Source organism: Paenibacillus sp. HWE-109 (assembly GCF_022163125.1).
Taxonomy (GTDB): Bacteria; Bacillota; Bacilli; order Paenibacillales; family NBRC-103111; genus Paenibacillus_E.
Genome location: NZ_CP091881.1, coordinates 4,783,925 through 4,899,267, shown reverse-complemented (window position 1 = coordinate 4,899,267; position 115,343 = coordinate 4,783,925). Strand labels below are relative to the sequence as shown.

91 protein-coding genes, 1 other RNA gene and 1 pseudogene (2 of these 93 running past the window's edge) are annotated in these 115,343 nt (G+C 45.7%); 53 read left to right on the top strand and 40 right to left on the bottom strand.

The window, feature by feature from the left end:
* From LOZ80_RS20950 to LOZ80_RS20940, 3 genes are all read left to right on the top strand, one after another.
* Positions 1-3,619 carry the 3' portion of an alpha-L-fucosidase gene (locus tag LOZ80_RS20950; RefSeq protein WP_238166531.1) on the top strand. It extends 938 nt beyond the left edge of the window, so only the last 3,619 of its 4,557 coding nucleotides appear in the window; the start codon falls outside the window, past its left edge; it ends in the stop codon at positions 3,617-3,619.
* 188 nt (positions 3,620-3,807) lie between these two features.
* Entirely contained in the window at positions 3,808-5,496 is a 1,689-nt protein-coding gene (locus LOZ80_RS20945; RefSeq protein ID WP_238166530.1) for a cache domain-containing sensor histidine kinase, read from the top strand.
* A gap of 12 nt (positions 5,497-5,508) precedes the next feature.
* Complete coding sequence (locus LOZ80_RS20940; protein WP_238166529.1) at positions 5,509-7,122, top strand: response regulator; 1,614 nt, start codon at positions 5,509-5,511, stop codon at positions 7,120-7,122.
* Positions 7,123-7,822: 700 nt separating this feature from the next.
* On the opposite strand, the gene LOZ80_RS20935 is transcribed toward LOZ80_RS20940, so the two are convergent.
* Positions 7,823-10,204, bottom strand: a complete 2,382-nt coding sequence (locus tag LOZ80_RS20935; RefSeq protein WP_238166528.1) for a glycoside hydrolase family 95 protein — start codon at positions 10,202-10,204, stop codon at positions 7,823-7,825.
* A 306-nt stretch (positions 10,205-10,510) separates the two neighbouring features.
* Here LOZ80_RS20935 and LOZ80_RS20930 point away from each other — a divergent pair, with 306 nt between their 5' ends.
* The 5 genes from LOZ80_RS20930 to LOZ80_RS20910 all read left to right on the top strand — a co-directional run bounded on the left by LOZ80_RS20930 (position 10,511) and on the right by LOZ80_RS20910 (position 19,105).
* Entirely contained in the window at positions 10,511-11,908 is a 1,398-nt protein-coding gene (locus tag LOZ80_RS20930; protein WP_238166527.1) for an ABC transporter substrate-binding protein, read from the top strand.
* A 69-nt stretch (positions 11,909-11,977) separates the two neighbouring features.
* On the top strand, positions 11,978-12,892 hold the full coding sequence (locus LOZ80_RS20925; protein ID WP_238166526.1) for a carbohydrate ABC transporter permease: 915 nt from the start codon (positions 11,978-11,980) through the stop codon (positions 12,890-12,892).
* A complete protein-coding gene (locus tag LOZ80_RS20920; protein WP_238166525.1) occupies positions 12,877-13,752 on the top strand; it encodes a carbohydrate ABC transporter permease in 876 nt (291 codons plus the stop codon). Before LOZ80_RS20925 ends, LOZ80_RS20920 begins: the two co-directional genes overlap by 16 nt.
* Positions 13,753-13,914: 162 nt before the next feature.
* Positions 13,915-14,772, top strand: coding sequence for a peptidylprolyl isomerase (locus LOZ80_RS20915; protein WP_238166524.1), 858 nt, complete (start codon positions 13,915-13,917; stop codon positions 14,770-14,772).
* A 79-nt stretch (positions 14,773-14,851) separates the two neighbouring features.
* Positions 14,852-19,105 carry a discoidin domain-containing protein gene (locus LOZ80_RS20910; protein WP_238166523.1) on the top strand — a complete coding sequence of 1,418 codons (4,254 nt, stop codon included), beginning with the start codon at positions 14,852-14,854 and terminating at the stop codon, positions 19,103-19,105.
* Between the two features lie 313 nt (positions 19,106-19,418).
* On the opposite strand, the gene LOZ80_RS20905 is transcribed toward LOZ80_RS20910, so the two are convergent.
* Positions 19,419-20,321 (bottom strand): TIGR03943 family putative permease subunit, encoded by a 903-nt coding sequence (locus tag LOZ80_RS20905; protein WP_238166522.1) that lies wholly within the window; start codon positions 20,319-20,321, stop codon positions 19,419-19,421.
* Positions 20,322-20,337: 16 nt separating this feature from the next.
* Complete coding sequence (locus LOZ80_RS20900) at positions 20,338-21,273, bottom strand: permease (protein WP_238166521.1); 936 nt, start codon at positions 21,271-21,273, stop codon at positions 20,338-20,340.
* Positions 21,274-21,795: 522 nt separating this feature from the next.
* Here LOZ80_RS20900 and LOZ80_RS20895 point away from each other — a divergent pair.
* The 17 genes from LOZ80_RS20895 (at position 21,796) to LOZ80_RS20815 (ending at position 50,200) form a co-directional block, all read left to right on the top strand.
* Entirely contained in the window at positions 21,796-22,893 is a 1,098-nt protein-coding gene (locus LOZ80_RS20895; RefSeq protein ID WP_238166520.1) for a putative 2-aminoethylphosphonate ABC transporter substrate-binding protein, read from the top strand.
* 85 nt (positions 22,894-22,978) lie between these two features.
* Positions 22,979-24,016 (top strand): putative 2-aminoethylphosphonate ABC transporter ATP-binding protein, encoded by a 1,038-nt coding sequence (locus LOZ80_RS20890; RefSeq protein ID WP_238166519.1) that lies wholly within the window; start codon positions 22,979-22,981, stop codon positions 24,014-24,016.
* Positions 24,016-25,740, top strand: a complete 1,725-nt coding sequence (locus LOZ80_RS20885) for a putative 2-aminoethylphosphonate ABC transporter permease subunit (RefSeq protein ID WP_238166518.1) — start codon at positions 24,016-24,018, stop codon at positions 25,738-25,740. Before LOZ80_RS20890 ends, LOZ80_RS20885 begins: the two co-directional genes overlap by 1 nt.
* Before the next feature lie 27 nt (positions 25,741-25,767).
* Complete coding sequence (locus LOZ80_RS20880; protein WP_238166517.1) at positions 25,768-26,553, top strand: DeoR/GlpR family DNA-binding transcription regulator; 786 nt, start codon at positions 25,768-25,770, stop codon at positions 26,551-26,553.
* 34 nt (positions 26,554-26,587) lie between these two features.
* Positions 26,588-27,403, top strand: coding sequence for a phosphonoacetaldehyde hydrolase (phnX, locus tag LOZ80_RS20875; protein WP_238166516.1), 816 nt, complete (start codon positions 26,588-26,590; stop codon positions 27,401-27,403).
* Positions 27,404-27,445: 42 nt separating this feature from the next.
* The gene (gene phnW / locus LOZ80_RS20870) at positions 27,446-28,546 is read left to right on the top strand and encodes a 2-aminoethylphosphonate--pyruvate transaminase (RefSeq protein ID WP_238173061.1); all 1,101 of its coding nucleotides are present in this window, start codon (positions 27,446-27,448) and stop codon (positions 28,544-28,546) included.
* A gap of 19 nt (positions 28,547-28,565) precedes the next feature.
* Positions 28,566-29,699 (top strand): alanine dehydrogenase, encoded by a 1,134-nt coding sequence (ald, locus tag LOZ80_RS20865; RefSeq protein WP_238166515.1) that lies wholly within the window; start codon positions 28,566-28,568, stop codon positions 29,697-29,699.
* A 51-nt stretch (positions 29,700-29,750) separates the two neighbouring features.
* A complete protein-coding gene (locus LOZ80_RS20860) occupies positions 29,751-30,425 on the top strand; it encodes an MgtC/SapB family protein (RefSeq protein ID WP_238173060.1) in 675 nt (224 codons plus the stop codon).
* A gap of 325 nt (positions 30,426-30,750) precedes the next feature.
* Positions 30,751-35,805: a cadherin-like beta sandwich domain-containing protein gene (locus LOZ80_RS20855; protein WP_238166514.1), complete on the top strand. Its 5,055-nt coding sequence runs from the start codon at positions 30,751-30,753 to the stop codon at positions 35,803-35,805.
* Between the two features lie 84 nt (positions 35,806-35,889).
* A complete protein-coding gene (locus LOZ80_RS20850) occupies positions 35,890-41,424 on the top strand; it encodes a cadherin-like beta sandwich domain-containing protein (protein ID WP_238166513.1) in 5,535 nt (1,844 codons plus the stop codon).
* Positions 41,425-42,035: 611 nt separating this feature from the next.
* Positions 42,036-43,556, top strand: coding sequence for a spore germination protein (locus LOZ80_RS20845; protein WP_238173059.1), 1,521 nt, complete (start codon positions 42,036-42,038; stop codon positions 43,554-43,556).
* 21 nt (positions 43,557-43,577) lie between these two features.
* Positions 43,578-44,771, top strand: coding sequence for a Ger(x)C family spore germination protein (locus LOZ80_RS20840; protein WP_238173058.1), 1,194 nt, complete (start codon positions 43,578-43,580; stop codon positions 44,769-44,771).
* 5 nt (positions 44,772-44,776) lie between these two features.
* Positions 44,777-45,010 carry a hypothetical protein gene (locus tag LOZ80_RS20835; RefSeq protein WP_238166512.1) on the top strand — a complete coding sequence of 78 codons (234 nt, stop codon included), beginning with the start codon at positions 44,777-44,779 and terminating at the stop codon, positions 45,008-45,010.
* A gap of 19 nt (positions 45,011-45,029) precedes the next feature.
* On the top strand, positions 45,030-46,151 hold the full coding sequence (locus tag LOZ80_RS20830) for a GerAB/ArcD/ProY family transporter (RefSeq protein ID WP_238166511.1): 1,122 nt from the start codon (positions 45,030-45,032) through the stop codon (positions 46,149-46,151).
* Positions 46,152-46,199: 48 nt separating this feature from the next.
* On the top strand, positions 46,200-47,912 hold the full coding sequence (locus LOZ80_RS20825) for a spore germination protein (RefSeq protein ID WP_238166510.1): 1,713 nt from the start codon (positions 46,200-46,202) through the stop codon (positions 47,910-47,912).
* Positions 47,913-47,916: 4 nt separating this feature from the next.
* A complete protein-coding gene (locus LOZ80_RS20820; RefSeq protein ID WP_238166509.1) occupies positions 47,917-49,014 on the top strand; it encodes a GerAB/ArcD/ProY family transporter in 1,098 nt (365 codons plus the stop codon).
* A complete protein-coding gene (locus LOZ80_RS20815) occupies positions 49,001-50,200 on the top strand; it encodes a Ger(x)C family spore germination protein (RefSeq protein ID WP_238166508.1) in 1,200 nt (399 codons plus the stop codon). Before LOZ80_RS20820 ends, LOZ80_RS20815 begins: the two co-directional genes overlap by 14 nt.
* Before the next feature lie 23 nt (positions 50,201-50,223).
* On the opposite strand, the gene LOZ80_RS20810 is transcribed toward LOZ80_RS20815, so the two are convergent.
* Positions 50,224-50,787 carry a HupE/UreJ family protein gene (locus LOZ80_RS20810; RefSeq protein WP_238166507.1) on the bottom strand — a complete coding sequence of 188 codons (564 nt, stop codon included), beginning with the start codon at positions 50,785-50,787 and terminating at the stop codon, positions 50,224-50,226.
* Positions 50,787-51,515, bottom strand: a complete 729-nt coding sequence (locus LOZ80_RS20805) for a DUF6702 family protein (RefSeq protein WP_238166506.1) — start codon at positions 51,513-51,515, stop codon at positions 50,787-50,789. Before LOZ80_RS20805 ends, LOZ80_RS20810 begins: the two co-directional genes overlap by 1 nt.
* 610 nt (positions 51,516-52,125) lie before the next feature.
* Between LOZ80_RS20805 and LOZ80_RS20800 the strand changes: the two genes are divergently transcribed.
* Positions 52,126-53,205, top strand: a complete 1,080-nt coding sequence (locus tag LOZ80_RS20800; RefSeq protein WP_238166505.1) for a Gfo/Idh/MocA family oxidoreductase — start codon at positions 52,126-52,128, stop codon at positions 53,203-53,205.
* A gap of 63 nt (positions 53,206-53,268) precedes the next feature.
* Here the strand turns inward: LOZ80_RS20800 and LOZ80_RS20795 are convergent, their stop codons facing one another.
* Entirely contained in the window at positions 53,269-53,601 is a 333-nt protein-coding gene (locus tag LOZ80_RS20795) for a hypothetical protein (RefSeq protein ID WP_238166504.1), read from the bottom strand.
* Between the two features lie 847 nt (positions 53,602-54,448).
* The gene (locus LOZ80_RS20790; RefSeq protein WP_238166503.1) at positions 54,449-55,597 is read right to left on the bottom strand and encodes a THUMP domain-containing class I SAM-dependent RNA methyltransferase; all 1,149 of its coding nucleotides are present in this window, start codon (positions 55,595-55,597) and stop codon (positions 54,449-54,451) included.
* A gap of 134 nt (positions 55,598-55,731) precedes the next feature.
* Here LOZ80_RS20790 and LOZ80_RS20785 point away from each other — a divergent pair, with 134 nt between their 5' ends.
* Positions 55,732-56,367 carry an O-methyltransferase gene (locus LOZ80_RS20785; RefSeq protein ID WP_238166502.1) on the top strand — a complete coding sequence of 212 codons (636 nt, stop codon included), beginning with the start codon at positions 55,732-55,734 and terminating at the stop codon, positions 56,365-56,367.
* 60 nt (positions 56,368-56,427) lie between these two features.
* Here LOZ80_RS20785 and LOZ80_RS20780 read toward each other — a convergent pair whose 3' ends face one another.
* Both LOZ80_RS20780 and LOZ80_RS20775 read right to left on the bottom strand, forming a co-directional pair.
* Positions 56,428-56,646 (bottom strand): hypothetical protein, encoded by a 219-nt coding sequence (locus tag LOZ80_RS20780; protein WP_238166501.1) that lies wholly within the window; start codon positions 56,644-56,646, stop codon positions 56,428-56,430.
* Positions 56,647-56,736: 90 nt separating this feature from the next.
* Positions 56,737-57,510 carry a metallophosphoesterase family protein gene (locus tag LOZ80_RS20775; protein ID WP_238166500.1) on the bottom strand — a complete coding sequence of 258 codons (774 nt, stop codon included), beginning with the start codon at positions 57,508-57,510 and terminating at the stop codon, positions 56,737-56,739.
* Between the two features lie 150 nt (positions 57,511-57,660).
* Here LOZ80_RS20775 and LOZ80_RS20770 point away from each other — a divergent pair, with 150 nt between their 5' ends.
* Entirely contained in the window at positions 57,661-58,929 is a 1,269-nt protein-coding gene (locus LOZ80_RS20770) for a CapA family protein (RefSeq protein WP_238166499.1), read from the top strand.
* A gap of 17 nt (positions 58,930-58,946) precedes the next feature.
* Positions 58,947-59,573, top strand: coding sequence for a fumarylacetoacetate hydrolase family protein (locus LOZ80_RS20765; RefSeq protein WP_238166498.1), 627 nt, complete (start codon positions 58,947-58,949; stop codon positions 59,571-59,573).
* Positions 59,574-59,637: 64 nt separating this feature from the next.
* On the opposite strand, the gene LOZ80_RS20760 is transcribed toward LOZ80_RS20765, so the two are convergent.
* On the bottom strand, positions 59,638-60,822 hold the full coding sequence (locus tag LOZ80_RS20760) for an HD domain-containing phosphohydrolase (protein WP_238166497.1): 1,185 nt from the start codon (positions 60,820-60,822) through the stop codon (positions 59,638-59,640).
* Positions 60,823-61,044: 222 nt separating this feature from the next.
* Between LOZ80_RS20760 and LOZ80_RS20755 the strand changes: the two genes are divergently transcribed.
* Positions 61,045-61,854 carry a DUF92 domain-containing protein gene (locus LOZ80_RS20755; RefSeq protein ID WP_238166496.1) on the top strand — a complete coding sequence of 270 codons (810 nt, stop codon included), beginning with the start codon at positions 61,045-61,047 and terminating at the stop codon, positions 61,852-61,854.
* 51 nt (positions 61,855-61,905) lie between these two features.
* On the opposite strand, the gene LOZ80_RS20750 is transcribed toward LOZ80_RS20755, so the two are convergent.
* The 5 genes from LOZ80_RS20750 to LOZ80_RS20730 all read right to left on the bottom strand — a co-directional run bounded on the left by LOZ80_RS20750 (position 61,906) and on the right by LOZ80_RS20730 (position 65,921).
* Positions 61,906-62,223, bottom strand: a complete 318-nt coding sequence (locus LOZ80_RS20750) for a LapA family protein (RefSeq protein ID WP_189009168.1) — start codon at positions 62,221-62,223, stop codon at positions 61,906-61,908.
* Positions 62,224-62,287: 64 nt separating this feature from the next.
* Positions 62,288-64,078 carry an oligoendopeptidase F gene (gene pepF, locus LOZ80_RS20745; RefSeq protein WP_238166495.1) on the bottom strand — a complete coding sequence of 597 codons (1,791 nt, stop codon included), beginning with the start codon at positions 64,076-64,078 and terminating at the stop codon, positions 62,288-62,290.
* A gap of 244 nt (positions 64,079-64,322) precedes the next feature.
* The gene (locus LOZ80_RS20740) at positions 64,323-64,505 is read right to left on the bottom strand and encodes a hypothetical protein (protein ID WP_189009162.1); all 183 of its coding nucleotides are present in this window, start codon (positions 64,503-64,505) and stop codon (positions 64,323-64,325) included.
* 88 nt (positions 64,506-64,593) lie between these two features.
* Complete coding sequence (locus LOZ80_RS20735) at positions 64,594-65,439, bottom strand: TerC family protein (protein WP_238166494.1); 846 nt, start codon at positions 65,437-65,439, stop codon at positions 64,594-64,596.
* Between the two features lie 290 nt (positions 65,440-65,729).
* Positions 65,730-65,921 (bottom strand): hypothetical protein, encoded by a 192-nt coding sequence (locus LOZ80_RS20730; protein WP_189009572.1) that lies wholly within the window; start codon positions 65,919-65,921, stop codon positions 65,730-65,732.
* 254 nt (positions 65,922-66,175) lie between these two features.
* On the opposite strand from LOZ80_RS20730, the gene LOZ80_RS20725 reads away from it, so the two are divergent.
* The 3 genes and pseudogenes from LOZ80_RS20725 (at position 66,176) to LOZ80_RS20710 (ending at position 68,792) form a co-directional block, all read left to right on the top strand.
* Positions 66,176-66,892, top strand: a complete 717-nt coding sequence (locus LOZ80_RS20725) for a class I SAM-dependent methyltransferase (RefSeq protein ID WP_238166493.1) — start codon at positions 66,176-66,178, stop codon at positions 66,890-66,892.
* A gap of 128 nt (positions 66,893-67,020) precedes the next feature.
* A complete protein-coding gene (locus tag LOZ80_RS20720; protein WP_028556542.1) occupies positions 67,021-67,218 on the top strand; it encodes a cold shock domain-containing protein in 198 nt (65 codons plus the stop codon).
* A gap of 396 nt (positions 67,219-67,614) precedes the next feature.
* A pseudogene (locus tag LOZ80_RS20710) lies at positions 67,615-68,792 on the top strand (IS3 family transposase).
* Between the two features lie 304 nt (positions 68,793-69,096).
* Here LOZ80_RS20710 and LOZ80_RS20705 read toward each other — a convergent pair.
* Positions 69,097-69,717 carry a TetR/AcrR family transcriptional regulator gene (locus tag LOZ80_RS20705; protein ID WP_238166490.1) on the bottom strand — a complete coding sequence of 207 codons (621 nt, stop codon included), beginning with the start codon at positions 69,715-69,717 and terminating at the stop codon, positions 69,097-69,099.
* A gap of 129 nt (positions 69,718-69,846) precedes the next feature.
* Between LOZ80_RS20705 and LOZ80_RS20700 the strand changes: the two genes are divergently transcribed.
* The gene (locus LOZ80_RS20700) at positions 69,847-72,075 is read left to right on the top strand and encodes an MMPL family transporter (protein WP_238166489.1); all 2,229 of its coding nucleotides are present in this window, start codon (positions 69,847-69,849) and stop codon (positions 72,073-72,075) included.
* Positions 72,076-72,146: 71 nt separating this feature from the next.
* Here LOZ80_RS20700 and LOZ80_RS20695 read toward each other — a convergent pair whose 3' ends face one another.
* From LOZ80_RS20695 to LOZ80_RS20685, 3 genes are read right to left on the bottom strand one after another with little or no spacing between them, the layout of a single operon-like run.
* Positions 72,147-73,100 carry an ABC transporter permease gene (locus LOZ80_RS20695; RefSeq protein ID WP_238166488.1) on the bottom strand — a complete coding sequence of 318 codons (954 nt, stop codon included), beginning with the start codon at positions 73,098-73,100 and terminating at the stop codon, positions 72,147-72,149.
* 27 nt (positions 73,101-73,127) lie between these two features.
* Positions 73,128-74,237 carry an LLM class flavin-dependent oxidoreductase gene (locus LOZ80_RS20690; RefSeq protein WP_238166487.1) on the bottom strand — a complete coding sequence of 370 codons (1,110 nt, stop codon included), beginning with the start codon at positions 74,235-74,237 and terminating at the stop codon, positions 73,128-73,130.
* 12 nt (positions 74,238-74,249) lie between these two features.
* A complete protein-coding gene (locus LOZ80_RS20685) occupies positions 74,250-75,890 on the bottom strand; it encodes an ABC transporter substrate-binding protein (RefSeq protein WP_238166486.1) in 1,641 nt (546 codons plus the stop codon).
* 336 nt (positions 75,891-76,226) lie between these two features.
* Here LOZ80_RS20685 and LOZ80_RS20680 point away from each other — a divergent pair, with 336 nt between their 5' ends.
* From LOZ80_RS20680 to opp4C, 3 genes are all read left to right on the top strand, one after another.
* Positions 76,227-77,240 carry an ABC transporter ATP-binding protein gene (locus tag LOZ80_RS20680; RefSeq protein ID WP_238166485.1) on the top strand — a complete coding sequence of 338 codons (1,014 nt, stop codon included), beginning with the start codon at positions 76,227-76,229 and terminating at the stop codon, positions 77,238-77,240.
* Entirely contained in the window at positions 77,237-78,211 is a 975-nt protein-coding gene (locus tag LOZ80_RS20675) for an ABC transporter ATP-binding protein (protein WP_238166484.1), read from the top strand. Before LOZ80_RS20680 ends, LOZ80_RS20675 begins: the two co-directional genes overlap by 4 nt.
* An 80-nt stretch (positions 78,212-78,291) precedes the next feature.
* A complete protein-coding gene (gene opp4C, locus LOZ80_RS20670; RefSeq protein ID WP_238166483.1) occupies positions 78,292-79,209 on the top strand; it encodes an oligopeptide ABC transporter permease in 918 nt (305 codons plus the stop codon).
* A gap of 76 nt (positions 79,210-79,285) precedes the next feature.
* Here the strand turns inward: opp4C and LOZ80_RS20665 are convergent, their stop codons facing one another.
* The 6 genes from LOZ80_RS20665 to LOZ80_RS20640 all read right to left on the bottom strand — a co-directional run bounded on the left by LOZ80_RS20665 (position 79,286) and on the right by LOZ80_RS20640 (position 85,739).
* On the bottom strand, positions 79,286-79,933 hold the full coding sequence (locus LOZ80_RS20665; RefSeq protein WP_238166482.1) for a nitroreductase family protein: 648 nt from the start codon (positions 79,931-79,933) through the stop codon (positions 79,286-79,288).
* An 87-nt stretch (positions 79,934-80,020) separates the two neighbouring features.
* A complete protein-coding gene (locus tag LOZ80_RS20660) occupies positions 80,021-81,124 on the bottom strand; it encodes an efflux RND transporter periplasmic adaptor subunit (protein WP_238166481.1) in 1,104 nt (367 codons plus the stop codon).
* 12 nt (positions 81,125-81,136) lie between these two features.
* Positions 81,137-82,489: an ABC transporter permease gene (locus tag LOZ80_RS20655; protein WP_238166480.1), complete on the bottom strand. Its 1,353-nt coding sequence runs from the start codon at positions 82,487-82,489 to the stop codon at positions 81,137-81,139.
* A complete protein-coding gene (locus LOZ80_RS20650; RefSeq protein WP_238166479.1) occupies positions 82,486-83,178 on the bottom strand; it encodes an ABC transporter ATP-binding protein in 693 nt (230 codons plus the stop codon). The genes LOZ80_RS20655 and LOZ80_RS20650 overlap by 4 nt, the downstream gene beginning before the upstream one ends.
* 29 nt (positions 83,179-83,207) lie before the next feature.
* A complete protein-coding gene (locus LOZ80_RS20645; RefSeq protein WP_238166478.1) occupies positions 83,208-84,383 on the bottom strand; it encodes an MFS transporter in 1,176 nt (391 codons plus the stop codon).
* Positions 84,384-84,404: 21 nt separating this feature from the next.
* Positions 84,405-85,739 (bottom strand): MATE family efflux transporter, encoded by a 1,335-nt coding sequence (locus LOZ80_RS20640; protein ID WP_238166477.1) that lies wholly within the window; start codon positions 85,737-85,739, stop codon positions 84,405-84,407.
* A 178-nt stretch (positions 85,740-85,917) separates the two neighbouring features.
* On the opposite strand from LOZ80_RS20640, the gene LOZ80_RS20635 reads away from it, so the two are divergent.
* From LOZ80_RS20635 to serS, 5 genes are all read left to right on the top strand, one after another.
* The gene (locus tag LOZ80_RS20635) at positions 85,918-86,232 is read left to right on the top strand and encodes a hypothetical protein (protein ID WP_238166476.1); all 315 of its coding nucleotides are present in this window, start codon (positions 85,918-85,920) and stop codon (positions 86,230-86,232) included.
* Positions 86,233-86,262: 30 nt separating this feature from the next.
* On the top strand, positions 86,263-86,895 hold the full coding sequence (locus tag LOZ80_RS20630; protein WP_238166475.1) for a hypothetical protein: 633 nt from the start codon (positions 86,263-86,265) through the stop codon (positions 86,893-86,895).
* A gap of 31 nt (positions 86,896-86,926) precedes the next feature.
* Positions 86,927-87,952, top strand: a complete 1,026-nt coding sequence (locus tag LOZ80_RS20625) for a tetraprenyl-beta-curcumene synthase family protein (protein WP_238173057.1) — start codon at positions 86,927-86,929, stop codon at positions 87,950-87,952.
* Positions 87,953-87,986: 34 nt separating this feature from the next.
* Positions 87,987-88,955 carry a 6-phosphofructokinase gene (pfkA, locus tag LOZ80_RS20620; RefSeq protein WP_238166474.1) on the top strand — a complete coding sequence of 323 codons (969 nt, stop codon included), beginning with the start codon at positions 87,987-87,989 and terminating at the stop codon, positions 88,953-88,955.
* A gap of 307 nt (positions 88,956-89,262) precedes the next feature.
* On the top strand, positions 89,263-90,543 hold the full coding sequence (serS, locus tag LOZ80_RS20615; protein ID WP_238166473.1) for a serine--tRNA ligase: 1,281 nt from the start codon (positions 89,263-89,265) through the stop codon (positions 90,541-90,543).
* A gap of 57 nt (positions 90,544-90,600) precedes the next feature.
* Here the strand turns inward: serS and LOZ80_RS20610 are convergent, their stop codons facing one another.
* The gene (locus LOZ80_RS20610) at positions 90,601-91,554 is read right to left on the bottom strand and encodes a D-2-hydroxyacid dehydrogenase (protein WP_238166472.1); all 954 of its coding nucleotides are present in this window, start codon (positions 91,552-91,554) and stop codon (positions 90,601-90,603) included.
* A gap of 162 nt (positions 91,555-91,716) precedes the next feature.
* Positions 91,717-92,898, bottom strand: a complete 1,182-nt coding sequence (locus LOZ80_RS20605; RefSeq protein WP_238166471.1) for a putative glycoside hydrolase — start codon at positions 92,896-92,898, stop codon at positions 91,717-91,719.
* A gap of 106 nt (positions 92,899-93,004) precedes the next feature.
* Here LOZ80_RS20605 and LOZ80_RS20600 point away from each other — a divergent pair, with 106 nt between their 5' ends.
* Positions 93,005-94,162: an MFS transporter gene (locus LOZ80_RS20600; RefSeq protein WP_238166470.1), complete on the top strand. Its 1,158-nt coding sequence runs from the start codon at positions 93,005-93,007 to the stop codon at positions 94,160-94,162.
* Between the two features lie 40 nt (positions 94,163-94,202).
* Here LOZ80_RS20600 and LOZ80_RS20595 read toward each other — a convergent pair whose 3' ends face one another.
* The 5 genes from LOZ80_RS20595 to LOZ80_RS20575 form a co-directional block, all read right to left on the bottom strand.
* The gene (locus tag LOZ80_RS20595) at positions 94,203-94,439 is read right to left on the bottom strand and encodes a Sec-independent protein translocase subunit TatA/TatB (protein ID WP_238166469.1); all 237 of its coding nucleotides are present in this window, start codon (positions 94,437-94,439) and stop codon (positions 94,203-94,205) included.
* Between the two features lie 129 nt (positions 94,440-94,568).
* Positions 94,569-94,763, bottom strand: coding sequence for a hypothetical protein (locus tag LOZ80_RS20590; protein WP_189009092.1), 195 nt, complete (start codon positions 94,761-94,763; stop codon positions 94,569-94,571).
* Positions 94,764-94,893: 130 nt separating this feature from the next.
* The gene (locus LOZ80_RS20585) at positions 94,894-95,715 is read right to left on the bottom strand and encodes a YitT family protein (protein ID WP_189009089.1); all 822 of its coding nucleotides are present in this window, start codon (positions 95,713-95,715) and stop codon (positions 94,894-94,896) included.
* Between the two features lie 143 nt (positions 95,716-95,858).
* Positions 95,859-96,563, bottom strand: a complete 705-nt coding sequence (locus LOZ80_RS20580; protein ID WP_238166468.1) for a DUF4247 domain-containing protein — start codon at positions 96,561-96,563, stop codon at positions 95,859-95,861.
* A gap of 51 nt (positions 96,564-96,614) precedes the next feature.
* The gene (locus LOZ80_RS20575; RefSeq protein WP_238166467.1) at positions 96,615-97,151 is read right to left on the bottom strand and encodes a DUF4178 domain-containing protein; all 537 of its coding nucleotides are present in this window, start codon (positions 97,149-97,151) and stop codon (positions 96,615-96,617) included.
* Positions 97,152-97,430: 279 nt separating this feature from the next.
* On the opposite strand from LOZ80_RS20575, the gene LOZ80_RS20570 reads away from it, so the two are divergent.
* The 3 genes from LOZ80_RS20570 (at position 97,431) to ssrS (ending at position 100,397) form a co-directional block, all read left to right on the top strand.
* Positions 97,431-99,047 (top strand): degradosome RNA helicase CshA, encoded by a 1,617-nt coding sequence (locus tag LOZ80_RS20570; protein ID WP_283214680.1) that lies wholly within the window; start codon positions 97,431-97,433, stop codon positions 99,045-99,047.
* A gap of 275 nt (positions 99,048-99,322) precedes the next feature.
* The gene (locus LOZ80_RS20565) at positions 99,323-100,165 is read left to right on the top strand and encodes a YesL family protein (RefSeq protein WP_238166466.1); all 843 of its coding nucleotides are present in this window, start codon (positions 99,323-99,325) and stop codon (positions 100,163-100,165) included.
* A 50-nt stretch (positions 100,166-100,215) separates the two neighbouring features.
* Positions 100,216-100,397: non-coding RNA, 6S RNA (gene ssrS, locus LOZ80_RS20560), on the top strand.
* 742 nt (positions 100,398-101,139) lie between these two features.
* On the opposite strand, the gene xylB is transcribed toward ssrS, so the two are convergent.
* The gene (gene xylB, locus LOZ80_RS20555) at positions 101,140-102,669 is read right to left on the bottom strand and encodes a xylulokinase (RefSeq protein ID WP_238166465.1); all 1,530 of its coding nucleotides are present in this window, start codon (positions 102,667-102,669) and stop codon (positions 101,140-101,142) included.
* Between the two features lie 139 nt (positions 102,670-102,808).
* Complete coding sequence (locus tag LOZ80_RS20550) at positions 102,809-103,312, bottom strand: GNAT family N-acetyltransferase (protein ID WP_238166464.1); 504 nt, start codon at positions 103,310-103,312, stop codon at positions 102,809-102,811.
* Between the two features lie 155 nt (positions 103,313-103,467).
* Between LOZ80_RS20550 and LOZ80_RS20545 the strand changes: the two genes are divergently transcribed.
* Together LOZ80_RS20545 and LOZ80_RS20540 are read left to right on the top strand one after the other, a co-directional pair.
* Entirely contained in the window at positions 103,468-104,814 is a 1,347-nt protein-coding gene (locus LOZ80_RS20545) for an Nramp family divalent metal transporter (RefSeq protein WP_238166463.1), read from the top strand.
* A gap of 127 nt (positions 104,815-104,941) precedes the next feature.
* On the top strand, positions 104,942-105,331 hold the full coding sequence (locus tag LOZ80_RS20540) for a DUF1499 domain-containing protein (protein ID WP_189009069.1): 390 nt from the start codon (positions 104,942-104,944) through the stop codon (positions 105,329-105,331).
* 48 nt (positions 105,332-105,379) lie between these two features.
* On the opposite strand, the gene tpx is transcribed toward LOZ80_RS20540, so the two are convergent.
* Positions 105,380-105,898 carry a thiol peroxidase gene (gene tpx, locus LOZ80_RS20535; RefSeq protein ID WP_238166462.1) on the bottom strand — a complete coding sequence of 173 codons (519 nt, stop codon included), beginning with the start codon at positions 105,896-105,898 and terminating at the stop codon, positions 105,380-105,382.
* A 161-nt stretch (positions 105,899-106,059) separates the two neighbouring features.
* Here tpx and LOZ80_RS20530 point away from each other — a divergent pair, with 161 nt between their 5' ends.
* Positions 106,060-106,944 (top strand): glutamate biosynthesis transcriptional regulator GltC, encoded by an 885-nt coding sequence (locus LOZ80_RS20530; RefSeq protein ID WP_238166461.1) that lies wholly within the window; start codon positions 106,060-106,062, stop codon positions 106,942-106,944.
* A gap of 53 nt (positions 106,945-106,997) precedes the next feature.
* Here LOZ80_RS20530 and LOZ80_RS20525 read toward each other — a convergent pair whose 3' ends face one another.
* Together LOZ80_RS20525 and LOZ80_RS20520 are read right to left on the bottom strand one after the other, a co-directional pair.
* Positions 106,998-107,687 (bottom strand): zinc metallopeptidase, encoded by a 690-nt coding sequence (locus LOZ80_RS20525; protein ID WP_238166460.1) that lies wholly within the window; start codon positions 107,685-107,687, stop codon positions 106,998-107,000.
* 21 nt (positions 107,688-107,708) lie between these two features.
* The gene (locus LOZ80_RS20520) at positions 107,709-108,149 is read right to left on the bottom strand and encodes a MerR family transcriptional regulator (RefSeq protein ID WP_189009058.1); all 441 of its coding nucleotides are present in this window, start codon (positions 108,147-108,149) and stop codon (positions 107,709-107,711) included.
* Positions 108,150-108,452: 303 nt separating this feature from the next.
* On the opposite strand from LOZ80_RS20520, the gene LOZ80_RS20515 reads away from it, so the two are divergent.
* Genes LOZ80_RS20515 through LOZ80_RS20505 form a run of 3 tightly spaced genes read left to right on the top strand, consistent with a single transcriptional unit; the run spans position 108,453 to position 111,744 of the window.
* Complete coding sequence (locus tag LOZ80_RS20515) at positions 108,453-109,838, top strand: ammonium transporter (RefSeq protein WP_238166459.1); 1,386 nt, start codon at positions 108,453-108,455, stop codon at positions 109,836-109,838.
* A gap of 42 nt (positions 109,839-109,880) precedes the next feature.
* Positions 109,881-110,963, top strand: coding sequence for a DUF294 nucleotidyltransferase-like domain-containing protein (locus LOZ80_RS20510; protein ID WP_238166458.1), 1,083 nt, complete (start codon positions 109,881-109,883; stop codon positions 110,961-110,963).
* A gap of 46 nt (positions 110,964-111,009) precedes the next feature.
* A complete protein-coding gene (locus tag LOZ80_RS20505) occupies positions 111,010-111,744 on the top strand; it encodes an exonuclease domain-containing protein (protein ID WP_238166457.1) in 735 nt (244 codons plus the stop codon).
* On the opposite strand, the gene LOZ80_RS20500 is transcribed toward LOZ80_RS20505, so the two are convergent.
* Both LOZ80_RS20500 and LOZ80_RS20495 read right to left on the bottom strand, forming a co-directional pair.
* Positions 111,741-112,166, bottom strand: a complete 426-nt coding sequence (locus tag LOZ80_RS20500) for a M67 family metallopeptidase (protein WP_238166456.1) — start codon at positions 112,164-112,166, stop codon at positions 111,741-111,743. The two genes, LOZ80_RS20505 and LOZ80_RS20500, sit on opposite strands and share 4 nt — an antisense overlap.
* Before the next feature lie 52 nt (positions 112,167-112,218).
* Positions 112,219-113,442: an MFS transporter gene (locus tag LOZ80_RS20495; RefSeq protein ID WP_238166455.1), complete on the bottom strand. Its 1,224-nt coding sequence runs from the start codon at positions 113,440-113,442 to the stop codon at positions 112,219-112,221.
* Between the two features lie 133 nt (positions 113,443-113,575).
* On the opposite strand from LOZ80_RS20495, the gene LOZ80_RS20490 reads away from it, so the two are divergent.
* Positions 113,576-114,109 carry a TlpA family protein disulfide reductase gene (locus LOZ80_RS20490; RefSeq protein ID WP_238166454.1) on the top strand — a complete coding sequence of 178 codons (534 nt, stop codon included), beginning with the start codon at positions 113,576-113,578 and terminating at the stop codon, positions 114,107-114,109.
* 58 nt (positions 114,110-114,167) lie between these two features.
* Here LOZ80_RS20490 and cimA read toward each other — a convergent pair whose 3' ends face one another.
* Positions 114,168-115,343 carry the 3' portion of a citramalate synthase gene (gene cimA, locus LOZ80_RS20485; protein ID WP_238166453.1) on the bottom strand. Its footprint extends 444 nt past the window's final position, so only the last 1,176 of its 1,620 coding nucleotides appear in the window; its start codon lies beyond the right edge, outside the window; it ends in the stop codon at positions 114,168-114,170.

Below are 115,343 nucleotides of genomic sequence, written 5' to 3'. Positions count from 1 at the left end.
GATTGTTACCCCATATTGGTTAACGGATGATGCGCTCAGCAGTTCAAGCTGGTCTTATACAAATGGCATAGCATATTATTCACGTCAAGCCATGCTGCATTCTTTAATAGACCGAGTTAGTAAAAATGGGAATATGCTCTTGAATATTTCGCCAATGGCGGATGGTACAATCCCTCAAGCACAAAAGGATATTTTGCTGGGTATGGGTGACTATCTCAAGAAATTTGGTGAGTCGATCTATTCTACGCGTCCTTGGACAACATATGGAGAAGGGCCTACTAGTATGGGAGGCGGAATGTTTGTTACCCCTGTAGCAGGAACTAATACAGACATTCGTTTTACAAGAAACAAAGCTAATAATACACTATATGCTACAGTATTGGGCTGGCCGGGCTCTCAATTAAATATTACATCACTTAGTACGAGTATGAACTTAAGCACATTAACAAATGTTCAATTGCTGGGTGAAACAGCAGGCAGCTATATTAATCTTCCAACCCGTACACAAGATACTTCGGGCTTGAAGATTACGATGCCAACTCAACCGTATACTGCGGATGCTTATGTCGTTAAACTTACGTTTTCAGGAGAGATTCCTCAAGCACCTATTGATTTAACTAAAACTTATCAAATCGTCAGTAGAAATAGTAATAAACCTTTGACTGTAGAAGGCAATTCGACAGCAGATGGTGCAAAAATTGAACAGCGAACCTTTAGCGGATTGACAAGCCAGAAATTTCAGGTTATCGCTACAGGCAACGGATACTATAAGATTAAAAATGTGAACAGTGGCAAGATGATGGATATTAGTGGGGGTTCAACGGCTGATGGTGCTCAAAATATACAATGGCCGGACAATGGAGAGAAGAACCAACAGTGGCAGTTGGTTGATGCCGGCGACGGATACTTTAAAATCAAGAATCGCAACAGTGGTAAGTTTCTTGATCTCGATGGTGGATCAACTGCAGATGGTGCATTAGCGCTCCAATGGTACGACAATGGCAGTCTAAACCAGCAGTGGAAGTTCATTACGACAACTTCGACCGTAAGCTTTAACAGTAATGGAGGCAGCGCAGTCACGTCTATCGTTACAGATGAAGGATTGAAGATTGCAGCTCCGGCAGCACCAACGAGAGCAGGCTACACATTTGTCGACTGGTATAAGGATACGGCGCTCACTCAAGCATGGAATTTTGCTGTGGATACGGTTCCAAGTACGAACATGACGTTGTACGCCAAGTGGAACACTGCAACTGCAATTACCGAAATCATGCCTGTAGCTGTAGCAACGCCTATCGGAACCGAACCGGAGTTGCCGGCGGTCGTAACGGTTAAATACAGCGATGCGACGACGCAACAAAAATCGGTTCAATGGGAATCGATCGATCCTGCCAAGTATGAGCAAGCTGGCAGCTTTAGCGTAACCGGAACGGTAGCGGGAACTGCGTTACATGCAGTTGCTAACGTAACGGTATCGGAAAATGCGCACAAAGCGGCGCTTGTCGCGTTGATCGCGAATGCCCAAGCAAAACACGATGCCGCCGTGGAAGGATCGGCTGCCGGCAATTATGGCACAGGCTCGAAACAAGCGTTGCAGACAGCCATAAACGACGCGCAGTCGGTTGCAGACAATCACTCTGCTACCCAAGAGGAATTCGAACAAGCAACGACTGCTTTGAACGCTGCATTGCAAGTGTTTGAGGCTTCCAAAGTTGAACATGCGACGGTTCATGTTCTGTCGGTCATTGTCACCAGCGCGTCGTCCATCATTAATACGAAGGGTGGAAGCCTTCAATTAGACGCAGCAGTGCTTCCTGCGAATGCAACGAACAAGTCTGTCACATGGGCTGTATACGAAAATGATGCTACGACGGCAACGGATAAAGCGATCATGGGCGCAAACGGATGGTTGACGGCTGTGAAAGACGGCGTCGTGAAAGTAGTAGCAACGGCAGCGGATGGTTCCGGTGTTCATGGGGAAAAGGTAATTACCCTAAGCGGTCAAACGGATATTATCGATCCAGGCACTGATCCTGTGAAAGTGGCGTCGATCAACATCACAAGCGCATCGACAGCTATTAACGTGAAGGGCGGAAGCCTTTCAATAAGTGCAGCAGTGCTTCCGGTTCATGCGACGAATCCGTCTGTGACATGGGCTGTTTATGAAGCTAATGACACGGCAACGGATAAAGCGATCATGAATCAATCCGGGGTGCTAATGGCTGTGAAGAATGGGACCGTGAAAGTTGTTGCAGGTGCAGTGGACGGTTCGGGGGTTCGCGGGGAAATCATGATAACAATCAGCGGACAAAATGACACTTCCAACCCTGGCACTGGTTCCGGTTCCGGTTCTGGCAATCCAATCACAGCCCCAGTGAAAGAAGATCCAACTAAGTATGTACCCAAGGATACGGAACTTAGGATCGAGCCTGTGCAAGAAAGTCAAACAGCGATTACGGCAATTATCAATCGTGAACGACTCGCGGAGAAATTAGCAGATCTTAAAGCTGCAAGCAGCTCAATCCTCAATTTCGAGATGTCTGGCGAGTATGAAAGGAACGCCGTACAGTTGCCGCTTGATATTTTGTATAACAGTCTTAAAGTAAATAAAGGAACGGTCCTGACCCTAAGAAATCATTTGGGATCATATAACCTGCCACTGTCCATCCTGAACCGTGAAGATGTTGCGAGCGTGGTTAATACCGAAGGCGCAGTGCTGATCATTCGCATGGATAAAGCGAAAAGCCAGCACGAACAGCAATTTGATCAATCCCTCTCAGAGAATGGTATGAAACGCGTAAGCGATATGATCGATTTCAAAGTGATTCTGAAAGCCAAGGATAAAGAAGTTGAAATTACGAACTTTGCCAACCGTTTTATTACACGTGTGATGAAAGTAGACGACACCATTCAAGATTCTTCAACTGCGACTGCGGTCGTTTACGACCCGATCACAGGAGAGCTGAAGTTTGTGCCATCGGTGTTCAGTGTGAAGAACGGAAAAACAGAAGCAACCATAACCCGAAATACAAATAGCCTGTATGCGATCGTTCAGAACAAGAAAACATTTGGCGATATGAACGGTCACTGGGCGCAGAAAGATGTTGAGAGCCTGGCTTCCAAGTTGGTGATCGATGGCACAACGGATCATACGTATACGCCGGAGATGCAAGTCACTCGGGCTCAGTTTGCAGCTCTTCTCGTAAGAGGGCTTGGATTGCCGACAGAGACGACGCCAAATGTATTTACAGATGTTGCCGCTACCCAGTGGTATGCATCAGAAGTAGGTACAGCCGCGAAGTATGGCTTGGTTCAAGGTGTAGGTGAAGGTCGATTCAACCCGGATCAACTGATTACGAGAGAGCAGATGGTCGCCATGATGATGAAAGCTGTCCATCTCGTTCAGGGAGACACGCAACCGGAGGCAGTGACGAATACCCAATTTGCCGATCAAGACCAGTTATCTGATTACGCCCGCAGCGCGGTAGCGGAAGCCACTAGCAAAGGTCTGGTTCATGGGAAAACAGCAACAACCTTCGCTCCGCAAGAGGCAGCCACTCGCGCAGAGGCTGCGGTGCTTATCAAACAAGCGATGCAATATTTGAAATTGATTAATTAAAGAGGCTTTGAAATATGTGCTAGGCTCAACGATTTGTTGAGTTTAGCACAGTTTTTGGTAAGGGGAGGGTGGAGTGAATCCAATTCGCTTTTTCAAAAAGAGTATTTTCAATAAAATAATGATCTCCTTCCTGTTCGTCATTGATTATACCTACATCATTTATCAGCATAAGCTCGTACTTCATATCCGTGAAAATACTAAAAGAGAAAGTAAGTGATTCATTCCACGAAAACCTTCTATATATTGGAAGTTCCATTGAAAAGGATTTATCGGAAATAGAAAAAATAACAGACTTAATCTTTATAAACGAAGATATTCAGCAGGCAATTAGTGCGGATAATAACAATCCATTGGACTACTATGCTAATTATAAGAAAGTGGATCAGGTTATGAATAATCTAGCTTTTTATTCAAATTATTATAAATACGTCACTTCTCTTTTTATTTTTGGCATGAACGGTAGTGAATTTAGATATGGGAATGGGAGTGATGCTTACGCCATAGATACGAAACTGCTGCTAGCATCGAATTGGTATAAACAATCGGAGAATTTAGGCGGGAACGTACTTTGGATTGGCGTGCATGACAATGATAATAAGTCAAGAATGACCCAGTTTAAACAGGTATTTTCACTCTCCCGATTGATCAGGGATTTTAACAACAGGAATATTGGAAGTTTATATTTGAGTTTGAATACGAATGTTTTCACGGATATTTTAAGCAAGGCATCCCCCAATACACAAAGTCAATTGTATGTTGTCGATCAGCTTGGGAAAATCGTTTACCCGCAAGAGAAGCTTGCCCAGAGTCTTGAGTCGGAAGGCATTATACTGCCTACAGAAAAGAATCTTTCGAACTTCGAGATCAAGAAAAACGGGAAATCTTATTTGGTATCTAATTATGATTTGGATAAGTATGGCTGGAAAATCGTGCAAATGGTTCCTCTCGAACTGTTGACGAAGGATAATAAAGTTGTATTTAAAATCACGACTGCGGTATGTATTCTTTCTTTGCTGTTTTCAGGAGTGCTTTGGTTTTTTATTTCAGCTGGGATTGTAAAACCTATCAAAAAGTTAACGTTAACGATGAAAGATGTGAAAGGCTCTAATCTGCTGGTGAAATCCAACATTTCCAATATTGATGAGATTGGTTTGCTTAGCGTTAATTTCAACTACATGATTGAGCGGATTAATTCGCTTTTTAGCCAAGCAGTAGAAGAAGAAGCCATGAAAAGAAAAGCGGAAATCAAGGCGCTGCAAGGACAAATCACACCTCATTTTCTGTACAATACCTTGAATACAATAAGATGGATGGCTATCATTCAAAAATCAGACGGCATTAAAGAGGTTGTAGATGCTCTGGGAAGATTATTGAAAAATACATTCAAAGAGCAAAGCGCGCTGACAACAGTAAGTGAAGAATTGAGCATGATTAAGGATTATATTTATATTCAACAAACGCGATATCGCGAGAAATTTCAGGTTTCTTATGAAATAGATGAACAACTGCTGCTTAAGAAATGTGTCAAATTCATTCTACAGCCGATCGTTGAGAACGCCATATTTCATGGAATTGAACCACTGGAAGAGCCTGGTTTTATTAGAATTAAGATATTCACTGATCATACAACACTCCAAATTACAGTTGAAGATAGCGGCGTAGGAATGTCGGCTTTTCAGGTGTCCCGAATTTTGGGGAGTAGTTTCAGATCGGAAGATTCCTTTGGCGGGATTGGTGTGCAAAATGTAAACCTTCGTATCAAAATGATCTGCGGTGACCTCTATGGCATTCAGATTGATAGTCAATTAGGTGTCTATACGAAAGTTCATATCGTTCTTCCTTTGGATATTAGTGAAGAATCTTTGCATACCGAGTAGGTGGTGAAAAAGTTGCTGAAAATATTAATCGTTGATGATGAAGCGCTTGTCAGGATAGGTATTAAAACGATCCTACCATGGGAAGAATTGGGATTCGAGCTTGTGGGTGAAGCAGAAAATGGGAAAAAAGCATTAGAGATGGCTAGAGCCTATTCACCTGATATTATTTTGACAGATATTAAAATGCCTGTGATGACGGGGATTGAATTAATCAAGCAATTAAGGCAAGAGAATCATCCGGCGAAATTTATCGTATTAAGCGCGTATGATGATTTGGTTTATGTCAAGGAAGCCATGAAGCATGGGGCGGAAGATTATATGTTGAAACTAGAGTTGGAGCCCGTGCAATTGATTCAGATTATGAAAGAGTTAAGTCTTTCAATAGCAGCAGCAAAAGATAGGGCTGTGAATGCGTCTGTTGCACAAGAATATCCAATTATACATACAGCCCTGCATAAAGAAAAGTTTTTTAAAGATATGCTTCTAGGTGTTATTCAGAATAGCGATGAAATGTTGCAGCAGTTAAATGTGCTTAATTTGAATTTTTTGGAGAAACCGCTCAGTTGTATGATCGTCGAAGTTGATGATTTGACTATTTATGATAAATATGGGGAAGCGCCTCATTTGCTTGATTATTCTATTCTCAACATCTTAGAGGAGGTTTTATCCAGTTATGCCTACGGGCATGTGGCGAGTATTCATCCCAAACAATTTGTCGTCATTTTCACTTTAAAGAAAAACGAGAGGGAGGATAGTGGCGAAAGGTTGCATGAGTTGACAACCAATATGAGGACTTCATTGCGAAAATATTTAAATACATCCGTTTGCATAGGGATCAGCAATGGACATTCGAATTATTTGTACATCAAGCAAGCCTTTAAGGAAGCGAAAGAAGCAATAGGATACAAATTTATTTTACCGAGGGGGAGCAATATTTATTATGGTGAAATGAAACGAATATCGATTCAAGAGAACGAAGATATTTCTGCAGAAATGAGGAAGGTTGAATTCGCGCTTCTGGATGGAGACATTAAGGCGATTAAGGACGCTCTAGATCTGTTAATTCAGAAAATGCGTCAATCCAATAACCTAACGAAGGAATTATTAACTGGATTATGCTATTCCATTTATTATTTATTTCAGACCTTTATGGAAAAATTCAAACTAACAGGCAAAGATATCGTCAATAAAGAGATGTACACGGATATAACTACAATGAATTTAAAGGTTGATTTCATCGAGTGGATTCATCATTTGAAACAGCGTTTTACTGAGCAGTTGATAAACAACAATGAGAATATGCGGGTATTTACAACCAAACAATTTATCAATAAGCATTACAAAGAAGATCTGTCCTTGGAAAAGGTTGCCGAATATTTACAGTTGTCTGCAGCCTATTTAAGCAATCTCTATAAAAAAGAGACGGGCCAGAATTTAATTGAATACTTGACGGAAGTTAAGATCAGTCAAGCGAAGTTCTTATTAAAAACGACGGATTTAAAAATCGCTGAAATCGCGCGAGAAGTAGGTTACTCGGATGAATATTATTTTAGCAAAGTTTTCAAGAAGAATGTCGGAGAGTCTCCTATCAAGTATAAAAACTTGTCAACACCGGAGAAGATCTAGAGGAATTGATCTGGATTAGTCATTCAGCTTACGCAGCGGGTTTCTGATTAATCAGAGGGTGTGCTGGTTCCAAAGACAAGAATATTCTGGTTAAATATGTTACTGCGAAAAATGCGCCCGGAAAAGAAGACAAAATCACTTTGAAAGCTATTACTCTGAATGACGGAGGTCAAGCGGTTAAATATCTGGATGCTCCAACCAATGTGACGGTTACTCGTGGGGTTAATAACTTTCGCGCCTAACGATGAAGCAACAAGAGCGGAAGCTACAATCCTTATTTTGGGCATGCTGAAAATAAAATGACAAACATAAATACTGTCCTATGGTCAAGAGATGACTGTAGGACAGTATTTATTTACATATAAGAGTTTATATCTTTTGAAGTGAACGCGGAGTTACTCCAGCCGCCCGGTGCGAACAGAGGGAGGGAACTATAGTCCGCTATTCTAGCCAAAAGTGTCATTTTCGGGAGGTTGAGGGAACTATAGTCCGCTATTTTGCTGTTATATGGGAATTTTTACGCTTTTTGTGGAAATAAGACCCTGTAGTTCCTCTATTACCTTCGAATCCCTACTTTTTGCCTAATTAGCGTCCCCTAGTTCCCTTACTAGGTTTTGCCGCTAAGAAGAGGCTGATTAGTCAGGGCGGCGAAGCCGTTTTTCTTAAATAGAACCCCGGATTGCCGTTGTAAGATGAGAACTTACACGCTGCGCAGCGTATATCGTTTACCTGCCTCGGTATCGAAGCGGATGACACCCTCCATCACAACTTCGTAAGGTACATGCGTGCCTTCCGAATCGACCGTGAGCGAAAGCCCGTTCGTGCGAATACGGCAGCTGCCGCCGAATTGCGCTTCGATTTCCGCTTCCTGAAGAGCGCCCTCTGCCCACGATAGACTAACGCTTATCGCGCCTCTTGCTCGGAGGCCCCTCACGAAGCCGGTCGGCCATGCATCCGGCAAGGCGGGCAGCAGTGAAATCTCACCGTCATGAGATTGAACCAGCATCTCCGCCACGCCGGCGGTAAATCCAAAGTTGCCGTCGATTTGAAAAGGCGGGTGGGCATCGAACAAGTTGGCGTAAACCCCACCGTGATGATAGTTCGTCTCGTCCTCTTTCACCAACTGCAGCAAATTGGAGATGAGCGCAAGCGTCCGGTTCCCGTCCTGAAAACGGGCCCACAAACAAATTTTCCAAGCCAGACTCCAGCCTGTCCCGTCATCACCGCGCCGCTCCAAGGAGGTTCTTGCTGCCTGAAACAGCTCAGGCGTTCCCAGTTCCGTTAATTGATGGCCAGGGTAGATTCCGAACAGATGCGAGACATGGCGGTGATGCACATCCTCGTCATCCCAATCTTTCGACCATTCCTGCAGGTGGCCGTGTTTGCCGATCTGCATCGGCTTCAGTTTCTCGCGCGCTGCTGCCATCTCAGCTCTAAGGGGCTCGTCAACGTTCAAAATGGTCGACGCCTCGATACTGCTCGTCAACAAATCCCAAATTAACGACATATCCATTGTCGTTGCCTGGCTGACCGCTGCCATCTGCCCATCCGCAGTCACAAACTTATGCTCCGGTGAGGTGGAGGGCGATGTGATTAGATGGCCGTTTTCGTCCGGATGCAGCCAATCCAGACAGAAAAGCGCCGCTTCTCTCATCATCGGATAAGCCTGCTCACGAAGATAACGTTCATCTTGGGTGAACGCGTAGTGCTCCCAGAGGTGCTGGCACAGCCAAGCAGCCGACATCGGCCATAGCGCCCACACCGGATCGCCTTGGCCATAGTCCCCGACAGGCGCTGACTGGCACCAGATGTCTGCGTTATGATGCGCGACCCAGCCTCTGCAGCCATAGTTCACTTCGGCCGTTTTCCGGCCTTTGTTGGACAAATTCTGTATATACCCGAGAAGCGGCTCGTGACATTCGGATAAATGGCACGTTTCTGCTAGCCAGTAGTTCATCTGGGTATTAATGTTCAACGTCCAATTGCTGCTCCATGGCGGGCGCAATTCTTTGTTCCAAATGCCCTGCAAATTGGCCGGCTGCGACCCTGCGCGAGAGCTTGCGATCAGCAAGTATCGGCCATATTGAAACAGCAGCTCCACGAGCCCGGCATCCTTCGCCCCATACCCGGCGATTCTCCGGTCAGTCGGCATTCGCTCTGCCGCCTCGGAAGCGCCAAGCCTCAGTTCCACGCGGTTGAATAATGCCGTGTAGTCATCTATATGAGCTTGCCGTAATTGCTCATAGGATTTGGCCATCGCCCGCTGCAGGCGCTCCTCATTAGCGGCGGCTACTTCACCGCTTTCCTTGGCAGGCGGCTTATCATATCCTTGGAAGCTGGTTTCCGCGCTGAACAGCAGTGTAACCGTTTTGGCGCTTTGAATATGAAGTCCGTCATGATCAATCGCATAAGCGCCGCCTTCAAGTTGAACGCCAATACGCCCCTCGAACCGCATGGCTTCCGTTGTTTCGGGTTCACCGTATACGACGGGGTGATTCCTATCGTAATAATTAGGATCAACATGCTCCGGGCAAATACCTTGCAAATACAGATGATCTGCCGTAAAGCTTGTTCGATACGGATGAGGGCTATCCAGCCGCGCTGTGAAATTCAGAGCGCCCGGAGCGCTTGCCTCGATACGGATCACAATGACTTGGTCCGGATAGGAAGCAAACATTTCGCGGGTATACGCAATATCGCCAATCTGGTACGACACCCTAGCGATGGCATCTGTCAAATCCAAGCTGCGCTCATAGGCCTGAACAATGCCTCCGTGGCGGAATTTCAGGTGAAGATCGCCAAGCGGCATATAGGATTGATTGTAAGGCCCCATCATCTCCTTGCTCTTCTTGTCCGCTTCCGTGTAACGACCTTCTGCTATAAGCCCGCGTACTTCAGAGAGAACGCGCTTCGCGTTCGGATTATTTTCGTCGACAGGACCTCGTCCTGACCACAGGGTATCTTCATTTAACTGCAAATGCTCAGCTTCCGGATCGCCAAAAACCATAGCACCCAGTCGGCCATTTCCGATAGGAAGCGCTTCGGTCCACGCTTTTGCGCAGCTTAGATAATGCAATTTCAAAGGTAACAGCTCCTTTTAGTGAATGGAATATGCTCACTCCAACTACATCACAAAATCGCCAGCTGGAATAAGGACATTACTAAGGTACTTTTGAATAAAGTTAACAAGAATGATTCTGCCGCGGGAAGCCACCTGCCAGAGTGCAAAAAAGTACATTTTTTCTTTATATTTTACAAATTGAATGATGTTCTATTGGATAGATGATGAGAAAGGTTAAAAATTCGAAAGATATTACATTTGAACGGATGTTATAAAGAATTATAGTAAAGAGGCAATAGATGTCCAAGCGAAAAGGGGTATGAAAAAGTGGAGAAAAATAAGTATAGAACTGTAAGCGTTTCAGTATTAATTTTTGGAATGATCGGCTTGTCTCTAGCAGGCTGCAGCAGCAAGAATGATGCGGGCGGCGCATCAAGCTCGGTCCCAACCGTTTCACCTGCTAGTACGGAAATGCCCGCACCTGTTGCCAAAAAGGAAGCCGTAACCCTCAAATGGTATTCGACTTCTGGCAATGCCAACTTGCCAGCAACAAAGACACTATTAGAGGCTTATAAGGCATATTCGGGCAACACCGTGGAGTTAGAAACCGTTGCTGGTGATGGAGATGTTATTTACAAAAAGATCGATATTGATCTTTCGACGTCTGGGACCGTAGATGTTATTCCTCTTCAGAACCCAATCATACATGCTAAATACGCAAACAGTGGCTTTCTCCTTCCCTTGAATGATATTTATAAGGATGCAGGGGTTGATTATGAGAAGAAATTCGGGAAATATTTAACCAAATTCAGCGATAAAGTTTATATGCTGCCAACTGGGGCTGGAACATGGGCCGTATTTTATAATAAAAAGATTTTTGATGATGCCAAAGTGCCTTATCCAAAGGGCGAATGGACATGGGATCAATATGTGGAAACAGCCCGAAAATTAACGGATTCAAGCAAAGGGATCTATGGTTCAAGCTTTCCCGATTACGATAATACCTTTTATTTATTAGCAGCCCAGAGAGGCATTAGCGGTTATAAAGCGGATGGTACATCGAATTATGATGATCCTGCCTTTAAAGAATCTTTACAGTGGTTGGGTGATCTGGGAAATAAATTAAAAATTCAACCGAGCTGGCTTGAAACAAAGTCAAAGAAAATTCCTTATGATGCCTTTATGAACGGCAAATATGCAATGCAATTTACGGGTACATGGTTTGCTTTTGCGCCAATAGATATGAAGACTTATCCGCGCGATTGGAAGGTCGGTATCACGCAGCCGCCAGTTGATCCTAATGGAAAGAACATGATCGGCATTACTTCAGGAAATGGCATCAATAAATATTCCAAACATCCTAAGGAAGCAGCAGATTTCGTGAATTGGCTTGCAGACAATCAATATAAATATGGCGGCTCCGGAACGCCAGCGCGTGTGGATTTAACCAAAGAAGATACGGATAAGATTTTCCAAGAAATGGCAGCTAAATTCCCTGCTGCAGATGGGATTACGACGGAGGATCTCAAAGACGTATTTCTGACGCCTAATCTGGGTCTCAAGCCAGAGAAAATTACGGGTTCGATTGCTGCGGAATACGGGAAAATTATTTTACAGGAAGGCGAGTCGTATCTTGTAGGACAAAAACCTCTGGATGATGCGGTTAAAGCAATCAAATCGCGTGCAGACGAAGCTATTGAAAAGGCTAAAACCTCGAAGAATTAATCATGTAATCCATTCGAAAGGGGCACTTCTGAAGATAGGGTGCTCCTTTGTTTCAGGAGGAGTCATATCATGCCTAAGCTTAAAATAAAGAGAAATATCGGAAGTCTGGAGAAACAAGAGGCACGAGCCGCGTTGGTATTTGTATTACCTTTTTTTATTGGATTTCTCATTTTTCAATTTGCGCCATTATTTTATGCCTTTTTTATTAGCTTCGTGGACTTGAATAATTTCAAACCATTGAACGCTGTTCAATGGGTGGGCTTAGCCAACTATATAGCGATATGGAATGACCCCATTGCAATCTCATCTTATCTCAAAAGTTTTTATTATACACTCCTCTATGTCCCCTGTCTTACGGTCGTTGGATTTATTGCTGCTGTGCTATTGAACAAACATTTCTATTTGAAGAGCTTTAGCAGATCTTTGTTTCTAATGCCTTATGTGGCTAACATCGTTGCGATCTCAATGGTGTTTTCATTGCTGTTCGATCCATTCGGAGGGGTTGTGAACGCCTTGCTCAAGGGACTAGGGATTGTTAATCCGCCATTGTGGTTTGCTAGTAGCCAAATGGCAATTCCTACAACGGCAATGGTCGCCGTCTGGTTGAATTTCCCTTTTCAAATGATTGTCTATTTGGCGGCATTACAAGGTGTATCCAAGGATTTATACGAAGCAGCTGACATGGATGGGGCATCGAAGCTTACCAAATTGGTTCGTATTACCTTGCCGATTGTCTCTCCTACAAGCTTTTTTTTGATCATAACAGCGACGATCGGTTCTTTTCAAAATTTCACGATTTTCAACGCACTGACCAAAGGCGGCCCTGGGACAGCTTCCCGAGTGAGCTCACTCAATATCTATGAAGAAGCTTTTTCATTCAATCACTATAGTTATGCTGCAGCACAAGCAATCGTCCTGTTTCTGATTATTATGGTTATTTCAGTGGTCCAATGGGGAGGGCAGAAAAAATGGGTGCATTATTAATAGCAAAGAAATCTACTCATCCATCCATCCATAAAAGTAGACGATCTATCGCTACTCTCTCTTACTCCATATTTGTATTGATTGTAGCGTTGATGATGATGTTTCCATTCATCTTTATGATATCTGCTTCTCTCAAAACGACGGCTCAAGCGTTTAACGAACCGCTTAAACATCTAATTCCTGATCAGATTTATTGGGGGAATTATCGAACTTTACTAACCTCGCCGAATTACTTTCTCTGGATTGGAAATTCATTAAAAGTGGTGGCCTTATCGATTGTATTACGCGGGATCGTCGTCACCATGGCCGCATATGCCTTTGCCAAATTGAATTTCAAAGGAAGAAATATTCTGCTGCTTATCTCCTTATCCACACTGGCTATTCCTCCCGACACAACAATCGTAGCCAGATTTCTAATCTATAAGTATATGCATTTAATCAACACGCATTGGGCGCTAATTATTCCAGCTGTGTTTGATGTATTCTTTCTATTTCTTTTGAGACAATTTTTCATGGGGATTCCCAAGGAACTCACAGAAGCAGCTATCATTGACGGATGCTCTCATTATCGTGTTTATTTTCGAATCATCCTCCCCCTTGCGGTTCCTGCCTTGATGACAATGATTGTATTTTCTTTCGTTTATATTTGGAATGACTATGCAACTCCATTTATCTTTATTTCAAGCGAGAAGAAGCAAATGGTAACCGTCGGACTTCAATACTTTTCAACGCAGTATGGTTCTAATTATTCACTTCAAATGGCTGGTGCTGCGTTTGTTATCTTATTGCCAATCCTGCTATTCGTTTTCGCTCAAAAGTTTTTTGTGGAAGGCATCACTTCAAGCGGTATCAAAGGATAACCATTGAAATGAGGTTTAATTATGAATGTATACAAACCATTGAACAATACGAGAAACCCTCCTTTACGTTTAAGCTTAGTCTTACTCTTAGTTGTTTTTATTATAGGATGTGCCTTTATTAGTAGGGGAAATTCGGCAGTAAAGGAGGATATTGTTGCTACCGTGAATGGAGAACCTATTCAAAGACGCGAATTTGTCGCGTTTTTGAATCAACATCGTGGCGATACGACTTTACCTTTACCTACCTTAAAAGAGAAAGCGCTGCAAGAACTGATTCATGTGAAAGTCACTCAAATCGAAGGAAAGAAGAGAGGCTTTATTCCATCTACGCGATACTCTGACTTTTTAGTCGATCTGGAGAAAGAGAATGAACGCAGAATGGATGCCATAGCTAATAAACAAGTGATTTATGGACCCCGCCAATACAATGAGCAAACTTACTATGCAGAAATCGTTAACAACTTGTCCCATCGATTGAAGGATGACTTGGCTGAACATCATTTCGATATGTCGGATGTTAAGCTTCGTGAATTTTATGAAGCCACCAAAGATATATATGCCTCAAACATGGATAACATCATGCTGAGAGAGATCATTGAGACGACAAACAATAGGGAATCTTTGGATCGCATGCAGCTTATCATGAATCGTATCCAGAATGGAGAGAGTTTCGATCGGATTTACGAAGAAAGGATGACGGAAGGCACGTCAATAAAAGAGGAGAGTGTGAATGAGAACAACGCAAGGGACTATGCCAAATATAGAGATGCCTTTTACCGTGCTGCGATGAAGCTTAACGTTGGGGAAGTAAGTGAGATTATCGCAGATCGCGGAGGCTACGTTCTGATCAAGTGTGTAGAGAGGGGGAAATCAGGATACAAGGAATTTAAAGAGGTAAGCCCGGAGTTAAAACTTGCCTATATAGATAGCCAATATGATCAATATGTCAGTCAGCTTGAAAAACAAGCAGATGTGAAGTTGAAAGCACTATATGATCAAATAAGTTTGCAAACGGAGTAATGCGGGAAGCTTTGTCTGCAAGTAATTAGGATTTGATAATTTGTAAGCGCTTTAATAAATCGAGGAAGGGGATATTGATATGAAGACTATGAATCCTGCTGGAGTGAATTGGAAAATTCTTTTTATCGTTTATTTTGTTCTATTCTTGGGGGGACTTATGGCTCAAGGCAAGGCACATGCAGCTAATCAAATCTATTATGTTGATCCTGCCGGGAATGATGCCAATAACGGAACTAGCATTAGCACGCCTTGGAAAACATTAACCAAGGTCAATGCAACAACGTTTACATCCGGTGATAAAATATTATTCAAAGCTGGCAGCAGTTGGACGGGACAATTGTATCCTAAAGGCTCTGGATTAAGTGGAAGTCCTATCCTTATTGATCAATATGGAAGCGGCAGCAAACCGCTTATTAACGGTAATGGAGCAGGCGCTACGGTGTATTTATACAATCAACAATATTGGGAAATTCAAAATTTAGAGATAAAAAATTATAACGGCGTTAACTCCAATCGGCGCGGGATTGAAATCGTAAGTAAAGATATAGGGACATTAAACCATATTTATATCAAGAACAATAACGTTCATGATGTCTGGGGAGATAACACCAAGGACACCAACGGGAGTGCCGGAATCTTGTTTGTCTCCAGAGGAACCGTTTCATCGAATTTCAATGACGTATTGATTGACAACAATATTGTTGGTCCGGATGTAGACCGAACAGGAATCGGTTTCGCCTCTGAATTCTGGTGCAGATCGGGCGTTGGATGTACATCCGCCCCTAACTGGTATGCAAGCACCAATGTTGTTATATCCAACAACTATGTGCAAGATATAGGCGGAGATGGCATTGTACCTCAAGAAACACAGGGAGCTGTGGTGCAGTACAATACGGTTAATGGTTTTAATATGCGTTCCGGAAGTTACAATGCGGGGATCTGGCCATGGAATGCAGATGACACAATCATTCAATATAATGAAGCCTATGGCGGACACACGACACTTGACGGCACGGGGTTTGATTCGGATTTTGGTTGTACGGGAACGATTATTCAATATAACTACAGCCATGACAATGACGGTGGTTTCCTTTTACTTATGGGGACAGATGTTGGGACGGACGATCAAGTGACGATTCGTTATAATATTTCGCAGAACGACAAAAGGGGTATACTGGTCTTTGCAAGCGGCAATCCTACCAACCTTCAGATCTATAATAACGATTTTTACGTTGGACGTGGAACGGGGACGGAAATTATAACAACGGCAGGCAACGCAGGGAATCATGCTTGGGGGATGTTCAACAATATTATTTATAATTTAGACAGTGGAGGTTACAGTTCTGGCGTAGGGGGAAGGACGTCGGATTACAATCTATATTACGGAAATCATCCGGCAAGTGAACCGAATGAAGCTCATAAAATGGTCTCAGATGCTATGTTTGTTAATCCAGGAAGCGGTACGAATGGTAGAACGACTGTTGACGGCTATAAATTACTACAGGGTTCACCGGCGTTAGGGTCAGGTGTTCTTATCAATAACAATGGAGGGAAAGATTATTGGGGGAACGCCGTCTCGTCTACTAGCGCGCCAAACCGAGGAGCTTATAGTGGAGCTGGGATTGCTGGGACTCTTAACAAAGTATCAAATCCAGGTTTTGAATCAGGTGTATTGTCTCCATGGACGAATTGGAATACAGCAAGTGTTGTCAGCACTAATTCGAGGAGCGGAGGCAAAGCGCTGCAGTTGAGCGGAGGTCCAGGCTCGGCGGAACAAGTCATCTATTTGAATCCGAATACGACATATACGTTGACAGGCTATGCAAAGACTTCCAACAGTTCGGAACCCGTATCCATCGGTGTGAAAAATTATGGAGGTGCTGAAACAGCGGTTAGCCTTTCCAGCACCTCCTACACACTTGGAACAGTTACATTCACGACAGGCCCGACCAATACCACGGCAACGATATATGTATACAAACCTGCAGGCGCAAATTCCGCTTGGGGGGATGATTTTAACGTCCAATCAGCTGGGATAACGATAAATGGCAGTGTTCTGGGAAGGACATTCGATGGAGAAGGTGTCCTGAGCGGTGGCGGGGGAAATACAAGATTATTAATCGATTATCCCGAGCCTTATCGCAGCGATATTCTTGATTATTTATTCAAGCCTAATTTTGGTGCGGGCTATACGCATCTCAAGGTTGAGGTGGGGGGAGATATGAATTCCACTTCAGGCACGGAACCAAGCCATGCAAGAACACTAGCTGAGAATTCTGCACCGAACATGAACCGTGGGTATGAACTTTGGTTGATGAGTGAAGCCAAGAAACGCAATCCTAATATTGTGCTTAGTATTCTAGAATGGGGAGCGCCGCAGTGGATCGGCAATATGTGGTCACAGAACAATGCGGACTATTTGGTTAGTTATATTAAAGGCGCTAAATCTGTATGGGGTCTGGATATTAATTATGTAGGGGGAAGTCAGAACGAAAGCTTCAATGGTACATCGCAGCAAGCAAGGGACTATATCGTAAACATTCTCAGACCTACTTTGAATAATAATGGATTAAGCAATGTTAAAATCATAGCACCTGATATTCTAAGCAGTGATTGGGCGTTTGCGGATCGAATTGCAACAGACACGGCTTTGAAAAACGCTGTCGCTGTGATCGGCTATCATTATGTGAATGGAATCTCTACTGCGAATGCTCAAAATGCTGGGCTTCCCATTTGGGAAAGCGAGGGCTGGACGGGAGTTGGGGATTGGAATGGGTCTTACAACTTGGCCAAAGAAATGAATGACAACTACATCAAAGCTAAACTTACGGCGACTAATGTCTGGCATCTCAGTAATTCGGCTTATGACAATCTATCTTGGCCGAGTTCAGGGATCTTGATTGCCAATTCTCCATGGTCCGGCAATTACAAGGTCCAGCCTGCGGTTTGGGCGGCGGCTCATACGACTCAATTCACAAAGCCGGGATGGAATTATCTCGATAGCGGAACAGGGATAACAACTGGCAATACTTCGTATGTGACGATGAAACAGCCGGATTCAAGCGGAAATTACAGCATAATTATGGTCACTGGCGGGGCGTTTGAAACGATGAAGTTCAATCTCACAGGGGGGTTATCTACGGGAACGATTCATGTTTGGAAATCCAACAGTACGCAGCAATTCATACAGCAAAGTGATATAACGCCATCTGGCGGTTCATTTTCTATTAATTTGGAGCCTAATTCTATCTACTCTTTAACAACGACGACAGGCCAACAGAAAGGAGCAGCAGCACATGCCATTCCGGCGGCATCCGCTTTCCCTAATCCATACAGCGAAAACTTTGAGAACTATGCCGTCGGAACTACACCCAAATATACGCAAGATGAGCACGGTGCGTTCGAAGTCAGCAACAAGTTCGGAGGAACTGGCAAAGCTTTACGCCAAGTCATAACAGGACCGCTGCTTCAGTGGAATGCATGGGGAGAGCCGATCAGCAATAGTGCATTTACCGAATTCGGAGATTTGTCATGGCGGGATTATGATTACAGCGCTGATGTATTGGTTGAAAACGCTGGAACCGTTTCTATTATAGGTAGAGTAGGAACTCAAAATCGAAATGCTCCACAGTATAATAAATTGAAAGGATACAAATTAGTTGTTGACCAAAGTGGGAACTGGAAACTTGTCATAGGCGCTCCGGATATTGCTGCTGCTAGCGAAATCCTACTGGCATCCGGCACCGTTCCATTCTCTGCTAATACATGGCACAATATAAAGCTTAGCTTTCATGATACCACGATCAAGGCTTATATCGATTCACAACTGGTTGCTTCCATTACCGACAACACATTCCTATATGGACTGGTCGGACTAGGTAGTGGCTGGAATTATGCTCAGTACGACAATATTTCTGTGGTTACCGATCCGCTTAGACCTAATCTAGCCTTAGGCAAGACTATGAGCGCTGATAGTGAGGAAACTAGCAAAGGAAATGTGGCCTCTAATGGAAACGATGGCAATACGGATACCCGTTGGACAGCGAATGACGGGAACCTGAACCACTGGTGGAAGGTAGATTTGGGCAGCGTCACCAACATGACAGGGACTGAGGTCGTATGGGAACATAACAATGTGTACAAATACAAAGTCGAGGTTTCGAACGATAATTTGAATTGGACCACGGTTTCCAATCAGACAGGGAATACGAATCCCAATCAAACGCAGGCTGATAATTTCACAGCAAGCGGCAGATATGTGAGAATTACTGTGACAGGGTTAGCCTCCAATGAATGGGCAAGTTTTTATGAATTTAGGGTATTCGGTCTATAGGGCAGCCCTTCCCTCTGTTTTGCTGCCAATAAGAGTCTTTAGGAGCTCCTATTTGCGAGGAAAGTGGTGGTTTTACATGAATAGAAGTCTTTGGCGACTCTTATCGCTGATGAAACACGCGAAAACTCCCCCTCCACCAAGCTATAAGAGTCTTTAGGAGCTTCTATTTGGGTAGAAAGTGGCTGTTTTACACGAATAGAAGTCTTTGGAGGCTCTTAACAGGAAAAAGAAGACTATCGAGAATAACCAGGTCATCAAGGATACGAAAGATCGCCAACCACCTATATGAGGAGGGTTGGCGATCTTTTTTGCCTTAGTTTCCAAAGTAAGCATTCTGATACACGTAGGGACTCGTTGGTTCCTTTTGCGTATCGATCGTTTTGGCAACGATCGTTAATACGTCTTTACCGTCAATCTTACGTTTCTCAATGGTGCCGAGAGCGACAACATACATATCGTTTTTCCATTGTTCGGGGCTATCGGTCTCTACCAGAATGGCAAGCGGCACAGAGTCTGCGACACAGCAGCGCATTGAGAATCGTCCCAAGGCGAACTGATTGTTGTTCATGGTGTCGAGGCGGTAAACATAACCTGCAATTTGCACCTTTTTGCCGATAAATTGATCCTGATACAAGTCCAGTGATGTCAGCGATTCAATGTAAAAATCGTCGTTAATCATAATGAGCGGTTGGCTGAACATAGCCGAAGCCTGCTTGGCATAAGGCTTGGTGTAGGCATTAAACGGAAAGGTCTGTCCTGTATCCAGTTGAATCCTATCATTTGGAGGCTGGTTCTGAATGGCATCAACGTTATTCACGAGAATGCTTGAAGGCGTTAAATTTAGGCCTTTTTTAGCGGCCATTTGACTTCCGAGCACCGCATTGGGAAACGAAAACGCCAGTATAAGCGGAATGATCAAAGCTCCATACATCATCATAACACCTGGTTTCCAGTGATGGTGGCTATGTGACGAGCAAGTACAAGCGAATGCCTCCGCTTTCTTTTTGGACATGACATCACGTACTGCCAAATAAAGCTGATGCATTGCCAGCACATACATGCCAACAGCAAGACTTTTCACCCAGAGATCCATGCTCGGAGCGACATAATAGATCAGTGCATCCGCCCGGCTAATCTGGATAATAAAAATAACGAAAGCAATCAAGACCGCAGCTCTAATCGTTCGATGCGCAAACACGGACCAAATTTGACTCATTCCCCTGCCTCCCATTCTATAAGTACGTGTACAGCCGATCGAATGCAACCGATCCGAGCAGAACGACGACGGCTGAAATAAGCATAACCGTCAAGACGGTTTTGAGTCGGAACACTTTGAGCAGCATCAATGTGCTTTTGATATCCAGCATGGCGCCAAACACGAGAAAAGCGAGCACGGAGCCCAAGCTGAAATCGGGAATGAACGTAGCGCCAACGAACGCATCTGCGGTGGAACAAATGGAAAGGACATAGGCGAGTCCCATCATAAACAAATGCGGAGTCCAATCTCCATCGCTTAACGAAAGGAGCCACTGTCTGCTTACAGCCGTTTGCAGCAAAGCTGTAACAGTAGCCCCTAAGACCAGAAATTTGCCTACATCAAACATTTCAATGGCGGCATGTTCCAGCGTTTCATGCCATTTCTTTGTCCAAGATGCTTTCGGCGCTTTGTTGGAAAGCGGACGCTTGACGCTTTTTTTGCCTGAAGCGACAGGTTCAAGGCCGTTATTGACCGGATTGCGAAGCGCAGAATCACGGACTCCCCGAGCCGCCCACACCCCGATAAGTGCCGCTGCAGCGAAAGCCAGCACCATGCGGGAGACAGCCATCTGAGGCTGAGCCCGAAACGCCACGAACGTGGACGTAAACACGACCGGGTTGATGACCGGCCCGGCCATCATAAACACAATGCCGATATAAGGCGGCATGCCTTTGCGGATCAGCCGGTGCACCACGGGAATGATTCCACATTCGCAAAGCGGGAAGATGATGCCGAGCAAACAGCCGAAAAGAATGCCGGGAATCGTCTTCTTTGGTATCCATCGCTGTAGTGCCTGATCGCTTATGAAGGTTTGCAGCAGGGCGGAAATGATGACGCCAAGCAAAATAAAAGGAAATGACTCCAGTAAAATACCGATGACCATGGTGCGAAAGTCGCTTAGAAAACTCATGAAGCCGCCCTCCTTTGGAAAAAGTAACAATCCGCGCAAGTGTCTTTCGTTTGTTTGATGTGTGTTTGGTTTGATATTAGCATTGAAATGTTAGTTCAACAACAACTATTCATTAAGAAATTGTAAAAATCGTTGAAATTTAAGTTGAATTGTAAAGTTGATGTAAACATACATGACAAATTAAAGGGGAGAAAGTCTGGATTTTCTATGATAAGTGAGGGATTTTCGACCAAACACAAATAATGTCATGATTCATGACATTAATATCATTGACACGCAACCAAACACAACATATAATTTGAGTATGAAAACAACCAAAAGAAACTAAAAGCAATTAATTTTTAATGAAACAGGTTGTTTTTATGTTCGTTCTTGTGCTAAAACGATGCGGGGGGGATCTTTGATCGAAGGTCGGTCAGTGGAAACAGCAATTAGCACCCAGAGAGTACTAAATGAAACTAGAGAGAAGCGTGTGTGAAGTATCGGAAGGAACAGATTCTAACCAGGAGAGGAATCAGAACAATGAAAAAATTATCTGGAAGTCTGATCGTCATCGTTACAGCAGTAGCACTATTAACAGCATGCGGCAAAACTGCAACCATTAAAGAGACACCATCCGGAGTTGCCGCAAGTCCTGCAGGAACTGGGAATTTGGATACAACCAGCAAGGAATTGACCGTGTATACGGCACTGGAAGATGATGCGATCAAGAACTATTTGGCTAGTTACAAAAAGAAATATCCAGATGTCAAAATTAACATTGTCCGAGATTCGACAGGGGTCATCACAGCCAAACTGTTGGCCGAGAAAGACAATCCGCAAGCAGACATTATTTGGGGGTTGGCGGCAACAAGCCTGCTGGTGCTTGATCAGAACAATCAATTGGAGCCCTACGCTCCGCAGGGCGTAGATCGTATACTTCCTGAATTTAAAGATAAAAATGTACCGGCGCATTGGGTAGGCATTGATGCTTGGGAAACAGCTTTCATTGTTAACAAAACAGAGATGGATAAACGTAAATTGCCTATTCCTGAAACTTATGCGGATTTAATTAAACCGGAATATAAAGGGCTCATTACGATGCCCAACCCGTCTTCCTCGGGGACAGGCTTCCTGACTGTATCTGGACTCATTCAATTGGATGGTAAAGATAAAGCATGGGACTACATGAACAAACTACACGATAATATCGGGATGTATGTTCACTCCGGATCTAAACCAGCTAAATTGGCTGGCACAGGTGAGTATCCGATCGGCATTTCCTTCGGTTATCGGGGATTACAAGAGAAAAAGAACGGTTCCCCCGTTGAAGTCGTATTCCCCAAAGAAGGTTCTGGGTGGGACGTAGAAGCGAATGCACTAATCAAGAAGAAAACAATAAAACAGGTGTCACAGCAGTTCCTGGATTGGGCCATTACGGACGATGCCATGCTGGAGTACAACAAAAACTATGCGATCTTGGCTATCCAAACCGACGCTTCCAAACTTCCGGAAGGTTACAAGGTGGACCCGATCAAACAATTGATCAAAAACGATTTGAATGAAGCAGCGAAAAATCGCGAAAGTATTTTGGCTGAATGGGATAAACGGTACAACACGAAGAGTGAGCCGAAAAAATAGTCAAGCGAGTTTCGGAAGCGGTTGAGTTCTGGCCCATCGCGGTTGCGGCCGCTTCCTTCTCATTCTAAGTTCAAGGAGGCAGCATATGTCAGAAGTCTATTTATCCATTCAAGGTGTGAACAAAACATTCGACTCCTTCACAGCCCTCAGAGACATAAACATCGATATTCAAAAAAATGAATTTATTTGCTTGCTGGGTCCAAGCGGCTGCGGTAAAACAACTTTGCTGCGTATTATCGCTGGTCTTGAAAAAACGACGCGCGGGCGAGTCACGGTTGGAGGCAAGGATATTACGGCTCTGCCGCCAGCCAAACGAAACTTCGGGATGGTCTTTCAATCCTACGCCTTATTTCCGAATTTATCAGCTGATCAGAATGTTGCCTACGGACTGCAAGGAAGAAATCTCACGAAGAAAGAAATCAGCGATAAAGTAAACGAGGCGCTGTCACTGGTTGATCTGCTGCATTTGAAAGACCGCTATCCTGCTCAGCTTTCGGGCGGACAACAGCAGCGAGTTGCACTTGCCAGAGCTTGCGTCTTATCGCCGGATTTCCTCCTGCTTGATGAACCGCTATCGGCGCTAGATGCCAAAGTTCGGACCAAGCTGCGAGAAGAAATTTGTAATTTGCAGAAGAAGCTGGGCATTACAACGATTATGGTTACCCATGATCAAGAAGAAGCTTTAACTATGGCAGATCGAATTGTCGTTATGAATAATGCAGAAATTATGCAGGTCGGAACTCCTCAGCAAGTGTATGATCAACCGGAATCACCTTTTGTGGCTGATTTCATCGGATCCATTAATTTCTTAACCTATGGGCCCCCGAAAGGGAATATTCCCCGTACTAATTTCGCTGTCAGGCCCGAACATATTCGTATATCTTCTCCAGGTTCAGGCTTTCAAGCTGTCGTCAAGCATATGGAGTTCAGAGGTCCGTTCTATAGATTGCAATTGCAGCCCATCCGTGATTTAAGAGATCTGCTTGGAAATCAACTGCTCTCTGTGGATGTATCCTCACAGCATGCACACAAACTGAACTTAATGAAGTTTGCTGAAGTGTCCGTTGAGTTTCCGCAAGAGAGAGTGATTTCATTTACGCCAGATGCCGGAGTGACTGCGTGATGGAGAAGCAATCTTCTGGATGGACACCGCCTGTTCGCCGAAACTGGGGAGAACTCATCAATCTGCAAAATATTCTTATCGCCGCGCTTGTCATTACGTTGTCCACAACGACACTAGTGCCGCTCTGTTTATTATTCAGCAAAGCCTTTTTCAATGCAAATGCGGAATTCATCGGAATTCATAATTTCATCAAATATTTCACGACGCCATCCCTGGCGCAGTCCTTATGGAATACGATTTGGGTTTCTCTGCTTTCGACCGCAATTGCCGTCACCCTAGCCTTCCTATATGCATATGGGATTAGCCGAACAACCATTCGCGGCAAAGCTTACTTGCATTATGTTGCGATGCTGCCGCTTTTTGAACCAACCATGATGCATGGAATCGCTTTAACGTATTTGTTTGGGAATCAAGGAATTGTGACCAAGGGTTTCTTCGGATTATTGCCAGGCGGTATCAGCATTCCGATCTATGGTCCTGTCGGCATCGTTATTTCCGAGGTCATCTACTTGTTCCCCCAAGCATTCCTCATTTTCATTACGGCATTGTCCATCACGGACCAACGGTTGTATGAAGCTGCGGAAACATTAGGCGCGAGCAAGACGAAAATGTTTCTAACCGTGACCTTGCCATCGATCAAATATGGACTCATAAGTGCAATATTCGTTTGCTTCACTGCCTGCTTTACAGATTTCGGGGCGCCGCAAGCAATCGGTGGCAAATTCAACGTATTGGCGACTGATATTTATAAGCAAGTCATCGGACAGCAAAATATGTCGATGGGCGCCACCGTTGGTATTTTGCTAACGATTCCCGCTATTATCGCCTTTGTGGTGGATCGAATGGTGGAGCGCAAACAGCGTTCCATGCTTTCTTCCAAGTCGACTCCCTACCGGATTGCAGCCGGAAAAGCGCGTGATAGGTTTTACCAAATCATTGGTGTGCTTATTTCTACCGCGATCCTTATTCCATTAATAACCATTGTTTGTGCTTCCTTGATTAAAGTTTGGCCCTATAATTTAAGTTTCAGTTTTAAACATTATGATTTCTCCCATGTAGCAGGTTCCGGACTTGACCCGTTCTGGACTAGTTTAAAGGTATCGTTCCTTACCGCAATTGTCGGAACGTTCATTACGTTTTTGTTCGCTTATTTGATCGAGAAATCGCGTCATTTGAATGGACTTAGACAGATTGGCTATTTCCTGTCCGTACTGCCGCTTGCCCTGCCTGGTATGGTAATAGGCTTGGCTTACATTTTCTTCTTTAATAATCCGAATAATCCCTTGAATTGGGTTTACGGAACGATGATCATCCTTGTGCTGGCTAATATTACTCACTTCTATGGCGTACCTTTCATCACAGCGACGACGGCGCTCAAGAAACTGGATAAAGAATTCGAACTTGTTTCTGAATCGATGCGCGTACCGTTCTATCGAACACTGCTGAAAGTAACGGTACCGATGTGTTTGCCAGCCATCATTGAAATCGCCATGTACTTCTTTGTCAACGCAATGGTTACCGTTTCGGCCGTCGTGTTTCTACGGTCTGCGGATTTGAATTTAGCTGCGGTTGCCTTGGTCAGTATGGAGGATGCAGGCGATGTTGCAGCAGCCGCTGCTATGGCGGTGCTCATCGTAATTACGAATGTGATCGTAAGACTGCTTTACACCATCCTTTCGAAGAAGGTAAGAAGGAAAACAGATGCATGGCAAGTTCGCCAATAGTCGTTACTTGCAAGGGGGTTACCGTTCATGTCATTAATCGGTGAATCGCGTAAGGAGTATATTCTTAATCAGATCAATTCGGAAGGCAAAGTAATTACCCATGAGCTGGTCGATGTGTTCCAAGTTTCGTCCGAGACTGTACGCAGGTATTTGGAGGATCTTGAGGAGACGAACCAGTTGAAACGGGTCTACGGCGGCGCGGTGAAAATTAGTCGTTCCCGTGAAGAACCTTCCCATTTGAACAGGGAAGTCCTGCATGTAGACGAAAAGCGTAAAATTGGTCAGGCGGCTGCCTTGCTCGTCGAGGACAATGAAGTGATTTTCATCGATGACGGCTCGACGACCCTGCAGATGATCGAGCATCTGCTGCATAAGCAAGATCTCACAATTTTGACCAACTCCATTCCTGCGCTCTTTTCGCTCATTGATTATAAAAATAGAGATCTCTACTCGGGAGAAATATTTTTCATCGGAGGCAAAGTAAGCTCGCTGCAATCCAGAGTTGTCGGCTCATTGGCCGAGAAACTGGTGGAGCATTTCTATGCAGACAAAGCGTTTATTTCCATCGATGGGATAATGATCGACAAAGGGATCACATCGTTTGATGAAGAGCGCGGTCAATTAGTGAGGAAGATGATGGAGCATGCCAAAATGAGCGTTGTGGTTGCCGACCATTCCAAAATTGGTATGGTGCAATTTTATAAAATGTCCGATTTGAAAGAAATCGATGTCATTGTCAGTGGAGTTCCAGCACCGGAAGATTGGAAAGCTGAGTTAGATCGCGTGAGTGTAGCGTGGATCGCAGCTGAATAACAATAATTTATGGACTGTGAGAGGGATGGTTAGGATGACGAAAAAAGTTGAAGGTCAAATTCAAGCCGTTATTTTTGATTGGGCGGGTACGATGGTTGATTTCGGGTGTTTCGCGCCGCTCGAAGTGTTTCTCCGAATCTTTGAGAAGCGGGGCATTGCCATTACCGCAGAAGAAGCGCGGGGCCCGATGGGGTTATTGAAGTGGGATCATATCCAAACGTTATGCAGTATACCGCGAATCGCACAGCTATGGAAGGAGCAGTTCGGGGCTCTGCCGACAGATGCCGATGTAGATGACTTGTATGCCGATTTTGAGCCGCTGCTTTTTGAAATTTTACCCCAGTACACGGACCCGATTCCTGGTGCTCTGGATTTGATGAAGGAGCTGCGGGCCAGAGGGCTGAAAATAGGCTCAACAACCGGCTATACCAGAGAAATGATGGATATTGTGAGTCGAGAAGCCAAATTGAAAGGATATGAACCTGATTCCTTGGTGACTCCTTCTGAAGTGAGGGCAGGGAGACCATATCCCTGGATGTGTTACCTAAATGCCATGAATTTAGGCGTTTATCCGTTTAAGGCGATTGTGAAAGTCGGCGATACGATCAGCGATATTCAGGAAGGTGTCAATGCCGGGGCATGGAGTGTTGGCGTCGTGAAAGGCGGAAGCGAACTCGGTCTTACCGAGGAAGAAGTGAACACGCTGCCGGCTGAAGAATTGGAAGCGAAAATGGCTGTCGTTGAGAAACGCTTCTTTGAAGCCGGAGCTCATTACGTGATTCCGACGATCGGTGATCTTGTGCATGTCATTGATGACATTAACGTGCGTATGGCTGGAGGCGACCAATAGATGAACAAAACGAAGGAGAGTATCACGATGAATATTGAGCTGATCGAAGACAACCCGTATTTACTTCTGACGCCAGGACCGCTTTCCACTAGCAAAAGGGTAAAGGCGGCTATGCTGAAAGACTGGTGTACATGGGATGATGACTATAATCGAATTGTCCAGGATATTCGGACCAGACTTGTCCGACTAGCGACCAAGGAGGCCTCGTTCTATTCCTCCGTTCTGATGCAAGGCAGCGGGTCATTTTGCGTGGAAGCTGTTATCGGAAGCGTTATTCCGCAGCATGGTAAAATCCTCGTTATGGCCAATGGCGCATATGGCCAGCGGATGGCGCATATGGCCAAAATGCTGAATATTCCGCTCGTCCTCTTGGATAACGGAGAGGTTGCTCCTCCCGATTTGAATCAATTGGAGTCCTTGCTGCAAGAAGATGCGGATATTACGCATGTAGCTGTTGTTCATTGCGAAACGACGACAGGCATGTTAAACCCGATTGAAGCTGTAGGCCGCATAGCAAAAAAATATAACAAAACCTATATTGTAGATGCCATGAGCTCCTTTGGCGGAATTCCAATGGATATAGCGGAGCTGCAAATTGATTTCCTGATCAGCAGCGCGAACAAGTGCATCCAAGGTGTGCCTGGATTCGGCTTCGTTATCGCCAAGATCGATGAATTGGAAAAGTGCGCAGGCTGGGCCCGTTCACATTCTCTGGATTTGTACGATCAATGGGACAAAATGGAACATTATAACGGCAAATGGCGGTTCACCTCTCCGACTCATGTCGTCCGTGCCTTCTACGAAGCTCTGAAAGAACTGGCAGATGAAGGCGGCATAACCGCCAGATACAATCGATACAAAACTAGTCAGCGAGCGCTCGTCAAAGGAATGAAACTGCTCGGTTTCGAAACGCTGCTGCCGGAGCAGTTGCAGTCTCCAATCATCACATCCTTCTTATATCCCGAAAGCGAAGCTTTCCAGTTCCAAACGTTATATGAGAAATTGAAGCGCAAAGGCTTTGTTATTTATCCGGGGAAAATTACGAATGCGAATACGTTTCGGATCGGTAACATCGGAGAAGTACAGGTAGACGATATGATTCGTCTTGTGGATGCGATTCAGCAAGAAAAGTTTTGGACATAACCAAAGGGGATGAATGAGCATGATTATTGGCGTACCGAAAGAAATTAAAAACAACGAGAATCGAGTGGGGATTACACCTGCGGGCGTTGCCTCTTTTAAACAGTATGGACACGAGGTTTGGATTGAAGCAGGCGCTGGTTGGGGGAGCGGGTTTGCAAACGATGATTATATAGAAGCAGGAGCCAAAATAGTGCCCTTCGCAGCGGATGCTTGGTCAGCGGATATGGTTCTTAAAGTAAAGGAACCGCTTGAAGACGAGTATGTGTATTTTCGGGAAGGATTAATTCTATTCACTTATTTGCATCTTGCGGCAGAATCCGAGTTGACCCGAGCGTTAACGGATAAGAAAGTGATAGCCATCGCCTATGAAACCATTCAATTGAGCAATGGGTCGCTGCCGCTTCTGACGCCGATGAGTGAAGTCGCTGGCCGGATGTCGATTCAAATCGGCGCCCAATTCCTCGAGAAGTCCAAAGGAGGAAAAGGAATTCTTCTAGGCGGTGTTCCTGGCGTAGCGCCAGCTGAAGTCGTCATTATTGGCGGCGGCGTGGTGGGGACGCAAGCGGCCAAAATGGCAATTGGCTTAGGCGCAAGCGTGACGCTGCTTGATGTGAATGCAGAGCGGCTGCGCCAGCTGGATGATCAATTTCAGGGTCGTCTGCGGACATTAATGTCGCATGGCAGCAATATTGCAGAAGCCGTTAAGAAAGCGGACCTTCTGATCGGTGCGGTACTGATTCCGGGCAGCCGCGCTCCGCGACTCGTGACAGAAGCTGTCGTGAAAACGATGAAGCCTGGTTCTGTTATCGTGGATGTAGCTATTGATCAAGGCGGATCGATTGAAACCATCGACCGGATTACAACGCATAGCAACCCGACCTACGTGAAGCACGGTGTTGTACATTATGCAGTTGCCAATATGCCTGGAGCGGTTGCACAGACATCCACAGTCGCATTAACGAACGTCACGATAGGCTATGGCTTGCAAATTGCGAATAAAGGCTATCGCGAAGCTGGATTGCAGCATAAAGATTTGGCCAAAGGTTTCAACACAATTGAAGGCAAGGTCACGTATAAAGCAGTTGCTGAAGCGCAGGGGTATCCCTATGTTGAGATCGATAGCGTTCTCAAAGAACTGTCTGTTTCCGTATAAAAAGTCTCGCATGCTGCCAGAAACGAGAAAAGTGGGGGAAGTGTAGTGTTGATGTCTCACTTTGTTATCAAGCTAGGTATTGCTCTATTTCTTGGCATGCTGATTGGCATTGACCGACAGCTCAAGCATAAGCCTGTAGGCATGAAGACCAACATGGTCATTGCTGTTGCAAGCTGTTTGATTACGTTGGTCTCCATCGAGTCAGTAAGCAAGTTCTCCATTCCTGGCCACACCAACATGGATCCGATGCGGCTCGCTGCGCAAATCGTAAGCGGCGTAGGATTCTTGGGTGCAGGCGTTATTTTAAGAAAAAGCAATGACGAAATTTCCGGGTTGACCACAGCTTCGATGGTATGGTCAGCCTCTGCGCTGGGCATAGCAACGGGAGCCGGGTATTATCTCCAGGCTTTTGTAGCCGTGATCTTCATTATTCTGTCCGTTAATTTGTTCCCCGTCCTTATTAAGTTAATCGGTCCCCGTTCACTCAAGCAAAGATATTTGGAAGTAAGAATCGTTTTTCATGAAAGCCAGGATCCCAATCTAATCTTTCAAAAGTTGAAAGAATTAAACATGCAGGTCGAGCGGGTCAAAGTGAGAGATGTGGAAGGAAGCTCCAATCAGTTGGAATTGAAGTTGCTTACGTATGAAAAGGTACAGGCGACGGATGTCTATGCCTTATTGAAGTCAGTTGAACATGTTTCTTTTGTGGAAATAGAGAGCAGGTAATTAAATCGAAGCAATACAATTAAACATAATAAAAACAACATAAATAATTTTTTTAACTTTGTTGAGATGCTGAAATACACATCGAAAGATCGCCAACCACCTATACGATCAGGAGGAGGGCGATCTTTTTTTGTAACCTCGTGCGTATAAGGGATCGTCAGTGCGCTAATTTACCATTCAGTTCGATATATTTACAAAATCACCATATGCAATTAACTTTGCGAGAACAAACAAACAATAAAATAAAACTAAACACAAATAAAAACAATAAAATAATGTGGTTTTAAATGTTTGGTGATCAAAATTGATTAGATGGAGGACTTACATGTTGAATGCCAAAAAATTCGTATCTACATTCATGGCGTGCACGATTGCTTGCTCGGTTGTATACTCATCGGGTGCAGGTTTCATCCCAGCTGCTGTTGCTTCTGTTATAGTCGACAAGCCAGTCCCCTCAGTGCCGGCTGGCCGCTATGAGCAATCAGTCAATGTTACATTTACCTCCACGACGTCAGGTGCAGAAGTCTATTATACGCTCGACGGCACATTGCCTGACGAAACCAGCCTCAAATATACTGGAACGCCGATTTTAATCACGGAATCAACGAACATTTCAGTTATTGCCCTGAAAGACGGTGTTTGGAGTAAAGCAGGGACTTACGGCTACATCATCAAAACATCTGAAAAACCACTGCTGAAATTTGCAGCGATGTCTGACCTTCATATCGGAACGAACACACCGGCGGATAAACTCAGTACGAAAGCACGGTACACCAGCAACTTTGATGTGATGTCTTCCATTTTCAAGCCGGATGCGATTGTTATCGGAGGCGATTTAATCAATGATAACTTCGATGGCAAAGGGCGTGATCATGCTTTTGTTCGCGAGGTTTTCCAGGAACAAATGGCACGAAAAGGCTGGGAAGATATGCCTGTACAGATTGCCATCGGCAACCATGACGCCAGCGTAGCAGAGGTCAAAGCTGGTTATCCGAATGAATGGTTCACGAGTCAGTCCAACGGGTATTACGAGAAGACAATTAAAGACTATTCTTTTTTCTTCTTGAACGCGAACAACTACAACGGTGACACGAATCAACGGAATTGGCTGAAGGGGCGACTGGCAGCGTTGACTAGCGATCCGGCAAACCTTAACAAGCCAATCTTTATTACTTTGCATCATCCGGTTAAAAATACAGTCATGGACGGCGCGCAGTCTGCAAATGAGAATTTGTATGCGGATTTAAAGGATTTTCCGCAAGTCATCGTCTTATCCGGCCACTCCCATTTGAATATTAACGATGATCGTTCCATTTACCAGAAAGACTTTACAGCGATCAATCTGGGATCTATGTCCTATGTAGAGACAGAGAGTGGGTACGGCGCTGTCACGAACGAAGGTTTAATGGCAAATCGCAATGAATTTCCTGTTAATCAATCGGAATTTATTGAGGTATACGAGGATCGCATAGAGATTGAGCGAGTGGAGTATAACGGCGATCCAGGCTCCATCATTAATGGAGGTAAGTGGGAAGGAATAGGGAGAGAAGGAGCGGGCACCCCGCCTCCGTACTCCAGCGCTGGGGCATTGGCAGGGAAGAAATGGGTTGTGAAGCTGCAAGGCAATTCCAATGCGGAAATTAAAAGCAACTTCACGTACACAACAAGCAACCGCAACAAAACAGCGCCTCAATTCCCGGCGAACCCCGAGATCAAAGTGCTGCCAGGAGTGAGTAACGTACCGGTGCTTTCTTTCCGACAAGCCAAAGACGATCAGTCCATGCATCACTATGAAATCAAACTGTTGAACCAGAGAACGGCTGAAACAGTGAAATCATTCAACGTTTTGTCGGATTATTACTTCTCGCCGATTCCGAATAAAATGAATATTCCGATGGCCGACTTGGATCCGGCAACCTCTTATATGATCAACGTAACAGCCGTGGATGTTTACGGCAACAAAAGCACTCCTGTGCAGACTGCCTACCGGACCGGAGGCACAGCGCCGGGATTGACACCGATAGACCCTTCTACAATGTGGAATGGGCTCGTGTCTGATATGAAATTCGAGGGTAATCTGGATGAGGATGCTCCAAGTGTAACCGGCAAAGCTGCTCAAAGCGGTGATGTCACTTTCGTCACAGGTAAATCCGGTCAAGCGGTCGAAATTGCAGCCGGCAATGCCAATTATGTGGATATGGGCGATAGATCCGACCTGAAGTTCGGAAATGGCAATTTCACAATCTCGTTCTGGCATATGGGCGATTTGGCCGGGGATCAGACGGTTCTCGCCAATAAAAACTGGAACTCGGGTGGAAATCCTGGCTGGTATGTCGGCCCTGCGACTACGAAATACATGACCCTTAACATGGCGGCTGGAGGCAATCGTATTGATTATTCCGCTCAAAATGTGGGAATAGAGTGGCATTACTTCACGTTATCTGTAGACAGAACGAACAAGACTGCCTCAACGTACGTGGACGGAGTTCTGAAGGCAACCAAGGACATCTCTGTATTAGGGACAGCCAGTTTGGATACTTCTTTTAATATTATTCTCGGAGCCGATGGCAATAAGGGAAATGGTGGAGCAGAAGTTACGCTGGATGATTTGAAAATCTGGAAGCGTGCTCTGACTGCAACGGAAGCCAAAGCGCTATCCGATTCTTATAAAGAAGAGACGACAGAGAATTTATACAATTTCAATCAATTGACGTCAAAAATTCAAGAAGCTGAGCAATTCGCAGCGCAAATTGCCGGGACAACAGGACTATCTCTTCCTGTGCAGGTGCAAAATGAGCTGACAGCTCAAATTGCTGCAGCCAAATCTTTGGCAGCGGATTCTGGTGCAACGATAATCGATCAGGCTTATCTGGATTTGATTTGGGCACTGAAAGCAGCGCAAGGTGCTGTCGTGTACACATTCTTACCGAAAACAAATTTCTCCCTGCAAGCATACAGTTCATATGCTGAAAATGACAATGATGAAGCAAAAAATATCCTGGACGGGCAAGAGACGACGATTTGGCATTCCAAGTATCAAGCACCAGCTGATCCTTTCCCGCACTGGGTCATTATCGATATGAAGAATACGAATAAGATCAGTGGTATTCAGAGAAAGAGCCGTACCGATCAATCATATATGGCATTCCCCAAAACGTTTGAATTGTACGCCTCGGATCATCTGGCTGATTTAAACGATCCTGCATTCTTGGGCAATGCGGCTAATAAAGCTGCCGGCACGTTCGGCAAGACTTGGACAGGCATGGTTTATAAGGATTATGTTTCTTTGGACAAAACACTGCAGGGCCGGTATGTGAAATTTGTTGTTACTGGAACCTATGATCCAAACGCAATCTATACCAGTATGAGCGAAATTGATTTTACTGGCGAAAAGGCTTTTAGTGGGGATGTGGCTTTAACGGAATTAAAAGTCAATGGCGCTGCGATCAGCGGCTTCACGCCGGAAAAGCTTGGCTATGCGATAGTGGTGCCGTATGAGACGACTGTGGCAACCGTGTCCTATTCGAAAGCGGACCCTGCTGCAACCGTAGCGGTGAGTGGCGGCGAGAATCTGGTTGTCGGTGATAATCCGGTTACCGTCACGGTGACGGCGCAAGACGGTACCAGCAAGAGTATTTATACTATTGTGATAACTAGGCAACCTCAACCGCTATCCTCCGACAGTTCTTTGATCGATCTGAGTGTGAACGGAACGGTGGTGAGTGGATTCGCAGGGGATAAGTTCGACTATGCGATGTCGGTACCCTATGAGACGACGGTTACAAATGTGACCTATACGAAAGCGAATTCTGCTGCAACCGTAGTGGTGAGTGGCGGCCAGAATTTGATCGTCGGTGATAATCCAGTCACCGTTAAGGTGACGTCGCAAGATGGTACCAGTGAAAGTACGTATACCCTAGTGGTAACCAGACAATCTCAATCGGCATCGTCCAACGCAACGCTGCGGGATCTGCAGGTGAATGGAGTGACAGTGAGCGGCTTTGCACCGGACAAGCTGAACTACTCCATGGATGTTCCTTACAGATCAACTGTTGCCACTGTGACTTATTCGGTTTATCATGCTGCAGCAACGGCCGCTGTCACAGGGAGCAGCAGCTTAAATGTTGGCTCCAATGTGATCACTGTTAAGGTGACGGCACAGGATGGCACGTTCAAGCAATATGGCATTGCAATAAATCGTTCGTCAAATTTAGAATCAGATCCAGGGCCATCCAATCCTTCAGAGCCATCGACAACGCCGGATAAGCCGAAGTTGCCAGAAGATGCAGTAACTATCAAGGACAATGACTTAAAGGACGATCAGTCAACCGTATCCGTCGAACTACCGGAAGGAAAGAATCGCCTGATTATTAGGGTGGAGCAGGCCGAGCAGTTTAACGGACGCACCTTGCAAGTTCAGGCACCGAACGTCAAACTGACCGTTCCTTGGGATCTGTTGAAATCCGCAAGCAATTTGCTGCCGACACCTGACGACAAGGCTGAGGTTACCGTGAAAATCGAACCGATTGCTGCAGCGCAAGCGGAGCGGACGCTCCAAGAAGCAAGCCGCAAAGACAATGCGAATTACAAGTTGGGCGGACAAATGGTCGACCTCTCGATCTTCGCGACCAACGCAGATGGCAAACAGTTTGCCTTGGCTAAGCTTGAGAAGCCTGTCACGATGACGTTCCCGATTCCTGCGGGAATGAATCCGAAACTGGCTGGCATCTACGAGATTAAGAAAGACGGAAGCCTTGTCTACTTGGGCGGAAAGCGTGTGAATGGAAATACCGCTATCGAAGTCGGAACGGATCGACTTGGCCAATACGCTGTGCTTTCTTTGGAGAAGAATTACAATGACGTGACGGATAAGCACTGGGCATTCGCGACAATTCGAGAGTTGTCAGCCCAGCATATCGTTAACGGGGCAACGGACGCAACCTTTGCGCCTGGCAAAGACATATCCCGCGCCGAGTTTGCAGCTTTGCTCGCCCGGACATTAGGACTTTCATCTGCTGATACGTCTCCGTTCGGTGATGTGACAGCGAAAGACTGGTATGCGAAGGAAGCGGCTGCTGCCTATAAAGCCGGCATTATTGCTGGCAATGAGCAGCAAGCTTTCGAACCGAATCGCAGCATCACCAGAGAAGAGATGGCCGTCATGCTCGTCCGTGCCTATGAGCACCGGACAGGATCGAAACTTGAGGCATCCTCAGCAGCAAGTTCAGATGCATCCGACATCAGCGATTGGGCTCTGCCTTTCGTGAATAGCGCTCTGAAAGCGAAGCTGCTCTCCGGCCGTCAAGAAGGGCTGTTCGTACCGGATGAACATACAACCCGTGCAGAAGCTGCACAAGCGATCTACAACCTGCTGAAATAGACATAAGAAGATCGCCAACCACCGATACGATCAGGGAGGATGGCGATCTTTTTTTTATTAAGATAATCAAAAGGAGGTTTTCTCGTGTTGAATGTCAAGAAATTCATATCCGCTTTTATGGCCTGTACCATCGCTTGTTCTGTTGTTTATTCAGCGGGAGCAGGTTTTATCCCGGCTGCCGTGGCCGCCGTTACTGTCGATAAGCCTGTGCCTTCCATCCCAGGGGGCCGCTATGAACAATCCATTAATGTTGAGCTTAGCACCACGACTCCAGGGGCAGACATCTATTATACGCTGGACGGCACATTGCCTGACGAAACCAGCATCAAGTATAATGGAACGCCGATCGTTCTTACGGAATCCACGAACGTTTCGGTTATTGCTATGAAAGATGGCGGCTGGAGTATAGCCGGGACTTATGGCTATATCATTAAGACTACCGAGAAGCCACTGCTGAAATTCGCTGCGATGGGTGACGTCCATATGGCGCCGGGTACAGCTGAAGATGATGCCAATAATCGAGCCAGATGGGTGAGTAATTTTGATGTCCTCGGTTCTGTTCTGCCTAATCCGGATGCCATCGTTTTTGCCGGTGACATGATTAATGATAATAACTTTAACACGGGTCAACATCATTCGTTCGTTTACGATATTTTAAAAACACAGATGGAAAGAAAAGGCTGGAGCGGTATGCAAATGCAGATTGCGATCGGCAACCATGACGCACGCGTCTCTGATGTGCAAAAAGGGTATCCGGCGGAATGGTTCACGAGCCAATCAAACGGTTATTACGAGAAGACAATCAAAGGGTATTCCTTCTTCTTCGTGAACGCGAACAACTACAATGGGGACACGACACAAAGAAACTGGCTGAGGGGACGGCTTGCAGCGATAACCGCTGATCCGGCAAGTCGCAATAAGCCGATCTTCCTTACTTTGCACCATCCGATTGCTGGAACGGTCATGGACGGGCAGCAGGCTTCCAATGGGAACCTGAATGCGGATCTGAAGGATTTTCCGCAAGTTGTTGTATTATCGGGTCACTCTCACTTGAACATTAATGATGAGCGCTCCATTTTCCAGAAGGACTTCACCGTGATTAATGTCGGATCTATGTCGTATCTGGAGACGGAATACGGGTACTCCATGGTTACGAAAGAAGGAGGACTGAATGAAACAGCTTTGTTCTCAGGAACTCAGTCCCCAATCATAGAGGTGTACCAGGATCGTATAGAGATTGAGCGTATTGAGTATCAATGGGGTAAAGGATCTGCAGTCCCGGCTTTCAACAGCGCCGGCGCATTAGCGGGTAAGAAATGGGTCGTGAAGTTATCAGGCAATACTAACGAGGAAATCAAAAGCAATTTTACGTACAAGCCACAAAACCGCAACAAAGTAGCGCCAGAGTTCCCAGTGAACCTGAATATGAAGGTGGAAAAGAGAGCGGATAACGTGCCGGTGCTCTCGTTCAAGCAAGCCACGGACGATGACTCCATGCATCATTATGAAGTCAAAGTGTATGACTATAGAACGGCTCAAGTAGAAAAAACGTACAATGTTTTGTCGGATTTTTACTTCACACCGATCCCGAATAACATGAATATTCCAATGAAGGATCTCAATCCGGCAAAGACTTATCTGATATCTGTAAAGGCAACGGATGCTACTGGCAACTCAAGTGCTCCGGTGCAAATGCTCTATGCTTCTCAAGTTGCACCGCCGGCGCCGACGCCCATTGACCCAACTACGATGTGGAATCAGCTTGTGTCGGATATGAAATTCAACGGTAATCTGAACGAAGACGCTTCAGGGACAAGTGGTGCAGCTACCCAAGCAGGTTCGGTTTCATTCGTAACGGGCAAATCCGGACAAGCACTCAGCATAGCAGCAGGCAACACCAATTATGTCGATCTTGGCGACAGATCGGACTTGAAGTTCGGAAATGGCGACTTTACGATCTCATTCTGGCATAAGGGCAATCTGGCAGCAGATCAAACAGTCCTTTCCAACAAAAATTGGAATTCAGGCGGGAATCTGGGCTGGTACATTGGTCCTGCGACTTCTAACAACATGACCCTTAATTTAGCTAATGGGGCTGGGAACCGTATCGATTACTCAGCTGCGAGCGTGGGGCAAGAGTGGCACTATTTTACCATATCGGTAGACAGGGCAAATCATACAGCATCAACGTATGTTGACGGTATCAAGCAAGCCATAGGCAACATTTCCACATTGGGAACATCCAGCTTGGATACCAATTTCCACATCATTCTCGGTGCAGATGGCAATAAAGGCAATGGTGGGGCGGACGTCACGCTGGACGATCTAAAAATATGGAAACGCGCCCTGTCCGCAACGGAAGCCAAAGCGCTGTCCGATTCGTACCAGTCGGCTAATCTGTTCAACTTTAGTCAGTTAACATCCAAGATTCAGGAAGCAGAGCAATTCGCTGCGCATGTTGCGGGAATAACTGGTGCATCTATCCCGGCACAAGTGCAAACGGATTTGACAGCTAAGCTTGCTGCTGCAAAAACCTTGACTTCAGGATCTGAAGCAGCTGTGATTGATCTGGCTTATATGGAGCTGATGTGGGCGCTTCAGATGGCCCAAGCTAAACTCACCTACACATTCGTCCCGAAAAAGGATTTCTCTATCGATTCATTCAGTTCTTACGCAGACAATGATGGTGATTACGCGAGCAACATTCTCGACGATTCGTTGTCATCCATTTGGCATTCCAAATGGCAGTCCCCCGTGCCAGATTTCCCTCATTGGGTTATCGTCGATATGAAGAGCACGCATAGTATCAATGGTGTTAACAGAAAGAGCCGTCTCAACCAAGGCGATATGGGATTCCCAAAAACGTTTGAATTATATGCCTCGGACAATTTGGCCGACTTGAAGAACACTGTTTACTTGGCCAATCCGGCCAACAAAGTTACCGGGACATTCGGTAAGACATGGACAGGCACTGTTTATTCGGATTATGCTTCGTTTGGCAAAACTCTGAATGGTCGTTACGTGAAATTCGTCGTTACGTCAACGTATAATACGAACTCCGCGAAATTTACCAGCATGAGCGAAATCGATTTTACGGGCGAACAAGTTTCAAGCGGCGATGCAACTTTGACAGATTTGAAGTTGAACGGCGTTTCGCTTAGCGGCTTCGCACCGGATAAGTTTGACTATGCGATGTCAGTGCCGTATGAAACAACGGCGACCACTGTCACCTACACGGCGGGAAGTCCTGCTGCAACAGTAGCAGTGAATGGCGGTGGGAATTTGGTTGTGGGCAACAATCCGGTGACCGTAACGGTTACGGCGCAAGACGGCACAACAAGGGTGTACAGCATTTCGGTAACCAGGCAGACACAAGCGCTGTCGTCCGACGCTTCTTTAGTGGATTTGGGTGTAAATGGAACGACAGTGCACGGCTTCGCAACTGACAAGCTGAGCTACGCGTTGTCGGTGCCGTATGAAACAACGGTGACGACTGTCACCTACACGGCGGCAAGTCCATCTGCAACGGTAGCAGTGAATGGCGGTGAAAATTTGGTTGTGGGTAATAATGCGATTACCGTTACGGTAACGGCGCAGGACGGCACGACAAAGATTTACAGCATTGCGGTAACCAGGCAGACACAATCACTGTCGTCTGACGCTTCTTTAGTGGATTTGCGCGTAAATGGAACGACAGTGAACGGCTTCGCGTCGGACAAGCTCGGCTACGCGTTGTTGGTGCCGTATGAAACAACGGTGACCACTGTCACCTACACGGCAGCAAGTTCTGCTGCAACGGTAGCAGTGCATGGCGGTGAAAATTTGGTTGTGGGTAATAATGCGATTACCGTTACGGTAACGGCGCAGGACGGCACGACAAAGATTTACAGCATTGCGGTAACTAGACAGACACAAGCGCTGTCGTCCGACGCTTCTTTAGTGGATTTGCGCGTAAATGGAACGACAGTGAACGGCTTCGCTTCGGACAAGCTCGGCTACGCGTTGTTGGTGCCGTATGTAACAACAGTGACCAAAGTCACCTACACGGCGGCAAGTCTATTTGCAACGGTAGCGGTGAATGGCGGCGAGAATTTGGTTGTGGGCAACAATCCGGTGACCGTAACGGTTACGGCGCAAGACGGCACAACAAAGGTGTACAGCATTGCGGTAACCAGACAGACACAAGCGCTGTCGTCTGACGCTTCTTTAGTGGATTTGCGCGTAAATGGAACGACAGTGAACGGCTTCGCGTCGGACAAGCTCGGCTACGCGTTGTTGGTGCCGTATGAAACAACGGTGACCACTGTCACCTACACGGCAGCAAGTTCTGCTGCAACGGTAGCAGTGCATGGCGGTGAAAATTTGGTTGTGGGTAATAATGCGATTACCGTTACGGTAACGGCGCAGGATGGTACGTTCAAGCAATATGGCATTACAGTAAATCGTTCGTCAAATTCAGATCCGGGTCCATCCGAAACTCCAGGATCATCGACAACGCCGGATAAGCCGAAGTTGCCAGAAGATGCAGTAATTATCAAGGACGATGACTTAAAGGAAAATCAGTCATCCGTATCCGTCGAACTACCGGAAGGAAAGAATCGCGTGATTATTGGGGTGGAGCAGGCCGAGCAGTTTAACGGACGCACCTTGCAAGTTCAGGCACCGAACGTCAAACTGACCCTTCCTGGGGATCTGTTGAAATCCGCAAGCGATTTGCTGCCAGAACCGGACAACAAGGCTGAGATTACGGTGAAAATCGAGCCGGTTGCAGCAGAGCAGGCGGAACGGACGCTCCAAGAAGCAAGCCGCAAGGACAACGCGAATTACAAGTTAGGCGGACAAATGGTTGCTCTCTCGATCTTCGTGACCAACGCAGATGGTAAACAGTTTGTCTTGGCTAAGCTTGATAAGCCTGTCACAATGACGTTCCCGATACCTGCGGGAATGGATCCGAAGCTGGCTGGCATCTACGAGATTAAGAAAGACGGAAGCCTGGTCTACTTAGGCGGAAAACGTGTGAATGGAAATACCGCTATCGAAGTCGGAACTGATCGACTTAGCCAATACGCCGTGCTTTCGTTGGAGAAGAATTACAATGATGTAACCAACCAGCACTGGGCATACTCGACGATTCGAGAACTGTCCGCCCAACATATCGTGAATGGGGCGACGGATGCGACCTTTGCACCTGGCAAAGATATATCCCGTGCCGAGTTCGCAGCATTGTTAGCCCGGACGCTAGGTCTTTCATCTGCTGATACGTCTCCGTTTGGTGATGTGACAGAGAAAGATTGGTATGCGAAGGAAGTGGCTGCCGCCTATAAAGCGGGCATCATTACCGGCAATGCGCAGCAAGCTTTCGAACCGAATCGCAGCATCACCAGAGAAGAGATGGCCGTTATGCTCGTCCGTGCTTATGAGCACCGGACAGGCTCGAAACTTGAGGCATCTTCAGAAGCAAGTTCGGATGCATCCGAGATCAGTGATTGGGCCCTGCCTTTTGTGAACAGCGCGCTGAAGGCGAAGCTGCTCTCAGGCCGTCAAGAAGGGTTGTTCGTACCGGATGAACATACAACCCGTGCAGAAGCTGCACAAGCGATCTATAACCTGCTGAAATAGACACAAGAAGATCGCCAACCACCTAATCGCTAACCACAATACGATTAGGGATGGATGGCGATCTTTTTTTTGTAACTTCGTTGGATAAGGGAACGTCAGTACGCTATTTTAACCCAAATAGCCCTTTTCGTTCTCGAAGGGGAACTGGAGGCCTCTATTTCTCCAATATTCGTGGAAAGACTCGTATTTACCCGAAATAAGACCCTGTAGTTCCGATTCGTTCCTAGAAACTGCACATTTACCTAATATAGCGGCCTGTAGTTCCCTTAAAATCATCCATGACCAGAAAAGAGATGGCCGTCATGCTCGTCCGCGCTTATGAGTACCGGACAGGTGCCAAACTTGAGCTGTCCTCAGAAGCAAGTTCGGATGCATCCGAAATTAGCGATTTGGCACGAAAAGATCGTTAACCACCTATACGATTAGGCAGGTTGGCGATTTTTTCATTTTTAACCTCGCGCAGACACCACTAACCTCTTGTATGGCTCTGACTAGATTTGGAAATAATTTGATCTATTGGGGGGATCGGAGTGAATTTTTTAAAAAAACTATTATCGGAGCATCATGGAGAGAAAAGTAGAGTCCATGCCCGTTTAAATAGCAAACAGCAAGTGAGGATCCCCTTAACAAATCATTTACATTCCAATTTGAATAAAATTAAAGAGATTATCGGAAACAGCAGCGATTTGATTATCAAGGAATTCTTGATTGGCAATGGTTCTATTCAAATGGCGGTCGTCTACACAGATGGGCTGGCGGATAAGAATACGCTGGATCAGTATGTCCTGGACCCACTGATGATCGGAATCAAGCAAGATGCAGAACTTAGTGCTGAATTGTTAGCTCATCCTGACCCGATGAAATTGTTAAAGGAGACTGTATTAACAGTCGAAGGCCTTGTCGATGTCACGGATTTCGAAGCGTTAATATTGGCGGTGTTATCCGGGGATTGCGTCATTCTAATGGAAAACAGGGATCGGGCAATGGTTGCCGGTACCCGCGGCTGGGAGCACCGAGGAGTTGAGGAACCCTCTGCGCAATCGCTTATCCGGGGACCGCGCGAGGGTTTCACGGAATCGCTGCGTATTAATACAGCTATGATTCGGCGTAAAATCAAGGATTCCAGACTATGGCTGGAATCCAGAGAGATCGGCAGCGTAACGAGAACCGAAGTAGCAGTCATGTACCTCAAAGGGATTGCTGATGATAGTGTCATTGAAGAAGTAAGGCAGCGATTGGACCGCATTGATATAGACGGCATATTGGAAAGCGGCTATATCGAAGAATATATTCAGGATGAAACTTGGTCGCCCTTTCCAACACTACTTAACACCGAGCGCCCCGATGTGATCGCCGCAGGCTTATTGGAGGGGCGCATAGCGATTATTATCGGCGGAACCCCGTTTGTTCTGTTGGTTCCAGCGCTGTTTGTCCAATATTTCCAATCGGCAGAAGACTATTACCAACGCTGGGACATTAGCACGCTTATCCGCTTGATTCGATATCTATGCTTCTTAATTACGTTGATCTTGCCTTCCCTGTATGTTGCCGTTACGACGTTCCATCAAGAAATGATTCCGACTAACTTGCTTGTTAGTCTGATGGCTCAACGGGAAGGTGTGCCTTTTCCGGCTTTTCTTGAGGCGCTGATGATGGAGATCACCTTCGAAATCTTGCGTGAGGCAGGTGTCCGAATGCCCAGGGCTGTCGGCTCGGCGATTTCAATCGTAGGCACGTTGGTCATTGGACAAGCGGCAGTTCAGGCCGGCATTGTATCTGCGGCGATGGTCATTGTGGTGTCGATTACAGCGATGGCCAGCTTTGTAATCCCTGCGTACAATATGTCGATCTCCATTCGTATACTTAGGTTTCCACTGATGGTGCTAGGCGCGACATTCGGCTTGTACGGGATCGTCCTTGGCATCATTCTGATCGTCCTACATTTGTGCAGCCTGCACTCATTCGGTGTACCTTACATGAGCGCTCTAGCTCCGTTTCAACTGTCAGAGCAGAAAGATACCTTATTCAGGCTTCCAAGGTGGGCAATGGTTTCACGTCCCTATTCCATAACCAGAAAAAATCAAAGGTCAGACGAAGAAGAAGATTCGCCAACCATGAACAGCTTTCACTAGGAGAGGAAGTACGTCATCTTGATGAGAAAGTTCTCAGGTATATTACTTTCGCTCGTGTTAATGGTCCTGTTAACAGGCTGCTGGAGTAGTCGGGAATTAAACCAGCTCGCAGTCGCGGTCGGTTTAGGCATTGATAAAGTCGGAGATATGTATAAGATCTCTGCACAGGTTATTGTCCCCAGCTCGGTTGCCGAAAGCGGCAAACCAGGCAGTGCAACCGTTGTTTTGTTTAAATCGGAGGGGAAAACAGTGCTTGAGGCTCTCGGAAGAATGACGACGGTTGCGCCGCGTAAAATTTATTTGGCCCATGTTCGCGTGCTTGTCTTGGGAGAGGAGTTGGCGAAGGAAGGCATTTCCAAGCCATTGGAGATGCTGTCGAGGGATCAAGAGTCCCGAACCGATTTCTATATCGTTGTTGCCAAAAATTCTTCGGCGGAGAATGTGCTGAAGGTGTTGACCCCACTTGAGAAGATCCCTGCGAATAGATTGTATTCCTCGTTAAAGACGTCTTCAGAATTGTGGGCGCCGACCATAACGGTTACCTTGGACAAGCTTATTCAAGAAATGGTTACGGAAGGGAAAACGCCCGTTTTATCCGTAATCGAAGTGGTTGGAGTCAAGAAGACTGATGGAAGTAGACAGAATGCGGAGAACATTGATCCGCCATCGCAATTAAGGTATACAGGTTTGGCATATTTCCGTAAAGATAAGTTGGATGGTTGGATGAATGAGGAAGATAGCAAAGTATACAACTATATGACGAATCACATCAATAAGACAGTTGGCATAATAAGCTGCCCTAATGGCGGGAATATATCGTTAAAAGTAATCCGCTCCAAAACCAAGTTGAAAGGGATAGTCATCAATGGGAAGCCCCAAATCAATGCGGAAATTCAAGCTGAAACGAGTATTGGTCAAGTCGAGTGTGAGATTGATCTAGTAGATCCTTCTACAATTGATATGCTTGAAAAATCTGCTGGAAAGCAATTGGAGAAATTGGTTCTGGGTTCAGTACTTAAGGTGCACAAACGCACCAAATTGGATATATACGGATTTGGTGAACTGATTCATGAGGATAATCCGCAAGCATGGAAGGATTTAAAGAATGATTGGGATGCCAATATTGCAACTCTCGATGTAAACATAAAGGCTGATGTTAAAATCAGACGCTTGGGTACGAAGGGGAATTCGTTCTTGCAAGATGTTAAGGAGTAATCGATGTGTGGAGCGTATTAGGCGTACTCATAGTTTCGCTAGGTATATTCATATTGGAAACCAAGTCTCTATGGCGCAAACAATTGCGAAAGGAAGCATGGACATACAGTATCTTGCTTTTCATTGGTGTGGCAATCAATATCACACAGATTCTTCATATCAAACTCCCTAATCCGCTTGATGCTATGATTTTCATATATAAGCCCATTAGCGATGCGGTGTTCGGTTTCTTACAATAGCTTGGAAGAGGTGAGGTAGATGCTTCAATTGGATAAGGGAATGATCAGCGCGCGCCAATTTACGATCATCGTCATTCTTCTCATGATTGGCGACTCCATTCTGATTATGCCTTCAGATGTGGCTAGCAACGCTCATCAAGATGCTTGGATAGCAGGACTGCTGGGAATTGGTTATGGCTTGATGGCTACCTGGAACTTTACCTTGCTGGGAGGACTTTATCCCAAGCTTTCCCTCATTCAATATACACCGATTATTGTAGGGAGATGGCTGGGGGCCCTTATAAATATTATTTTTTTGATCTACTTTATGATGACAACAATGGGGATCTCTTGGGAAATAGGTGATTTTATAACCAGTAATGTCATGCCAGAAACGCCGATAGAGGTTATTGAGTTGTTGTTTTATGGGGCGATGATTTACGCTGTGCGCCTTGGACTTGGGCCAATTATACGGGCTGGAGAAGTTTTCTTCCCATGGGTCGTACTCATTTTGCTAGTGTTGATATTCATGCTTGCCCCTGCAATGGAACTCAGTCAAGTAAAGCCGATATTGGAACATGGGGTGAAGCCTGTGTTGCTTGGCATGCTGCAAGCAGGCACTTTCCCATTCGTGCAAATGTCCTGCTTGCTCATTATCTTACCTCAAATTAAAGATAGCAAAAAAGTAAAAAAAAACTTCCTGATCGGAGCTCTTATAGGTGGCCTCGCACTAGAAATTGTATTGTCGCAAAGTATTCTTGTCCTCGGTGAATATTTGACTGGGAATACATTGTATGTCAGCTATGCGCTGGCTAAACAAGTTAATGTGGGTAATTTTCTGCAAAGAGTGGAAGCGCTTATCGCTGTTCTGTGGATTATTACCACGTTTATTAAAGCAACGATTTACTTCTACGTGTTAAATGTAGGCATAGCCCAATTCCTGAAGCTGAAGGATTACAAAATGTTAACCATTCCTACCGCTGCGATTTGTTATGCCTTGATCTTTATATCTGCGCCGAATACGTCCTATTTTAACGATGTGGCTTCAAAAAAGTGGCTTTTTTATGATATGACGATTGGTTTAGCCATCCCGCTTCTTTTATTAGCGGTTTATATCGTTCGGAAAAATAAGCTGAAGCGTATGAGTGGTATGAATACATGAAAATACTTCTAACTATGCATAATATACGCAGAGGTGACGAATATGCATATGATGTTGGAAGTTCTTTCAGATTGGAAAACGCTCTTATGGGCATCGTTATCCTTTCTGGTTCCATTTAGCATCTCCAAATTATTTGGCTGGTTTTTCCAAAAGGAAAGGTCCAATCGAGGTTGGAACAAAGAAGATAATACCACGTCAGCAAGCCATCCTGCTCCAGCCCCCGAGAACTTGCCTCGAAAGTTGTGGAAAGATTGGCCGCCACGCGACATGTTGGGCGAAAATCTACAATCAAATTTATCGATTCTGGGCGATCAACTAGGTGACAATACGGATTTTTCCATCCGTAAATTTAAAATTGGACATACAGAGACTCATGCGGCAATCGTCTATATCAATAAAGTATCTGATTTAAAGACCATTCAAGAATTTGTTCTAAAACCATTAATGATGGATCTTGGTCATATGGATATTTCAAATCTGGAAGCAAGCTGCGATTTCAAACATTATGTGAAAGATCATGTCTTGCCACTTTGCACAATAAACGAAATACAATCCTTATATCAGGTCATTGAAGGGGTGTTGACAGGGGGAACAGCTTTACTCATTGAGGGTATTCCCGGCGGTCTGATGCTAGGAACTGGATCCACAGTCCCGCAGAATTTCGAAGAACCAACTTCAGAAGCGCTTGTGCGCGGACCTAAGATCGGTTTTGTCAACGCATTGGACGAGAATATCTCGCTTTTGCGTATGAGAGCATCCGATCCTAATTTGCGAATGTTGAAATGCGAAGTAGGAGAACGGAACAAGAAGAATTTGGTTATTTCTTATGTGGATGGCATTGCCGATCCGAACTTGGTGGATGAAGTGAAACGCAGAATTGAGAGTATTAAGATCGATGACCCGCTTGATTCCAGTTATATTGAACAATTAATTGAAGATAATTTCATGTCGCCATTTCCCCAGGTGCAAAGTACAGAACGACCGGATCGCGTCATAGCTTCACTGTTGGAAGGCAGAGTTGCCATTCTAACAGACGGCACCTCCTACGTTTCCATCGTGCCGGTTACGTTCAGCATGCTTTTGCAGTCGCCAGAAGATTATTATGTTCGCTGGATTCCAGCAACTTTGATTCGCCTTTTGCGCTTTTTTGCGGCGTTTATGGCTTTACTTGGACCGGCCATTTATATTTCCTTCTTATCCTTTCATCAAGGTTTGATTCCGACCAAACTTGCTATTTCGATGGCGGGTACTCGTGAGGGAGTTCCCTTTCCGCCATTTTTAGAAGCATTAATTATGGAAGTTGTTATTGAAATCTTGCGTGAAGCAGGACTTAGGTTGCCCAAACCTGTCGGACAGACAGTCGGACTTGTCGGGGGCTTGGTTATTGGACAAGCTGCCGTTGAAGCAGGCATCGCCAGTCCGTTAATGGTCATTGTTGTTTCGTTAACTGCAATCTCTTCGTTTGCCATTCCCCAATATGATGCGGGAATTGCATTACGGATGCTGCGCTTTGCTGCTATGTTTTCAGCGGCGCTGCTTGGGATCTATGGTGTTGTCATGTTTACCCTGTTTCTCACTATTCATTTTGTCAAACTCAAAAGTTTTGGTATACCTTATGCCTCGCCCATGGTTCCCTATCGGTTGAATGATTGGAAAGACTTTTTGATACGTGCTCCCCTCTCGATGATGAAATTGCGGCCGCAGATGATGAATGTACAGGACCAAACACGGCAAAGGGAAGACCCGAAGGAAGGGAAATGAGTGCATGATCCATCCTAATGACCGTATTACGACACCGCAAGCCTCCGTAATCTTAGCCAACATCCTCTTGGGTGTGGGCATCTTGACGTTACCTAGACTATTAGCGGATAAGATGAAGACCCCGGATGGATGGATAACGGTGATCGTTGGAGGTCTGATCTCGTTTGGTTTTGGGTTGATAATGGTTAAGCTCTGTCAGAAGTTCCCTGGCAAAACTTTTTTCGAATACAGCCAATTCATTATGGGGAAATGGGCGGGGCGCGCGCTTAATGTAGGGGTAATCATCTACTTTGCACTCTTTGCTGGATATGAAATTCGTGATATGTCAGAGATCATCAAGTATCTCTTGTTGGAACAAACCCCCAAAGAGTTCACTATTCTTGTCTTGATGTGCGTTGGTGTCTATCTTACTTCCGGAGGGATGAATCCCATTGCGCGAATGTTGGAGCTAATTCTACCTTTCACTTTACTTATTATTCTCTTTAGTTTTTCGTTAAGCTTGAGACTGTTTGAACTCGATAATCTGCGCCCGGTGCTGGGCATGGGACTTGGTCCTGTGCTCAAAGGATTACCCGAAACTTGGAGATCCTTTGCAGGCATTGAAACGATGTTATTCTTTACTGCATTTATGAGCAGGCCGGAAAAGGCTGGCAAAGCACTATTGGCTGGCATCGGGATTTCCGTGTTCATACATGTGCTTACTGTAATAACGGTCCTGGGAGGCATTCCGTTTGAACAGGTTGCGACCTTGACATGGCCTACGATTTCGATCGTCCGTTCTTACGAACTTACCGGTTTTTTCCTCGAACGATATGAATCTTTGCTCATCGTGGTGAGGCTAGTACAAGTATTTACCGGGTATGTCATTTACCATTACATCGTTGCTCTTGGAATCTCTCAAACATTTAATAAAGAAATTCATCGATATATCTTTATCGTTCTGCCTGTGATTTTCATGATAGCCATGTTTCCCAAAAGCATGAACCAGCTGAATGAACTGGGTGAGGTGATTGGCAAAATCTTTCTATGTATCATTTGTCTGGTTGCACCTGCACTTTTTCTTATTACTTTGTTAAGGAAGATATCACATGTGCCCAAATAAATATTTCATCAGACATTGGCGTTTAAAGCTGCTCATTGTGCCTCTACTCTTATTGACGGGTTGTTGGGATAGTAAAAACATTACGGAATTGTCGTTAGTTATCGGAGAAGCGATAGATCAAGGTGACGAAGCGCCAGTGGAGAAAAAGTTGAACGAAAAGGGCGGCGGTTACCGCAAACAAGATTTGATAACGATAACCTGGCAAATTGTGATTCCGAAAATTGCTGCATCCAAAAACGCCTCAGCAGGCCAGAAACCATACAAAAATCATTCCATTTCAGGAGATATGATTCATCAATTTGCGAGAGAAGCTTCACTTGAATCCAAGCCGCTATTTAATCAGCATCAAAAAATGTTCGTCTTCGGGGAAAAGCTGGTGCGCAGCATGGATTTGCAGACGCTAATCGACCAGCATTTTCGTGATAACGAGGTTAGGGAAAGCGGCTTTGTTCTAGTTGCCAGAGGACTTGCCAAAGATACGTTGGAGACTAAAGGCTCGGATATTCCTGTGGACCGTCTTATTCGAATTTCCAAAAATCAATACAGAAATACAAGGATACTGCCGCCGATGACCATCCAAAATGTTATGGAAAAGGTGTCCACCCATTCAAGCTTCCTAATTCAGAGCGTCGTTGCCGCACAAGGGGAAGTGAAATTTGCAGGAGCTGCCGTGTTTAAAGGAGAGACCAACAAGCTGATCGGCTTTCTGAGCGAAGAGGAGTTGGAAGGATTGACATGGCTGACTGGAAAGAGCAGAGGAGGGGTGATCAAGACATGGGATGAGCAGAATCAGCCGTTTATTATTTATGAATTGGAATCTCTTAAGAGTCGTATTCGACCGAACGTATCTGGCGACAAGATCTCTTTTCATGTCGAGATTGAATCGGTTGGCCGATTAACCGAGGACTGGCGAGAAAAAGTGGACTATTTCGAAGACGAATTCCTTCAATCAGCGGAAAAAGCGGCAGAAAAAGAAGTTATTCGACATGTCGAGATGATTTTAAAAGCTATGCAAAACAAATATCACGTAGAGGTTGCCGGGTTTGGCAATCAAATACGAATCCACTATCCAAAAGTGTGGCAAAAAGTTAAAAATAACTGGGATGATGAGTTCAGTGAAATCCCTGTGACGTACAGCGTGAAACTTAAAATAAACGACTATGGCTTGAGACATATGAAAAAGTGAAAGTTTTTGTTGCACATTGCATCTTAGATCACACGGTCGAGAAACCAATAAATGCCGAACGCGCCGATTATGCATGAAACGCCATAAACCGTCTGGACTTTCCAGCGAGTTTGCCCAATCTTATGAATGATCGGCAACAGTACAAGCAATACAGCCAATTGTCCTAGTTCAATTCCGAGATTGAAGGAAAACAAAGGTAAGGCAACTTCTCCCGAGAAACGACCCTCTAGAAGTCCGGCGAATCCGAAGCCATGAATAAGACCGAAGAACGCTGTAACCAGCCAACGCCATTTGTACTGCTTGCGTACTATATTTTCAGCGGCCACAAACACAATGCTTAATGCAATTAAAGGCTCAATGATTGCCCCGGGAATCTCAACTATTTCTAATGCTGCCAGAACCAAAGTTATACTGTGTCCAATTGTGAAAGACGTGATGATTTTCAAATAGTCATTCCATTTCAGACGGACGATAACCAGACCTAAGAGGAACAAAAGATGATCATACCCCGTGAATAGGTGCTCCATGCCAAACCAAATGTAATTCCATGCCATTAATAACCAATCGGGTATCGAAAATTCCAACATTATTTTGTCCTCCTTTTTTTTCTCAGTCTTGTCAAATAGATCATCATGGTTATCATTGCTCCTGCAACCAGTAGCAAGATAGGCAGAATCCATAGAGGGACTTTGATTTTTATGAGCCGATTAACGAGCGCTTTAGGGCTGTTGGGATCCATATAAAGAGGTAAGATTCGATTGTTTTTGTCGAAATTATGCTCTTTCCTCGAACCATCAATGGATGTAACTGTTGCGAAGTTGCGATGTAACGGACTTACGTTGAACAAGAGGTCATATGTAATAAACAGCTCATCAATCTTCTTCTCAAACGTATAGTCAAAGTTCAACTTGACCATCGGAATTCCTGGACCTTGTTGAGAAATCTCCATAGACTCAAAATTCGACTGTAAATCGGCATCATCCGCTTTAATGGACAAAGACCGTGCCACGAACTTCTCTAAATCGGGTTTCACTTGATTTGCTTCTTCTATTGTAACTGCACCGTCTCGATTCAGATCCAGATTAAGAATCGGACTCAATTCATCCGGAAGAAGCAACAGCTCATACCGTAAACCGTCCTCCCTGAGTGTTATATTAGAAAAACCGACATCCAAGTTGTGAGCCTTTGCCGTTTCCGGCTGAAGAAGCCTCCACGCCTGTGAAGTCAAAAGTGGATTGACTGGCAATGCTGCTGTCAAGATGAAGCAAACTATTGTGCAGGACATTACGGCAGCAACTTTTTTGGGGGCTTTCATCGAGGAACTTCCTCCTTTATTTGTATAGTGATAAACAACATAAACAAATAAGTTTTTTGCGTATATTCCATGTGTTTAACTGTTATTAATATTAAGTCTAGTGGTTTCTTAAAGTTGTGTCAATAAAGTTTACATGAACTTAATATAATGATTGCTGTGTGAAATAAATGTAAAAAGAAGAGGTTTCCCTCTTCTTCTTGAGCATGCATATCGTGTCAACTGTCCCGTTAAAGGTGTGGATTCTTTGATTTAATTACTTGCTTACGAATAAGTGAGACCATCATTACCAAGCAAAAGCCATAGTGATAATTACCAAAAGAATAAAGAGAACAAGAACTTCTGCTACATTATTGCGGCGATACCCTTCTGCTACTGCTACTCCCATATCGATCCACTCCTTGATTGAATTTATATTACTCTTTATGATATGACAACATTTACCCTTTGATTGGACATCTATACAAGGGTATTTGAACATTTTTTAGTTGTTTCACAATGCAATTGCCCAAGGCAACGCCTAACAAAACTCCATATTCGAATCATTTAATTCCATTTATAATTAAAATTAAGAAGAATATAATTAGGCTACGAAAAGTGAGGGGAAGAATGGATGTCTTTAATTGAATTCGGCATTGTAGGCAGAGGGTGGAGAGCTGATTATTATTTGCGGATTGCGAGATTACTGCCTCACCGTTTCGCCGTCCGTGCGATGTTAGTCCGTGACGAGGAACGAGGCAGGGAGATCGAAGAGGAATGGGGCGTGAAAACCTACCGTGATATCGAATCTTTCGTTTCAAGCGGGCCTCTCATGTTCGCGGTTGTTTCCGTTTCTAGGGATGCCATGCCGATCTGCACACTGGAGCTGGCAGAAAGGAACATTCCGATATTGACTGAGACACCTCCGGCTAACGACATCCCAGGAATGATTGCCTTATATGAGTCGTTGCGCAAACTCAAAGGACGCGTACAGGTAGCTGAACAATATTTGTATCAGCCGATGCATGCTGCACGTATTGCTTTTGTGAGATCAGGTAAACTGGGGGACGTTTCTCAGGTGCAAGTATCGGCTGCTCATGGTTATCATGGCATCAGCCTGATTCGAAAGATGCTAGGCATTAATTTCGAGAACGCCATCGTCAGGGGACAGAGATTTACCTCGAATATCGTGAAAGGTCCAGGGCGTTATGGGCCTCCCGAAAGTGAAGTGATTGGCGATTCGGTGCAGGATATCGCTACTCTTCGATTCGGAAACCAACTGGCTTTGTTCGATTTTACAGGTGATCAGTATTTCTCTTGGATTCGCCATAATCGTATCCTCGTTCGCGGAAGCCATGGAGAAATAACGGACGAAACGTTCCGGTATTTGAGGGATTATAAGACACCTGTCTATGGCAATTTCCGAAGAGTCGATACCGGTCATAACGGTAACTTGGAAGGGTATTATCACCAAGGGATTACAGCAAATGAAGATTGGGTGTATGCAAACCCACTTGTTCCCGGGCGTCTATCCGACGATGAGATCGCCATTGCTACTAGCTTGACTAAGATGGCGGACTATTTGCAGGGGGGGCCGTCATGCTATGACTTGGCAGAGGCGATGCAGGATAATTATTTATCGATCATGATGCAGTTGGCTATCGAATCGGGAGAGGAATTGACGACGATAACTCAACCATGGGCGAAACAATAAAAAGCCCTGACCGTCAGGTCAGAGCAGAGCAGGAGTGGAATCTGTAATTCCCTGTACGCCTTCTTAACAACCAAAAGCCCACGGATAAATGCCGCACAAAGGATCGCTTTTCAATAGATTCAGGTTTGGACCGATATTAGTCCAACCAACTAAATCTTGTGGAGATACAACAAGCAATTGTAAACCTGTAGGGGTAAGTGATACGAGTGTCGCAGCTTGTGATAAAGAGTTGTATCCAGCAAAAAGAACCGTTTGTGGAACACCTGCAATTGTTGTTCGGTAATAATGACCAGGCGTGCTGTTTACCAACCAAGATGCTGGAGCGAAATGCGTTGGGACTCGAGACGGCAATGCGGACGGGTAAGGCGTGTAATGTGTAGGATAATAGTAACTCATTGATCAATTTCCTCATTTCATGGTTGAATTGCTTACTCTACAGGTGTATGCCCATTTAATGTAACTTGTTACATTATTTGTATTAATATTGAGGTATGAGCAAGAAATAGAAAAAAACGAAGATGATGATTACAACGCTACTTGAGCAATAGACAAAAAGCCTTGAAGGGAAATCCCCTCAAGGTTTTTTTGGAATAATAGAAAGTATAAGTTTTGGGTGGATTTAAGGGGTTCTCCCTTTTTAGTTGACGTTCACAGCATGCCTCATTGCTTTGGGGGGGGCCGTCTCAAAGGCATCTAATGAACTGTAGGATGCTTATAGACGAGAAAATGGCTATCTTGGAGATGTAATGAACTGGATTGGCGTTATCCGGTACTTTACTGGCTGAATTGCTATCAATTGCTTGCATTAGCGCATCTGGCATTCATTAGATTTTCAGAATGAGCGATTTTGGCCGAATAAAGGTTATTGGGTTCGTAAGGAGGCTTGCGAAGGTGCATGGACTTGAAGACCTAGTGCAGGTTAGGTTTTCGTGCAAATATTAGAGTTTATATGTTTTGGAGTGAGCACGGAGTTACTCCAGCCGCCTTTTGCGAACAGAAGGAGGGAACTATAGTCCGCTATTCCTAGCCAAAAGTATCCATATCGCAGGGGTCAGGGAACCACAGTCCGCTATTTTGCTGTTTCAAGGCAAATTCAGCGTTTTTCGTGAAAATAAGACCCTGTAGTTCCGCTAATACCCCAGCATCCCTGCTATTTGCCTATATAGCGTCCTCTAGTTCCCTTAACAGGTTTTGTCGCTACGAAGAGGCTGATCTCTCAGGGCGGCGAAGCCGTTTTTCTTAGCTATTTATCGTGCCGACGTGGCGGAAGCGGGCCGAGATACTGGAACAGATTGCATTCAATCCGTCCGTTAAACAGCTTGCGCTTCTTATCCGCGCGGCGATTCATATAATGCTCGAGCTGCGTGCTCGGGCTCAAGATGAACATGCTCCATGACGGCATTGGAGCGGTAAGTGCGCCGAGCTGGCGCAGCGCCACCTCGACATCCTGGGCTTCACCAAGCCGCTCCCCATAGGGAGGGTTGGTGATTAAGCAGCCATAGTCGCCGCGCGGGCGAGCTTTGACCACAGGTTCCACGCGAAGCTGGAACTGTTTGGTCAAGCCTGCGGCTTTGGCTGCCGCCTCTGCCACTTCGATGGCAGAGGGATCGATGTCACTGCCGATGATGTTTAGCGGAACATCGTCTTTGACGAGATCGAAGGCCTCGTCGCGGGCCTTGTCCCAAAGCTTGCGCGGGATCATCCCCCACGCCTCGCTAGGGAAGCTGCGCCGCAGTCCTGGCGCGATGTTCCAACCGATCATCGCCGCCTCGATCGGGATGGTTCCCGACCCGCAGAACGGGTCGTAGAGCGGCCGCTCTACATTCCAGCGGCTTAGCAGGATCATCGCCGCGGCCATCGTTTCTTTCAGCGGAGCTTCGGTAACTAGCTTGCGGTAGCCGCGCTTATGCAGACTAGCACCTGTCGTGTCGATGGTCAGTGTTGCGATATCGCCGAGCAGGGCAACTTCAATAACGTAGCGGGCTCCATTCTCTGGAAACCACTCTGTTCCGTAGCGAAGCTTCATTTTCTCAACGACGGCTTTCTTGACGATTCCTTGGCAAGCGGGAACGCTCGATAGTTGTGACTTATGGGAACGCCCTTCGACAGGGAATTCAGCATCGTTCGGAATCCAGTCCGGCCAAGCGAGCGCCTTCGTACCTTCGAATAGCTCATCGAAAGTCAGTGCTTTAAACTGGCCCATGAGAATCAGGATACGATCAGCGGTCCGCAGCCATAGATTGGCGCGGCAGATGGCCAACTCATCGCCTAGGAAGCGGACACGGCCATTCTCGACGGTTACTTCCGTATAGCCAAGATCACGAATCTCGCGGGCAACGATAGCTTCAAGTCCCATTGGGCAAGTTGCAATTAATTCTAATTGTTGTGGCATAGTTGAATTCCTTCCATCCGGGTTGTACATCGCTCATAAAACTCATACAATTAACAAGTATAGGACAAATAGGTTACACTTACAAACGAAAAACGCAAAGTGCAAGCTTTCGTATCAGAAGGAGGAACATCAAGATGGAAATACTAACGCCTGAAAGCTACTCAGAAGGCTTATATGAGGAAGATGCGGTGCTGGAACGTGTGAAGGCAGTCATCCGCAATAAAAATATGCCAGAAATATCGATTGCTCCGGGGTATGGCCGATTGCTGACGATGCTGGTCTCGATGATCAGTGCCAAAAAGGTATTGGAAATAGGAGCTCTAGGCGGATACAGCGGGATTTGTTTGGCTAGAGGGCTAAAGGAAGGCGGCAAGCTGGTATCGCTTGAATTAAAGCAGGAATTTGCCGATGTCGCCAAGCAAAATGTAGAAGATGCCGGACTTGGGCATTATGTCGAGTATCGGATCGGTGAGGCTCTCGTACATTTAAAGTCATCGCTTGAACAAGGAGAACGATTCGATTTCTTCTTTATCGATGCAGACAAGGTGAATTACCCGAATTACTTGGAACTGGCCATCCAATTGGCCAATCCGGGGGCTGTCATCGCCGGTGACAACACACTGATGAGAGGTAAAGTCATCGATGCCGCCCAAACCAAGGCCTCTGTCCAAGCGATGCGAAAGTTCAATGAGACGATTGCCCGGGATCCAAGGTTAGAGAGCACCGTACTGCCTGCTTATGACGGATTAGCATTAGCACAGGTGAAATAGACGGTCAAACGAAAAGCGCTGTGGAGCCTGCTGGCTTACAGCGCTTTTCGTTTGTGTAGATCAAGAAGCTTTCTGGTCGATTATAGAGAGGTTTGATTCATTTTGCTTATTGGGTGTAGCTGGTTTAAGCTGCGTAATGGGCGTAATAGGCTGAGGTGTTGAAATTGGATTCGTGATGTGCTGCTTCTTGAAGGGAATAGCGCTCATGCCATTCCAGTAAATAAACAGAACTTCTGCACAGATAACAATTAACACAATTTTGCGCCAGTTCAACTTCATGAATGAGTTCCTCACTTTCAATGATATTTTCATATTACCATAAAGTGGAAGATATTCCCATTGTAATTTCTGTGATTTGAATGGCATCCCTTATTTGTGGACTAAACCAGTAGTAATCTCAAGTTCATATCGCTCACTTTCAGGCATTTGTGCCTTATAAGCCAACTGAACAGCAAGATCAATATCATAAGGAACACGGACGAATTGAATGGCGAACCCAACTTGTTCGCTGCTGTCTGTTTCTCCTTCCAATACGCAATAGCCCGCCTGTGGAATACCGTCATAGGGGGTTCCTACGCTTCCCACGTTGAAAAGCATAAGCCCGCTATTAGGACGACGATCAGAGCGTTTCTCTGAGGGGTTCTTGAGTGTTAGAAGATATGGAATATGGATGTCGCCATAACCCACGATATCCGGCTGTTTTCCGTCAGTTGCTGCAATCATCTCGGTATTTATAAACATAGCTAAGCGTTCTGTTTTGGATGCTTTACGTTTCACGCGGTGATAAACACTTTGTGCTGAAGCATGAAAGAAGCGAAAGTGCTTGCCGCTGACATGCAAGTCAACGGAGAAGGGGAGCTGCTTCAAATAAGCTAGCCGCTCTGGACCAAGCTGCTGCTGATGCCATAAGCCTGCTGGAAGTTCTTGGGGAAGTGTAATTCCCAAATCCCAGTTCCCCTGCACCACGGCTTCACATACTTCTTTAATCCGGTCAACCACAGCCGCCGAGTCAGGACCTTTGCCGACAAGATCCCCCAGGCAGATGATGCGTTCAATTTTGCGGCGGTGGATATCGGTAAGCACAGCTTCTAGGGCTGGCAAATTTCCATGAATATCTGAAATGATCGCAATTTTCTCTAGCATACTTGTTCCCTTTCTAATAAATCTCTTATGGACATATCTATTGCTTCTGTTATACCACACGGCGCCCAATCTGCAAATGTTCACGCCATACGATTACCCAAGGCGAGCTTCATCTGTTATAATTTGTAGGGGGAAAGGGGAATGTTTTGAATGGAATCCAGACAAGAACGTCACCGTAAACCGAAGAAAGAGCGTACTTCTACGAAGAAAGCGCCGCTTAAGGTCATTGGTGGCCTAACGCTTGCCGCAGTCGCATGTTTTGCTATAGGTATTGGCATTTCCTATTGGTCCAACCAGAGTAAATTAACGCCAGATGCGGAGTCGGCTGCATCACCAGTGGCCGTGGCATCACCTCCAACAATGAAACCAACAGCTACTGCAAGCGCGAAACCTACTGTAAAACCAAGTCCCGAGCAAACAGCGAAGGCCATTATCGCATCACCGGCCCCTACCGCTTCAGACACATCTTCAGCTCGTGGTGGGCAAGTGAAGTTATCGTTTGTAGGTGATGTCATTATGGCTTCCAAAGTGGAAGATATTTTGACACAGAAGGGTTATGACTATCCCTACCTCCAAGTGAAGGATCTACTAAGCAAACCTGATTTTACAATTGCAAATTTAGAAACACCCATAACGAACAGGGGCACGGTGCAAAAGAAGGATTACGTTTATCGTTCTTCGCCGCTAGCATTGCCGCCATTCAAAGCTGCGGGATTCGATATCGTGAATTTGGCTAATAACCATGTGATGGATTACGGCCCGGAGGGTTTGCAGGATACGATAGACGCACTTGATCAAGAGGGCATCCAGCATGTGGGTGTGGGTAAAGGTGTAGAAGAAGCTTATAAACCTGTCATTGTTGAAAAAGATGGCGTTAAGATCGCTTTCTTCGGCTTCAGCCGCGTTGTGCCGGAAGCTTCATGGAAAGCGGCAGCGGGGCATCTCGGTGTAGCGGAAACTTACAACTACAAGCCGCCTGTGGAAGCGATAGAGAAGGCCAAGGCAAGTGCTGATCTCGTCGTCGTCATGGCCCACTGGGGTGTTGAGCGAAGTGATAATCCGGACAAAAATCAAAAGGATTTGGCGCATCGATACATCGATGCCGGTGCTGACTTGGTTGTCGGCGGTCATCCGCATGTGATGCAGGGCTTTGAGCAGTATAAGGGCAAGTGGATAGCTTATAGTTTGGGGAATTTTATTTTCACGACGAATGACACGCCCAAAACGTGGGAAACCGTTATTTTGGAAGCAGCTTGTTCCAAAGACAAGTCATGCAATATTCATTTAGTGCCCATTATAACCAAATCGGCGCAGCCCGCGCCCATGAATTTCGAAGATGGAGCCAAGCTGTTTGAACGTTTGACCCAAATTTCGATTGGAGCACGTGTGGATAACCAAGGAAATGTGAGTAAGAAATAAGCCGGAGGAGTAATCACATGACAGAAGCAATTCGCAATATTTATTGTGTTGGACGCAATTATCGCGCCCATGCCGCGGAACTGGGGAATGATGTTCCAGAGCAGCCTATGATATTTACCAAACCAACGCATGCGCTTGTCGAAATCAACGGGGGGGAATTAACGCTTCCTGGCGATCAAGGCGAGATTCACTATGAGACGGAGCTTGTTTTACATATTGCGAAGCCATATGCCGCAGGGATTAAAGTCGATGACATTGTCGATAAATATGCGCTTGGCATCGACTTTACACTGCGCGATGTTCAAAATGTGATTAAGAAAAAAGGCCAGCCCTGGCTGCCCGCCAAAGGGTTTCTCAATTCCGCGCCCATCAGCTCTTTCCGACCTTTTCCCGGGGCAGCGAAATTGATGGAAACGAATTTTCAATTGCGCCAGAATGGCCAAGTCGTTCAGAATGGCAACATCAGCAACATGATCTTCGATCTGCAAACAATTATTGATTATATTGCTGCACATTATGGTCTTGGTGAAGGCGACATTATTTATACAGGCACACCGGAGGGGGTAGGTCCCGTTAGCAACGGGGATCGATTGGAGCTCACTTGGGATGAAGAGGTATTCGCAGCAGTGACCATTCTCATTTAATAATTGTAAAAGGCAGTCTCAAAAAGTCAAAGATGACTTTAGAGACTGCCTTTTGTAATAAGTGTTATTTATCCGTGTGATCTTCCAAAGCCGTATCGGAAAATTCTTCGCGAATGCGGAGGATATTCGGTAATTGTTCGAAGAAGACGTCTACAAGTTGGGGGTCAAAATGCTGACCTCGCTCTTCCTTGAAGAGTTCCAAAATACGATCAAGTTCCCAAGCTTTCTTGTAGACTCTTTCACTGCCAAGAGCGTCGAAAACATCAGCGAGTGCTGTAATTCGGCCCAAAATGTGGATCGCGTCGCCGCTTATTCCTCGTGGATAGCCGCGTCCGTTCCATTTCTCATGATGTTCATGAGCGACAATTGCCGCTGTTTTAAGGATGCTGCGGTTGGAATTTTTCAGTAGATTGTAGCCAACTAACGTATGATTCTGCATGATTTTGAATTCATCTTCCGTCAACTTCCCAGGTTTATTCAAGATGCTGTCTGGAATGCCAACTTTGCCAATATCGTGCATGGGTGAAGCCATTCGCAGCAATTCCGCTTCTTCCTGACTCATGCCGAGTCCTAGTGCTAATAGATAAGAGTACTCAGCTACACGCTTTACGTGATTGCCGGTTTCTTTGGACCTGCTCTCGCCAATTTCCCCCATTCGGATAATAAGTTCCTTCTGCGTCTCTTCAATCTCATTCGTCAGCAACGCGGATTCCAATGACTTGCCCGCATAAGAGGAAGCCAAGGTTAAATATTCCATATCCTTGTCTGAGAATTGCTTGCAGGCGGTCAGTTTGTTGATGGCTTGGTAGGCGCCCATAATTTCGCCCTGGCTATTGCGAAACGGAATAACCATGAGAGCTTTGGTACGATAACCCGTTTGTTGATCGGTTCGCAAAGCACCGCTTATGAGGTAGGTTTTATATTCTTCATTCGTGTAGGCATCATCAATAAACACCGCTTTATCATAGGTTACCGCATACCCGACAAGTCCGGCAGTGCTTGGAATACGAATCTCATCAAGGCCGTGGGCCACTTTGGACCACAACTCATTCTTGGTTGTATCCAGCAGCCAGACCGTACAGCGATCAGAGACAATCATCTCGCGTCCCATGTCAGCCATCAATAACAGCACTTTCTCCAGCACGCGTTCATTGGCAATTTTGGCTGCATAGTCAAAAATGACACGCAGCATTTCTTGAGGATCTAAATCTACCTTTTCGGATTTTAAATTGAAGTGTTCGTGCTCCATGTCAGCCTCCTTGCATATCGCATTTATTTTACCATATATTTCGTAACTGTAGGCGGCATTCCTGCTAGAAAACACGGTTTTTGATTGATTTTGTCGAAATTTAATGTTGCCTTAATAATTAGGAAATCGAGAATAAACTTGTGCTACAATGAATGTCATAGCATCCAGAAAGCAACTTGCTCGTCAAGTGTTATTTATAAATTTTGGAAGAAGGTGCTGAAATTGGCGTGGTTGTGGGGATTAGCAGGAAGCTTGGTTATCGCAGGCGCAGCGTATTGGAGGAAGTCCCTGTCGCTCTCTGGTCTGATTTCTGCTGCAGTGCTTGGGACTACCATGTTTGCGTTAGGCAGCTTAGCGTGGTTTGGGACGCTGATTGCTTTTTTTGTTTCTTCAACACTCCTCTCTAAATTCAAACATCGTCGAAAGGCTGCAGTGGAAAGCGATTATGCCAAAGGTGGGAGACGTGACGCAGGCCAAGTTGCCGCCAATGGCGGTCTTGGATTGCTGCTGTGTTGGGGACATGCCATGTGGCCAGATCCCGCTTGGTGGATGCTCTTCGTAGGGGTTATGGCGACGGTTAATGCAGATACATGGGCTACTGAAATTGGCGGATTGAGCAAGGCCGCGCCGCGCTCCATCTTGAATGGTCGACAAGTCTTGGCTGGAACATCCGGCGGTGTTACGGGACTTGGTTTGCTAGCCTCTGTATTGGGAGGTTCATTCATTGGAATCATTGGCGGCAGTTTTAGTCAAATGGGAGATAGAAGCTTTGATTTGTACGAATTGCTGACTCTAGTCATCGTGGGAGCACTTTCTGGCTTATTGGGATCGCTGGCTGACTCTTGGCTGGGCGCAACGTCTCAGGTCATGTATCGCTGTCAAGTATGCGGGAAGACGATTGAGAAGAAGGTTCACTGCAAGCAGCAAGCCATTCAAATTCGCGGCATGCGTATCATGACCAATGATATGGTCAATGCCGTTTCATCGCTCATCGGCGGTTTGGCCAGTTTGGGTATTAGCCTGTTGTTGTAAATGAATAAACAACCCTGTTGCCTCCGGGCAGCGGGGTTGTTTGACGTAAACCTATTGCACGGCAGGAGGCTTGGATTCGTTAAGCGTAATTTCCGGTGTTGACGGCTCAACAGTTGCAGGCATAAGCGCTTCCTGCAGTTGTTTCTCGAGTTGGCGGACTTTACGCTGAAGCTTGTACTGACGTACCATACCGAAGAGTCCCACGATCAAGCCGCCTAACAGTGTAGAGGTTAGAATTACAAGGATTAAAGGCGTGGATGTCTGGGCGAACATGAAATTAACCTGTACAGGATCCACATTAATGACAGCAAATACAGCAGTTATAAGGGCGAATACTAAAGCAGAAATCAGGATCCATTGCATCTTCATCCGCTAAACATCCTTTCATGAGGAAGAGGTTGCGGGCATTCGCCAACAACCTCTCTCTGAGCAATTACTTCGTTAACTGTTCCATTTGATCGAGCAGTGAACTGAACACGCTCATCGCTTGTTTGATAGGTTCCGGAGTCGACATATCTACGCCAGCCTTCTTCAGGATGTTCAGCGAGTAATCGCTGCCGCCGCTTTTCAGAAAGCCTAAGTAGCGATCGACTGCTAGCTGGCCTTCATCCAGAATTTGCTTCGCGAAACTGGTCGCAGCAGAGAAGCCTGTTGCATACTTATATACATAAAAGCTGTTGTAGAAATGTGGAATACGCGCCCATTCCATCTCAATGTCCTGATCAACGACCATGTCCTTGCCGTGGTAGAGCTTATTCAGACCATAGTAGATTTCACTGAACTCCTGGGGAGTCAGAGATTCGCCTTGCTCTGATTTCTCATGTGTAATCATTTCGAATTCTGCAAACATCGTTTGGCGGAATACCGTCGTGCGGAACTGATCAGCGTAATACGTCAACAGATAAAGCTTTTCTTTGGGATCTGTCACGCGCTTTAATAGGTAATCCATAAGTAAAGCTTCATTAAGCGTAGAAGCAACTTCTGCTAAGAAAATGGTATACTGCGCGTAACGGTACGCCTGAGTTTCGTCAGATAAATAAGAATGGATGGCGTGACCCATTTCGTGTGTCAACGTAAACATGCTGTTCAAGTTGTCTTTATGGTTCAGCAAAACGTACGGATGTGTGCCATATGCACCCCAACTATAAGCGCCGTTCCGTTTGTTTTTATTCTCGTACACATCGATCCAGTGATTATCAAAGCCGTCTTGCAAGATTTTCAAGTAATTTTCGCCCAGTGGGGCTAAACTTTTCTTGATTTCTTCCTTGGCTTGTTGATACGTAATGTCCATTTTGAACTCTTCAACGAGCGGTGCAAAGAGATCATACATATGTAATTCATCGACTTTCAGCAGCTTTTTACGCAGTTTCAAATAACGCTGAAGCTCAGGAAGCGAGTCGTGAATTGTGACGATTAAGTTCGTATAAACTTCCTTCTTGATATTGTCGCCGAACAATGTGGATTCAAGAACTGAAGGATAGTGGCGTGCTTTGGCATAGAAAATATTCTTATTGATATTCGCGCTTAGTGTAGCACCAATTGTATTCTTATGACTGCGGTAAGTTTCGTACACGGCATGGAACGCATTTTTCCGTACTTCCGGATCGCGGCTCTCCAAGAACTGAATGTAGCTGCCGTGCGTGAGCTCGACTTCTTCGCCTTTTTCATTTTTGATTTTCGGGAACTTCAAATCGGCGTTGTTCAACATACCGAAGATCGTGCTGGGAGCTCCCGCCATATTGCCCGCTTGGGCGAGCAAAGCTTCTTGTTCCTTAGTCAGCGTATGAGGCTTCTGACGAATCATTTCTTCCAGTGTATCTTTATAAAAGGTTAAAGCGGGATCGTCAACTAACTGTTCAAGCTTTTCATCTGACAAACTGAGAATTTCAGGAGAAATAAAGGAGAGTGCTTCCCCGACTTCGACGCTGATTTTTTTGGCTTTATCCGATAATGCTTGATAAGTTGGCTCTGCTGTATCTTCATGATGTTTCATGTTGGCGTACACATACAGTCTTTCTGTCTTCAGAGAGACTTCATCTTCCAACTCGAAACATTGCTTCACTGTAGCGGGATCGCTAAGTTTACCTTGGAAGGCGCTGATTTTGCCAAGCGAGTTCTTCACACTTTGAAATTCCTGTTCCCAAGCCTTCTGGTCGGCGTATAAATCCTCCAAATGCCAGCGGTGCTCGGCCGGTACTTGCTTGCGTTCCAATATTTGAGTCATTGGAGCCCTCCTGTTCTTGTTTTGAGTTTGGGGTACTTGGTTTTCTTGTGCATGCAAATCGGCTGTGGGGATTGAAGTCAGAAGAAGTCCCATTGCCGCAGTTACATAGATCCAGCGCATCACGGTCACTCCCGGCGTATGCCCATGGGGAGATCCAGAAGAAATCCCATATCATGGTTTTCACCTAGTATGACCGTTAACCCATTCAATTATGATTATATGAAAAAGCTGGAAGGAAGTAAATTTACACTCCGGCTCCAAAGAAGCTAATCAAGATCAGGACAAACGATAACGACACCATAACAATGGCCAGCAAGGCAAGGTAACGTTTCATTTGTGCCGGAAGGCTGTCTTTTTTCATGATTAAAATGATCGCTAGGCAGAAGGAGACGAGTACGAAAGTAATAATAGATCCGGAATTGGTCATTGGAGAATCATCCTTATCCCTATAGAGTATGACGCTTGCTCACAAGCGCATGATACTAAGTTTCGCTGCGAACAGGCAAACTCCTTTTTCAGCCGGCATGCGGCATGGATTTGTCCGAATTTTCACTGTCGTCATCTGTTTCAGCTTTGACGAGAATTAATTTGCCGCGGGCATCCATTTTGACGGTATAACGATCTTCTAGAGACATTTGCGCCTCTTCGCTTAATTCCTTTGGCACTGTCAATTGCCCGCGCTCTCCCACTTCCACCAAATACCCAACCATTTTGGCCCATTTGCCTGCGGCAAGCACAACGACAATCAGTAAACCGATGAACAACCATTTGCCAAGCGGATTGGAATCGAAATAAGGGGCAAGGAAATTCTCGCCAGTAATCATTTTACCTGCAGTTAGCGCAAGCACACCTGAGCCGATATAAACGATCCAAGGGTAGGTCTCAATCCATTTAATGAATAAAGTGCTTCCCCAAACGACGATTGGCACGCTGACCAGAAGACCAATAATAACAAGCAAGAAATTTCCGTGTGCAGCACCAGCTACGGCGATCACATTATCTAGACCCATAACTGCATCGGCAATAATAATCGTACGGATCGCTGCCCACATGCTGTCTTTGGCTTGCATATTTTCGTGATTTTTCTTTTCGCTGAGCAGCTTATAGGAAATCCATAGGAGCAGAATTCCACCGACTAGCAGCAGGCCGGGAATCTTCAATAACGTAACGACAACGAGTGTAGCCAATGCGCGGATGATGATGGCACCGACGGTACCCCAGAGGATGACTTTCTTTTGTGTTTCCTTTTTCAGATTGCGGGCAGCCATTCCGATGACAATCGCGTTGTCGCCTGCTAAAACCAAATCAATAAGAATAATACTGAGCAATGAAATAAAAAAACCTGTTGATAACCAATCCATAATCGAACACTCCCTTAGCAATTTTTTTGAAAAAAAATAGAGCCTGACACCGATGGACCGGTGAAGGCTCTAATTCATCAAAAAAGACCTTCACCAATAAAACATGGCAAAGGTCTTGCTAACAACGTTGTCGTTGCCAATAAAGCCGGGATCTGATGAGGATCCGAATTGACGACTTTACTGTATCAGCTACTCCCCTTTGGAGTAAACGCTATGAAATTATATCTTTATTATAGGAAGACTAGATGAGGAAGTCAAGGCATTTGGACCCTAGGATTGGACAGCTTGGACTAAACGGCTTTGAAAGCATCCATAATGGCTTGCCATTCTTCCTCTGTACCTTGGAATTTATCCTTCGCAAATCGCTCATTGGCCCAGTGAAGCATGGCTGGACGACCGATGAAGGTATGGCATTCTTCGCCCCATTGGTCACTGATTTCGGTCAAGACAATTTTGGTTCCTTGGACCTCGACATTCAGCATGTTCCATTTGTCTTTTTTGTAGATGGTATGTTTTTTAAAAGGTTGATTTGACACTGTTTTTCCTCATTTCTGCATTGAACGCAAAGATATAGGCAATCGTACCATAAATAAGGCCGATTTCCAAACAAGCTGTCTCTAAAATTTCTGTTGCAGCACAAGTTTAACCTGTGATAGAATTCTCCTAATCCTTTCCATAGGGAACGGACCAACAGGCAATTAGAACGAATGATGAGCTGAGCAGAGGAGAGATGAGCATGGAAACAAAGCGTGTTTATGAACAGGTAGGGGTCGCTATGACCTCAAGATCGTATGCCGAATATGAGAAAATGTTTATGCTGCAAACCGAGGATTTAGTTGGCAAGCGAGTCTTGGATGTGGCGGGTGGCGCCTCTTCGTTTACTGCCGAAGCAAGGCAAGCTGGTATTAAGGCTGAAGCGGCTGATCCGCTGTATGAGAAATCCGTTGAAGGCATTGCGCAGCACGGCATGCAGGAGATTGAACTCGTAGCTGCCAAGATGGAGAAGCTGCAGGATGTATATGACTGGAGCTACTATGGTTCTGTAGAGAACCATAAGGCCGGACGAATCGAGGGTCTCCGAAGATTTGTGGAGGACTTCTCTAGGGAAGATGCGGCATCCAGGTATCACGTTTCCTATTTGCCTTCGCTGCCATTCGAGGAAGCAACCTTCGACTTGGTTGTGTGCAGCCACTTTATGTTTCTCTATGAGGAACAGTTTGACTTTGACTTTCATCAAGCGGCGATTAGAGAGCTTCTCAGGGTCTGCAAACCAGGCGGAGAATTACGGATCTATCCGTTGCTCAATTTTCAGACTGTTGAATATAGCAGGCTTACAGAATTAATGAATGGACTGCAATCAGATGGCTTTTTGGCTGAAAAGAGGCAAGCAAGCTTACCTTTTTTACCGAATTCCAAGCAATATTTATGCATAAGTAAACCTGTCCCTGCATAAGCGAAAAACGTTGGTACATCAACAAATTTTAGCTTATCCACCGTGTTTTGAGCGTTGATTTATCGCGGTCGGAATGGTATAATTTCCTTATTCGTCATAGATGGCGATATTTTTAGGAGGTTGTTCATTTGAAGGGTACAGTTAAATGGTTTAACGCAGAAAAAGGCTACGGTTTCATTTCTGTAGATGGAGGCGACGATGTATTCGTACACTTCTCCGCAATTCAGGGCGAAGGATTCAAAACATTAGAAGAAGGCCAATCCGTTGAGTTCGATATTACTCAAGGCAACCGTGGTCCTCAAGCAGCTAACGTCACCAAATTATAAGAAACTGGGAGATCCCCACTTATAAATAGTGTCATAGCACAAACAACGAAGACAGCATTCCGATTCATTCGGGGCTGTCTTTTTTGCTATAATTTATAGGTTTTGGGTGAGCGGGGGAGTTACTGTAGCTGCCTCGCATGGATATAAGGAACGTCAAGACGCTATTCTTGCCAAAAGTGTCATGATACTGAGCTTGAGGGAACTAAAGTACGCTATTCTAGCCAAAAGTACCCATATCGCGGGGGTGAGGGAACTACAGTACGTTATTTCTGCTGTTTGAAGGGAAAATCAGCTCTTTTCGTGGAAATAAGACCCTGTATGCATTTAGACTTAACAGTGGACACAACGAATTGGGAAATTAGATAATAGACCTATCTAAATGACGAGGTGTCCGAGATGAATGAATTCCGCCAACGGTACAATCAAAAGTTCAAAGAAGAAACGGTTAAGTACATTCAACAACATAGTAAATCGATTCCGGATATTGCAAGCGAATTGAACATTCCAGCGAAGACATTGAGCAGTTGGGTCAGTAAATATCGCCAATTTCCAGATGAGCCCTTCGTAGGAAGTGGCAATCTACGTAGCCATGATCAGATCATGAAAGACTTGGAACAACGCAACAAAGACCTAGAGGAAGAACTAGCTATCTTAAAAAAGGCGCTGCACATCTTCAGCAAAGACCCGAAGTGAGATTCAAGTTCATTGATGACCACCGTTCAACATTTCGAGTTGAGAAGATGTGCAGCGTACTAGGTGTATCCAAGAGCGGCTATTATAAATGGCGAACCACACCCCCAAGTGAGCGGAAAAAGCACCGCGAAGCGTTGGCTAAAGAGGTGGAAAAGGAGTACTTGGAATCGGATCGGAATTACGGGAGTCCGAAAATCACAAAGGAACTGAGAAAAAAAGGTTTCAAAGTCGCTGTCAAAACGGTTGGACGCATCATGAAAAAGAAGGGCTTACGCTCACAAGCTATAGGGAAATTCAAGGTACAAACAACGGATTCCAATCACAGCCACCCGATTGCGCCAAATTGGTTAAATCAGCATTTTGATGTGTGTACAAGACCGAATCAAGTATGGGTTACCGACATCACGTACATCCATACACGTCAAGGAAACCTTTATTTAGCAAGCGTTCTTGACTTGTTTACCCGCAAAATCGTTGGCTGGCAGCTGGGCAATCGCATGACCGTGGAACTGACGCTAGACGCCTTAAATCAAGCATACGAAGCCAAAAGGCCGCCTAAAGGCCTTATCCATCATTCAGACCGGGGATCGCAGTATGCATCTAATGAGTACCGTAAACAACTGAAAGAATACCATATGATTCGTAGTATGAGCCGTAAAGGTAATTGCTACGACAACGCTTGTATAGAGGCTTTTCACAGCATTCTCAAGCGGGAATTGGTGTACAGATATAAATTTCAAAGCCGCCAAGAAGCACACCAACGAATCTACTGGTACATTGAGTTTTTCTACAACAGGAAGCGTACGCACAGCAAGCTTGGCTATTTGTCTCCAGACAAGTTTGAATCCCAGTACTACAAGCAAATAAAACTAACTTCTTAGCTCTTTTTTTGTGTCCACTCTATTGACTCAGATACAGTAGTTCCGCTAACACCCTAATATCCACGTTATATGCCTAAATAGAGTACTAGAGTTCCCTTAACAGGAGTTGTCGCTTGGAAGAGGCTCAGACCTCAGCCTTCATCGCGCATCACACGTGGTGCCTCGCTCATCACTCATCGCTCATCACTCATCACTCATCGCTCATCGCTCATCACTCATCGCTCATCACTCATCACTCATCGCTCATCGCTCATCACTCATCGCTCATCACTCAGGGCCTCGAAGCCGGTTTTCTCACTTCCGTTTATTGAGGAGGGAATAAGCCATGCCACAAAATGTCAATAATTTGCTTAGCGGCTTCGCTTTCATAGGGGAACATTTTGTTGCCGCTGCCATCACGCGCATGGCCCATCATCAGCAGCGAGGTGTAAGCACGGGCAATAACGCGAGCGTCTACCGGGCCGATTTCCCCGGATGCGGCAGATTTGTTGAATTCGACTTCCAACGCATCGAGGATCCCTTGTTCGGATTTGCGCATCGCGATCATTTGTTCTTCTGAGAGGGTCGCCTCCATTTTACGCATGAAGGAATGGAGATCGAAGTCAATGGCTTTCAGATGGGCTTCAGTGATGTCTAAGAGCCTGTCACGCAAGGAAGTGGGTTGACTTAAACGCAACAAGGTAACTTTTCTGACATTTTCCATGAGTTGAATCATCGATGCCGTCAACAGATCGGACTTGGATGGATAATAATAATAGACAGAAGCTTTGGTCACTTCGCACGCTTTGGCGACGTCATCCATGGATACTGACTCGTAGCCTTTGGAGAGGAATAACCGAATAGCCGTCATTACTATTTTTTGAGTGAGGGGTACTTCCCCTTGGGCAGCACGTGGTCTACCGAGCGGTTTTGTCTTTTTGTCCATAGCAATCACTCCTGAAAAAATGAAAATAAAAAAGAAGTTGATTAATTAACTATCTAGTATATATAATTAATTGTGTACTTCAAATTTAACCATATCACGTCAAATAAGTACGGGGAGAGATGTTCCGATATGCATGAGAATCCGCTATTCAGCAAGCTGGGCGAGATCGTGGCCGGTCGTCGCAGCAAATGGATCACTTTGATCGTTTGGGTTTTACTAACTGGAATTTTATCCGTCTTTTTGCCTAACGTCAATTCACAAGAAAATAATGGTGCCAGTAAACTGCCTGTCGACTCTGAGTCGCTTCAAGCTAGCGATACGATGCGCGCGCAATTCCCAAGCGATGAAGGCGTACCTGCTTTGGTCGTCTGGTACCGGGCAGCAGGATTAACAGATCCGGACATTGCCGCCATCCAGAAGATTGCGAAGCAGTTGACGGATACGCCGCTCACCGCACAAAAAGGCTTGCCGCCGCTGCACCAAATGCCAGCGCAAGCTGTGAAAGCGATGCTTTCGAAGGATGGCACTTTATTGGTTCTGCCGATTTCCTTTGACGAAGGGACAGAAACCGACGTGCTGCAAGCGGATTTGAAGAAACTGCAAGAAATAGCAGCAAATCAGCTGGGAAGCGATCCGTTCGCGCTTAAAGGTGACGAAGCAGGACTATATGCCCGGATTACCGGTCCTGTCGGTATTCAAACGGATGCTACCGCCTTGTTCAAAGGGGCTGACTTCGCGCTGCTTCTAGCTACGGTTCTTCTCGTGCTGATCCTGTTGATCGTATTATATCGTTCCCCAATTCTCGCTATCATTCCTCTGGTTGGGGTGGGCTTTGCCTATGGCATCATTTCGCCGATTCTTGGTTTCCTGGCCAAACAAGGCTGGATCACTGTAGACGCACAATCGATTTCGATTATGACAGTGTTATTGTTCGGCGCCGGAACAGACTATTGCCTTTTCTTTGTGGCCAGATACCGGCAAGCTTTACTGGAAGAGAAAGACAAGTACGCAGCGCTGCGCGTCTCTTTCGGAGGAGCTACAGGGGCCATAGGGATGAGCGGTTTAACGGTTATCGTTTCATTGCTTGCTTTGCTTTTTGCCCATTACGGGTCCAATCATCGCTTTGCGATCCCGTTTAGCGTAGCTATTTTCATTATGGCAATAGCCAGTTTAACCCTTGTTCCTGCTTTGCTTGCTATTATTGGGCGCGTATCCTTCTTCCCGTTTATTCCATTGACCCCTGAAATGCGTGCTGAGAAAGAAGCGCGCAAAGGGAGGAAGATTCGCGTGCAGAAGCCAGTTGGCAAAATGAGTGCTGCACTAGGATACATCGTCACAGAGAAGCCTAAAAGCGTTCTTGCAGTCAGTCTAATTATTCTAATCGCGCTTGCCGCTTTTGCACCGCAGATTAAATTTACTTATAACATTTTGGAATCTTTTCCATCAACTATGCCGTCTCGCGAAGGATTTGCGCTGCTTTCCGAGCATGTTTCGCCAGGTTCGCTTGCTCCGGTGAAAATAATTGTCAACACGGAAGGGAAAGCAGCGGATGTGCAGGGAGCCCTATCGAAGCTTCCCTATGTAGAGTCTGTTTCTAAGCCCGTTGACAGTAAAAAGGATGCTGCGTACAAAGTCTACGAACTGATTTTTAAAGAAGATCCCTATGCGCTCACATCGATTGACCGCATTCCGGAAATCCGTTCAACAACGGAACAGAAGCTGCTGGAAGCGGGAATGTCCGCACCGCAAGTCTGGGTGGGCGGTGAAACCGCCACGCAATATGACACCAAAAGTGTTGTAGAACGCGATACGTACATGGTTATTCCGATTGTCATTATCGTCATTGCCTTACTGCTGCTAATCTATTTGCGCTCGATTGTCGCGATGGTCTATCTCATTGCTACGGTCCTGCTTTCGTACTTCTCTGCTTTGGGAGCAGGGTGGCTCATTCTACACTACTTCATGGATACCTCGGCTATCCAAGGATTAATTCCGCTCTATGCGTTCGTATTCCTCGTGGCTTTGGGGGAAGATTACAATATATTTATGGTATCAAGCATTTGGCAGGAACGAAATCGATTGAAGCTCAGGGATGCTATCCGGCTTGGTGTCAGTACGACGAGCAGCGTCATTACATCAGCTGGACTTATTCTGGCAGGAACCTTTGCAGTATTGGCCTCATTGCCGATTCAAGTGCTGGTCCAATTTGGTGTCATTTGCGCCATTGGCGTTATTCTGGATACTTTTATAGTAAGGCCATTCCTTGTGCCTTCGATCACCATGCTGCTGGGAGATATATCTTTCTGGCCTGGTAAAATCAAAATCAAACAACAACCGCAGAGCGGTTTGCAGAAGTAAGCTAAAGCCTGACCCAAAAGGCCTCCAACTCCACTTGTTCAGTGGTTTTGGAGGCCTTTTTACCTTGAGGCTCAACGATCATATTTAATCCGAGGATCGGCCAGCGAATACATAATATCCGTGATGAGGTTAGTTAGAAGCACGATGATAGCAGCCACGAGATTGAGTCCCATTAAGATAGGATAATCCCGCGAAAGAATGGATAAAAACGTGAGTCTGCCAATGCCTGGCCATTGGAATATTTGTTCAATCACAATGCTTCCACCGAGCAAAATAGGAATTTCGGCAGCGATGACGGTAATGATCGGAACCAAGGCATTGCGCAGCGCGTGTTTGTTGATTACAACGAAGGGATGCAGTCCTTTGGCATGCGCGGTGCGCATATAATCTTGCTTCAAGACCTCGAGCACGCTGGAGCGTATATAGCGCACTTTCTTGCCGGCGACGACGCTGCCAAGTACAAGCACGGGGAGCACCAAATGAATGAGCCGATCCCGTAAGTCCCCCTCATAACCCAAAGTCACCATGCCGCCAGTTGGCAGAAGATGGAGTTTGACTGCAATGATATAGATGAGGGTTAAGCTTAAGAAAAATTGTGGAACAGAGACGCTGATGAAGGAAAAGCCGGTCATTAAGTAATCAAATTTCGTATTTTGCTTCAAGGCGCTTAGAATACCGATTGGGATGGCAATAAGGAGCCCGAATAGCAAGGAGGCAGCGGCTAGCAGCAGCGTAGGACCCAACCGTTCTCCGATGATATGGAGGACAGGCGCATGGGAGCTGAAGGAGTAGCCCAGATTCCCCTGCAGCAAGGCGCCTAACCATTTGATATATTGCGTGAAAAGCGGGGCATTCAGTCCTAGCAGTTCTTTCCGCGCTTGAATGAGTTCCCTGGGTGTATCAGGGTCGATGAACAGCTCAACAGGATTCCCAGGAGCCAAATTAATGATCATAAAATTAATGATCGTTATGCCTAGCAAGACCAGCAAGGATATGAGGAGACGACGAACAATATACGGTGCCATAGGATTTACCTCCATAAATATTGCTGATCAATATATGGAAACTTCCTCCATTCCTTTGCTTTTTCTGCGGGCAATTTCTCGGCGAACGATAGGGGCTACTTCGGTCGCCAGCAATTGGATTGTTGTGGCCACGTTTTCGAAGGGAAGCTCGCCGATGTCGACTTGCAGAATAAAGCGGTTATGTCCGATCAGCTCATGCTGAAATAAGATTTTCTCCGCAATCTGTTCCGGCGTTCCTACCGCGAGCCCCTCCTGCGGAGCTGTTACTTTAGCCGGGTCAATATGGGGGATGCCCTCATTAATTTTGGGCAGAAAGCGCCCCACATAATTCTCATAATAGCGAGAGAATTCCCGCCATGCCTGTCCAGGTTCCGAAGCGATGCAGCCGTGGCTGGCAACCGCTATGGGCAATCTGGAAGCATCGTGCCCCGCTTGCAGTCCGGCTTGTCTGTATGCCTCTGCCATGGATTGAAGCCTAGCGGGATCGCCTGTGAGCAAGGCAAACAGGGCGCCTCTGCCAAGCTTTCCCGCCCTTACAGCGCTCTCTAAGGTGCCGCCCATCCCCAACCATACGGGCAATTCCTTCTGAAGAGGGCGGGGAACGATGGCAACATTCGTGAGGCTAGAACGGAATTGCCCCTCCCAAGTTACGCTTTCATTCTCCACACATTGCAAAAGCAGATCGATCTTTTCATCGAAAAGAGATTCATAGCTGGCAAGATCGCAGCCGAATAACTCGTAAGCATCCAGCGAATTTTTGGCACCGCGACCTGCGACGATTTCGGCGCGGCCGGCTGACAGCAGGTCAACCGTTGCGTAATCTTCGAATACGCGTACAGGATCCAGGATGCTAAGTACGGTCGTCATGCTCGTTAACTTGATGCGCTGAGTCGCTTGCGCGATAGCCGCTAACACGACGGCGGGAGAGGAAATTGCGAAATCAGGTTTATGGTGCTCGCCAAGCCCGAATACATCAAGACCAACCTCGTCGGCAAGCTTGGCTGCGGCTATGATATCCTTTAATCTCCTTGCAGGGCTTCTTTTCTGTTTGGATACGGGGTCTGCAAGCAAATCTCCAAAGGTGTAAACGCCAAATTCAAATTCCTTGGCAAGAGGTTGAACGACATTGCTGCTCATAAGGGCTTCCTCCTATTTTAAATCCCATTCATTGACATTGTTGAACATTCCTAGTCGCAGAGGTTTACCAACAAGAACCTTCCGAGAAACGGCAGCGATTTTCTTCTCCGTATAGAGACTAAGGTGAGGAAGATCGGTATGATGGATTTCCTGCAACTGATCGTAGATAAGCTTTCGTTTAGCGGGATCTGTTTCGGATTCGCCAAGGGTGATTAATTCATCTGCTTTCGGATTTTTGTAGCGCGTATAGTTATTGGCGCTGTCGCTTTTTAAATTCGAGAAGTAAGAGCTCGGATCTATAAAGAAACTTGTATTGTAAATCGCGATATCATAGTCAAATTTACGTACCTTGGCGATCAAGGAAGGATAGTCGTATTTCTCCGCTTGTACCTTGAAGCCGGCTTTCTCCAGATTTTCCACCAATAACTCGGAGGCATGCTCACGGATGGCGTTGCCGGTAGGGATCAAAACTCGGAGTGGTTTATTGACATCCCAATTCGCTTCCTTCAACAAAGCTTTTGCCTTGTCAGGTTGGTAGGTAAACAACTCAATCCGTTTGTTGTAGTTAGGATGGTTGGCGGGAATGGGGCCATCGACAACACTGCCTTGTCCCTTCAGCAGTTGGCTGACGAGAAGCTCCCGATTGAGCGCGTACGGGATAGCCTGCCTAACTTTCAGAGGCACAGTTTCGGTGTTGAAAAAAGCAACAAGCGGCTCAGCGGATTCGGAAACGGATACATCAAAATTAGGCAAAGCTTTCACTTTCTCCAGCTCCGTGATAGGAATCGTGCCAAATGGCAAAGTATTCATATGCAGCTCGCTCGTCTGCAACTGCGGCAATATCGTTTCAGCCGCAACATCTTTAAAAAATATTTTGTCGAGCTTAGGCACGCCGCGATAGTAGGAGGTGTTCTTCGCTACCTCAACGTAAGCGCCTTTGACAAACTTGACGAATTTGAACGGACCGATCGTCACATCAGGGTTTTGAAAGTAAGGGTGTGCATTGATCTGTTCCACGGGCACATCCTTCAAAATATGCTTGGGGATGAAGTAGATCTTGTTGGCAAAGCGCTCCTGCAGGACGGTCAAAGCGATCGGCTGCTTCGTTTTGAGTTCGAAGGTCGTACTGTCAATGACTTTAATGCCGCTGATCGCAGATTTGTCCGAATCCAGCTTGCCAGCTGCATTCAGGCCTTCAATAAAGCTGAAGTTAAAGGTTGTATCTACCTTTGCGTTCAGGGCAGTTTGTAATGTGAATGCAACATCGTCCGCCGTAAATGGCTGACCATCACTCCATTTGGCAGCAGGGTCTAGTTTGAAAATAAATGTCTGATTATCTTTGGTTTCAATGGATTTAGCCAGCTTCGGTACAAATTCGAGGTTATCATTCAGATCGTACAAAGGGTCGTTAAAGAGACTGATAACAATAGTTGATGCCCCACTGCCCTGATTATTAATGGGGCTTACCGTAAGCGTTGGACTAAAGGTTGGAATGTAAATGATTTTTTGGCCTTCTGAACTTGTGCCTGTAGGCTTCGGAGAGGTATCGCTAATTGTCGTTCCCGTGCTCTGCGAGCTGCAGGCTGCAAGAATGAGCAGCAGTATTGCGAATAGGAAAAGCATAGCATTGCGGTGTGTACGTTGAATTGACAAAATATATCCCTCCACATGTTTGAACAGCGGCTGTTCGTTGCAGCCGTTTTTCTTTAATTTGATTATCCGTACTATTCCAATTGAAATAGTAGATATTAATCATTTCCCAAAGTATAGAGAACTCTAATTTCAATATCCAATATCAAAATCCTAATGATTTATATTGTTCCAAACCTAATAATCATTCCAGATAATACCAAATTCTGGATAGAAAACTTCTATTAGACAGTTGTAAATCGGCAGTGGTAAATTAAGGGACATAATTCGCACTTGGTTTATAGGTCAAAGCGCCAATTCTCGTTTGAGGCTATTTCATAAGAAAAGACGGTGTGGAAGATGACGTATTTGCTGGAAATTGACCGGCTCCAGACGGTCTTTCGGACGGGGCAGGAAGAAGTAATATCAGTCGATGAGATTAGCTTCAAGCTTAAACCTGGCGAAACCATCGGCATTGTTGGAGAATCCGGCTGCGGGAAGAGTGTGACTTCGTTATCTGTCATGGGGCTACTGGGTCAAAATGGTCGAATTAAACAAGGCGAGATTCGTTTCGATGGCTCGAACTTGGTTGATTGGCCAGAATCCGAGCTGCGCCGTTTAAGAGGGAAAGATGTGTCTATGATTTTTCAGGAGCCAATGAGCTCATTAAATCCTGTTCTGACCATTGGGAACCAGTTGTTAGAAATGATTCGGCAGCATACCAGCCTCTCGCGCAAAGAAGCGAAGGCTTATGCGATCCAAATGCTTCGCAAAGTCGGACTTCCCCGTGCTGAAGACGTTATGGATGTATACCCCCATACGCTTTCTGGAGGCATGCGTCAACGGATAATGATCGCGATGGCTTTATCCTGCAAGCCCAAGCTGCTCATTGCAGATGAGCCCACGACTGCACTTGATGTGACGATTCAAGCGCAGATTCTGGAACTTATGAAGGAACTTCGCGAGGAGAGCGGGGCTGCGATTATGCTCATAACGCATGATCTGGGTGTCGTCGCTGAAATGGCCGACAAAGTAGTCGTGATGTATGCCGGCCAGATCGTAGAGGAAGCGGATGTGTTCACGCTGTTTCGGGAACCGCAGCATCCCTATACGAAGGGGCTTCTAAACTCCATTCCCCGTGTGGAAGGAGAGGGCGAGCGGCTCACAGCCATTCCTGGCACGGTTCCGTCCCTTCAGCGAATGCCCTCTGGCTGCCGTTTCCATACCCGCTGTACGCTGGCAACTGAGCGATGTCAGCAGCAGCAGCCTGATCTCCAAGCAATCGACCATGAGCATCTTGTGAGATGCTGGGTCGCTCAGGAGCAGGCTGCGGTTCAACCCCTTATCCCATATCCTCAGGAGGTTGGCGTATGACAACGAGTACCCCCTTGCTGCAAATCGATCGACTAAAGACATACTATCCAATAAAAAAAGGTGTTTTATCTCGGACAGTGGGACACGTCAGAGCGGTTGACGATGTAAGTCTCGCTATTTATGAAGGGGAAACGGTTGGACTCGTTGGTGAATCGGGCTGCGGCAAATCAACGATCGGCCGCTCGATTGTACGGCTGGAAGACCCTTTCGAAGGCCGTATCCTTTTTCAAAATGAAGATATTACACATATTTCACAAAGAGCACTGAAGCCGATTCGCACTCGTCTGCAAATCATTTTTCAAGACCCATTTTCCTCGCTGAATCCCCGCCAAAGAATCAATGACATCCTGGCTGAGCCCTTCATTGCTCATCGTTTGGTGGACAGACATCGCGTGCAGGGGGAGGTGGATCGGCTGCTTGAGTTGGTTGGTTTGCCGCGTGCCTACAAGATGAGATATCCGCATGAGTTTTCCGGTGGCCAGCGCCAACGGATTGGGATTGCCCGAGCGATCTCGTTTCAGCCTAAGCTGGTTGTGTGTGATGAACCTGTCTCGGCTCTGGATGTATCCATTCAGGCGCAAATTCTGAATTTGCTTGCAGATTTGCAGAAAGAGCTGAAGCTGACTTACTTATTCATTGCTCATGGGATCGGAGCAGTCCAATATATCAGCACACGGGTTGCCGTCATGTATTTAGGCAAAATAGTTGAAATCGGAAATAAGGAACAATTATTTAAACGTCCTAAGCATCCGTACACCCATATCCTGCTGAATGCCTATCCGGCGCCCGATCCAACCTTGCGTTCGAATAAGCGGCTTATCATTCAAGGGGACGTGCCCAGTCCGGTTAATCCTCCTGCTGGCTGCCGTTTTCATACGCGCTGCCCCTATGTTCAGGAGTTTTGTCGACACGAAGAACCGCCGCTGACACCTGGAGCACATGCGGTTGCTTGTCATTTTCCAATAAATTAGATCAGATCTTCCAGTGGCCTGGGATTGGCCAGCTGACCATGCAATCGATTCTTTTACAACTAATTCGGAGGTAAGTGGTTATGGCTTTATTTGAGTATCAACTGAAAAAGGGTCCCTTACAGCCGATCTTCATCGAGGTAGTGGAAGATGAGCAAGTGATGGATAGCACTTTGCGGCAGCTCTGGCTCCGCTTTTCGAGGCATAAGCTGGCAGTAGCAGGTCTGATCGTTACTTTGCTGCTCATTGTGATTGCCATACTGGCTCCGCTGATCTCTCCGCATGATCCCAAAGAGGTGACAGCGATCTTCTCCGCGAAGCCATCAACGGTACATTGGCTGGGGACGGATCAGGTCGGCCGAGATGTGCTAAGCCGCCTCATCTATGCGACAAGAGTTTCTCTCATCGTCGGGTTTGTTACCGTTTCGCTATACGTAACCTTCGGTACGCTCGTCGGCATCGTGTCCGCCTATTTTGGCGGCTGGCTGGATATGGCTGTCATGCGGATTACGGACATGTTCATGGCCTTTCCTTTTCTGATGGTTACCTTGGTCATCATCAGTGTTCTGGGATCGAATATGACGACGATCATCCTGGTCTTAGCCTTGTTCTCTTGGCCTGGCGTGGCGAGACTGGTTAGAGGCAGCGTGCTGTCGATTAAACAGCTCGATTATGTGAAGGCAGGTGTAGCTCTTGGACTAAGCACACCGCGAATTTTATTTCAGCATATTTTTCCTAATGCAATCGGTCCTATCATTGTTAATGCTACGTTCGGCATTGCCTCAGCGATTATGAGCGAAGCTGGACTCAGCTTTCTGGGCATGGGAGTCAAGCCCCCGACAGCAAGCTGGGGCAATATGCTGACAGGTGCACAGTCCTTGACGGTGCTGACAGATCAGCCTTGGCTCTGGGTTCCGCCGGGGGCGATGATTTTATTTACTGTGCTTGCGATTAATTTCGTAGGAGACGGGCTGCGTGACGCTCTGGATGCCAGACAATAAGCAAGAAGAGGCTGCCCCAATAAGGTTGAATACCTTAAGGGCAGCCTCTTCCTGCTTATTTGTTCAGTGGCTATCTTTAATCGATGATTTGTAGAATATCATCGATTTCTTTGCGAGCTAATTTCCCCGGACGCTCTTTGGGGTGACCAAGGGCAATTACCATATTGATTTGACACTCTTCCGGAATGTCCAAGTAGGCACGAATCTGATCCTGCGCAAGCAGCACAGGGCCTGTCATAGGGCATGTAGCCAAGCCTCTGGCATGAGCGGCGAGCATCAGGTTCTGGGAGGCCAGACAAGAGCTCTTGATGCCTTCCTCAGCCCATACGTGCTCTTCAACAAGCTGAATCGGGTCAAAGATGCGATCGCGGAACTTCGACGCGTAAGGTGTTGCCAAACAAATGATTAAAACCGGCGCATCGGAGAAGGCAGTCGCATAAGGGCCAAATGATTTCACCAGTAAGCGTGCTTCTCTGGAAAGGCCTTTCTGCTCTGCATCAGCTGCACGCGAGTGAAGTTGATCCCACGTTAGTTGTTCGATGTGTTTAATTTTGTCTGTATTTCGTATCGCCACGAACTTCCACGTTTGGGAATTCGTATCGCTTGGCGCATAGCGGGCGCAATCGATAATTTCACGAATATCCTCTGTAGAAACGGCTTGCTCTGTAAAATTACGGACACTGCGGCGTTCTAAAACAATCGCTTTGAAATCGTCATAATTCATATGAAACCTATACCTGCCTTTGCAACTCAATTAGACCTAATACTTAATACTTGGTACTAAGACTTTATGCTTATTATAAGGCACTTGTTATTGCAGCACAACTGTATCGCCTTCGTTCAGGCCCTTGACGACTTCTGTTTTCTCCGGAGTTTCCATGCCAATTTCGATTTCACGGCGCTCTACGCCTTGCGGCGTCTGCAGCATCACATAATAAATCTCTTTTTCGTGCATCACAGCTAATGTCGGCACGACGAGGGTGCCCGCTTTTCGCTCCGTTTCAATCGTACCGGTGAGGCTTAAGCCGGCGATGAGTTGATCGCTTTGTTCTAAGGAAATGGTAACCTCAAATTGCGCGGAACCAGAGCCTTGATCTGTGCCGGATTTAGCAAATTTGGATACTTTTTCAACCTTGCCTTGGAGTTTCTTTGATTTCAGTGCTTCAACTTTGACTTGCACCAGCATGCCTGGCTTGATCCGGAACACATCGAACTCACCGACCGTACTGACTAGCTTCAGTTTGGTTAAATCTACAATTTTGCCGATTCGTACGCTTTCTTCAACAGATTTAGGGATTTTGGCAGAATCCTCAAACAGGAAAATGCCATCTTCCGGGGCTATGTAGGAAGCTTGTTCCACTTTCTCTTGCTTCTTAGCCAACTGAAGCTGAATGGAGGAATCTTTTACCTCGTTGAGCTGATCTTGAATTTTACGAGCTTCGACGGCAGCGAAACGGCTTCTGGCGTCATCTTCGCCAACCGCTCCCGCGGCTACGTTGGTTGAATCGCCTTGCGGTCCGGCAGCTTTGAAGTTGGCCAGATCTGCTTCCAACTTTTGTTTTTTCAAAGTTGTTTGGAGGCTGGCAATCTCACTCCTGAGCGGAGTGGCATCCAGCTCGAATAACAGCTGACCTTTGGTCACTTGAGCGCCGTCTGTCATATTCCATGCCTTTATTTCGCCTGTGAAAGGAGCGTAGACGCGCGTTTCTTTTTCGTACGATGATTTCCCTTTGACTTCAATACTATTAATCAAGTCTTCTTTGGTTACTTTAAATTGCAGAACATTCATGATCGATGCAGCGTCCATATCCTTGGCATTTTTTTGCTTGGGATGGCTGCTAACATAGAGAAAGCTGCTGATACCGCATACGATGATTGCAGAAAGAAGCAGGATCCATGTTTTCTTTTTCCTCATACAGGTAATCTCCTATTCTCGTTTAATAGCGGTTAAAGCATCTGTTCGGGAAGCTTTCACTGCGGGATACAGCCCGGATAAAACCCCAGTCATAATGGCAAAAAACATACCGACAGGGAGAATCCAGAAGCTGATAAATAAAATTTCCGCGGGTTCCCCTGAACCCGTGGAGCCGAATCGGATAATGATGAGATTAATGCCCCAGATCACCCAATAGGAGAGGAGAATGCCGACGAAACCTCCGAGCATGCCGAGCAGAGTGGACTCGACAATAAACATGTTGCGGATTTGGTTTAAATTAGCGCCAAGTACTTTCATAATGCCGATTTGTCTGCGCCGCTGATGGGTGGACATGGTCATGGCAACGACAATCGATATCGAGGCAACGAACAAAACAAACAGACCAACACCAGTGAGCAGCAGACGGATAATAGCGAATTGGCCTTTCATCCGATCTTCCTGAAACAAATTAGTTTGCGTATTCAGCTGGAGCTTTTTGATCCATTCATCCACTTGCTTCACATTGGTGCTGCTGTCGACCTTCACTTTGACTTCCGAATAACGCGGTTGCCCATTCGTAGTTGCTTTGTTTAGCGACTCTAGGATTTTGAGACCTGTTTGATGCGAGACATAAGCTGTTTTGTTGCCTTGCAGCATATATGCGGGCAATCCATCGGGCTTCTGGAGTACGCCTGACACACGAACTGTCATTTCCATCGTTGGTTTGACGGAAGCTCCGTTTTGGTTGTCAGACTGCCCACGATCATTATTCGCTTTCAGCAGAAGTTGTTTCTGATATAGCGGATAAGGGAGTACATCCATTTGACGAAACGTTTCGGCTTGTTCCTTGCTTGGATTTTGCTGCATGAGTTTATTGCGGACTTCTATTGTTTTGCTATCCATGACGCCGAGTGTGGTCCCGTAGCCTAGCACGATCTGATTATTCTGATCACCTGGACCTCCCTGTTGAAATTTGGCGTCGAAATCTTCCAACGCACTCAACTCGGTTGCTTTAAGATCCAGGTAGCTTTGTTTGCCATCATCAACCGTAAAGCTGAATGAACCTAAGTCTTGAAAGCTTGCAACGGATTTCACATGTGGAAAAGTACGTATAAGATCGAGTTTACTAGCTGTTAACGCAGCCGCGCTGTTTGGATCTCCGCCTTGATTTACGATCATTATTTCATCTGTCTTGAGATAAAAGCTCAACTGTTTTTGACTGTAATGCTGAATCGATTCGCCAAAGCCGAGAGCCACTATGATGGAGGCGGAACCGATGGCTATGCCAACCGTACATAGCGCAGTTACTACTCTGCGCCGCTGCAGCTGATCCCAGCCAAGACGAAGGTAATCCTTAAGCTTCATCCGGCCTCACCTTCCTGTTTGTGTTCTTCTTGCAAATAGCCATCGCGAAGCTGCAAAATACGCTGCGTGCGGGCCGCTACCTCAAGCTCATGGGTGACAATTACGAAGGTGATGCCCGAATTCTGATTCAAATCTATCAACAGATCGATAATCTCTTTCTCTGTTCTGGTATCCAGATTCCCTGTAGGTTCATCGGCAAAGACGATCGCTGGTTTGGTAATCAAGGAACGTGCAATACTAACACGCTGCTGCTGTCCCCCGGATAGTTGCGAAGGAAACATTTCGGATTTGTCCCCGATACCGACTTGCTGCAGGAGTGCCATGGCCCTTTGTTTGCGTTCTTGGCCTGGGGTGCTTTGGAAAACTAAAGGGAGCTCGACGTTCTCGCGGACGGTTAAATGCGGGATTAATTCATAAGATTGGAAAATAAATCCGATATGCGTACGTCGAAATTCCGCCAAGCGGTTTTCGTTCATTTTCTCAATAGCTTGTCCAGCGATTAAAATACTTCCTTGGGTAGGCTTCATGAGGCCTGCCATTAAGTTCAACAGCGTAGATTTTCCTGAGCCTGAGCTGCCGAGCAAAGCAACCATTTCTCCTTGCTCTACTCGGAAATTAAGCTCATGAAGAACATGGGTTTCTTCTTGCCCTGTGCGGAAGCTGTGAGATAACCCTGCAATGGTTAACACGTAACCAGTCCCTTCTTTTTACAAATTCATTACCTGCCTGGCAGACTTTCGTTGTTTTGGAACAGGTGTGTGCCCAGGAATCCAATCGTTGCGACGATGGATAGGCATGCGGCAAACACATAGACGGTGCTGCCGCCAGCCGCATCAAATATCCAGCCGCCGAATGTTCCGCTAATGAGACCGGCAATGCTGGACCAAGCTACCGCAAAAATGGCTTGCCCCGAGGATCTGTACTCGTCGGGAATAATTTGGCTGATGTAGCGATTAGCTGTGAAAAGAAAAATACCGAACGTTAGGCTGTGCAGCATTTGGATCCAAATGACCCAGCTAGGATCTTGAATGGAACTCATGATGAAGAAACGCAGGGCATAGATGATGCCGGCAAAGGCCAGCAAAGGTAATTCTTTGAACCGGTGACCATGCTTGCTCAGGAAGAAGAAGACTGGAATTTCACTGAGTGCCGATGTCATCCAGGCATAGCCGATGAGCGAATCTGAAGCGCCGAGCTGCCTCATGTAGAGGGCTAAGAAACCGTCATTGAAGCGATGAGAGACCGACATGATGATAACGAGCACCAGAAACCAGATGAACTTTCTATTGCGCAGAATATCCACTACACCGCTAAAGGCCATCTTCTTGCCGCCTTGACGGGCATCTTTGAGCAAGAATACGATCACAAGCGTACACGCGATCGTGAATAGGCATAGAATCGGCGTAAGCCCTGTTCCATAGTGTCTGAGAAGCAGTCCAAATCCTCCTGCAGACACAGCGAAGCCGATAGATCCATAAACCCGAAAGGAAGCGTAGCTCTTGCCGCTGGTTCGAATACTGAGCATGATTTGGCTGTCATTCAATGAGTTTACAGGCTGTTGGAAAAAGAAAAATGAGGCTAAGCAAATGTACAATAGCGAAAACCAACCTGCGGTAAACACAAGGATGGCCGTCACTAATTGCCCCAGGATGAGAATAATCATGATTTTCTTAATCGTTTGGAAACGATCGCTCAGGAAACCCCACAATAGGTTGGTGGCAATGCCAATGAGCGGCCCGATGGCGTAGAGCAAACCGATTTGGATTTTGGAATATCCCTTGTAATCAAAGTAAAGCGGAAAAAAAGTAACGACAATTCCCATCGTCATAAAAAAAGCAAACGTGAACAGACGCAATAGCGAATCATCTGATTGTATAGGTATAGACGTACGCATAGGAGGCTATCACTCGATTTCTTACAAATTTTTTGAAAAAAGATTTGGTTGCTGATCTTCAGCGGTTCGTTTCAGCACATAAACGACTACAACGAGTTCGGCTAACATCCCGACAGATTGCGCTAATGCACCAATCATTCCGTTCCAATCAGGGACGAATACAATGGAAATGAACAGTGTTAAGATCGTTATTATAGCATTCGCAGACTGGGAAAAAACCATGATTTTTGTTTGACCGCGCAGCATAATGATGCCATTCATATAATCCAGCCAAGGAAACACTATCGTCATGATCATAAATATTCGCATCGCACGCAGACTGGCATGCATAAGTTCGTTGTTTACGCCCATAACATGGGTCATAAACCAAGGCCCCAGTGCTGTATACGCCAGAATGGCGATAAGTGTTCCAGGAATAAAACTGAGCAATAAGATGAAACGGAAGACGTTTTGCGCATCTTTGCGATAGAAGTTTAGAACGATTTGATGAATATAGGAAAAAAAGCTCAGCACAAGTTGGGTTAACGAGCCTGCAATCGCAAAAGAGGAAATCGCCAAATGGATATGCGTTGTTTTTCCTAAAATCGCATTGATCGCAGGACCGATGACAACAGCGATGACAGATGAATACAACAAAGGTTTATAGAAACTGAAGATCTGTTTCTTGGTCTCGATCGGATGGCCGGGTACTTTCTCCGGAATCACCTTGCGCAGCAGACTCGATCCTTCCCATATAGCGACAATTGCTTCAATCACCATGCCTACAAGAAAAATAATAGCCCCAACACGTCCGCTGGAGACATTATCTGTTGTGATAAAGTAGAGGGACAATAGGTACATCGCGAGGATGCGCACGCACATTCCGATCGTCAACCACTTGGTTCGCATATTAAAAATAATAATGCCATGAAATAAGCAGCGTAATCCTGAGAAAATACTTACATACATGAGAATGCGATAGACACTTAACGTAGTTTCTAATAATTCGCGTTCTACGCCAAAGAAATAAAGAAAAACCCATTCTCCTACAGGGGTGTAGCATATAATGAGACCAAGCAGAATAATGCAGGCAAATACATAAGAACTGACCGCAGCCATCGCGCGAAAGGATATGCGATCTCGTACGAGGGCGGAACAAGCTTGTCGCAGCAGGACGACTGGTTTTTCTGTCAAGCCTAACAGGCTCAGAGGGAGTGCGTAGCTGGCGATAACCATTTCGGAGTTATCCGCACGGGCCAAAGTGCTGTTAATAATAACGTGCGAGAGGGTGACAAGTGTTGCCGAAAGTCCGAGGGGTAGAAAAAAGGAGATGAGCTGTTTCCATGAGATGTTCTCTTTCACTGTCGAAGCTATCATCTTAATCTCTCCTAACTAAATTTCCCTTCTGAAACATTATTTTAGTATACCAGAAAATGAAATCAGGTTGACATACAATTTTAACTGGAAACCAAAGGTTTGAAGTGATACATTTAAAGGTAGAATGTTTCATGATCACGTCTTAGTTGTTAGGCACTGCAAGGAGGTACGCTTAGGAATGGATGGCTATTTTCAATATAATGACAGGTTAGGCATTGAGACTCCCGTTTTGGATGTCGAATGGGAATTGTACCCTTCAGAGGTTCGCGTTGAAATTTTATTGCATTGGGAACAAATTCGCGGTGCGATCCCGGACCGCATCATGAAGCTGGAGGCTTCGATTATTTATAAACAAAATCAGCTGGACAGAGAAGACGATTTTCCAACCTCATGCCGGTTAAATTCCGAAATCGCTGATCTGGCTTCTATCATAAATGATCTTCACCTTTGGTTCCGTGTTAATCAGGATTTGGAATCGAAGACCCACCATTAATGGTTGTTAATGAAAGGGAGAGTGACTGGCATGCATAGCCATAAAGATGGGGCCACTTGGCTGGAAGCTATTGCGAAGCCGTTGTTGGAGCATTTACCAGCCCTATATCCGATTGAAGAATGGGATGTAGCCATGGATGATAGGATTGACGCTCTGTTGCCAAATATGATGACACTTGGAAGTCCTGAACAAGAGCCTTATGGTCAGGCGATCAAAGCAGGTCTCTATTTGCTCAATGAGAGTCTTGATAAATCACACGATATTGCCCAGGAAATTACGAATGCAACAGGCAGTTATTGGCATGCTTTGATGCATCGGATGGAGGGGGATTACAGCAATGCGAAATACTGGTTTAACGATGTCGGCCATCATCCTATTTTTTCTAACTTAATTGGTTGTGTAAGAGATTATTTAACGGTCAAAGATTTAGTCGAATTAGACAATGATGCGCTTTGTCAAAAGCTTGAAGTTCTGCTCACTTCGCCTGTTTGGAATCCCTGTGTATTCATCGATGTAGTAGAACTGCAAGTGTCATTGGTTCAAAATCCTACGGTCGATGGTTGGTTGCGCCATATTCAACGTTATGAGATGCAGCTGCTGCTTCAGTATTGTTACGAACAAAGTTGTGGAGGAAGTCTGCTTGAAGCAATTGGACAAAAGTAGCATAAAGGTTCCGCAAGGCCCACTCCGTTTGATGCTTAGGGTATATCGATACATCTTGCCTGATGTCAGTGAACAACTGGCTATATGGAAATCGAAAGCGGCCAATATCCCCGATCTGGAACTGCAGACACAAGCATTGGCCAGTATCGCAACGAAACAATTCCATTGCCAAGGCGGTGCTGTGTATGCGGCAGCTAACTTGCCAATGCGTCATGTACTTATCCCACTTATCGTTGCTTTCCAGACCATCAGCGACTATCTGGATAATCTTTGTGATCGCAGCACTTCGCTCGATCCGTTGGATTTCCGTCAACTTCATCAATCCATGCTGGACGCTGTCAACCCTGCCAAGCCCTTGAACGATTATTATGTTTACAGACAGGAGAAAGAGGACGGAAACTATTTGGCTGATCTGGTAATGAAGTGTCAGAGCTGTATCGAGAGCCTGCCTTCTTATGCCAAAGTAGCTGATCAGGTACGTGAATTTGTAGGCTTGTATTGTGATTTGCAAGTGTACAAGCATATTCGCAAGGATATGCGGGAGCAGGAACTGCACCAATGGTGGGAACAACATCATCATAACTATAGTCAAATCTCATGGAATGAGTTTGCAGCAGCTACGGGGTCCACGCTTGGCATGTTTATGCTTTTTCTTGCTGCATGCGATCCTCAATTGAGCGACGGGCAGGTTCATTCCATTCGGGATGCCTATTTCCCTTATGTATGCGGACTTCATATTCTGCTTGATTATTTAATTGATCAGGAAGAAGACATACAGGGTGGAGATTTGAATTTTTGTACGTATTATCCATCCATGGATGTTACGGTGGAGAGAATTGCCTTTATTGTGCAAGAGGCTCGCAGTAAAATTTTGTTCTTGGAACATCCGCGATTTCATCGTATGATAATCGAAGGTTTGCTTGCACTGTATTTATCCGATCCCAAGGTCAATGGTCAGCAGCAAGTGAAGAACGTATCGAGGCGTCTTATGAAAAATAGTCCATTAACAAGGTTGTTTTTCTGGCTAAATAGCATGTTTATTCGAACGACATCATGAATGTCAGGCACAAGAAATTGAAGGAGGAAATGAAATGTCAGCAGTAAAGTCAATTGCAGTATTAACTAGTGGAGGAGATTCACAGGGCATGAATGCAGCCGTACGTGCGGTTGTAAGGAGCGCGCTTTTCCATGGCCTTGAAGTCTTTGCCGTACAACGCGGGTACCATGGTCTGATCAATGATGATATTCGTCAAATGGATCTGCGCAGCGTAGGCGATATCATTCAACGTGGGGGAACGATTCTGCAGACGGCGCGCTGCAAAGAGTTTATGACACCGGAAGGTCAACAGATCGCTGCGGATAACTTGCGTAAACGCGGAATTGACGGATTGGTCGTGATCGGGGGAGACGGTTCCTACCAAGGAGCGAACAAGCTTAGCAAATTAGGTATCAAAACGATGGGATTGCCAGGAACGATTGACAACGACATTCCATTCACTGATTTCACAATCGGTTTTGATACAGCGGTTAGTATTGTGGTGGATGCGATCAACAAGCTTCGCGATACAATGACCTCCCATGAGCGTTCCTCTGTTGTTGAAGTAATGGGACGCCATTGTGGAGAGATCGCTTTGTATGCTGGACTAGCTAGTGGCGCAGAAACGATTATCGTACCCGAAGTGGAAGTTGATCTTCATGAGGTAGCGACACGGATGAAAGATAATTTTGCTCATGGCAAACGCCATAGTATCATTCTGGTAGCAGAAGGAGCGGGCAACGGCGACGGGATTGCCAAGGAAATTACGAAGGTTGTTGGTATTGAGCCTCGTGTAACGGTTCTTGGCCACATTCAACGTGGTGGAGCGCCTACGCACAATGACCGTATATTAGCTTCCCGACTGGGAGATTTTGCCGTTCGCAGACTGATGGAGGGCGATTCCTCCAAAGCTTGTGGTGTGATCAAAGGCGAATTAGTCGCAACGGATATTGATTTGGTTGTGAATACGAAACGTGAGTTCAATATGGAACTTTACGAATTGGCAAGCCGCTTATCGCAATAATTCGATGGTACGATTTAACTATTGACCATTGGTTTAACTTTGGCTATAATAACGAACAACGTACAAATCGACATTAGGTCAGTGAAGAGCATCCAACTCGGAGACGTTTGTGATCGGAACAGCTTAAGGCAGCTTGGTTGTTCTCTAAATAGACCGGCACCGCCCGTTATCGCGGAACCAAGCGGATGAAGAGGTATCTATCTTCATCAAGTTGGGTGGCACCGCGAGCAGAACGCTCCTCGTCCCAATCGGACAAGGGCGTTTTTTTGTCTTTTTCTCACATTCGAAAAGGGAAGCGGTGGATCACATGTTGGATTTGAAATGGATTCGTAATCATCCGGATGAAGTGAAAGAAGCAGCCATCAAGAAAGGGATCGATTGTCCCTTGGATGAGCTGTTAGAGGTCGAAGCGCAGAAGAAGAAACTGCAGCAGCTAGTCGAACAGCAGCGAAGCGAGCGCAACCGGGCATCCGCCGAGATTGCCAAACGGATGGCGCAGAAGGAACTTGCGCAGGCCGAAATTATGAAAGAGGATGTGCGACGCCGCAACCAGACGCTCACAGAGCACGAGGAGGAGCTTGCGAAGCTGGAGGAGCGATTGAAGCTCCTGCTGCTGACCGTTCCGAATTTAGCATCGCCGGATACGCCGCTTGGCGCATCGGATCAAGATAATGTTGTGATTAAGGAAGTCGGGCAGCCGACAGTCTTTGAATTTGCAGCCCGCGACCATATGCAAATCGGTGAGGACTTGGATTTATTTGATTTTCCCCGCGGAGTTAAGGTGGCAGGCAGCCGTAATTATTATTTAAAGGGAATGGGGCTGTATTTGCACAGAGCCGTCCAACAGTTGGCGATTGATCTGTTGAGCGATCGAGGCTTTACAGTGATGGATGTTCCTTTAATGGTGCGGGAGGAGACCCTTGTGAATGCGGCTTTCTTTCCCGCTGGCAAAGAGCAAACCTATGAATTGCCGGACGATAAATGGTTGGTTGGCACCTCGGAGGGACCTTTGGTTTCGTACTATGCCAATGAAACTGTGGATTTGTCCAAAGGTCCAGTCCAACTGGCTGCCGTTTCCAATTGTTTCCGTCAAGAAGCAGGATCGGCAGGAAGGGATGTTCGCGGCTTATATCGGGTACATCAATTTGCCAAAGTAGAGCAAGTGATTCTTTGTGAGAATGATCCTGTTGCTGCGGAACGTTGGTTGGAGCGGATCACAAGAAACGCTGAGGATATTCTGGAGCTGCTTGAGCTGCCTTATCGAATTGTTGCCGTCTGCGCAGGAGATATGGGGGCCAAGAACTACAAGCAATTCGACATCGAAACGTGGATGCCGAGCCGCCAAGCTTACGGTGAAACCCATTCCTCGTCGAGCCTGCTAGATTATCAAGCACGCCGAAGCGGACTTAGATACCGGGATCAGAACGGCGAGCTTCGCTATTGTTACACGCTGAACAATACAGCTGTTGCCACACCGCGGATCCTGATCCCTTTGCTCGAAAATCACCAACAAGCGGATGGCTCCATCTACATTCCCAAGGCGCTGAGGCCCTATATGAGAGGGCTTGAAGCTATTCCGGCTCCATAACAAAGAACCTTCTTCCTGTGATGTTTCGCAGGGAGAAGGTTCTTTGTGTTGTTTAAATTAATAGCCTTCATTTAAATTAACGATATTCATCATTTCGCCGCCATCCAGAAAAGCTCTAACGTTGTGATAAAAGATGGACGAAGCGCGTTCCGTATAATGGGCGGAGGCTCCTGCAATATGCGGCGTAAGTATGACATTCTCTAAGGTCCAGAAAGGTGAAGTGACTGGGAGCGGCTCCTGTTCAAATACATCAAGCGCTGCACCGGCTAGTCTGCCTTCTTGCAGTGCGGATATCAAAGCTTCCTCGTCAATTACATCGCCACGTGCAAGATTAATTAGGAAAGCGCTGGGCTTCATAAGCGCAAGGTGCTCCTTCGTAATAAAGCCTCTTGTTTTGGCCGTACTTGGAAGTAGGAGAACAACGAAGTCGCTTTGGGAGAGCACAGTCGTCAGACCGTCTTCGCCGCTATAGGTTGCATCACATGCAGGCTGAGGATCGCCTGAGCGATTAAGCCCGATAACCTTCATATCAAAAGCTTTGGCTTTGCGAGCGACAGCTTCACCAATGGCGCCTGCACCGATAATTCCCAGCGTTTTACCATGCAATTCACCAACCTGAATATGATGGCTCCATATTTTATTTTGTTTTTGTTCGTGGAACAAATTGGCTTTGCGCACCCATTGCAGCATCAAGCTAAGCGTGAATTCACTCATCTGGATGGTATGCACGCCGCGGGCATTCGTGAGGACAATATGACGCTCAGCCAGTTCTTGAAGTGGCAGCTTGTCGACGCCTGCGGATAAGGTTTGCATCCATTGCAGCTTAACAGCCAACTTCATAATGTCTGGATTGATGCGTCCCGCTGTAACGATAACATCTGCGTCAGCGATTTCTTGTTCAGCTCCGCTCGATGATTTGAACCACTGAAACTGACTTCTTGCTTTTAAATCTTCGGGCATTTGTTCGATCATCGTCGTCAAATCCATCCCAGTGATGGCAACAATCTTCATCTTATCCTCAACTCCCGTAAATTTGAATGTACATAGCCGTCGTTGTTCTGGTAACATGAACCTGTCCCTATGATAAAACAAAACAAAAAGGAAAGTAAACTTGTCCTTATAATCCAAACACCCTGAGAGCTTCAATGCCCTCAGGGTGTCTATATGCCAATCTTAGTAATTCACATTAGGCGTATAATTATTATTGGCATTCCATAGCAGAAATTCATCGACGCCATTTTCTTTCAGGGCGCGGATCTGTTCCTCTACTTCATGTTTGCCATACTTAATGTAGCCAGGTATCCAGGAGGCTGTGAAATCTTGAATCCAAGGTCGAATAATCGGTTTCCAGCCTTTTTTATCAATAGCTTCCAACTTCTTGTTCGTGTCTTTGGAGGCACCGTTGATCGTGGCAAAAGGGGCGGCATCCGGCACTTTGGAGCCGAACCAACCGGTACTGTAATGACTTGGATAAATCATTGGGGCAATAACATCGACATTTTGTGAAATTTTCTCAAAATCTTGACCAATGCCCTCGGCAGCTGGAACAGATGCGGCATAACCGAAAATATCAACAGAAACGCGTGCGCCAAGCGGCTCGATTTGTTCTTTGGCGTATTTGACGAAGGAAGCAACAGCATCGATCCGGGAGCGGTCATCTTTGGTATATTTCAGTGTGTCCGCTCTTTTTTCAAAGCCTTCCGGGAATCGCACATAGTCAAATTGGATTTCTTTGAAGCCAGCTTTAATAGCTTCCTTCGCGACTGCGATGTTGTAATCCCAAACTTCCTTGTTATAGGGATTCACGAAACTATCTGGCTGAGTCTTGCCATTGTTCCATAATGATCCGTCTGGGTTGACGAAGGACCACTCTGGTTTTTTCTTGGCGAGAATTGTGTCCTTGAACACAACAATGCGGGCAATCGGATAAATCTTATGCTCATTGAGTGTCGTCATTAACCCTGGCATATTGCCAATGATTTTCTGTGTGGTTCCCATAGCATCGAGATCGGGATTACCCGTCTCCCAGGTGATGTAGCCCCAATCATCCTTGACGTCGATGACTAGTGAATTCAGCTCCGTATCATCCAGAAGCTTCACAAGAGTAGTAAGGCGAGCACCTCCGGCACTATGAGCAGTGGAATAGACACCTTTCACTTTGGGAGCATCCTTCTGTGGATCTTGCTTATTCACGGGATCGAGTGGGTGCGAGCCTTCCGATGGTGCAGGTTGAACGATAGCAACGGCATTTTTCGCGTTAAGTGAAGCTTGCACAAGCTGTTCAAAGTTAGCATCAGGATTAGCGGCTGTAACGTTGCCCCAAATAAGGGCGAGTGAAGCAAGTAAAATTTCCATGATGTATAAGTCCTCTCCTATCTTGTACTTCTTTTATTATAAAGCAAGCTGTAAACTACGCACAGAGGAAATTTGTAGAGGAATGTAGAAAGAAGGTAGAATCCTGTTGAAGCGAGATCGACAAATTATTTCATTATCCGGTGTTAATTTCTTCTACTATGCGTCGAGTGCTATTCTGCTGCCTTATTTGCCTTTGTACTTGCAAAACAAGGGGTATTCTGCCGGCGAAATCGGCATGCTGATGATGATTGGACCTTTTATCTCGATCTTTGCCCAGCCGTTTTGGGGCTATGTGAGCGATCGTTTTAATTCGGTTAAAAACATCGTTTTCCTGCTCTGGGTCCTTTCCTTGCTTGGCAGTATTGGACTCTTTCTCACGAACGGCTTTGCGCTAACACTTGGATTCATCTTATTGTTATATTTCTTTCTGCTGCCTTCCATCCCGCTTATTGATAACTTGGTTGTGAAATCAACGATGAGTCGTGGAATCTCCTACGGGTCCGTTCGATTGTGGGGTTCCATTGGATTCTCAAGTGTTGCCTTGGTGTCAGGTCTATTGCTGGACAAATTAGGCGGAGTTGCCAGTATCCCTTATTTTTATTGGGTCCTCTGGATTTTTCCTTTCCTGTTGCTTGCCTTTATCAAAGATGAGAAGAGCACGGGAGAGCGGATCACGTTAAGTGCAATCAGCATTATTTTCAAAAATAAAAGCTTCCTATGGTTCATGCTGATGATCCTCTTGATTTCCATTCCCCACCGGATGAATGATGCTTTACTTGGCCTTTATCTCAGCAAGCTGGGAGCGACCGATGCGATGGTAAGCTGGGCCTGGGCTATAGCGGCTTGCAGCGAAATTCCGATATTTGCGCTTATTAATCGCTATATGCATCGTTATCATGAATTAACCCTCTTAGGGATTGCCTCAATCTTATATACCCTGCGTTGGATCTTTTATATCTTCGTTAGCGATCCATGGGTATTAATTGGTTTGCAAGTGACGCATATGCTTACGTTCGCTGTGTTGTGGATCGTCGCCGTTCAGTATGTTGTTAGACTGCTGCCCGAACAATTTGGTTCAACAGGGCAATCGATTCTAGCTATGGTGTTTATGGGACTTGCGGGCATCATTGGCGGATCGGTAGGGGGATGGTTGAGTGAAGAATGGGGAGGCGCAAGTATGTATGTATTTGCCACCATCATGTCCGCGGTAGCGGCATGCTTATTTCTTGGTACTCAAGCCTTTATGCGAGGCAAAAATATATAAAAAAACACCCGGACGCCTGCGGCACCGGGTGTTATGTACATTATTTGTGACCTTGTCCTGAGTCGGTATTCGTAACTTCTGCAGGATTGACTTCTTTGCGAACGGATGCAGGCTGCTCCTCAATTGTGGAATTTCCGCCATTTCCGCTCGTTGCATCTTTGAATTCACGAAACATTTTGCCGAATCCTCTGCCGAGCTCTGGCAATTTATTAGGCCCAAACAGAAGTAGGGCAACAATTGCAATTAGAATAATGTGCCAAGGTGATAATGCTCCCATGCTAGACACCTCCAGTAATTTATGTTTAGCTCTAGTATAGCATGCTCTTATCATAACCTATATACCCTAAATATTACAAACTCAATAACTTTGAAAAAAAGTTGGTAAAAGTCAAAGAAAGACGCCCTGTTAATGATACAGGGCGTCTTTATGATGTTCTGTAATACTGAATTGAATAATTTCCATGACATCTTCTGCTTCGAGCGCCTCGATACCAAAGCGGAGGACGATCTCGGAGTCCAGCTCACAGCTGGTTAAGAAGGGGTATAATTCCGGTGTTAATTTCATTACAATCCTGGATAATTTCACTGTCTCCACAAGCATCACCCTTCCAATCAAGAGATTAGAAAAAGAACTACGCCTGAACCATTTAAGTTAACAACCAGAACTATATGAAATTACAATCATTATAACACAATTCACACTGGAATAAAGAGGCGAATGCAATGAATCATTATTTAAGTTTGCGGAATTCGCCGACAACACCAACGGTTTCCACGATATTCACGAATGCTTTTGGGTCAATCTGTTTAATTATCCGTTTTAATTCAACAAGCTCATAACGGGTAATGACGGTCATCAACATATCGTGCTGCTGCTTCGTATAAGCGCCTTCCGTCTTCACTAATGTGACGCCTCGCGGGAGGGACAAGAGCTCGTTAATCAATTCGTCCTTCTGTTTCGTTACAATAAAAGCAGTTACCTTGACATGGCGGATATGTATAGTATCAACGACCTTGCCACTAATATAGATAGCTAACATGGAAAACAGAGCCAGGTCCCAATTATGCTTGAAATATCCTAGGGCAACAATTACAACGCCGTTCATAGAAGATAGAATTGTACCAAGGGGAAAATCAAATTTACGCGTCAAGATTAAGCCGACAATATCGAAGCCACCGCTGGAACCGCCAATTCGCAAGGTAATTCCGCTTCCAATTCCGATTAAAACGCCACCAAAGACAGCGCCGAGGATAGGCTCTTGAGCTACATAACTGGTCGGAATAACTTGCATCAACCATACCGTTAAGATAACCGAAGCGACACTAATCATGATGAATCTGCGTCCGATGGAGACCAATCCCCAAATCATCAGCGGCAAGTTGAATAATAAATACAAAAAGCCAATGTTGAAATTCGTAAAATAACCGATAATCATGGCAAATCCAGAAACGCCGCCGCTAAGCAGCTGGTGAGGGATGAGAAACATGTTGAAGCCAACCGCGACAAGCAGCGCGCCAACTAGAATGACAAGGACATCTAGCGCTTTTTTCAAAAAAGATCACCTCTAAAATAGTATGCAGCATATTGCAAGTATAATTCATTCTTTCAAAACTTCAATCATTATTTAACCACTGTTCAATTGAAAAATGAGAATAAAAAAGCTGCGTCCTTGTTCACGGACAACAGCTGTGTTTATTAGCGTCTCTTAAACGAACCTGATCGCGAGCTCGTGCTGGGCTTACTGCTTTTGCTGCTGGAGGGCTTCGTTACCTTATTGGTCGTAGAACCATCGTTCTTACGAGTTGTGGAGCTGCTTCCGGTATTGGAAGAGCCGGTACCCGTGCCTGTTTTGAATGTGCCTGTGCGATCGGATGTTGTAGGTTTTTTATCCTTGGATGTGTCGGTTGTTGGTGCGGTCGACTTACCATTTCCGGCATTATAGGTAGGTGTCCGCGTATACCCTTTATAATCATAACCGCCTCTGTTATTGAACCAACTGCCGCCAAGCAACGATTGGAGCAGTGAAGCTGTCAAATAGCCTTGTAAAAAAGAAGAGTCATAATGCGTCTTGGCATATTGGATACTGTCAATTTGGACGAGAGTGTTTGTACTATCTTTTGGATCCTTTTGGATATTAATAACTTTATCCGTATAGATCAGGAACATCTGATCTTCGGATTCCTTGCTTTTTTCCTTGGGTGTTTCTTTGGAGGCAATCTCTGATGCTACAACGGGAACACTTTTGCCTTCAACAGAATACACCTTGGATAGATTGCTGCCCTTGCCATCGACGCTTACGAGAGGGTACTGATCTTTGACATAACGTCCGGCATCAGCGCCACACGCGGTAAGAAGGGTGATGATCAGTAGGAATGAAAGCCATGATGTCCATCTTTTCACTTTGCAGTAGTCCCTCCTTTCCAAACTTTACTAAATGATAACATAGGTTGTTTAAGGCGTCGATTTCAAAAATTTGATTTGATTGCCAGGGGTACGCTCGCCTTCCAGTGCGATAAATTTGCCGTCCTGCCATTGCAAGAAGAAAAATCTGCGATCCGGTCCGAAATAGCGCCAGAATACAACGTCATCCCCGCTGCGGAAATCAGTATTGCCTTCCGTACGCGTCACATCATTCCGATGAAACTCCAAATCAAAAGTTACATCTTCATCTAGCTCCAGTCGAGTAGGCACATCATTAGGGTCATCCAAAGCGCCTTCAACGAAACTGCAAAGGAAACAATCATAGGTTCGCCCTTTTTCCACGATTAGACACTGAATATTTCTGCCACTTTGTAAATAATAAGCGTAGCGGTGAGGCGCGAACCCGCGATCAAAATAAACGACTTTGCCGGATACGACGTATTCCTCTAGGTCTACATTGACAATATCGCCAACTCGAGCATCTTCGAGAGGATTGCCAACGGGTGTTGTTGGAGGTACTTCTTTATTGCTGCGCAGGATATTGCTTACACGTTTGAAAATGGACATTGTGAACGCTCCTCTGTTCCGTTTATTGTTCTAAGATGTAATACGCTTTACTCATCCGTAAGGTTTCGCTCGCCTTTTGAAAGACGCCTCTGGAAATTTGTATATAACTTGTGCTATAATATTTTAGATGTTCTTAAGGGCGGCCAATTGGATCATGGAAGATGATAAATCGAAAGTGTATTCCACCAAGAAACTATAGATACGGATAGGAAGTCGTACTTAAGGGTAAAAAAGATACAAGGCATTAGCCTGCCCTGTACAAAAGGAGATTGAATATATTTGAAAACATTTCAGGAGTTTGGTTTAGAGCCGGCGATTTTACGCGCTGTTACGGAGATGGGTTTTGAAGAATCCACACCAATCCAAGAGAAAACAATTCCATTAGCAATGGAAGGCCGGGATTTGATCGGTCAAGCACAAACAGGTACTGGTAAAACAGCAGCGTTCGGTATTCCGCTTATTCACAAAATCAATACAAAAGAAGAGCGTATTTCTGCTCTTATCATGTGTCCAACACGGGAACTTGCCATTCAGGTTGCGGAAGAGATTGAAAAACTCGGTCGTTTCAAAGGCATTCGTTCTTTACCGATCTACGGTGGACAGGATATCGTTAAGCAAATTCGCGCTTTGAAAAAGAAACCGCAAATTATTATTGGTACACCAGGTCGTTTACTTGACCATATCAACCGCAAAACGATCAAACTTGATGATGTTCAAACCGTTATTCTGGATGAAGCAGATGAAATGCTCGATATGGGCTTTATGGATGATATCCAATCCATCTTGAAATTAGTACCAGAAGAGCGCCACACAATGTTGTTCTCCGCTACAATGCCGGCGAACATTCAAAAATTGGCTCAACAGTTCTTGCGCAACCCAGAACATGTATCGGTTATCCCGAAACAAGTTAGTGCGCCTCTGATTGACCAAGCTTACATTGAATTGCATGAAAAACAAAAGTTCGAAGCGCTTAGCCGCTTGATCGACATGGAAGCACCAGATCTTGCCATCATCTTCGGCCGTACCAAACGTCGGGTTGATGAATTAGCAGAAGCTCTACAAAAAAGAGGGTATGCTGCTGAAGGTCTTCATGGTGACTTGTCCCAAAATCAACGCGATAACGTGATGAGAAAATTCCGTGATGGCAGCATTGATGTACTCGTTGCAACTGACGTTGCCGCTCGTGGTCTCGATGTTTCCGGCGTAACACACGTTATTAACTTCGATCTTCCGCAAGATCCAGAAAGCTATGTTCACCGTATTGGTCGTACAGGCCGCGCGGGTAAAGAAGGTACAGCTTGGACTTTCGTTACACCAAGAGAAATCGATCACTTGCACTTCATTGAGAAAGTGACTCGTCACAAAATCAGCAAAAAACCTTTGCCTAGCTTGGCTGAAGCCATCGAAGGCAAACAAAAAATGACAGCTGAGCGTATTCTTGATGTCTTACAAAATGATACGCAAGGCGAATTCAAAGGTCTGGCTATTCAAATGTTGGAGCAATATGATTCCGTTAATCTTCTTGCAGCAGCTATGAAGCTTCTGACAGGCGACAAAAAGGAAACGAATATTGAATTAACACCAGAAGATCCGATTCGTGCAAGAAAGAAAAAGTTCGACGTGCGCAGCTCAGGCCGACGCGTTGGCGGTGGATACGGTTCAGGATCCAGTTCGTCAGGTTCAGGCGATCGTCGTCAAGGTGGCGGATACAGCTCAGGCGGTTCCAGCAGCTCGAACTCCCGTTACCCGCGCAAAGATAGCAGAGACTATGGTTCAAACAGAGAAGGCGGAAGCAGTTCTTCTTCCAGAAATCGCGAATACGGCAGCAACAACTCCGGAAACCGTGATCGTTCCAGAGCTCCTCGCAAAAGCGAAGACACGCTTGTAAACAAATAAGGCAGTTAAGTCTACTAAATAATGGCGGAGATCCCTTGGGATCTTCGCCTTTTTGCGGTTGCTAATGACAAGAACCGGAGTGGCATCAGTAGATGTTCCAATGGGATGAAGGTGGTATCAACCTCCTTCATAATAGACGGCTACCTATAAATTAAAAAATAGGCTATAATTAAACATATCGTAAAGTAAGACAAGCGTAAGACAATATCGTTTGAAGTAGCGTAGATAATCAACGTAGAAAGTTTCCTGAAGGAAACGCTAAGGAGGAAGCGGTTTTGGAGTTTAGAGGTGTTATGGGAGGGCTATACAGAATATCAGAATGGATTATGCGTCTATCGGTAATCAATCTGTTGTGGCTGATATGTTCGATTCCGGTTTTCTTTTTTGCATTTATGGGTTTGGTGAGTCCGTCACCAGATGCTTTGAAGTCCATGTTGCCAATACTTGCTATTTTGGCACCGTTTACTTTGTTTCCCGCAACCTCTGCCATGTTCGCTGTAGCTAGGAAATGGGTTACTGGGGAAGAGGATGTTCCCTTATTAAAAACGTTCTTCCGCAGCTACAAAGAAAATTACCTGCAAAGCATGGTTGGCGGTATTTTCTTTGTCATCATTTTCGTGGTTATTGCTGTCAATTATTTCTTCTACTTAAAACAAGGGAGCTCACTTAGGGTACTAGCCATATTGTTTATTGCTTTTACGGTTATTATCATCATTTCCTTGTTTAATTTCTTTTCTATAATGGTGCATCTGCACATGAAAATTTTCCAAATTCTAAAGAATTCAATTTTGATTACCATAGGCAATCCCATCAACTCAATTGTTTTATTGATTTGCAATGGTGTTATTTTCTACATTTGTTTGACTAAGTTTAATTTCTTCCTGGTTGTTTTCTTTATGGGAAGCATCATGGCGACATTCTCTTTCTGGCAGTTCAACCGGAGCTTCACGAAGCTGCAAACGAAGCAGCAAGCGCTTGAAGAGAAAGAACAGCAGCGGCTCGCTGAGGCGGAAGCTGAAGCAGAAAAAGAAAAAGAACAAAGTGATTCAGATAATGGTGACGAGCCGATTGAAATTAGCTTGCATAAAAAAGATGAGAATGAAAAGAATAAAGAATAATCCTGCCAGTTGATTATCAGCCGGTAGGGCACTATAATAAGAACTACAAAAGAATCCTGCGATGTTCGTAACGGTTTTAAGTTGTTTTAAACCAATGACTGTTTCTAGGGAGACCTACATTGAAGTGTGGCTGACATGCCCTCGAAAGGGGACCTCAAATACACCTCTGCGGACACCCACCTGCGAGAGCGGGTTTGAAGCACCAAAACCGGACGGCATAGGCGGGTTTTTTTGTGCCTATTTTGCTCCATGCAAAAAATTAATTACGAAAGCCTCGAATCCATGAAGTGGATTCGAGGCTTTTTTGGGTACTGAGGTGTGAGAAGCCCAATCTCCATTGAATATTGTGGCTGTGAGCATGAAGGTTGGGGCTGTGCGATTAGCTAGGAGGAGCTTGAAAGTGACTATTTGTGATTCGCAGTAACTCGTGGTGACTCCAAGTGACTTCAAGTGACTTCAAGTGACTTCAAGTGACTCCAAGTGACTCCAAGTGACTCCAAGTGACTCCAAGTGACTTCAAGCAACTTCAAGTGACTTCAAGCAACTTCAAGTAACTCGAAGTGACTCGATGTGACTCGATGTGACTTCAAGCAACTCCAAGTGACTCCAAGCAACTCCAAACAACTTCGAGCAACTCCGGACAACTCCATGACTCGAACAACCTGTAGGTGGCTGGATTCAATATGAGTCGGAATAGTGCTCGGCAGGATTAACGCAATCCGACTGGCGGATACTTGAATACGGATGCAAAGGGAACTATGTTCCCTTATTAATCATCCAAACAGCCATTTGGCTGGATAGACGGAACTACGATACGTTAATTTGCCTATTTTACTGGTATTTCACCTTTAAATAGGGGAATAAGGGAACGTAGTTCCCTTTCAGCTTGGAATTCGTTCGAATTGAATCGAATAGAGGACCATAGTTCCTTTTCGCAATAACTTTTCGGAAGATTTCCTTAGTTGAAAGGCAAACTAATGTCCAGCTAAGTCGCTTAACTGGTGAAAAGTATGCTGGAGAGTGCCATAAAGGCTGCGATATATGTTGTAATAGGCTTCATATTGCTTATGATTCTCAGCATTAGGTTCAATGCGATCCGTAATGCGAATCCATCTCTCGCATAGCGCGGTGATGTCTTCCTGCAGCACGCCGGAAGCAGCCATAATAGCAGCGCCATAGGCAGGGCCGTCTGTTGAATTGACTGTGACGACAGAAATTCCGAAAATGTCAGCGATCATTTGACGCCAGAAGGGGCTCCTGGCGCCTCCGCCACTCACACGGAGTTCGGATACCTCGATACCCGATTCACGAATGAGCTGAAGGGAGTCGCGCAGGCCGAAGGTGATGCCTTCTAGGACGGCACGAGTCAGATGGGCTTTCTCGTGGCGAAGGTTTAGACCTATGAAGGCGCCGCGTGCCTTAGGATCAGGGTGTGGCGTGCGCTCCCCGGATAGATAAGGCAAGAACAAGAGGCCTTCGCTTCCCAGGGGAGCTGTGGCTGCTTCAGACGTCAGTATTTCGTAGACGTCTGTGTCTTCTTGCTGCGCGCGCTCCTGCTCTTCGTGCGCGAAGTGGTTGCGCCACCACTGGAAGGAGCCGCCTGCGGCCAGCATAACGCCCATGCGGTGCCATTTGCCGGGCACACCGTGACAGAACGAATGAAGCCGGAAAGCTTCATCGACTTGGTAGGTGTCGTCATGGACGAAGACGACACCGGACGTGCCGAGCGCCACCGAGGCAATGCCTTGGCGCACGACGCCGACACCAACGGCGCCGCAGGCTTGGTCGCCGCCGCCGGCAACGATAGGCGTGCCGGCGGCAAGGCCGGTCAGGCTGGCTGCTTCCGGCAGCAGGTGCCCGGCTACGTCGCCGGACTCGAAGAGCGGCGGCAGCCATTCGAGCGGGATCGCAAGCCGCTCAGCGACGGTTTGTGACCAGCTGCGATTGGCCACATCGAGCAGCAGTGTGCCGCTGGCGTCGGCCACATCCATGCCGAATGCCCCTGTCAGGCGCAGCCTGACGTAGTCTTTCGGCAGGAGCAGATGCCGCACGCGGCTGTAGTTCTCCGGCTCATGCTGCCGGAGCCAAATGACCTTGGGCGCCGTGAAGCCGGTCAGCGCCCGATTGCCTGTCAGTCGACCGAGCTCGGCAGCGCCGACGGTCGACTCGATGTAAGCGCACTGTTCCGCCGTGCGCTGGTCGCACCAGAGCAGCGCAGGCCGGATGACCTGCTGCGCTTCATCCAAGAAAACCGACCCATGCATCTGGCCGGAGAAGCCAATCCCCGCGACAGCGTCGCCCGCGGTGTTGGTTTTGGCTAGCAGAGCCCGAATACCTTCGATGGTGGCATTCCACCAATCCTCAGGCTCCTGCTCGGCCCAGCCGGGATGCGGCTGTTGAAGTGGATACTCAACATTATGACTGCCAATCACAAGTCCGTTGTTATCGACAAGTATACATTTGATAGCAGAAGTCCCTAAATCCAAACCCAAAAAATAGGACACGCGAATTCACCCTTTATAAGTTTTTGTATAAAACACTCATTCATCTTTGTTTGTTTAATAAATATACAAAGATATTTAACTAATTATATTCGCACAAATTGAATAAAATCCTTCTTGGAGCTTGAATTATTTGTCGGAATTAATTCCAGATGAGATGCATCTCATGCCACTGGATACCGCCATGTTCAGATTTGGAGGGAGCAATATAATGAAAGCCGTGCTTTTCATAGAAAGGAATTAAGTGCTCTTCACACATCAAGACAATGCCCTTCAGGTGATCACTCTGAGCAATTCGAATGATGTGTTGGAGCAGAGCGGTAGCAACGCCTTGTCTTTGGTGCAAGGGGTGGACGGCAATGGTTAGGATACACCAATAGGAACCATTCGCGGCAGATTGAATACTTTGCTTAATACTTTCATCTGCCAAATCAATGTGATTAAGCTTTATTCCGTTGGTTACGCCAATGATGGTAGGCACGGTTTCAATGTCAGCCATCTCGGCGACAAGGAAATAAGCTCCGAAAGCTTCTTTTCGTAGTAGAAAGGCTTCAAGGCTAGCGGCGGCCTCCTTCGTATAAACGCTTCGTTCTATTTCGTAAGCTTGGTTCAAATCGGAATCAGTCACAACAGGTCGAATTCGCATAATGGGTATCTCCTCATAAATTTTTCCCATGGTAAAAACTATTTCATATGCACATAACTGTTTACCTATAGCATAGAATAACATTATGTAGTATAATTCAACTAGATAAGTTTCCTTAGTACAACATTATTGGTCTCGCGAAAGAAGGAAAAGATATGGAAGCAGCCTATAAGAAACCAGAGCAGGAGCAAAGTGGATGGAAAAGTAAGTCTTCTATGCCGAGCCTGCCAGAAGTTCATCAAAGCATGAACGTGCCTAAGAAAGCAGGATTTTTTCGCAAATTGCTCGCCTTCATCGGTCCCGGCTACCTCGTAGCGGTTGGGTATATGGATCCAGGAAACTGGGCAACCGATTTGGCTGGTGGATCTCAATTTGGATATACCTTGTTGTCTGTTATTTTAATTTCTAATCTAATGGCTATTCTCCTGCAAGCTTTGTCTGGACGCCTTGGTATTGTTACTGGCAGGGATTTAGCGCAAGCGTGCAGGGATCATTATAGTAAGCCTGTCTCCTTTGCCCTTTGGTTGTTATGTGAAATCGCCATTGCGGCTTGCGATTTGGCGGAAGTAATTGGGGCGGCTATCGCATTGAATTTATTGTTTGGCATGCCGCTAATATACGGCGTTATTCTTACTTCGATAGATGTCTTATTGGTTCTTCTGCTGCAGAAAAAAGGTTTTCGCTATATTGAAGCTATGGTTATTAGCTTGATGGCATTGATTACAATCTGTTTCGTCATGGAACTCATCTTCTCAAGACCTGACTTTGCAGCGGTAGCAGCCGGTTTTATTCCTAAAACAGAGATTGTATCGAATCCGGCGATGTTATATATTGCCCTAGGTATTCTGGGGGCAACCGTTATGCCGCATAATTTATACCTCCATTCCTCCATTGTGCAAACTCGTAAAATTGAGCCAACAATTGAGGGCAAACGCGAAGCAATTAAATTTTCAACGATTGATACGACGATAGCCTTAATGCTTGCTTTGTTCGTGAATGCTGCGATACTGATCTTGTCCGCGGCAGCGTTCCATTCAGCGGGTAAAGAAGTGGCCGAAATTCAAGATGCGTATCACCTTCTCGGGCCGATGCTTGGAACAGGCGCAGCGAGTATTCTCTTTGCAGTGGCGCTTTTGGCATCTGGTCAAAACTCTACGCTAACAGGGACATTAGCCGGTCAGATCGTTATGGAAGGTTTTCTGAATATTCGCTTGTCGCCTTGGCTGCGTAGATTGATTACAAGGATGATTGCGATTGTCCCTGCGGTCATTGTTATTGGCATTTATGGGGAAAGCGGTGCGACTGATCTGCTTGTTCTAAGCCAAGTAATTCTTTCCTTGCAGTTATCTTTTGCCGTAATTCCGCTTGTTAAGTTTACTTCGGACCGCAAAAAAATGGGTGTTCTCGTGACCCCCAAATGGATGGTTATCTTAAGTTGGATAGTTGCAGTCGTGATAGCTGGCTTGAATGCTTACTTGTTGTACAGCACTTTTTTTGGTTAATAAAATAGCTGAATTCCCCCTGATTTCATTTTCCCTCTTTTTCTTACGCCTAAACAATGGTAAGATAGAGAGCAGTGTAGAAATGGCATGTGGTCTAGATGCACTTCATTGAAGGGGGAAAAGGCTTTTGCTTAAGAGAACTTTAATAGGATTACTTCGCAGTCATGAAACGACCGGAGATAAAGCCAAAGATCCTTTGCTGAAAACAAGGTACTATAAGCTTCCTAAAGAACAAGTATGGGAAGAAGTTACTGCTGTTTTAAAGAAGACACCAGGTTATAAGCTTCTTCACGAAGTTCAAAATGTTGGTGAAATTCTAGCAGAACGCAAAACAATGACGGGTCGAACGCAAGACGTTACTTTAACACTATTTGGCATTAATCCGGTAAAAACAGCGGTAGATATTTATTCGGCTTCCCGAGGCTCCATGGGGGATCTGGGTTCCAATTATCGCACCATTATAGATATTTATAAACAATTAGATCGCAAGCTAGCTTCATATAAGATTGAAGGATAATAAAAACAGCAGGGAAGCTAGGCCTCCTTGCTGTTTTATTTATGTCTATTATACTAATTTTTTAACAGCTTCAACAGCCGCTTCGTAGTTAGGGTGAGATGTCATTTCGCCAAGATACTCAACGTATTGAACGGTATCGTTAGCATCGATAACGAAGATGGAGCGCATATCCAGTTGAAGTTCTTTGATCAAAACACCGTAAGCTTCGCCGAAGGATTTTGATTTGTAGTCAGACAAAGTTACGACTTTGTCGATTCCAGCAGCACCGCACCAGCGGGATTGTGCGAAAGGAAGATCCACGCTGACTGTAAGAACAGCCACATTGTCGCCAAGGCCAGCTGCTTCTTCATTGAAACGACGAGTTTGTGCATCACAAACGCCTGTATCTAGGGAAGGAACAACGCTGATTAATTTTACTTTGCCGGCATAGTCAGCAAGAGTAACTTGCGTCATCAAATCTTTGTTTACTGTGAAGTTTGGCGCTTTGTCACCAACTTTGATTTCGGGTCCTACCAAAGTAATTGGATTGCTTTTAAAGGTAGCCACACCAGTGCGTTCTTGAGCCATTTGAACAGTTCCTCCTTTATTTTCCATGCAAATTAACAACTTACTTATTATAAGCTTTTTGATCTTAGGTTGTCCAATCGTTGCCGCGAAGCTATAATTTAAATGCGGATAGCAGTTTACAAGCATCATGAGATTGTAAGAAAAGTCGGAGGATTCATCAAGTGGAATTAAGACAATTGCAATACTTTGTGAAAGTGGCTAGAAAACAGCATGTTACCCAAGCGGCAGAAGAGATGCATGTGGCTCAATCTGCGGTAAGCAGGCAAATTCATTTGCTGGAAGAAGAGTTGGGTGTAAATTTATTTGTGCAAAAAGGTCGCAACCTTCATCTGACTTCTGTAGGCCATTTATTTCTGAGTCGAATTGAAGGGATATTAACCGATTTGGAACGTGCCGTTGGTGAAATGCATGAATTCCTCGATCCGGAAGCAGGAGAGATTCGTATTGGCTTTCCCCACAGCTTGGTCATCAACTTGCTTCCTGCTGTTGTGGCTTCCTTCAAGAAAGATCACCCCAACGTGAAATTTAGGCTGCGGCAGGGGACGTATGCCTCGTTAATACGCGACGTAACTCGCGGAGAGATTGATTTGGCGTTCATTTCGCCATTCCCGGAGTCACATGAGCATGTAACAGGAGAAATATTGCTTACTGAAGAACTCTATGCCATTATTCCTTCTAATCATATCCTTGCTGAGTATACGTCGATACGATTAGAACAGTTGAAGCACGAGTCCTTCGTTATGTTCAGTGAAGAATATACCCTTCGCGCAATTGTGATGGAAGCTTGCTTGAAAGCGGGCTTCGTTCCAAAGATTGAATTCGAAGGTGAAGAGACGGATACGATTCGAGGCCTTGTGGCCGCGGGGATGGGGGTGAGTTTGCTGCCGTCGATGGCTTTAATAGAAGGCGGGCAAATGCAGCCGACGAAAATCCGTGTCACGGATCCTCAGGTTACCAGAACGGTAGGGTTGATTTGCCGCAAAGGTGAAAAGCTGCCGTTGGTGGCAGAAGTGTTCAGACGGTTTCTTTACGAATATTTCCAATAGAAAAGCTCTCTTGGTGTGTGCATGGGCACGACACGAGGAGAGCTTTTTTTGTGTTAATCATTATTGTTGCGACCGCTAAATATCATTATATACTTCAGGAGCTCAAGGACGGAGATCAGAGCTGCAGCAACATACGTAAGCGCGGCTGCGTTCAACACCTTGGCTACGCCACGTTCTTCTTCATTAGAGATGAACCCTTCGGCAACCATTAAATCACGGGCTCTGGAGCTGGCGTTGAATTCTACGGGCAAGGTAACCAATTGGAATGCCACGGCAGCTGCGAAGAAAAGGATGCCCACGCCAAGCAGCCAAGGGATCTGTTGGAAGATAAAACCCGCTATGATCAGTATAGGGGCTACTCCCGATGCGAAATTGACGACCGGGAACATATAATGTCTAGCGACGAGCATAGGGTAATGGACTTTGTGCTGGATCGCGTGCCCGACTTCATGACAGGCAACAGAGACGGCCGATATGGAGCTTTCGTAATAAACAGGTTCAGATAACCGGACAACACGGGATAAAGGGTCGTAATGGTCGGTGAGCGTCCCTCGCACCGCTTCAACGGGTACATCATACAATCCATTGGCATCTAGCATGCGTCTGGCAGCTTGGGCGCCTGTCATGCCTGAGTAGACAGGAACGCTAGACCATTTGTTGAATGTGCCTCTGACCCGGAAAGAAGCCCACATCGAAAGCACGAATGCAATAATAATGAGAAAATCCATGGGATGAAAGAACATAATATACGCCTCCGTAATTCGTTATGAGAACGGATTTTTACCTAGAAGAACAATTAATGCTTCAATACAAGCAGCAGTGGGTTGTGTAAGGATACGGTAGAGCTTTTTCATTTGATTGGGCTTCAATTGATTGATAATAGGCCCGAGTTCTTTGGCTTCCTTCATTAACTGTTCAAGATGAAGTTGAATGGATGTCAGTTTATCTCTCACGGTATCATCGGGAGAGACCTTACTCCACTGTTGAAGATTCGTTCTGATTTCCTCTAAGGTATATTTCTCGTTCTTCATGGTTTCAATACGTTTGAGTCGATTCAAAGTTTCATCACTATAAAGACGGTAGTTGGTATCTGATCTTTTCTCGGGCTCAATTAATTTCAACTTGGTGTAGTAATCAATGGTTCGAGAACTGACATCGGCAAGTTTGGCGAGTTCTCCGATTTTATAAAGTTTCTCATTCCCCATACTAAGTTCACCTCTACTCCAATGATATGTACGACTTCCTTCTTATAGTAATGATACCTGATTACAAACCGTACAGTCAAACGTCATACTTGTGAAAGCTGACATGAACATTTAAGTGATTTCCTAACATAATAGGCTTGCTATGAGCGAAAACACGAATTATGCCTGTTCCATGTCAGGTTATTTTTCGCTTTTTTCATTTTTTTAGCGAAAATCCTATTGTCAAACCCAAATAACCTGTATATAATGACATTAAGAGTTTCATTATATGTTACTTAATCTAACATTAAAGGAAGTGGTCGTATGGTTAAGAAGTTGTTGTTAGCTTTCGGCGTTATGGCATTATTGTTCCCTACTCTCGCGTTTGCTGCAGAAGAAGCGACAATACCCCAACTTCAAAGTGCAATCGATGCTGTTTGGGTCATGTTAGCTGCAATTTTGGTTATCTTTATGCAAGCTGGATTTGCTTTATTAGAAGCGGGGTCAACTAGAATGAAAAATGCCGGTCACGTAGCCGGTAAAACAATTTTAACTTTTGGATTATGCGCCATTGCCTTCTGGGCTGTCGGCTTCGGTTTCGCCTTCGGTGACGGCAATGCTTTCTTCGGAACAACAGGCTTCTTCGTAACAGGGCTTGAAGATCAAGCTAGCGCGGCATTCGGTTCCTTGTCTGCCTCTGATGTGCCAATCGGCATCAAATTCTTGTTCCAATTAGCTTTCGCAGGTGTCTCCCTGGCGATTGCGTGGGGTGGATTTGCTGAAAGAGCGAAGCTTCCGGTTTACTTCATCTTCGGTATTCTATTCACAGTCGTGATTTATCCGATCGTAGCTCACTGGGTATGGGGCGGCGGCTGGTTGAGCAAATTGGGTATGCAAGATTTCGCAGGTTCCACGGTTGTTCACTTACAAGGTGCGACCGCAGCGTTAGTAGCAACAATCTTGTTAAAACCACGTATTGGCAAATATAATAAAGATAAAACGCCAAACTTGATTCCCGGTCACAACCAAGTATTGTCTGTTCTAGGTGTTATCATTCTTTGGATCGGTTGGTTCGGTTTCAACCCAGGCAGCACACTCAGTGCTATGGGCGACGGATTCTTCGGTTATATCGCTCTGACAACGAACATGGCTGCTGCGGCAGGCGGTGTTGCGGCCCTGGTTATTTCCTGGATGTACTTTGGTAAAGCGGATATTCCTAGCATGTTGAACGGTGTTCTTGCAGCACTCGTTGCGATTACAGCAGCTTGTGCGTTCGTAGATACATGGGCCGCTATCGTTATTGGTGCAGTTGCAGGTATTGTTACTTTCTTCACAGCACAATGGTTCGAAAGAGCTGGAATCGACGATCCGATCTACGCGTTCTCTGTGCATGGGATTGCTGGTATCTGGGGTACCCTTTCCACTGGTTTGTTCGCTACACCTGAACTTTCTGCCAAAGTTGGCGTCGGCGGTGCAGGCTTGTTCTATGGCGGTGGCGTACACCAATTGGGCATTCAAGCGTTAGGCGTATTCGGTGCGCTGGCTTTCGTTCTTGTTCTTTCCTTCATTATCTTAGGTATTCTTAAAGCAACTGTTGGCCTTCGTGTTACAGAAGAAGAAGAAATTATCGGTCTGGATCTGTCTGAACATGGTTCATATGGTTACCCAGAACAAATGAAAAAAGCAGCTCAAAACGGCGTGTCCGTTTAATAACGACCACATAACTTTCTACTAGAGCAAAGGGGATGCAACATGAATCATCTCTCAATGGAACAGATCCTGGAACGTATCTATCAATCTGAACAATTTGATGAGATGCGAATAACCAGAGATCAGGTGCATGAGATGTTTCGGGAGCATCTCCTTTTCTCTTATTCTCCCGAACTAGGACGCCAAATCAATAAGATCCATGACTGCTTAATTCAAAGAACGATCGAACTTGCGGAACACATATTGGAGGATGAAGGTTTTGGGAAACCTCCTGTTCCTTATGCGTTTATCTTATTTGGCAGCGGGGGCAGAAGGGAACAAACGCTTTGGAGCGACCAAGACAATGGGCTCATTTATGAAGCGAGCGAACATCAAACGGAAGAAGAATTGGATGCCTATTTTAGCAAGCTTGTGGATTGTATTCTTCGTGGTCTGGATATGCTAGGTTATCCGCCTTGTGAGGGGAATGTCATCTCGAGTAATAAACAGTGGCGAAAGCCTTATAGCGCCTATATGGAGATGCTGCTGGACTGGTTTAAGGAACCTGAATGGGAAAATGTTCGCTATTTGCTTATTTTGGCGGATATGCGCTGCATTTATGGATCACAAGATTTGGTTGATAAACTCAAGAATGGTTTTCTTGCGTATGTGGAAGAGCACCCTGCGATATTAAATGACCTCTTATCCAATACGCTTCATCACAAAATCTCGCTAGGTTTGTTCGGACATCTCATCACAGAACGTTATGGCGAAGATGCAGGCGGTTTCGATATCAAGTATGGCGCTTATATCCCCATTGTGAATGGGGTTCGCTTGTTGGCTATTCAGGCTGGGATCCAAAGTTCATCAACGGTGGACCGGATTAGGGAACTGAAGGAGCAGGGGCATATTCCTGAGACATTGGCTGATGAATGGCAGGAAGCGTTCGCTATCGCGCTTAAATTGAGAGATTTGACGCGCTATCAAGTTGAAAATGAGATGTATACGACCCGCGGCAAGTTGGGGGCCGAACAACTAACCAAAGAAATTAAGCAGCAGTTGAAAGATTGTTTGCGTACAGGTATTGAATTGCAAAAGTATGTCAAAAAGTCGATCGTTTCACACAAAGACAGAGAAAAAGGTTAGATCTATCGGGTTTTGGGGTTCAATGTGTTGGGAGGGAGAGTTCGGTATGAAAGATATGCGTCCAGCTGGCCGAATGTGGCATTTGTATAAAATGGGTGGGCTTACACCGGCCCTTACGTCGATGTTTGATGTGCAAAGTGCGCAGCAGATGGCTTTTATACGTTCGATGCTGAAGGAGCAGCGGAAGGATTCCTTATTCGAGATACCGCTGCATTCAATGGAAATCGTCGTTTTTGATTTGGAAACGACAGGATTTTCGCCTTACAACGGTGATGAGATTATTTCATTCGGTGGCGTGTCAGTCATTGGCGGCGAAGTGCAGCGAGACAGCGCGTTCTACAGTATGGTGAATCCTAAGCGCAAGATACCCGAAGAGATCGTCAAGTTAACTGGGATTACGAATGAAATGGCGGCTGAAGCTCCCGACTTAATCGTCGTTTTGAGCGACTTCTTGGAGTTTGTCCAACAAAGAATATTGGTTGCTCATGCAACTGGCCACGATAAAAATTTCTTGAATTCCGCGCTCTGGCGAACTTCCAAAGTGAGTTTATCGCACCGAGTTCTTGATACGATGATGATCGCCAAATGGCTCATGCCAAAAAGAAAGAACTTGAGTTTGGATTCTCTGCTTCATGCCTATGAAATCCCAGTGACTACGCGTCACCATGCACTTGAGGATTCTTTGATGACAGCTGAGTTGTGGTCCAGGTTCATGGAGGAAATCAAATCGAGAAATGTAGATACATTGGGTGATTTATATGCGTTGTTAAGCCATCACTAACCAATGACAAACGAAAGTTTGTGATAGGTAGAAGGAGTGGCTTTTTTTGTTTCGTAAATTTGCAATTCCGGAAAATGAGGCTTTTGCAGCGACAGGATCCAATGGGTTGGGATGTCGTGCCAGAGGGTTTGAAGATCCCTTTGAGAAGGAAGGGGCGGAGCGGTTGGGTGGGAATGGAAGATACCGACAATTGGCTGCTGTTTATCGGTTAGATAAGGAATCATTTCAGCAGGATGCATCTCAAAATGAGTTAGAGGGTGCGAAGAGATATTTCGCATTGGAACGAATGAGATGGCGTGAATGTTCGCCCCTCTGGAAGGCATTGGAGAGCCAAGAATGAAGCCGCATGCTTCTTCGGGCTGCTGCCTAAGGGAGTGCTTAATGATACCATGATAGAGTTTGTCAGGGATGTGAACAATCATGTTCTAACTGCACCTCGCCATCTTGAATCGTGATCGGATGAAAGTAAGTATATCACGATTTCTCAGGCATATCCCCACTTGGCTTAATGCAAAAAAAGACGAGTATAAGCATCAAGAGGGCCATGCAGGAGACGGTGGTAAAAATTGTTTTGTGGGAGATGGACATCAGCCATCCGAACAAAGGCGGGCCGAAAGCAACGCCAATGAAACGGAGGCTATTGTATAAGGAAGTGATCATCCCGCGTTGATTGCGTTCCACGGAGCCGGTAATGAGTGTATTCAAACACGGCAGCAGAAGGCCTGTACCAATGCCGCTGAGTGTTAGCAATCCAATGAAGACATAGAGATTTGAGTTTAAGAAAATGGCTAAAGCTAACGCCGCGGTCATGAGGATGAGTCCGATATTCATCAACCAACGCATGAGTGTTCCGTTTTGTTTGATTTTGGCCCCGGTGGTATAAGAGGTAATGACCATGCCGAGAAGCGGGATTGCGAGAATAAGTCCTTTGCGAACGCCTTCAATATGGTAAGGTGCTTCCTCTAAGATTTGCGAGAGATAAAAGAGCACACCAAACAGAATAAAAAGGGTGATGGAACCCGCGAAAAACGCAGGGATGAGCCAACGCCCTTTTTGCTGCAGGATATCCCGGATCTGCCCTAAATAAACACGAAGCGGATCGGCTTTCTGCTCTCTTGGGGGTTCTTTAATTAGGAAGATGACAGCGAGCAAGGCCAGCACGCAAAATATTGGGAATGCGAAAAAAGGTGCATACCAAGTGATCAAGGCGAGCAAGGAGCCGATAATGGGGCTTACGACTTTGCCTGTTCCGTTGGATGCTTCGATAAGCCCCAATGCTTTGCTGGCTTGTCCTCCCTTATATAGGTCGCCAACTAAAGCCATTGCGATAGGGGCTGTACCAGCCGCTCCTAAGCCTTGGATCGCTCTGGCAGTAATAAGGATAGGGTACGAATTCCAAACCGCAGCAAACCCTGCTAGAACGCCTGCGGCGCCATAAACAATGAGCGAAGGGATGATGACGGCTTTGCGTGTGAAGCGGTCGGATAAATACCCTGAGACGGGGATAATAAGTCCGGCAGCAATGGAAAATAAGGTGATGACGAGTGAACTCTGGAAGCGTGTGATCCCCATCTTCTCCTGCATGTCAGGTAAGATAGGGACGAGCATGGAATTGCCTAAGACAAGGACGAGTGGAATCGTGGCGATCGCGATGTAGGCCCAGATTGAACCCTTGATTGCTTCTTTATTCTTATCCATGAGGTATCCTTTCCGTGCTTGAGGTAGGTTTACTTTTCCCAGTTTTGGAGAAAGCATACTTTGTTCACAAGCTCGATGTTGGAATTTCTGTGGAATTGGGGATAATATAGATATCGTGGAGGTGAGCAAGCTTTTGAAAAAAAATGGTATCGTTATTGCGCTGGTTCTTCTATTGGCAGGCATTGCGATTTATCAAAATGTGCAGCGTGAAAATAAACAAACACTGATGCCGACTGAACAAGCGCCGCAGGTGAATTTCCTGGCGCCTTCGTTTACTTTGCAGGGACTCGACGGCAAGGAGTACACAATTGGCGGGGAAAGAGAGAAACCGTTATTGGTCAATTTCTGGGCCTCTTGGTGTGGACCTTGTGAAGAAGAGGCACCGGATTTGGTGGATGTATATAACAAATATCAAGGGCAATTCGATCTCTACGCCGTGAATGTGACGCCTGGGGATAAAATGGAGAATATCAAGAAATTCGTTGAAACTTATCAATTTCCGTTTCCCGTTTTATTGGATAAGAAAGGGACCAACGCTGAGAATTACCGTGTTGTAGCAATACCAACCAGCTTCCTGATTGATAAGAACGGGGTCGTTCGCGAGGTGATTCATGTCCTATCCGCCAAGGATTTGGATAAGAAAATAGCCGGCCTGATCAAAGGATGATAAAAAAGCTGCAAGTCGGCCCTAGTGGCTCGATCTTGCAGCTTTTTGGTTGGCAAACTTAGTGGTTCACTAAGCCGAGTTGCTCATTTTTTTCTTTGATCGTTGGCTCAATGCGCTGTCTGCTGATCAAGGCATAGCGCAAGCTGTCAACCAGTGCATACCAACTGGCTTCAATAATATTGCTGGACACACCTAGTGTGTTCCAGGATGTTTTGAAATCCGTCGATTCCATCAAGACGCGAACTTTACCGGCTGTTGCGTCTTTCTCGTCGAGGACGCGCACTTTGTAGTCGGACAGATGGACATTTTTGATGTCCGGATAGTACTGAATCAACGCTTTGCGCAAAGCGTTATCAAGCGCGTTGACCGGGCCATTGCCTTCGGCGGCCGTATAGATGGTCTCGCCATGCACTTTCACTTTCACGATGGCTTCGGAAACAACCGAGTGATGGGCAGATTTTTCGACGAGCATTTTGAAGGATTCAAGCGTGAATATCTCTTCAAGTCCTTCAAACGCTTCACGCAGCAGCAATTCTAAAGTGGCATCTGCGCCTTCGAATTGGTAGCCCTGGTGTTCGAGGTCTTTGATCCGCTCAATGACATCTTTGGTTTTCTGTGGATCCTTGTTGAAATCCAAATTGAGTTCTTGCGCTTTGACCAATACATTGCTCTGACCTGCAAGCTCCGACACCAATACACGCTGTTTGTTGCCGACCAATTCAGGCTTGGTGTGCTCATAAGTGCTGGCATCTTTCAGGATCGCTGATACATGGATACCGCCTTTGTGAGCAAATGCGGCATTGCCGACATAGGGTTGATTAACTGGCATATGCATATTAGCGATTTCGCTGATATATCTGGATACCGATGTCAACGACTTCAACTGATCTTCCGAGATGACGTGATAGCCAAGTTTCAATTGAAGGTTAGGGATGATGGAGCTAAGGTTGGCGTTGCCGCAGCGCTCGCCATAGCCATTAATCGTACCTTGAACTTGTCCTGCGCCGGCTTGCACAGCGGCAAGACTATTAGCAACTCCCAATTCGCAATCGTTATGGGCGTGTATGCCTACAGGTGTGGAGATGTGCTGTTTCACTGTTGTCACAATGGTTGTGACTTCCCCTGGCAAGGAACCGCCATTAGTATCACATAGGACAATCCAATCCGCCCCGGCGTCCTGGGCTTTTTTGATCGTTTGCAGAGCGTAATCGGCATTGTTCTTGTATCCGTCGAA

Bases quoted from the DNA above. Each gene is read 5' to 3' on its own strand.
- LOZ80_RS20925 (WP_238166526.1), top strand. From the start codon at position 11,978: ATGCCTAAGCTTAAAATAAAGAGAAATATCGGAAGTCTGGAGAAACAA.
- LOZ80_RS20920 (WP_238166525.1), top strand. From the start codon at position 12,877: ATGGGTGCATTATTAATAGCAAAGAAATCTACTCATCCATCCATCCAT.
- LOZ80_RS20910 (WP_238166523.1), top strand. From the start codon at position 14,852: ATGAAGACTATGAATCCTGCTGGAGTGAATTGGAAAATTCTTTTTATC.
- LOZ80_RS20905 (WP_238166522.1), bottom strand. From the start codon at position 20,321: ATGAGTCAAATTTGGTCCGTGTTTGCGCATCGAACGATTAGAGCTGCG.
- LOZ80_RS20900 (WP_238166521.1), bottom strand. From the start codon at position 21,273: ATGAGTTTTCTAAGCGACTTTCGCACCATGGTCATCGGTATTTTACTG.
- LOZ80_RS20895 (WP_238166520.1), top strand. From the start codon at position 21,796: ATGAAAAAATTATCTGGAAGTCTGATCGTCATCGTTACAGCAGTAGCA.
- LOZ80_RS20890 (WP_238166519.1), top strand. From the start codon at position 22,979: ATGTCAGAAGTCTATTTATCCATTCAAGGTGTGAACAAAACATTCGAC.
- LOZ80_RS20885 (WP_238166518.1), top strand. From the start codon at position 24,016: ATGGAGAAGCAATCTTCTGGATGGACACCGCCTGTTCGCCGAAACTGG.
- LOZ80_RS20880 (WP_238166517.1), top strand. From the start codon at position 25,768: ATGTCATTAATCGGTGAATCGCGTAAGGAGTATATTCTTAATCAGATC.
- phnX (WP_238166516.1), top strand. From the start codon at position 26,588: ATGACGAAAAAAGTTGAAGGTCAAATTCAAGCCGTTATTTTTGATTGG.
- ald (WP_238166515.1), top strand. From the start codon at position 28,566: ATGATTATTGGCGTACCGAAAGAAATTAAAAACAACGAGAATCGAGTG.
- LOZ80_RS20860 (WP_238173060.1), top strand. From the start codon at position 29,751: ATGTCTCACTTTGTTATCAAGCTAGGTATTGCTCTATTTCTTGGCATG.
- LOZ80_RS20855 (WP_238166514.1), top strand. From the start codon at position 30,751: ATGTTGAATGCCAAAAAATTCGTATCTACATTCATGGCGTGCACGATT.
- LOZ80_RS20840 (WP_238173058.1), top strand. From the start codon at position 43,578: ATGAGAAAGTTCTCAGGTATATTACTTTCGCTCGTGTTAATGGTCCTG.
- LOZ80_RS20830 (WP_238166511.1), top strand. From the start codon at position 45,030: ATGCTTCAATTGGATAAGGGAATGATCAGCGCGCGCCAATTTACGATC.
- LOZ80_RS20825 (WP_238166510.1), top strand. From the start codon at position 46,200: ATGATGTTGGAAGTTCTTTCAGATTGGAAAACGCTCTTATGGGCATCG.
- LOZ80_RS20820 (WP_238166509.1), top strand. From the start codon at position 47,917: ATGATCCATCCTAATGACCGTATTACGACACCGCAAGCCTCCGTAATC.
- LOZ80_RS20815 (WP_238166508.1), top strand. From the start codon at position 49,001: ATGTGCCCAAATAAATATTTCATCAGACATTGGCGTTTAAAGCTGCTC.
- LOZ80_RS20810 (WP_238166507.1), bottom strand. From the start codon at position 50,787: ATGTTGGAATTTTCGATACCCGATTGGTTATTAATGGCATGGAATTAC.
- LOZ80_RS20805 (WP_238166506.1), bottom strand. From the start codon at position 51,515: ATGAAAGCCCCCAAAAAAGTTGCTGCCGTAATGTCCTGCACAATAGTT.
- LOZ80_RS20800 (WP_238166505.1), top strand. From the start codon at position 52,126: ATGTCTTTAATTGAATTCGGCATTGTAGGCAGAGGGTGGAGAGCTGAT.
- LOZ80_RS20795 (WP_238166504.1), bottom strand. From the start codon at position 53,601: ATGAGTTACTATTATCCTACACATTACACGCCTTACCCGTCCGCATTG.
- LOZ80_RS20790 (WP_238166503.1), bottom strand. From the start codon at position 55,597: ATGCCACAACAATTAGAATTAATTGCAACTTGCCCAATGGGACTTGAA.
- LOZ80_RS20785 (WP_238166502.1), top strand. From the start codon at position 55,732: ATGGAAATACTAACGCCTGAAAGCTACTCAGAAGGCTTATATGAGGAA.
- LOZ80_RS20780 (WP_238166501.1), bottom strand. From the start codon at position 56,646: ATGAAGTTGAACTGGCGCAAAATTGTGTTAATTGTTATCTGTGCAGAA.
- LOZ80_RS20775 (WP_238166500.1), bottom strand. From the start codon at position 57,510: ATGCTAGAGAAAATTGCGATCATTTCAGATATTCATGGAAATTTGCCA.
- LOZ80_RS20770 (WP_238166499.1), top strand. From the start codon at position 57,661: ATGGAATCCAGACAAGAACGTCACCGTAAACCGAAGAAAGAGCGTACT.
- LOZ80_RS20765 (WP_238166498.1), top strand. From the start codon at position 58,947: ATGACAGAAGCAATTCGCAATATTTATTGTGTTGGACGCAATTATCGC.
- LOZ80_RS20760 (WP_238166497.1), bottom strand. From the start codon at position 60,822: ATGGAGCACGAACACTTCAATTTAAAATCCGAAAAGGTAGATTTAGAT.
- LOZ80_RS20750 (WP_189009168.1), bottom strand. From the start codon at position 62,223: ATGAAGATGCAATGGATCCTGATTTCTGCTTTAGTATTCGCCCTTATA.
- pepF (WP_238166495.1), bottom strand. From the start codon at position 64,078: ATGACTCAAATATTGGAACGCAAGCAAGTACCGGCCGAGCACCGCTGG.
- LOZ80_RS20740 (WP_189009162.1), bottom strand. From the start codon at position 64,505: ATGACCAATTCCGGATCTATTATTACTTTCGTACTCGTCTCCTTCTGC.
- LOZ80_RS20735 (WP_238166494.1), bottom strand. From the start codon at position 65,439: ATGGATTGGTTATCAACAGGTTTTTTTATTTCATTGCTCAGTATTATT.
- LOZ80_RS20730 (WP_189009572.1), bottom strand. From the start codon at position 65,921: ATGCTGAATGTCGAGGTCCAAGGAACCAAAATTGTCTTGACCGAAATC.
- LOZ80_RS20725 (WP_238166493.1), top strand. From the start codon at position 66,176: ATGGAAACAAAGCGTGTTTATGAACAGGTAGGGGTCGCTATGACCTCA.
- LOZ80_RS20705 (WP_238166490.1), bottom strand. From the start codon at position 69,717: ATGGACAAAAAGACAAAACCGCTCGGTAGACCACGTGCTGCCCAAGGG.
- LOZ80_RS20700 (WP_238166489.1), top strand. From the start codon at position 69,847: ATGCATGAGAATCCGCTATTCAGCAAGCTGGGCGAGATCGTGGCCGGT.
- LOZ80_RS20695 (WP_238166488.1), bottom strand. From the start codon at position 73,100: ATGGCACCGTATATTGTTCGTCGTCTCCTCATATCCTTGCTGGTCTTG.
- LOZ80_RS20690 (WP_238166487.1), bottom strand. From the start codon at position 74,237: ATGAGCAGCAATGTCGTTCAACCTCTTGCCAAGGAATTTGAATTTGGC.
- LOZ80_RS20680 (WP_238166485.1), top strand. From the start codon at position 76,227: ATGACGTATTTGCTGGAAATTGACCGGCTCCAGACGGTCTTTCGGACG.
- LOZ80_RS20675 (WP_238166484.1), top strand. From the start codon at position 77,237: ATGACAACGAGTACCCCCTTGCTGCAAATCGATCGACTAAAGACATAC.
- opp4C (WP_238166483.1), top strand. From the start codon at position 78,292: ATGGCTTTATTTGAGTATCAACTGAAAAAGGGTCCCTTACAGCCGATC.
- LOZ80_RS20665 (WP_238166482.1), bottom strand. From the start codon at position 79,933: ATGAATTATGACGATTTCAAAGCGATTGTTTTAGAACGCCGCAGTGTC.
- LOZ80_RS20660 (WP_238166481.1), bottom strand. From the start codon at position 81,124: ATGAGGAAAAAGAAAACATGGATCCTGCTTCTTTCTGCAATCATCGTA.
- LOZ80_RS20655 (WP_238166480.1), bottom strand. From the start codon at position 82,489: ATGAAGCTTAAGGATTACCTTCGTCTTGGCTGGGATCAGCTGCAGCGG.
- LOZ80_RS20645 (WP_238166478.1), bottom strand. From the start codon at position 84,383: ATGCGTACGTCTATACCTATACAATCAGATGATTCGCTATTGCGTCTG.
- LOZ80_RS20640 (WP_238166477.1), bottom strand. From the start codon at position 85,739: ATGATAGCTTCGACAGTGAAAGAGAACATCTCATGGAAACAGCTCATC.
- LOZ80_RS20635 (WP_238166476.1), top strand. From the start codon at position 85,918: ATGGATGGCTATTTTCAATATAATGACAGGTTAGGCATTGAGACTCCC.
- LOZ80_RS20630 (WP_238166475.1), top strand. From the start codon at position 86,263: ATGCATAGCCATAAAGATGGGGCCACTTGGCTGGAAGCTATTGCGAAG.
- LOZ80_RS20625 (WP_238173057.1), top strand. From the start codon at position 86,927: ATGCTTAGGGTATATCGATACATCTTGCCTGATGTCAGTGAACAACTG.
- pfkA (WP_238166474.1), top strand. From the start codon at position 87,987: ATGTCAGCAGTAAAGTCAATTGCAGTATTAACTAGTGGAGGAGATTCA.
- serS (WP_238166473.1), top strand. From the start codon at position 89,263: ATGTTGGATTTGAAATGGATTCGTAATCATCCGGATGAAGTGAAAGAA.
- LOZ80_RS20610 (WP_238166472.1), bottom strand. From the start codon at position 91,554: ATGAAGATTGTTGCCATCACTGGGATGGATTTGACGACGATGATCGAA.
- LOZ80_RS20605 (WP_238166471.1), bottom strand. From the start codon at position 92,898: ATGGAAATTTTACTTGCTTCACTCGCCCTTATTTGGGGCAACGTTACA.
- LOZ80_RS20595 (WP_238166469.1), bottom strand. From the start codon at position 94,439: ATGGGAGCATTATCACCTTGGCACATTATTCTAATTGCAATTGTTGCC.
- LOZ80_RS20590 (WP_189009092.1), bottom strand. From the start codon at position 94,763: ATGCTTGTGGAGACAGTGAAATTATCCAGGATTGTAATGAAATTAACA.
- LOZ80_RS20575 (WP_238166467.1), bottom strand. From the start codon at position 97,151: ATGTCCATTTTCAAACGTGTAAGCAATATCCTGCGCAGCAATAAAGAA.
- LOZ80_RS20550 (WP_238166464.1), bottom strand. From the start codon at position 103,312: ATGCGAATTCGACCTGTTGTGACTGATTCCGATTTGAACCAAGCTTAC.
- LOZ80_RS20545 (WP_238166463.1), top strand. From the start codon at position 103,468: ATGGAAGCAGCCTATAAGAAACCAGAGCAGGAGCAAAGTGGATGGAAA.
- tpx (WP_238166462.1), bottom strand. From the start codon at position 105,898: ATGGCTCAAGAACGCACTGGTGTGGCTACCTTTAAAAGCAATCCAATT.
- LOZ80_RS20525 (WP_238166460.1), bottom strand. From the start codon at position 107,687: ATGTTCTTTCATCCCATGGATTTTCTCATTATTATTGCATTCGTGCTT.
- LOZ80_RS20520 (WP_189009058.1), bottom strand. From the start codon at position 108,149: ATGGGGAATGAGAAACTTTATAAAATCGGAGAACTCGCCAAACTTGCC.
- LOZ80_RS20515 (WP_238166459.1), top strand. From the start codon at position 108,453: ATGGTTAAGAAGTTGTTGTTAGCTTTCGGCGTTATGGCATTATTGTTC.
- LOZ80_RS20510 (WP_238166458.1), top strand. From the start codon at position 109,881: ATGAATCATCTCTCAATGGAACAGATCCTGGAACGTATCTATCAATCT.
- LOZ80_RS20505 (WP_238166457.1), top strand. From the start codon at position 111,010: ATGAAAGATATGCGTCCAGCTGGCCGAATGTGGCATTTGTATAAAATG.
- LOZ80_RS20500 (WP_238166456.1), bottom strand. From the start codon at position 112,166: ATGATTGTTCACATCCCTGACAAACTCTATCATGGTATCATTAAGCAC.
- LOZ80_RS20495 (WP_238166455.1), bottom strand. From the start codon at position 113,442: ATGGATAAGAATAAAGAAGCAATCAAGGGTTCAATCTGGGCCTACATC.